98 protein-coding genes and 1 pseudogene (2 of these 99 cut by a window edge) are annotated in these 115,343 nt (G+C 64.2%); 52 read left to right on the top strand and 47 right to left on the bottom strand.

The genetic code is table 11. The features are described from left to right. A protein-coding gene (locus EDE08_RS31655; protein WP_131873062.1) for an FAD-binding and (Fe-S)-binding domain-containing protein crosses the window boundary here: on the bottom strand, window positions 1–448 show its start. Its footprint begins 2,561 nt before the window's first position; 448 of the gene's 3,009 nt are visible here — the first part of the coding sequence; the start codon lies at window positions 446–448; the stop codon falls past the left edge of the window. 205 nt (window positions 449–653) lie between these two features. On the opposite strand from EDE08_RS31655, the gene EDE08_RS31650 reads away from it, so the two are divergent. The 5 genes from EDE08_RS31650 to EDE08_RS31630 all read left to right on the top strand — a co-directional run bounded on the left by EDE08_RS31650 (window position 654) and on the right by EDE08_RS31630 (window position 6,055). Then, window positions 654–1,853, top strand: a complete 1,200-nt coding sequence (locus EDE08_RS31650; RefSeq protein WP_131873060.1) for a pyridoxal-phosphate-dependent aminotransferase family protein — start codon at window positions 654–656, stop codon at window positions 1,851–1,853. 28 nt (window positions 1,854–1,881) lie between these two features. Beyond that, window positions 1,882–2,679, top strand: coding sequence for an enoyl-CoA hydratase/isomerase family protein (locus tag EDE08_RS31645; protein WP_131873058.1), 798 nt, complete (start codon window positions 1,882–1,884; stop codon window positions 2,677–2,679). A 144-nt stretch (window positions 2,680–2,823) separates the two neighbouring features. Next, the gene (locus tag EDE08_RS31640) at window positions 2,824–3,810 is read left to right on the top strand and encodes a tripartite tricarboxylate transporter substrate binding protein (protein ID WP_131873056.1); all 987 of its coding nucleotides are present in this window, start codon (window positions 2,824–2,826) and stop codon (window positions 3,808–3,810) included. Window positions 3,811–3,984: 174 nt separating this feature from the next. Further along, complete coding sequence (locus tag EDE08_RS31635) at window positions 3,985–4,527, top strand: tripartite tricarboxylate transporter TctB family protein (protein WP_131873054.1); 543 nt, start codon at window positions 3,985–3,987, stop codon at window positions 4,525–4,527. Between the two features lie 13 nt (window positions 4,528–4,540). Continuing rightward, window positions 4,541–6,055 (top strand): tripartite tricarboxylate transporter permease, encoded by a 1,515-nt coding sequence (locus EDE08_RS31630; RefSeq protein ID WP_131873052.1) that lies wholly within the window; start codon window positions 4,541–4,543, stop codon window positions 6,053–6,055. Between the two features lie 303 nt (window positions 6,056–6,358). On the opposite strand, the gene EDE08_RS31625 is transcribed toward EDE08_RS31630, so the two are convergent. Next, complete coding sequence (locus EDE08_RS31625; RefSeq protein ID WP_131873050.1) at window positions 6,359–7,552, bottom strand: CaiB/BaiF CoA transferase family protein; 1,194 nt, start codon at window positions 7,550–7,552, stop codon at window positions 6,359–6,361. Between the two features lie 96 nt (window positions 7,553–7,648). Here EDE08_RS31625 and EDE08_RS39540 point away from each other — a divergent pair, with 96 nt between their 5' ends. Then, window positions 7,649–7,981, top strand: coding sequence for a hypothetical protein (locus EDE08_RS39540; protein ID WP_165936292.1), 333 nt, complete (start codon window positions 7,649–7,651; stop codon window positions 7,979–7,981). Window positions 7,982–8,197: 216 nt separating this feature from the next. Further along, on the top strand, window positions 8,198–11,146 hold the full coding sequence (locus EDE08_RS31615) for a M10 family metallopeptidase C-terminal domain-containing protein (RefSeq protein ID WP_131873046.1): 2,949 nt from the start codon (window positions 8,198–8,200) through the stop codon (window positions 11,144–11,146). 8 nt (window positions 11,147–11,154) lie between these two features. Here the strand turns inward: EDE08_RS31615 and EDE08_RS31610 are convergent, their stop codons facing one another. The 9 genes from EDE08_RS31610 to EDE08_RS31570 all read right to left on the bottom strand — a co-directional run bounded on the left by EDE08_RS31610 (window position 11,155) and on the right by EDE08_RS31570 (window position 20,904). After that, window positions 11,155–12,117, bottom strand: coding sequence for a UDP-glucuronic acid decarboxylase family protein (locus EDE08_RS31610; protein WP_131873044.1), 963 nt, complete (start codon window positions 12,115–12,117; stop codon window positions 11,155–11,157). A 145-nt stretch (window positions 12,118–12,262) separates the two neighbouring features. Then, complete coding sequence (locus tag EDE08_RS31605) at window positions 12,263–13,012, bottom strand: glycosyltransferase family 2 protein (RefSeq protein ID WP_131873042.1); 750 nt, start codon at window positions 13,010–13,012, stop codon at window positions 12,263–12,265. An 11-nt stretch (window positions 13,013–13,023) separates the two neighbouring features. Beyond that, the gene (locus EDE08_RS31600) at window positions 13,024–14,430 is read right to left on the bottom strand and encodes a capsular polysaccharide export protein, LipB/KpsS family (protein WP_131873040.1); all 1,407 of its coding nucleotides are present in this window, start codon (window positions 14,428–14,430) and stop codon (window positions 13,024–13,026) included. 4 nt (window positions 14,431–14,434) lie between these two features. Beyond that, the gene (locus tag EDE08_RS31595) at window positions 14,435–15,823 is read right to left on the bottom strand and encodes a surface carbohydrate biosynthesis protein (RefSeq protein ID WP_165936291.1); all 1,389 of its coding nucleotides are present in this window, start codon (window positions 15,821–15,823) and stop codon (window positions 14,435–14,437) included. 68 nt (window positions 15,824–15,891) lie between these two features. Further along, the gene (locus EDE08_RS31590; RefSeq protein ID WP_245524936.1) at window positions 15,892–17,346 is read right to left on the bottom strand and encodes an MATE family efflux transporter; all 1,455 of its coding nucleotides are present in this window, start codon (window positions 17,344–17,346) and stop codon (window positions 15,892–15,894) included. Between the two features lie 70 nt (window positions 17,347–17,416). Continuing rightward, window positions 17,417–18,238 (bottom strand): SDR family oxidoreductase, encoded by an 822-nt coding sequence (locus EDE08_RS31585; RefSeq protein WP_131873036.1) that lies wholly within the window; start codon window positions 18,236–18,238, stop codon window positions 17,417–17,419. Window positions 18,239–18,251: 13 nt separating this feature from the next. Then, a complete protein-coding gene (locus EDE08_RS31580) occupies window positions 18,252–18,953 on the bottom strand; it encodes an acylneuraminate cytidylyltransferase family protein (RefSeq protein ID WP_131873034.1) in 702 nt (233 codons plus the stop codon). Next, complete coding sequence (locus tag EDE08_RS31575) at window positions 18,950–19,858, bottom strand: Gfo/Idh/MocA family protein (protein WP_131873032.1); 909 nt, start codon at window positions 19,856–19,858, stop codon at window positions 18,950–18,952. The genes EDE08_RS31580 and EDE08_RS31575 overlap by 4 nt, the downstream gene beginning before the upstream one ends. Continuing rightward, window positions 19,855–20,904 (bottom strand): nucleotidyltransferase family protein, encoded by a 1,050-nt coding sequence (locus EDE08_RS31570; protein ID WP_165936290.1) that lies wholly within the window; start codon window positions 20,902–20,904, stop codon window positions 19,855–19,857. Before EDE08_RS31570 ends, EDE08_RS31575 begins: the two co-directional genes overlap by 4 nt. Window positions 20,905–21,102: 198 nt before the next feature. On the opposite strand from EDE08_RS31570, the gene EDE08_RS31565 reads away from it, so the two are divergent. Next, complete coding sequence (locus EDE08_RS31565) at window positions 21,103–21,714, top strand: acetyltransferase (RefSeq protein WP_131873028.1); 612 nt, start codon at window positions 21,103–21,105, stop codon at window positions 21,712–21,714. Here the strand turns inward: EDE08_RS31565 and neuB are convergent. From neuB to EDE08_RS31540, 5 genes are all read right to left on the bottom strand, one after another. Beyond that, window positions 21,711–22,781 (bottom strand): N-acetylneuraminate synthase, encoded by a 1,071-nt coding sequence (neuB, locus tag EDE08_RS31560; RefSeq protein ID WP_131873026.1) that lies wholly within the window; start codon window positions 22,779–22,781, stop codon window positions 21,711–21,713. The two genes, EDE08_RS31565 and neuB, sit on opposite strands and share 4 nt — an antisense overlap. Beyond that, a complete protein-coding gene (neuC, locus tag EDE08_RS31555; RefSeq protein ID WP_131873024.1) occupies window positions 22,778–23,956 on the bottom strand; it encodes a UDP-N-acetylglucosamine 2-epimerase in 1,179 nt (392 codons plus the stop codon). Before neuC ends, neuB begins: the two co-directional genes overlap by 4 nt. Beyond that, on the bottom strand, window positions 23,949–25,160 hold the full coding sequence (locus EDE08_RS31550) for a LegC family aminotransferase (protein ID WP_131873022.1): 1,212 nt from the start codon (window positions 25,158–25,160) through the stop codon (window positions 23,949–23,951). Before EDE08_RS31550 ends, neuC begins: the two co-directional genes overlap by 8 nt. Further along, on the bottom strand, window positions 25,153–26,172 hold the full coding sequence (locus tag EDE08_RS31545; RefSeq protein ID WP_131873020.1) for an NAD-dependent 4,6-dehydratase LegB: 1,020 nt from the start codon (window positions 26,170–26,172) through the stop codon (window positions 25,153–25,155). Before EDE08_RS31545 ends, EDE08_RS31550 begins: the two co-directional genes overlap by 8 nt. Before the next feature lie 140 nt (window positions 26,173–26,312). After that, window positions 26,313–27,509 carry an HAD-IIIA family hydrolase gene (locus EDE08_RS31540; RefSeq protein ID WP_165936289.1) on the bottom strand — a complete coding sequence of 399 codons (1,197 nt, stop codon included), beginning with the start codon at window positions 27,507–27,509 and terminating at the stop codon, window positions 26,313–26,315. A gap of 537 nt (window positions 27,510–28,046) precedes the next feature. On the opposite strand from EDE08_RS31540, the gene EDE08_RS31535 reads away from it, so the two are divergent. After that, window positions 28,047–28,811: a hypothetical protein gene (locus EDE08_RS31535; protein ID WP_132042681.1), complete on the top strand. Its 765-nt coding sequence runs from the start codon at window positions 28,047–28,049 to the stop codon at window positions 28,809–28,811. A gap of 10 nt (window positions 28,812–28,821) precedes the next feature. Next, window positions 28,822–30,231, top strand: a complete 1,410-nt coding sequence (locus EDE08_RS31530) for a DUF6418 domain-containing protein (protein WP_131873014.1) — start codon at window positions 28,822–28,824, stop codon at window positions 30,229–30,231. Window positions 30,232–30,273: 42 nt separating this feature from the next. Here the strand turns inward: EDE08_RS31530 and EDE08_RS31525 are convergent, their stop codons facing one another. Further along, window positions 30,274–31,125 (bottom strand): class I SAM-dependent methyltransferase, encoded by an 852-nt coding sequence (locus EDE08_RS31525; protein ID WP_165936288.1) that lies wholly within the window; start codon window positions 31,123–31,125, stop codon window positions 30,274–30,276. A 544-nt stretch (window positions 31,126–31,669) separates the two neighbouring features. Here EDE08_RS31525 and EDE08_RS31520 point away from each other — a divergent pair. After that, window positions 31,670–32,356 carry a hypothetical protein gene (locus EDE08_RS31520; protein ID WP_245524935.1) on the top strand — a complete coding sequence of 229 codons (687 nt, stop codon included), beginning with the start codon at window positions 31,670–31,672 and terminating at the stop codon, window positions 32,354–32,356. Between the two features lie 10 nt (window positions 32,357–32,366). Further along, the gene (locus EDE08_RS31515) at window positions 32,367–33,290 is read left to right on the top strand and encodes a hypothetical protein (RefSeq protein WP_131873008.1); all 924 of its coding nucleotides are present in this window, start codon (window positions 32,367–32,369) and stop codon (window positions 33,288–33,290) included. Window positions 33,291–33,355: 65 nt separating this feature from the next. On the opposite strand, the gene EDE08_RS31510 is transcribed toward EDE08_RS31515, so the two are convergent. The 8 genes from EDE08_RS31510 to EDE08_RS31475 all read right to left on the bottom strand — a co-directional run bounded on the left by EDE08_RS31510 (window position 33,356) and on the right by EDE08_RS31475 (window position 42,123). Next, on the bottom strand, window positions 33,356–34,195 hold the full coding sequence (locus tag EDE08_RS31510) for an SDR family oxidoreductase (RefSeq protein WP_131873006.1): 840 nt from the start codon (window positions 34,193–34,195) through the stop codon (window positions 33,356–33,358). Window positions 34,196–34,208: 13 nt separating this feature from the next. After that, complete coding sequence (locus EDE08_RS31505; protein WP_131873004.1) at window positions 34,209–34,970, bottom strand: SDR family NAD(P)-dependent oxidoreductase; 762 nt, start codon at window positions 34,968–34,970, stop codon at window positions 34,209–34,211. Next, window positions 34,967–35,815 (bottom strand): sugar phosphate isomerase/epimerase family protein, encoded by an 849-nt coding sequence (locus EDE08_RS31500; RefSeq protein WP_131873002.1) that lies wholly within the window; start codon window positions 35,813–35,815, stop codon window positions 34,967–34,969. The genes EDE08_RS31505 and EDE08_RS31500 overlap by 4 nt, the downstream gene beginning before the upstream one ends. Next, entirely contained in the window at window positions 35,812–36,576 is a 765-nt protein-coding gene (locus EDE08_RS31495; protein WP_131873000.1) for an SDR family oxidoreductase, read from the bottom strand. The genes EDE08_RS31500 and EDE08_RS31495 overlap by 4 nt, the downstream gene beginning before the upstream one ends. Continuing rightward, complete coding sequence (locus EDE08_RS31490; RefSeq protein WP_131872998.1) at window positions 36,569–37,258, bottom strand: acylneuraminate cytidylyltransferase family protein; 690 nt, start codon at window positions 37,256–37,258, stop codon at window positions 36,569–36,571. Before EDE08_RS31490 ends, EDE08_RS31495 begins: the two co-directional genes overlap by 8 nt. Further along, a complete protein-coding gene (locus tag EDE08_RS31485) occupies window positions 37,258–39,177 on the bottom strand; it encodes an N-acetylneuraminate synthase family protein (protein WP_245524934.1) in 1,920 nt (639 codons plus the stop codon). The genes EDE08_RS31490 and EDE08_RS31485 overlap by 1 nt, the downstream gene beginning before the upstream one ends. A 21-nt stretch (window positions 39,178–39,198) precedes the next feature. Next, window positions 39,199–40,575 carry a GHMP family kinase ATP-binding protein gene (locus tag EDE08_RS31480; RefSeq protein ID WP_131872994.1) on the bottom strand — a complete coding sequence of 459 codons (1,377 nt, stop codon included), beginning with the start codon at window positions 40,573–40,575 and terminating at the stop codon, window positions 39,199–39,201. Between the two features lie 324 nt (window positions 40,576–40,899). Further along, window positions 40,900–42,123, bottom strand: coding sequence for a phenylacetate--CoA ligase family protein (locus EDE08_RS31475; RefSeq protein ID WP_131872992.1), 1,224 nt, complete (start codon window positions 42,121–42,123; stop codon window positions 40,900–40,902). A gap of 86 nt (window positions 42,124–42,209) precedes the next feature. Between EDE08_RS31475 and EDE08_RS31470 the strand changes: the two genes are divergently transcribed. Then, window positions 42,210–43,364, top strand: coding sequence for an AGE family epimerase/isomerase (locus EDE08_RS31470; RefSeq protein WP_165936287.1), 1,155 nt, complete (start codon window positions 42,210–42,212; stop codon window positions 43,362–43,364). A gap of 60 nt (window positions 43,365–43,424) precedes the next feature. Here EDE08_RS31470 and EDE08_RS31465 read toward each other — a convergent pair whose 3' ends face one another. The 6 genes from EDE08_RS31465 to EDE08_RS31440 all read right to left on the bottom strand — a co-directional run bounded on the left by EDE08_RS31465 (window position 43,425) and on the right by EDE08_RS31440 (window position 50,662). Then, window positions 43,425–44,264 carry an ABC transporter ATP-binding protein gene (locus EDE08_RS31465; RefSeq protein WP_131872988.1) on the bottom strand — a complete coding sequence of 280 codons (840 nt, stop codon included), beginning with the start codon at window positions 44,262–44,264 and terminating at the stop codon, window positions 43,425–43,427. Window positions 44,265–44,393: 129 nt separating this feature from the next. Then, the gene (locus EDE08_RS31460; RefSeq protein WP_131872986.1) at window positions 44,394–45,677 is read right to left on the bottom strand and encodes an ABC transporter substrate-binding protein; all 1,284 of its coding nucleotides are present in this window, start codon (window positions 45,675–45,677) and stop codon (window positions 44,394–44,396) included. Between the two features lie 44 nt (window positions 45,678–45,721). Continuing rightward, on the bottom strand, window positions 45,722–46,795 hold the full coding sequence (locus tag EDE08_RS31455) for a branched-chain amino acid ABC transporter permease (protein ID WP_131872984.1): 1,074 nt from the start codon (window positions 46,793–46,795) through the stop codon (window positions 45,722–45,724). A 3-nt stretch (window positions 46,796–46,798) separates the two neighbouring features. Next, window positions 46,799–47,692, bottom strand: a complete 894-nt coding sequence (locus EDE08_RS31450; protein ID WP_028181436.1) for a branched-chain amino acid ABC transporter permease — start codon at window positions 47,690–47,692, stop codon at window positions 46,799–46,801. Window positions 47,693–47,912: 220 nt separating this feature from the next. After that, a complete protein-coding gene (locus EDE08_RS31445) occupies window positions 47,913–49,844 on the bottom strand; it encodes a long-chain fatty acid--CoA ligase (RefSeq protein WP_131872982.1) in 1,932 nt (643 codons plus the stop codon). Continuing rightward, window positions 49,841–50,662 (bottom strand): ABC transporter ATP-binding protein, encoded by an 822-nt coding sequence (locus EDE08_RS31440; RefSeq protein WP_035674435.1) that lies wholly within the window; start codon window positions 50,660–50,662, stop codon window positions 49,841–49,843. Before EDE08_RS31440 ends, EDE08_RS31445 begins: the two co-directional genes overlap by 4 nt. Window positions 50,663–50,997: 335 nt before the next feature. On the opposite strand from EDE08_RS31440, the gene EDE08_RS31435 reads away from it, so the two are divergent. The 3 genes from EDE08_RS31435 to EDE08_RS31425 all read left to right on the top strand — a co-directional run bounded on the left by EDE08_RS31435 (window position 50,998) and on the right by EDE08_RS31425 (window position 56,152). Continuing rightward, a complete protein-coding gene (locus EDE08_RS31435) occupies window positions 50,998–51,672 on the top strand; it encodes a Crp/Fnr family transcriptional regulator (RefSeq protein ID WP_028181433.1) in 675 nt (224 codons plus the stop codon). Window positions 51,673–51,802: 130 nt separating this feature from the next. Next, the gene (locus EDE08_RS31430; protein ID WP_165936286.1) at window positions 51,803–55,153 is read left to right on the top strand and encodes an NERD domain-containing protein; all 3,351 of its coding nucleotides are present in this window, start codon (window positions 51,803–51,805) and stop codon (window positions 55,151–55,153) included. 135 nt (window positions 55,154–55,288) lie between these two features. After that, a complete protein-coding gene (locus EDE08_RS31425; RefSeq protein ID WP_131872978.1) occupies window positions 55,289–56,152 on the top strand; it encodes a hypothetical protein in 864 nt (287 codons plus the stop codon). Window positions 56,153–56,325: 173 nt separating this feature from the next. Here EDE08_RS31425 and EDE08_RS31420 read toward each other — a convergent pair whose 3' ends face one another. Beyond that, complete coding sequence (locus tag EDE08_RS31420; protein WP_131872976.1) at window positions 56,326–57,588, bottom strand: MFS transporter; 1,263 nt, start codon at window positions 57,586–57,588, stop codon at window positions 56,326–56,328. 124 nt (window positions 57,589–57,712) lie between these two features. Beyond that, a complete protein-coding gene (locus EDE08_RS31415; protein ID WP_131872974.1) occupies window positions 57,713–58,555 on the bottom strand; it encodes a uroporphyrinogen-III synthase in 843 nt (280 codons plus the stop codon). Between the two features lie 171 nt (window positions 58,556–58,726). Between EDE08_RS31415 and purU the strand changes: the two genes are divergently transcribed. After that, entirely contained in the window at window positions 58,727–59,590 is an 864-nt protein-coding gene (purU, locus tag EDE08_RS31410; RefSeq protein WP_131872972.1) for a formyltetrahydrofolate deformylase, read from the top strand. A gap of 76 nt (window positions 59,591–59,666) precedes the next feature. On the opposite strand, the gene EDE08_RS31405 is transcribed toward purU, so the two are convergent. Continuing rightward, window positions 59,667–59,951, bottom strand: a complete 285-nt coding sequence (locus tag EDE08_RS31405; RefSeq protein WP_131872971.1) for a hypothetical protein — start codon at window positions 59,949–59,951, stop codon at window positions 59,667–59,669. A 498-nt stretch (window positions 59,952–60,449) separates the two neighbouring features. On the opposite strand from EDE08_RS31405, the gene EDE08_RS31400 reads away from it, so the two are divergent. From EDE08_RS31400 to EDE08_RS31375, 6 genes are all read left to right on the top strand, one after another. After that, a complete protein-coding gene (locus EDE08_RS31400; RefSeq protein ID WP_131872969.1) occupies window positions 60,450–61,640 on the top strand; it encodes an ABC transporter substrate-binding protein in 1,191 nt (396 codons plus the stop codon). A 201-nt stretch (window positions 61,641–61,841) separates the two neighbouring features. Continuing rightward, complete coding sequence (locus EDE08_RS31395) at window positions 61,842–62,711, top strand: branched-chain amino acid ABC transporter permease (protein ID WP_131872968.1); 870 nt, start codon at window positions 61,842–61,844, stop codon at window positions 62,709–62,711. A gap of 8 nt (window positions 62,712–62,719) precedes the next feature. Next, complete coding sequence (locus EDE08_RS31390; RefSeq protein ID WP_131872966.1) at window positions 62,720–63,748, top strand: branched-chain amino acid ABC transporter permease; 1,029 nt, start codon at window positions 62,720–62,722, stop codon at window positions 63,746–63,748. Then, window positions 63,745–64,500: an ABC transporter ATP-binding protein gene (locus EDE08_RS31385; RefSeq protein ID WP_131872964.1), complete on the top strand. Its 756-nt coding sequence runs from the start codon at window positions 63,745–63,747 to the stop codon at window positions 64,498–64,500. Before EDE08_RS31390 ends, EDE08_RS31385 begins: the two co-directional genes overlap by 4 nt. Further along, window positions 64,493–65,209, top strand: a complete 717-nt coding sequence (locus EDE08_RS31380; protein ID WP_131872962.1) for an ABC transporter ATP-binding protein — start codon at window positions 64,493–64,495, stop codon at window positions 65,207–65,209. Before EDE08_RS31385 ends, EDE08_RS31380 begins: the two co-directional genes overlap by 8 nt. 74 nt (window positions 65,210–65,283) lie before the next feature. Continuing rightward, the gene (locus EDE08_RS31375) at window positions 65,284–66,402 is read left to right on the top strand and encodes a cobalamin-independent methionine synthase II family protein (RefSeq protein WP_131872960.1); all 1,119 of its coding nucleotides are present in this window, start codon (window positions 65,284–65,286) and stop codon (window positions 66,400–66,402) included. Between the two features lie 168 nt (window positions 66,403–66,570). Here the strand turns inward: EDE08_RS31375 and EDE08_RS39220 are convergent. After that, window positions 66,571–66,785 (bottom strand): annotated as a pseudogene (locus tag EDE08_RS39220) (caspase family protein); the annotation flags it as partial. A gap of 117 nt (window positions 66,786–66,902) precedes the next feature. On the opposite strand from EDE08_RS39220, the gene EDE08_RS31370 reads away from it, so the two are divergent. From EDE08_RS31370 to EDE08_RS31355, 4 genes are all read left to right on the top strand, one after another. Next, complete coding sequence (locus tag EDE08_RS31370) at window positions 66,903–68,258, top strand: hypothetical protein (RefSeq protein ID WP_061878907.1); 1,356 nt, start codon at window positions 66,903–66,905, stop codon at window positions 68,256–68,258. A 60-nt stretch (window positions 68,259–68,318) separates the two neighbouring features. Then, window positions 68,319–69,515, top strand: coding sequence for a methionine adenosyltransferase (metK, locus tag EDE08_RS31365; RefSeq protein ID WP_061878852.1), 1,197 nt, complete (start codon window positions 68,319–68,321; stop codon window positions 69,513–69,515). 79 nt (window positions 69,516–69,594) lie between these two features. Further along, window positions 69,595–71,016 carry an adenosylhomocysteinase gene (gene ahcY / locus EDE08_RS31360; RefSeq protein WP_126255762.1) on the top strand — a complete coding sequence of 474 codons (1,422 nt, stop codon included), beginning with the start codon at window positions 69,595–69,597 and terminating at the stop codon, window positions 71,014–71,016. Window positions 71,017–71,176: 160 nt separating this feature from the next. Beyond that, the gene (locus tag EDE08_RS31355; protein WP_131872958.1) at window positions 71,177–72,637 is read left to right on the top strand and encodes a flavin-containing monooxygenase; all 1,461 of its coding nucleotides are present in this window, start codon (window positions 71,177–71,179) and stop codon (window positions 72,635–72,637) included. A gap of 18 nt (window positions 72,638–72,655) precedes the next feature. Here the strand turns inward: EDE08_RS31355 and EDE08_RS31350 are convergent, their stop codons facing one another. The 3 genes from EDE08_RS31350 to EDE08_RS31340 are packed head-to-tail and all read right to left on the bottom strand — an operon-like array spanning window position 72,656 to window position 74,877. Then, window positions 72,656–73,885, bottom strand: coding sequence for a YbfB/YjiJ family MFS transporter (locus EDE08_RS31350; protein WP_131872956.1), 1,230 nt, complete (start codon window positions 73,883–73,885; stop codon window positions 72,656–72,658). A 28-nt stretch (window positions 73,886–73,913) separates the two neighbouring features. Continuing rightward, window positions 73,914–74,150, bottom strand: coding sequence for a tautomerase family protein (locus EDE08_RS31345; RefSeq protein ID WP_165936285.1), 237 nt, complete (start codon window positions 74,148–74,150; stop codon window positions 73,914–73,916). A 16-nt stretch (window positions 74,151–74,166) separates the two neighbouring features. After that, window positions 74,167–74,877: an SDR family NAD(P)-dependent oxidoreductase gene (locus EDE08_RS31340; protein WP_131872952.1), complete on the bottom strand. Its 711-nt coding sequence runs from the start codon at window positions 74,875–74,877 to the stop codon at window positions 74,167–74,169. A 213-nt stretch (window positions 74,878–75,090) separates the two neighbouring features. Here EDE08_RS31340 and EDE08_RS31335 point away from each other — a divergent pair, with 213 nt between their 5' ends. The 3 genes from EDE08_RS31335 to EDE08_RS31330 all read left to right on the top strand — a co-directional run bounded on the left by EDE08_RS31335 (window position 75,091) and on the right by EDE08_RS31330 (window position 77,392). Then, window positions 75,091–76,014 carry a LysR family transcriptional regulator gene (locus EDE08_RS31335; protein ID WP_131872950.1) on the top strand — a complete coding sequence of 308 codons (924 nt, stop codon included), beginning with the start codon at window positions 75,091–75,093 and terminating at the stop codon, window positions 76,012–76,014. 146 nt (window positions 76,015–76,160) lie between these two features. After that, window positions 76,161–76,316, top strand: a complete 156-nt coding sequence (locus EDE08_RS38670) for a hypothetical protein (RefSeq protein WP_162832013.1) — start codon at window positions 76,161–76,163, stop codon at window positions 76,314–76,316. 146 nt (window positions 76,317–76,462) lie between these two features. Further along, window positions 76,463–77,392, top strand: coding sequence for an aspartyl/asparaginyl beta-hydroxylase domain-containing protein (locus tag EDE08_RS31330; RefSeq protein ID WP_131872948.1), 930 nt, complete (start codon window positions 76,463–76,465; stop codon window positions 77,390–77,392). A gap of 79 nt (window positions 77,393–77,471) precedes the next feature. Here EDE08_RS31330 and EDE08_RS31325 read toward each other — a convergent pair whose 3' ends face one another. From EDE08_RS31325 to galE, 3 genes are all read right to left on the bottom strand, one after another. Then, window positions 77,472–78,173 carry a fumarylacetoacetate hydrolase family protein gene (locus tag EDE08_RS31325; RefSeq protein ID WP_061878860.1) on the bottom strand — a complete coding sequence of 234 codons (702 nt, stop codon included), beginning with the start codon at window positions 78,171–78,173 and terminating at the stop codon, window positions 77,472–77,474. Between the two features lie 34 nt (window positions 78,174–78,207). After that, entirely contained in the window at window positions 78,208–80,016 is a 1,809-nt protein-coding gene (locus tag EDE08_RS31320) for an ABC transporter ATP-binding protein (protein ID WP_131872946.1), read from the bottom strand. 118 nt (window positions 80,017–80,134) lie between these two features. After that, complete coding sequence (gene galE / locus EDE08_RS31315; protein ID WP_131872944.1) at window positions 80,135–81,148, bottom strand: UDP-glucose 4-epimerase GalE; 1,014 nt, start codon at window positions 81,146–81,148, stop codon at window positions 80,135–80,137. Between the two features lie 125 nt (window positions 81,149–81,273). On the opposite strand from galE, the gene EDE08_RS31310 reads away from it, so the two are divergent. Both EDE08_RS31310 and EDE08_RS31305 read left to right on the top strand, forming a co-directional pair. Continuing rightward, entirely contained in the window at window positions 81,274–82,311 is a 1,038-nt protein-coding gene (locus tag EDE08_RS31310; RefSeq protein ID WP_131872942.1) for a glycosyltransferase family 4 protein, read from the top strand. 469 nt (window positions 82,312–82,780) lie between these two features. Beyond that, window positions 82,781–84,331 carry a hypothetical protein gene (locus EDE08_RS31305; RefSeq protein ID WP_131872940.1) on the top strand — a complete coding sequence of 517 codons (1,551 nt, stop codon included), beginning with the start codon at window positions 82,781–82,783 and terminating at the stop codon, window positions 84,329–84,331. A gap of 75 nt (window positions 84,332–84,406) precedes the next feature. Here the strand turns inward: EDE08_RS31305 and waaF are convergent, their stop codons facing one another. Next, complete coding sequence (waaF, locus tag EDE08_RS31300) at window positions 84,407–85,498, bottom strand: lipopolysaccharide heptosyltransferase II (RefSeq protein ID WP_131872938.1); 1,092 nt, start codon at window positions 85,496–85,498, stop codon at window positions 84,407–84,409. A gap of 162 nt (window positions 85,499–85,660) precedes the next feature. On the opposite strand from waaF, the gene rfaD reads away from it, so the two are divergent. The 5 genes from rfaD to EDE08_RS31275 all read left to right on the top strand — a co-directional run bounded on the left by rfaD (window position 85,661) and on the right by EDE08_RS31275 (window position 92,448). Beyond that, window positions 85,661–86,641, top strand: coding sequence for an ADP-glyceromanno-heptose 6-epimerase (gene rfaD, locus EDE08_RS31295; protein WP_131872936.1), 981 nt, complete (start codon window positions 85,661–85,663; stop codon window positions 86,639–86,641). Window positions 86,642–86,652: 11 nt separating this feature from the next. After that, window positions 86,653–88,137: a D-glycero-beta-D-manno-heptose-7-phosphate kinase gene (rfaE1, locus tag EDE08_RS31290; RefSeq protein WP_131872934.1), complete on the top strand. Its 1,485-nt coding sequence runs from the start codon at window positions 86,653–86,655 to the stop codon at window positions 88,135–88,137. Next, entirely contained in the window at window positions 88,134–89,420 is a 1,287-nt protein-coding gene (locus tag EDE08_RS31285; protein ID WP_131872932.1) for an O-antigen ligase family protein, read from the top strand. Before rfaE1 ends, EDE08_RS31285 begins: the two co-directional genes overlap by 4 nt. Window positions 89,421–89,504: 84 nt before the next feature. Then, complete coding sequence (locus tag EDE08_RS31280; protein WP_165936284.1) at window positions 89,505–91,418, top strand: nucleoside-diphosphate sugar epimerase/dehydratase; 1,914 nt, start codon at window positions 89,505–89,507, stop codon at window positions 91,416–91,418. 82 nt (window positions 91,419–91,500) lie between these two features. Continuing rightward, window positions 91,501–92,448 (top strand): NAD-dependent epimerase/dehydratase family protein, encoded by a 948-nt coding sequence (locus EDE08_RS31275; RefSeq protein ID WP_131872928.1) that lies wholly within the window; start codon window positions 91,501–91,503, stop codon window positions 92,446–92,448. Here the strand turns inward: EDE08_RS31275 and EDE08_RS31270 are convergent. Both EDE08_RS31270 and EDE08_RS31265 read right to left on the bottom strand, forming a co-directional pair. Further along, entirely contained in the window at window positions 92,436–93,455 is a 1,020-nt protein-coding gene (locus EDE08_RS31270; protein WP_131872926.1) for an MraY family glycosyltransferase, read from the bottom strand. The genes EDE08_RS31275 and EDE08_RS31270 overlap by 13 nt on opposite strands. Continuing rightward, window positions 93,452–94,411: a lysylphosphatidylglycerol synthase transmembrane domain-containing protein gene (locus EDE08_RS31265; RefSeq protein ID WP_131872924.1), complete on the bottom strand. Its 960-nt coding sequence runs from the start codon at window positions 94,409–94,411 to the stop codon at window positions 93,452–93,454. Before EDE08_RS31265 ends, EDE08_RS31270 begins: the two co-directional genes overlap by 4 nt. Window positions 94,412–94,609: 198 nt before the next feature. Here EDE08_RS31265 and EDE08_RS31260 point away from each other — a divergent pair, with 198 nt between their 5' ends. From EDE08_RS31260 to EDE08_RS31220, 9 genes are all read left to right on the top strand, one after another. Then, entirely contained in the window at window positions 94,610–95,599 is a 990-nt protein-coding gene (locus EDE08_RS31260) for an SDR family NAD(P)-dependent oxidoreductase (RefSeq protein WP_131872922.1), read from the top strand. 7 nt (window positions 95,600–95,606) lie between these two features. Beyond that, complete coding sequence (locus tag EDE08_RS31255) at window positions 95,607–97,019, top strand: mannose-1-phosphate guanylyltransferase/mannose-6-phosphate isomerase (protein WP_165936283.1); 1,413 nt, start codon at window positions 95,607–95,609, stop codon at window positions 97,017–97,019. A 184-nt stretch (window positions 97,020–97,203) separates the two neighbouring features. After that, window positions 97,204–98,208: a Gfo/Idh/MocA family protein gene (locus tag EDE08_RS31250; RefSeq protein WP_131872920.1), complete on the top strand. Its 1,005-nt coding sequence runs from the start codon at window positions 97,204–97,206 to the stop codon at window positions 98,206–98,208. A gap of 51 nt (window positions 98,209–98,259) precedes the next feature. Next, entirely contained in the window at window positions 98,260–99,411 is a 1,152-nt protein-coding gene (locus EDE08_RS31245; protein WP_131873104.1) for a DegT/DnrJ/EryC1/StrS family aminotransferase, read from the top strand. A gap of 222 nt (window positions 99,412–99,633) precedes the next feature. Then, window positions 99,634–101,160 carry a murein biosynthesis integral membrane protein MurJ gene (gene murJ, locus EDE08_RS31240; protein ID WP_131872918.1) on the top strand — a complete coding sequence of 509 codons (1,527 nt, stop codon included), beginning with the start codon at window positions 99,634–99,636 and terminating at the stop codon, window positions 101,158–101,160. A 781-nt stretch (window positions 101,161–101,941) separates the two neighbouring features. Then, window positions 101,942–102,217, top strand: coding sequence for a YjiS-like domain-containing protein (locus EDE08_RS31235; protein WP_131872916.1), 276 nt, complete (start codon window positions 101,942–101,944; stop codon window positions 102,215–102,217). Between the two features lie 211 nt (window positions 102,218–102,428). Beyond that, window positions 102,429–104,738, top strand: coding sequence for a xanthine dehydrogenase family protein molybdopterin-binding subunit (locus tag EDE08_RS31230; protein WP_131872914.1), 2,310 nt, complete (start codon window positions 102,429–102,431; stop codon window positions 104,736–104,738). 128 nt (window positions 104,739–104,866) lie between these two features. Continuing rightward, window positions 104,867–105,316 carry a cytochrome c gene (locus tag EDE08_RS31225; RefSeq protein ID WP_131872912.1) on the top strand — a complete coding sequence of 150 codons (450 nt, stop codon included), beginning with the start codon at window positions 104,867–104,869 and terminating at the stop codon, window positions 105,314–105,316. 278 nt (window positions 105,317–105,594) lie between these two features. Further along, window positions 105,595–106,878 carry a cystathionine gamma-synthase family protein gene (locus tag EDE08_RS31220; RefSeq protein WP_131872910.1) on the top strand — a complete coding sequence of 428 codons (1,284 nt, stop codon included), beginning with the start codon at window positions 105,595–105,597 and terminating at the stop codon, window positions 106,876–106,878. A 72-nt stretch (window positions 106,879–106,950) separates the two neighbouring features. Here the strand turns inward: EDE08_RS31220 and EDE08_RS31215 are convergent, their stop codons facing one another. Next, window positions 106,951–107,367, bottom strand: coding sequence for a CHRD domain-containing protein (locus EDE08_RS31215; RefSeq protein WP_028182282.1), 417 nt, complete (start codon window positions 107,365–107,367; stop codon window positions 106,951–106,953). A gap of 155 nt (window positions 107,368–107,522) precedes the next feature. On the opposite strand from EDE08_RS31215, the gene EDE08_RS31210 reads away from it, so the two are divergent. Continuing rightward, window positions 107,523–108,449: a c-type cytochrome gene (locus tag EDE08_RS31210; RefSeq protein ID WP_131872908.1), complete on the top strand. Its 927-nt coding sequence runs from the start codon at window positions 107,523–107,525 to the stop codon at window positions 108,447–108,449. A gap of 6 nt (window positions 108,450–108,455) precedes the next feature. Here EDE08_RS31210 and EDE08_RS31205 read toward each other — a convergent pair whose 3' ends face one another. Then, window positions 108,456–108,701: an Lrp/AsnC ligand binding domain-containing protein gene (locus EDE08_RS31205; protein ID WP_061878884.1), complete on the bottom strand. Its 246-nt coding sequence runs from the start codon at window positions 108,699–108,701 to the stop codon at window positions 108,456–108,458. Window positions 108,702–108,829: 128 nt separating this feature from the next. Here EDE08_RS31205 and thiD point away from each other — a divergent pair, with 128 nt between their 5' ends. The 4 genes from thiD (at window position 108,830) to EDE08_RS31185 (ending at window position 112,864) form a co-directional block, all read left to right on the top strand. After that, window positions 108,830–109,630: a bifunctional hydroxymethylpyrimidine kinase/phosphomethylpyrimidine kinase gene (gene thiD / locus EDE08_RS31200; protein ID WP_131872906.1), complete on the top strand. Its 801-nt coding sequence runs from the start codon at window positions 108,830–108,832 to the stop codon at window positions 109,628–109,630. Between the two features lie 293 nt (window positions 109,631–109,923). Beyond that, window positions 109,924–110,736 (top strand): UDP-2,3-diacylglucosamine diphosphatase, encoded by an 813-nt coding sequence (locus EDE08_RS31195; RefSeq protein ID WP_028182133.1) that lies wholly within the window; start codon window positions 109,924–109,926, stop codon window positions 110,734–110,736. 13 nt (window positions 110,737–110,749) lie between these two features. Beyond that, a complete protein-coding gene (locus EDE08_RS31190) occupies window positions 110,750–111,793 on the top strand; it encodes a glycosyltransferase family 4 protein (protein ID WP_131872904.1) in 1,044 nt (347 codons plus the stop codon). A gap of 87 nt (window positions 111,794–111,880) precedes the next feature. Further along, entirely contained in the window at window positions 111,881–112,864 is a 984-nt protein-coding gene (locus EDE08_RS31185; protein ID WP_131872902.1) for a threonine/serine dehydratase family protein, read from the top strand. 203 nt (window positions 112,865–113,067) lie between these two features. On the opposite strand, the gene EDE08_RS31180 is transcribed toward EDE08_RS31185, so the two are convergent. Further along, window positions 113,068–114,804, bottom strand: coding sequence for a caspase family protein (locus tag EDE08_RS31180; protein WP_165936282.1), 1,737 nt, complete (start codon window positions 114,802–114,804; stop codon window positions 113,068–113,070). Window positions 114,805–114,969: 165 nt separating this feature from the next. Between EDE08_RS31180 and EDE08_RS31175 the strand changes: the two genes are divergently transcribed. Next, window positions 114,970–115,343 carry the 5' portion of an RbsD/FucU family protein gene (locus EDE08_RS31175; protein WP_131872898.1) on the top strand. Its footprint extends 70 nt past the window's final position, so only the first 374 of its 444 coding nucleotides appear in the window; the start codon lies at window positions 114,970–114,972; its stop codon lies beyond the right edge, outside the window.

Here is a 115,343-nt window from a genome sequence, read left to right as displayed (position 1 = left end):
TGGTGGCGCGCGAGGCGGTGGAGACGTCGACCGGAAACCACAGGCCGTGTTTTTTGAGCTGGCGGTTGAGGTCGTCGAGCACGATGCCGGGCTCGACCACGCAGGTGCGGGCTTCGACGTCGAGCGACAGGACCCGGTTCAGATGCTTGGAGAGATCGACCACCAGGCCGTCGTTGACGGTCTGGCCGCATTGCGAGGTGCCGCCGCCGCGGGGAGTGACCTTCAGCCCCTCGTCGCGGGCGATCGCCAATGCCCGCAGCGCCTCGTCCATGCTGCGCGGCACCACCACGCCGGCCGGCATGATCTGGTAGAACGAGGCGTCGGTGGCGTAGCGGCCGCGGCTGAAGGGGTCGAACAGGACGTCGCCAGTGATTTCCCGGGCCAGACGTGCCGCCAGACCGTCTTTTCCGACCGATTTCGGTGATTTTCCAGCCACTTCCGTCGCCATGGTCCGCTCTTGCCCGTTCGCCTGCACCGTCTTTGCCTCCCGTCACGGCCCTTGGCAAGCGAGCCCTGCTTCTTGTGCATTGACGGACTCCGCCGGGCGAGGGACAAGCCCGGCGAATAGTGATATGCGAGCGGCTCGCCGGAGCCTCAATGCGGGCTGACGGACGCCAGAGCCAAGACAGCCTCAACGACCGGGAAGGACGCCGATGACCGTGCATAGTGGAAGGCATTTCCTACAGATTCCAGGACCGACCAACGTGCCCGACCGGGTGCTGCGGGCGATGGACATGCCGACGCTGGACCATCGCGGTCCGGAGTTCGCCGAGCTCGGTTTCGCGGTTCTCGCTGCGATGCAGCGCGTGTTCCGCACCAAACAGCCCGTGATCATCTTCCCCTCATCCGGCACCGGCGCCTGGGAAGCGGCGATGGTCAATGTGTTCGCGCCCGGCGACAAGGTCCTGATGTGCGAGACCGGCCAGTTCGCCGTGCTGTGGCGCGGCATCGCCGACAAGTTCAAGCTCGACGTCGACTTCATCCCGGGCGACTGGCGCCATGGCGCCGATCTCGCCGAGATCGAGAAGCGCCTCGCCGCCGACAAGCAGCACAAGATCAAGGCGGTCTGCGTCGTCCACAACGAGACCTCGACCGGCTGCGTGACGCCGCCTGCGGACGTGCGCAAGCTGCTCGACCGCGTCAAACATCCGGCGCTGCTGATGGTCGACACCATCTCCGGCCTCGGCTCGATGGAATATGAGCACGATGCTTGGGGCATCGACGTTTCGGTCGCCGGCTCGCAGAAGGGCCTGATGCTGCCGCCCGGCCTCGGCTTCAACGCCGTCTCGGAGAAGGCGCTCGCGGTGGCGAAAGCCAATCCCGGCATGCGCTCCTATTGGGACTGGCAGGAGGTGATCAACTTCAACAAGCTCGGCACCTTCCCGTACACCCCAGCCACCAACCTGCTCTACGGCCTGCGCGAAGCCGTGAAGATGCTGGAAGAGGAGGGGCTGGAGAACGTCTGGTCCCGCCACAAGCGCCACAGCGCCGCGACGCGTGCCGCGGCCAAGGTCTGGGGCCTGGAGACGCAATGCGCCGATCCCGCCGCGCATTCGCCGGCGCTGACCGGCGTGCGCGTGCCCGAAGGACACGACGCCGACGCCTTCCGCAAGGTCGTGCTGGAGAACTTCGACATGTCGCTCGGCACCGGCTTGAACAAGGTCAAGGGCAAGGTGTTCCGCATCGGCCATATCGGCCATTTCAACGATCTGATGCTGATGGGCACGCTCGCCGGCGTCGAGATGGGCCTGGATCTTGCAAAGATCCCGCACCGGAGCGGCGGCGTGCTCGCGGCCATGGACGTCCTGAAGGGACGCGACGTGTTGCCGATGGCCAAGGCCCAGGTGGCTTGATCCATTTAACTTGAAGAAAGAGAGCGCGATGAACGCACCGACGACGACCAACGAAGACCTGCTCTACTCCATCACGGACGGCATCGCGCGGATCACCTTCAACCGCCCGCAGGCGCGCAACGCCATGACCTTCGCTATGTATGACCGCATGGCGGAGATCTGCCAGGAGATCAACGCCGATCGCTCGATCAAGGCGCTGATCCTGACCGGCGCTGGCGACAAGGCGTTCGCCTCCGGCACCGACATCTCGCAATTCCGCGCCTTCAAGACCGCGCAGGATGCGCTCGACTATGAGGCGCGGATCGATCGCGTGCTCGGCACGCTTGAGCAGTGCCGCGTGCCGGTGATCGCAGCCATCGCCGGGGCATGCACCGGCGGCGGTGCCGGCATCGCGGCCTGCTGCGATCTTCGCATCGGCACCGAGACGACGCGGATGGGTTTTCCGATCGCGCGCACGCTCGGCAATTGCCTGTCGATGTCGAACATCAGCCGCGTCGTCGCCTTGATCGGACCTGCCCGCACCAAGGATATGATCTTCAATGCGCGTCTGGTCGAGGCTCAGGAGGCGCTGGCGCTCGGCCTGCTCAACGAAATCGTGCCCGATGTCGAGACGCTGCAGCGCCGTGCCGATGAAACCGCAAGGCTCGTCGCCAGCCACGCGCCGCTGACGTTGGAAGCGACCAAGGAAGCGGTGCGCCGCATCCGCCGCACGCTCTCGCGTGAGGAAGGCGAGGATCTGATCCTGAAAGCCTATATGAGCGAAGATTTCCGCGAGGGCATGGACGCCTTCCTCAACAAGCGCGTGCCCGTCTGGAAGGGCAAGTAAACACATGCGGTGTCGGCGTCGTCCGTCGAAAGTCATAGGCGCCGAATTGCCGGGCTGCTTGCACTCGTCAGCTTTAGTCCGCACTATGCAGGGATAGAATTCTTCCGCATTACAACTCAAAAAAGACATCAGGGGACGAAACTCGTGCGAATTCCAGTCAAAGCCGTCGGCGCTGCGGCGGCGCTGTTGTTGACCACGCCGGCCCTCGCCGGCTGGGAGCCCACCAAGCCCGTCGAGATCGTGGTGGCCGCGGGCGCGGGCGGCGCCTCCGATCAGATGGCGCGGATGATGCAGGCCGCGATCCAGAAGAACAATCTGATGAAGCAGCCGATGGTCGTCTCGCTCAAGGGCGGCGCCTCGGGCGCGGAAGCGCTGATGTACATGAAATCCAGTGAGGGCGACCCGAACAAGGTGCTGATCGCCTATTCGCTGATCTACATGCTGCCGCTGTCGGCCAAGATCCCGTTCAACTGGCGTGAGCTGACCCCGGTCTCCGTGGTCGCACTCGATCAGTTCGTTCTTTGGGACAACAGCGCGGGTCCCAAGACGTTGAAGGAGTTCGTGGCCGCGGCGAAGGCAGCAAGCTCGCCGTTCAAGATGGGCGGCACAGGCTCCAAGCGTGAGGATCACGTGCTGACCGTGTTCCTCGAGCAGAAGACCGGCGCGAAATTCTCATATCTGCCCTACAAGTCCGGCGGCGAGGCCGCGACCCAGCTGGTCGGCAACCACACCGAGGCCAACGTCAACAACCCCTCGGAAAATCTGGAAGTCTGGCGCGCGGGCCAGGTGCGTCCGCTCTGCGTGTTCGACAAGGAACGCATCTCCTACACGACGAAGGTGACGGAGACGCAGTCCTGGGCCGACATCCCGACCTGCAAGGAGGAGGGCGTCGACGTGCAGTATCTGATGCTGCGCGCGATGTTCCTGCCCGGCAAGGTGACGCCGGAACAGCAGGCGTTCTATGTCGATCTGTTCCACAAGGTGACGCAGACCACGGAATACAAGGAGTACATGGAGAAGCAGGCGCTGAAGCCGATCTTCCTCACCGGCAAGGACATGGTGCAGTTCCTCGAGGAGGACGATGCGCTGAACAAGTCGCTGATGTCGGAAGCCGGCTTCGTCGCGAAGTAGCTGTTTCACCTCGCCCCGCTTGCGGGGAGAGGTCGGATTGTATCGAAGTGCAATCCGGGTGAGGGGGACTCTCCGCGAGTCCAACTCTCGCCGTCTCCGTGGAGACTCCCCCTCACCCTGACCCTCTCCCCGCAAGCGGGGAGAGGGGATTGGCCACAGCATTTGTTGCTCACCATGTCCCAAACCGAACTTGAAATCGTCGTCGACGATCCAACCGCGCCTGAAGACGACTCCCCCTCCGTCGTCTCTTCCGGCACGATCGAGATCGTCGTCTGTCTCCTGCTGCTCGCGCTCGCCGCCACGCTCGGCTACGACAATTGGCGTACCGGCGCGTCCTGGGATGCGACCGGGCCGGAGCCGGGCTATTTCCCGTTCTACCTCGCCATTATCCTCGGCGGCGGCAGCCTCTACGGCCTGATCGCGGCGCTCCTCGCGCGGTGCGCGGCGCGTGAGACCTTCGTCACACGGGCGCAGGCCCGCCGCGTGATGGCAGTGTTCGTGCCGACACTGCTGTTCTGCGCGGCGACACAGTTCCTCGGCCTTTATGTCGCGAGCTTCCTCCTGATCGCGGGCTTCATGCGCCTCGTCGGCAAGATCACGCTGTGGAAGTCGCTGCTCACCGCCTTCGTGTTCACGGCGATCATGTTCGTCACCTTCGACGTCGCCTTCGACGTCATCATGCCGAAAGGGCCGCTCGAAGCGGCCCTCGGCCGCTAGGCGGGCCCGCGCGATGGAAGCGTTCGGGCTCCTGCTCCACGGTTTTGCCGTCCTGCTGACGTGGAAGACGCTGGTGCTGATGATGGTGGGGCTGGTGCTCGGCATCTTCGTCGGCGTGCTGCCAGGGCTCGGCGGCCCCAATGGCGTCGCGATCCTGTTGCCGCTCACCTTCACGATGGACCCGACCTCGGCGATCGTGATGCTGTCCTGCATCTATTGGGGCGCGCTGTTCGGTGGTGCCATCACCTCGATCCTGTTCAACATCCCGGGCGAAGCCTGGTCGGTCGCGACCACTTTCGACGGCTATCCGATGGCGCAGCAGGGTCGGGCGGCGGAGGCGCTGACCGCGGCATTCACCTCCTCGTTCATCGGCTCGCTGGTCGCCGTGCTGCTGATCACTTTCCTCGCGCCGATGATCTCGTCCTTCGCGCTGAAGTTCGGCCCGCCCGAGTTCTTCGCGGTCTATCTCCTGACCTTCTGCTCCTTCGTCGGTCTTGGCCGCGAGGCCAAGCACAAGACGGTCATCTCGATGTCCCTGGGGCTGCTGCTTGCCGGCATCGGCATGGATACCGTGTCCGGCAATCTCCGCATGACCTTCGGCTCGCCGGAATTGCTCCGCGGCATCAATTTCCTGGTCGCCGTCATCGGCCTGTTCGGCATCAGCGAGATCCTGCTGACGATGGAGGAGCGCCTTGCGCTGCGCGGACATGCGGCCGGCATCTCGCTGCGCGTCGTGCTCGGCGTCTGGAAGGACCTGCCGAAATACTGGGTGACGCTGCTGCGCTCGTCCTTCATCGGCTGCTGGCTCGGCATCACCCCCGGCGGTGCGATCGCGGCCTCCTTCATGGGCTACAACCTCGCCAAGCGCTTCGCCAAGGACCCTGGCAGTTTCGGCAAGGGCCGGATCGAGGGCGTGTTCGCGCCGGAGACGGCGGCGCATGCCTCCGGCACCTCGGCGCTGCTGCCGATGCTGGCGCTCGGCATTCCCGGCTCGGGCACTGCGGCGATCCTGCTCGGCGGCCTGATGGTGTGGGGGCTCAATCCGGGGCCGCTGCTATTCGTCGAGCACAAGGACTTCGTTTGGGGCCTGATCGCCTCGATGTATCTCGGCAACGTCGTCGGCCTCGTGCTGGTGCTGACGACAGTGCCGATCTTCGCCTCGATTCTGCGCGTGCCCTTTGCCGCGGTGGCGCCGATGATCGTGGTGTCCTGCGCGATCGGCGCCTATGCGATCCAGAACGCGATGTTCGACATCTGGCTGATGCTCGGCTTCGGCGTAGTCGGCTACGTCTTCAAGAAGATCGGTATTCCGCTGGCGCCGTTCACCCTCGCGCTCGTGCTCGGCAACCGCGCCGAGGATGCCTTCCGCCTGTCGATGATCGGCTCCGGCGGGACCTTGAAGGTGTTCTGGTCGAACGGTCTGGTCGGTTCGATCACGACCCTGGCGATTGTGCTGCTGTTCTGGCCGGTCATCGACGGCCTGCTTGGCCGCGCCGGATGGACGCAGCGGGCCAGGGCGACGTCGTAATGAGCCGGACTGCCTTAGGTTGAATCGATTGCGGCGGGTCGTTCACCTCTCCCGCAAGCTTGCGGGAGAGGTCGGCGCGTTCCGGGCGATGCGAAGCATCGTCCCACGCGCCGGGTGAGGGCTTTCCCCTCTTGGGGATGGTCCCATTGCGGAAGCACCCTCTCCCTAGCCCTCTCCCGCAAGCAAGCGGGAGAGGGAGCGCACCGTCGTCGTTGCAGCCATCAAGCCTCGTTTCGTTCCGCCTTTCAGCGAGGCTTCGTGCTTCAACGGCCGAAGGGCTGATGGTGCCAAGGTCAGCGATACTCACACCACCTTGACGTCCCGCAGCCTCGCAATCTCGTCGGCGCCGAAACCGAACTCCTTCAGCAACTCGTCGGTCTGCTCGCCGAATTCCGGCGGCCGCGCCACCATCCTGCTCGGCGTGCGCGACAGCGTCACGGGCTGGCCGACCAGGCGGATATGGCGGCCATCGTCGTTCGGCACGTCCTGCGCAATGCCGAGATGCTTCACCTGCGCGTCCTCGAACATCTGGTCGATGGCATAGATGGGACCGCAGGGCACGCCGGCCTCGTTGAGCTCGCGGACCCAGGTCTCGGTCGACTTCGTCACGGTGCGCTTCTCGATCTCGGCGTTGAGCGCATCACGGTTTTTGGAGCGGGCAGGTGCCGTCGCATAGTCGGGATGGCTAAAGAGCTCCGGCGCGCCGATCGCCTGCGCACAGCGCTCCCAGATCCGGCCGCCGGTCGTAGCGATATTGATGTAGCCGTCGGAGGTCTTGAACACGCCGGTCGGAATGCTGGTCGGGTGGTTGTTGCCGGCCTGCCTGGCGACCTCCTTCTCCATCAGCCAGCGCGCCGCCTGGAAGTCGAGCATGAAGATCTGGGCCTGGAGCAGCGAGGTCTGCACCCACTGGCCCTTGCCGGAGACCTCGCGTTCGAGCAGTGCGGTGAGGATACCCATGGCGCAGAACAGGCCGGCGGTGAGGTCGGCGACGGGAATGCCGACTCGCATCGGGCCTCCGTCCGGCGCGCCGGTGATCGACATCAGCCCGCCCATGCCTTGCGCGATTTGATCGAAACCGGGCCGCTTGTGGTAGGGGCCGTCCTGACCGAAGCCGGAGATGCTGCCATAGACGATGCGCGGGTTGATTGCGGCGAGGCTGTCATAGTCGATGCCGAGCTTCTTCTTCACGTCGGGCCGGAAATTCTCGACCACGACGTCGGCTTTGGCGGCCAGGCGCTTGAAGACGGCGAGCCCGCGCTCATCCTTCAGGTTCAGCGTCATCGCCCGCTTGTTGCGGTGCAAATTCTGAAAGTCGGAACCCTGCCGGGGGCCGCCCGGCTGCTCGCCGCCGGCGTCCTCGGTCAGCGCGTCGATCTTGACGACGTTGGCGCCCCAGTCCGCGAGTTGCCGCACGCAGGTCGGCCCGGAGCGCACGCGGGTCAGGTCGAGCACGGTGAAGCGCGACAGGGCTTCCGAGGCATGCGGAAAAGACATCTTGAGAGGCTCCGGGACGGATTGCGGGGCCTACCATAGTGCCGAAAGACCTTGCGGCAACCCTCGTCCGATGCGCATGCCGCCTGCCGAAATGCCATGCCTGACACGGCTTTGCTGCGGTGCGTAGAAGGTTCAGCGCGACAGGCGCTTCAATTCTGCGCGCGCCTGCTCGGCCAAGGGATCATCTCCGTGGCGCGCAATGAAGAGCTCGAACGCTTCCCGCGTTCCCTTCCGGCGGGCGGCTTCGTATTCCTCTGCCACCGCGACGGCAGGATCGCGGGCGATTGGCATGGAGGGCGCGCGGCCTGCCTTGCCGCTCTCCTTCCTGCCGTCGTCCGCTTTGGCTCTCCCGACCATGGCAGGCTGTTCTCCGTTGGACAGATGATCCGATCCCGCGAACGTCGCGAGGACGCCGATCAGACCGGCTGACAATGCGCCTCGTTTCATAATATCGTCTCTGGGACATGACAGGGGACCGGAAGCCGTATCCCATCGGTGTCCGTATGACTACGGGATTTGACGCCTAACAAGGTCTTACGGACGGGAGCGGACGCCGCGGCCCAAATTAAACCAAACGTTCAACTCTCACGCTAGAATCATGCGCCTCCGCCGCTAATCTGGCGAGGCGGTGCTCTGGAGAGTCAATTGGCTACCGCTGTGAATGTCAGTGCCACCAACAACGCCGAGATCGACGGCCTGCTGTCGGGCGCCAAATGGTCAGGCACCATCACCTACAGTTTTCCCGACGCGCCGAGCGACTACGCCAATCCCTATAGCGGCGGCAGCGGCGAGCCGACCACGTCGGGCTTCGCGTCGGCGCCCATCCAGATCCAGGCGGCGATCAATTACGCGATCGGGCTGATCCTCAGCTACACCAACGCCGACATCCAGTACGCAGGCACGAACGGCGCCGACATCATGATCGCGCAGTCGCCGGCGGCCAATCCGACCGCCTACGCCTATTATCCCGGCAATTATGCGTCCGGCGGCGACATCTGGTTCGGCACCCAATACAATTTCTCGCTGGCCAAGCTCGGCAATTACTACTTCACCACCGCGCTGCACGAGCTCGGCCATGCCCTGGGCCTCAAGCACAGCCAGGAGGCCGGCGGGCCCGGCAACGTCGCGGTGCCGAGCGCGCATGACAGTAGCGAATACACCGTCATGAGCTATCGCAGCTATGTCGGCGCGTCGACCACGGGCGGCTACACCAACGAAGCCTATGGATATTCGCAGACCTACATGGCGAACGATATCCTCGCGCTCCAGACGATGTACGGCGCGGACTACACGACGCAGAGCAGCAACACCGTCTACACCTGGAATCCGACCACGGGGCAGCAGTTCATCGATGGTGCCGGTCAACTCGCGCCGGGAGGCGGCGTCGGCGGTTCGGCAAATCGCATCTACGAGACCGTCTGGGATGGCGGCGGCGTCGATACTTACGATCTGTCGAACTACACGACCAACCTGAGCATCAACCTCAATCCCGGCGCTTCCTCGGTGTTCTCCGCCGTGCAGTTGGCCTATCTCGGCAACGGCCATTATGCATCGGGCAACGTCTACAACGCCTATCTCTACAATGGCGACGCGCGCTCCTACATCGACAACGCCATCGGCGGCTCCGGTAATGACACGATCCTCGGCAACGCCATCGCCAACACGCTGAACGGCGGAGGCGGCAACGACACCATCACGGGCGGTGCGGGCAACGACGGCATAAATGGCGGCACCGGCACGGACACCGCGGTGTATTCGGGCAGCCGGGCCAACTATCTGATTTCGTACGACGTGGCGACGCAGATATTCACGATCGTCGATCAACGCTCCGGCATGCCCGACGGCACGGACACTGCCGTGGGTGTAGAGTATCTCCAATTCGCCGATGGTACCTTCGCAAGCTCCAGCTTGGTGACAACCACGATCGAGTCGCTCGGATCGACGCGTCTGGTTTTATCAGGCGGCAACTACCATCTCGAGAGCATCGCCACCGGGACCGGGCCCACCTTGAAATATGCGGGCTCTGCGGTGATCGCAGTGAACTGGGGCACCTGGTCGGTGATTGGCGCCGAGCAGGTATCGGGCGGCGGCTATGACGTGGTCTGGAAGGAAGGGGCCAGCGGGCAATATTCCGTGTGGAGCACGGACAGCAACGGCAACTTCCTGACCACGCTGGGTTCGGCCCCGCAAATGCTGGGAACCGATCCATCCCTGAAGACGCTGGAGCCGACGCTGCAGCAGGATCTGAACGGTGACGGTATGATCGGCTTCCCAGTTGCCGTCACGATCGAGGCGCTTGGATCGACGCGCGTCGTTTCATCCGGCGGCAACTACCATATCGAGAGCATCGCCGCCGGTACCGGGCCGACCTTGAAATATGCAGGCTCTGCGGTGATCACAGCGAACTGGGGCACCTGGTCGGTGATCGGCGCCGAGCAGGTGTCGGGCGGCGGCTATGACGTGGTCTGGAAGAACTCGGCGAATGCCCATTATTCCGTCTGGAGCACGGACGCGAACGGCAATTTCCTGACGACCCTTGCCGCGGCCCCGGAAGTGCTCGGGTCCGATCCATCTCTGAAAGCGCTGGAGCCGACGCTGCAGCAAGATCTGAACGGTGACGGCATGATCGGCGTCGCTGCTGCCGTCACCACCACGATTGAGGCGCTTGGATCGACACGTCTGGTTTTATCCGGCGGCAACTACCATCTCGAGAGCATCGCGTCGGGTACCGGGCCGAACTTGAAATACGCGGGCTCTGCGGTGATCGCAGCGAACTGGGGCGCCTGGTCGGTGATTGGTGCCGAGCAGGTGTCGGGCGGCGGCTACGACGTGGTCTGGAAGGATTCGGCAGGCGGGCAATACTCCGTGTGGAGCACGGACAGCAACGGCAACTTCCTGACCACGCTGGGTTCGGCTCCCCAAATGCTGGGAACCGATCCATCCCTGATGACGCTGGAGCCGACGCTGCAGCAAGATCTGAACGGTGACGGGACGATCGGCGTCGCTGCTGCCGCCAGCACCACGATCGAGGCGGTTGGATCGACGCGAGTCGTTTTATCGAGCGGCAACTACCATCTCGAGAGCATCGCGACGGGTACCGGGCCGACGTTGAAGTATGCAGGCTCTGCCGTGATCACGGCGAACTGGGGCACCTGGTCGGTGATCGGCGCCGAGAAAGTGTCCAGCGGTGGCTACGACGTGGTCTGGAAGAACTCGGCGAACGCCCATTATTCGGTCTGGAGCACGGATGCGAACGGCAACTTCCTGGCGACCCTTGCCGCGGCCCCGGAAGTGCTCGGGTCCGATCCGTCCCTGAAAGCGCTGGAGCCGATCCTGCAGCAGGATCTCAACGGCGACGGCACCGTGGGCGCTGCGCCGCTTGCGACGACATCCGGCGACGGCTTCGCCTTCGATTTCACCCAGAGCGGATCGCTGACTGCGCCGTCCGAGCTACCCGACTTTATTCCTGCACCAGCCGATCCGTGGACCGCGTTGGAGGAGACTCGGCTAGCGGACAGTCACGACACGGCTGCGATCGACATTCTGACCGACTTTCTCCAGACCGGTCACAATTTCAATGTCCTTCTGACCTGAAGGCGTGGTCAGGCGATTTCGAGCGAGTGCTTGAAGTAGGCGATCGTCTCCTTCAGCCCGTCCTCAAGCGCCACCTTTGGTTCCCAGTTCAACACCGCCTTCGCCTTGGTGAGGTCGGGCTGGCGCTGGCGCGGATCGTCCTGCGGCAGCGGCTTGAACTCCAGCTTGGAGCGCGAGCCGGTGAGCTTGATGACCTTCTCGGCGAGCTCGCGGATGGTGAACTCGGAATTGTTGCCGAGATTGATCGGTCCCGTGACGTCTTCCGCACTTACCATCAACCGCGTGATGGCCTCGACGAGGTCGTCGACATAGCAGAACGAGCGGGTCTGGCCGCCGTCGCCGAACACGGTGATCGGCTCGCCCTTGAGCGCCTGGACGATGAAGGACGACACCACGCGACCGTCATTTGGCTGCATGCGCGGGCCGTAAGTGTTGAAGATGCGCGCGACCTTGATCGGCAGGCCGTGCTGGCGCCAATAGTCGAAGAACAGCGTCTCGGCGCAGCGCTTGCCCTCGTCGTAGCAGGAGCGGATGCCGATCGGGTTGACGTTGCCCCAGTAATCCTCGGTCTGCGGATGGATCAGCGGATCGCCATAGACCTCGCTGGTGGAGGCCTGGAAGATGCGCGCCTTGAGCCGCTTGGCGAGCCCAAGCATATTGATGGCGCCGTGCACCGAGGTCTTGGTGGTCTGTACCGGATCGCGCTGGTAGTGGATCGGCGAGGCCGGGCAGGCCAGGTTGAAGATCGCGTCGACCTCGATGTAGAGCGGGAAGGTGACGTCGTGCCTGACCGCCTCGAACAGCGGATTTGCGATCAGATGGGCAATGTTGCGCCGGCTGCCGGTGAAATAGTTGTCCGCGGACACCACCTCGGCCCCGGTCTCGAGCAGTCGTTCGCAGAGGTGCGATCCGATGAACCCGGCTCCCCCGGTCACGAGGATGCGGCTGTTCCTGTAGTTTTCAAACGGCATGATCGGTTCCAGATGTTCGCAAAGGGAGCGGCTGAGTGGTATCGGCAACGGCCGGACTCGCCAATAGCCAAATGCCTTGGATTGAGGTATCTAAACACCCCTACTGTGCATGGGGTTGTTTTCGCGCTTTTTAGGCTGGGCCTAGCTAGAACTCCCGCCGCTTCAACCAGGCCCGCGCCCCCCAATGGCCGAAGCACCAGGCCGATCGGACCAGGGAGAGGTGCTCGACATTGCGGTAGATCTGCCAGACCCATTTGGCCGAGCGCACCGGGCGGCTGGAGACCGAGGAGCCCCTGACGCGGTAGCGCGCCAGATCCTCGTTGAGGCCGTAGGCGGTATGGCCGCGCTTGAGGATCGAGAGCCACAGGCAGAAATCGTCATAACCCTCGTTCTTCATCGCGATGGGGCCGGCGATCTCGCGGTCGACCATCGCGGTCAGCGTGGCGATCGCGGTGTTCTTCAGGAGCTGCCCATAGCTGAGCGAGGCCGGCACCTCGATCAGCCGTCCGGTAACCGTGTTGGTCTCGTTGATGCGGCGGAAGGCGGTGTAGCTCAGCGCGGCCTGCTTCGCCTTCGCGAAGGCGAGCTGCCGCTCCAGTTTCCCGGGCAGCCACAGATCGTCGCTGTCGAGGAAGGCGAGATAGCGGCCCTGCGCCCGGTCGATCGCGGCCTGGCGGGCCAGCGCCGGCCCGCCGTTCTTCGCCTGCCGGATCAGCTTGACGCGAGGATCGCGCTCGCCGATGTCCGCGATGATCTGCGGTGTCCTGTCGGTCGAGCAGTCGTCGGCGATCAGCAACTCCCAATCGGAGAAGCTCTGGCTCTGCACCGAGCGGATGGTCTCCTCGATCAGGCCTTCGACGTTCCAGGATGGGGTGATGATCGAGACGAGCGGCATGACGGGTCCGTTCAATTCGCGCGGGCAGCGGGCTCAGTGATCGCGGCGCATAACGAGGCCGCAAACGTGTCGAGCAGTTTGGGATCGCTGATATAGAGTTCGCCCGGATAAGACCTGCGCCAGGCCGATTCGAAATAAGGCGCGCCCTTGGCTGGATCGAATGGCCCGGTGGAGAGCGCCTCGCGCAGCCGAGCGGGCACGTCCGCCAGCCGGTCGACCGCGTAGACCAGCGGGCAGGAACGGTAGAACGCATCGCCCATCACCACGACCGGCTTGCCGAGCAGCAAGGCCTCGGCGCCCGACTTGCTGTTGACGGAGATGACCGCATCGGCGCGGTTGAGCACAGTGTAATTGTTGGTTTGCGGCGGCAGCAGCACGAAATTGTCGAAGCGGCGCGCCAGCTCGAACAGGCGATCGGCCGAGATCGCGCCGATCTGGGCGGGGTGTTCCTTCACCACCAGCACGTGCGAGTCCGGGATCGTCCGCAGCAGGAAGTCGACCGTTGCGACCTGGTCGAGGTAGTCGGGCGAGCGCAGCGTCAGCGCCATGTCGGCGGGAACGTGGAATGGATAATAGACGAAGGGCGCCCCGGGGATCGGCTTGTAGAGCTTGCGCAGCCGCGTCGCATTGAGCGCCATCGCCGCGTGCACGCGGGCGTGACGCAGATTGTGTCCGAACTCCTGATGCTTTCCGAGCGCGAACTGGTCCCACAGCTTTTCGGTGAGGCGGCGGGCGTTGCGCAGGTTCACGACCTTCTTGAAAGCCGCCGAATAATGATGCTGGTCCTTTTTGGGGATGACGATCGCCCGCTGCTTCAGCGTGTCGTCGAGATAGGCGCGTACCTCTGCCGACACCGTATCCGCTGGTGTCGGCATCACGTCGGGCGCGGCGAGACTGTCGGGCGTGAAATACATCCGGCCACGGAAGAACGAGGGCTCGATGAACCAGTTGCGGATGTTGCGACGCCTGGCGGCGTAGAAGCTCGCGATGACGGAGAGGAAGCCGCCGAGCTCCTGAACCAGCTCGACGCGTTTGCCCTCAGCCCCCAGACGGTCGAGCAACGCCTCCATCGCGTTGGCATAGATCATGAACCGCCGGCGCAGCGCCGCGGTGTCGCGGATGCCGAACGTGAACCGCTCATGGCTGAACAGGAAATTGGTCCCGTCGAGCCCGTAGGCGGCGATGCGGGCGTCGAACGCGCCGCGGTCGTCGGGGGAGGGACCGGTCCTGAGGCCGTCGCGGTACATGTTGGTAACCGGCACGCCTTCGGCCGCCGACATTTCGGCGCTGCGATCGTCGAAGGCGAGCAGCTCGACATCGTTGCCTGCCGCACGCAGCCGCTGCGCGACCGGAATCCAGAACCGGGTCTGGTATTCGGCAAGCGTGGTGATGAGAATGGTCTTTGAGGGTGTGGCCATGAGTCTATCGGGTGGGGTCGATGGCAATGCTCGCGAGCGGCAAGCCTGTCGTCGCGCAGTGTGCGCGTCTTGTGGCGAATTGCGCCGGGCTCGCGCGGTCATGAGCTGCGATACGCTGCAGCAGGGTCCTGACGACGACCGGCTCGATGCGCTTGTCGCGCCGGGCCGGATTGAACCGGCTGCGCAGCCGTTCCGTCACGGCCGATCCGAGCGCGGCGCTGGCAGCGCCCTTGACGATCTGGCCGACACTCGGCTTGTCGCGCGTGCCCTTCACGGTCGCCAGCAACGACACGTAAGGCCGGCGCGCACCCGTAGCGCGTGTCAGGACATCAGCGACCCGTTCTGCGGCTTGCCCGTCGTTGAGATGGAAGAAGGCCTCGATGTCGGCGGCATGAACGCGGGCGAAATCGAAGCTCTCGGTCTCGCGCTCGATCTGGTCGATCGCGCCAAGCAGCTCTTCGAACGAGGCGACCGGCCGGCTCACGCGCGCGGGCAGCGCGGCGTGGCCGGCGGTAGTCGGTGTGTTCAGATATTCGAGCTGGAGCGGAAGCTTTCCGAGCAGGACCGATTCGACGGCCGTGCCGCAGTTGAGATGAACGACCGCGGCGGCATTGCGGATGCGGTCGAGTACGCTGCCGGTGCCGTCGATCAGGACGTTGGCGTGGCGCGCCAGCGCGTTGCGATAGATCTCCTCGCTCTCGAAGGGATGCGGACGCACCAGAATGGTGCGGTCGGGCCGCGCTGCGGCAAGTCGGTCGATCTCGGCGAGGTAGTTGGCGAAGACCTGCTTCAGGTCCGCGATGAAGCGATCGACATAGCCGCCATCCCAACCGGCCCGCACCATCGCTTCGCGCTCGCCGCCCGGTTTGCCGGTGAAGCGTGAATTGACCAGCGGGAAGTTGGCGTTGACGAGCAGGTAGTCGCGCGGTTCGCCATCGAGCAGCGCGCGCCAGCGCGGCGCAGCAAAGTCGAAGCGCGGGCATCCGGTGAGGTGAAGCTGCTCCGGCTTCATGGTTCCGGCCGCGAGGAAGGCCTCGTGCAGCCGACTGCCCCAGAAGAAATAACCCGCCAGGATGTCGGCGTAGCCGCTGCCCTTGACGTGCGCGGCCATTGCCGGCGGCGAGTTGCCGCCCTTCTCGGCGAGCACGCCGCCTTCGGTGTCGAGGACGTAGAGCGCGAGCCCGTCCCTCGCAAAGCTCCGCATGAGATCGAGGTTGACGGGACGCGCGTAGTTGACGACCAGCGCGTCGAGCCCGAGCCGAGGAACGTCGACGGCCTGCTCGTACATCGGCACCAGCACGACGGAGACGCCGCGCCGCGCAAGCTGATAACCGAGCATGACCGCGCCTGGCAGGTCACGCTTGGGGTGATCGACAACCAGGCCTATACGCACCGTTCACGTCTCCTCGTATCGGCCAAGGCGCTCATCGATCTCCCGAACATACTCGTGCAAATAGCAGGCTAGGTCGACGCCCAGCCGAGGCGCTGGCCGAGTTCCGCAAAGATTGCCCGCTGGCGGTCTTCCAGAACCAGAAAAAATTGTGCGGTCCAGCTCACTACGCAGAACGAGGCGATCGCAAGCCCAAGCCCCCAGAAGCCGTCGATTGCAAGGTACTCTGCAAGCTTGAGGAGCAGCAGGCCCAAGACCACGAGAATGGCGGCCTGCACGAGAAGTGCTCTAAGGAGGCGGTGGGAGTCAAGCTGCAACGCGCGGCTCACGGTGCCGACCTGCAACGGTAGAATTACGGCGTTGGCAACCACTTGGCCAAGAATCAGCGCTCGCTCGTCGAACAGGTGCAATGTCGCAACCGCCACCGCGGCCCACACTGCCAATTGATAGATCATGAGCCGGTTCAGGCGCGACTGCACGTCTGTGCGGGTCAGGAACATGACGTTGCCGAAGGCGAGGTATTGAGCGCAGATCGGCACCACGAAGCCGAGGCCCATCCAGAAAGCGTAGGGGGCCATCTGTGGTCCGATCCATAACTGCATGATCTCGCGCGACAGCACGGCGGCCGCCATCAGCGGCGGTACCGTGAACATCGGCAGGATGATCAGGCCGAATTCGCCAAGGCGCTGGAACGTGGCAGCGTTGCCGCGTTCGTCGAGGCGGCTTGCCACCGGCAGCAGGGCCGACGTCAGGAGGCCAACGACGACCTTGGACACACGAGGCAGCCTGACCAGGGTGTCGTATATCCCCACGCCCTTGGGCCCGAACAAGAGGCCGACCAGGAAGGGTTGAATCGGGAGTGCCAAGCCGCCCGTCAGCTTTCCCTGCGCGAACAGCGCGCAGCGGTAGAACAGCTCGCGCCGGATCGGCGCGTCCCACATGGCGAGTTTGACCTTGCGCACGACGGCGACGAAGGCTGCGGCGAACGCCAAGCATGCACGCATCAAAGTGCTGGCGAGATAGATGTAGGCCACCACCTCGAAAGAGGCCGCGGTGTTGGCGGCCCAGATCGTGCAAGCCACATAGGCGATCGTGGAGCTCACCTCCGCCAGCCGCAGGACATTGTAGCGTTCAAAGCCTTTGACGATGCCTTCCCAGACCAGTGCCGGGATCAGCACCACGTTGGCAAGCGCAGTGTAGCGCAAAATTTGCGCAAACCTGTCGGCGTGAGCGGCATCGACGCGGAGTGCGATGGTCAGGTAAGGCGCGCTGATCCAGATCGTGACCGCGAGCAGTCCTGCAAGGCCCAGGGCCATCACAGTAAGAAGTGCGAGCTGCTGGCCCGCGATGCGCCAATTGCGATGCTCCCGCGCCCGCGCGACCGCTTGCGTTGTAACCTCGGAGAGGCCGAGATCGAGCAGTCCCATCATCCCGCTTGGCAGCAGGATGCGGGCCAGCACGATGAGGCCGAACTCGGTCACGCCCCAGGTGCGGATGATGACGGGTATAACGACGAGCCCGAGCACAGCCGCAATTCCGAAGGCCGCACTGGATATCAGCGTGTTGCGGATCAGCTGTTTGAGCATGCTCCGCCGCTCACCACGCGCTCAGGCCGCCATCGACCGCGATGTTCTGGCCGGTGACGTAGGATGCCGCGTCCGACACCAGGAACAGCATCGTTCCCACCATTTCGTCCGCGCGAGCCATGCGGCCCAGTGGGATACGGGCACCATAGCGCGCCTTGAAGGTCTCGTTTTGCCCGCTCTCCACCCCGCCGGGGGTGAGGGTATTGACGCGAACGCCCCTGCTCGCCCAGTAGGTCGCCAGGTGCTTCGTGAGGCCGATGACACCGGCCTTCGAGGCGGTGTAGACCGCCGGCGTGTTGATAGCGCGGCCGAGATATTCGGAGCCTTCGTAGATGCGCTGATCGGGGGCCATCAGTCCGTAGATCGAGGCGGTCTGCACGATGGCGCCGTAGCCGCGTTCGGCCATCCGGCCGCCGAACACCTGCGCGACGTTGAACATGCCGTCGAGATTGACAGCCATGATCTCGCGCCAGGTCTCCTGCGAGAATTTCTCGACGGGCGCGAAGAAGGCGTCGACGTCGCGGGTCTTGCTGGCCGCGTTGTTGAGCAGGATCGAGACCGGTCCGAGGTCGGCCTCGATCGCGTCGGCTGTGTTGCGCACCGCTTCAGGGCTGGTGATGTCGCAGCCGTAGCCTCTGGCGCGGACGGCATGGCGGGAGGCGATTTCGGCCGCCGCGGCATCGGTTGCGGCCTGATCCAGATCGACGATCGCGACGTTGGCGCCGAACTCGGCAAGGCCCTCGGCAAAGCGACGACCGAGAATGCCGCACCCGCCGGTAACGACGGCAGTGCGGCCGGTCAGATCGAACAGAGCCTTGAAGCTCGTGGTCATCGCTTGCGCCTCCTCAGGCCGCCAGTCGTTGGCGGAGCAACAGTTCCACCAACGCAAAATCGAGATCGGAATCGATGTCGATCGAACGCTCTTCCGGCATTTCGAGCAGATGCGTGTCCGGGTAGAATACCGCAGGCCGCTCCAGGAATGGCGCGACGCGCCAGACATAGATCGACGCGTTCATGTCGAAGCAGCGCGGAGCATCCTGCCGGCGCGTGATCGGAGGATCGGCAGATTTGGACAGGCCGACGCTGCCATCGGCGCGCTGCTCGACAAGGTTGAAATAGGGCGACCGTCGCGCCGGCGCCCCGGTAATGACATTGCGCGCGCCGCTCTCGCGCAGCAGTGCCACCGCACCGGTGATGTCGGAGGCAAGCCTGAGCGGGGAGGTGACGTCGAGATCGACGAAGATCTCGGGCGTAGTGCCTATTTGCGCGATGGCCTGCTCGAGACAATGGCGGATCGCCGGCAGTTTTGGCGCGGTATCGGTCGCCATCTCGTCGGGGCGTCTGACCGCGATGTCGGCGCCGGCCTTCAGCGCGGCCTCGAGCAGGGCGTCCGAGTCGCTGCTGAAGGCGATCGCATCGAACAGGCCGGTCTCTCGCGCCTGCGCGATGCTCCACGCGAGCATCGGCCTGCCCAGGAGATCGCGCGCGTTCTTGCCGACCACCCCTTTCGAGCCGCCTCGCGCGCAGATGGTGCAGACGAGACTCATGGCGATATCCAGCTCTTGGTGCGCAGCGCGCGCTCGCTGGCGTCGATCAGATGCACGACGCCGAGGGCCTCGGGCAACGAGCAGACCGGGCTCGCACCGCGCATCGCCGCGACATGCATGTCGCGATAGCTCTGGTCGCGCTCGCTGGGAATCTGCCTTGCCTTGCCGTTGACCGTGAGACGGCTGCCGACGAGATCGGCCTCGATGGTATCGTCGTCGACATTGACGCGAATGCGGCGGATGCCCTGGCGATCGAGATAGTCCATGTGGACGTGCACCGATGGCGCCAGCTGCATATCGAGCAGCAGGTCGAGATGGTCGTCGACGTCGATGTCGCGTGCGCCGGAGGAGCCGCCGAGCGCTGCGACGCGATGCCATGGCCCGAACAGCCACAGAAGATAGTCCAGTTCGTGGCTGAGATCCCGCAGCACGCCGCCTCCGGCATCGGCCGTGGCGGATGCAGTTGCACGGTGATCGCGGCCCGGCCGCCAGTCCCTGATGTCCTGGCCGACATAGGCGTCGACCGTGATCACGTCGTGCCCGCTCAGTCTTTCCGCCAGCGCCGTCATCACGGGGTGAAAGCGCAGATTGTATCCGACGCTGACACGGGCGAAGGGATATTTCGGGGCCGGGGCCGGTGTTGCGAATAGTGGCTTTTCGACGAGGACTCTGCCATGGAACCCGGTCTGCGCGAGCTCTTGCAGATTGTCCGCATGACGCGCAGTCTCGGTCGCGATCACCACGTAGTCCGGATGCGCCGCCGCGACGGCCTGCGCGATCGACCCGTAGTCGCCGCCTTCGCGCCGGCTGACAGTCGTGACCCGAAGTCCGAGCTCGCGCAGGACCCGCGCATGCCTTGCGCCAATCGAGCCAAGACCAACCACGACGGCGGTTGTTGAGGTCACGGGAAGACCTCGTGAAACTCTGCATGCGCCTGCTCGAAATCCTCCAGGCGGCCGATGTCGAGCCAGTATTCACGAATGGGATAGACGGCGACGCGTCCCTTATCGGCGATCACCCGCTCCAGCACGGTCGGCATATCGATGCTGACGCCGGGGGCGACATGGCGGAAGACCGAGCTTCCAATCACGTAAATGCCGGCACTGACGAACCAGCTCTCGGTCGGCTTCTCGCGAATGGTCTGGAGAAAGCCCTCCGACGTGGAAACCACGCCATAGGGGACGTGCACCTTGTGCTCGCGAACGGCCATCGTCGCTTCCGCCGGCGTCCCGTTGTGGAAGTCGAGAAGCGCTCCATAGTTGATCGTGGTGAGGATGTCGCCGTTGGTGACGATCATCGGCAGATCCGGCGGGGTCGAAAAGAGCCCGAGAGCGCCGGCGGTGCCCAGGCGTTCGGTCTCGTGCACGTACTGGATGTTGGCACCGAAGGCCGCGCCATCGGCAAAGTAGTCTTTGATCGTCTGGGCCTTGTAGTTGACCGAAATGAAGATGTTGCCAAACCCCTGCTGCACCACGTTGCGGACGATCGTCTCCAGCAGTGGTCGGCCGCCGACATTGAGCATCGGCTTCGGCACGTCGCGCGTCAGCGCACCCAGGCGCTCGCCGAGGCCGCCGGCCATGATCAGCACAGGATTAGGATAGTGACGAGGTTCGAGCAGCTCATCGAGCGTCTCGACCACGACCAGATGGCCGCCCTCGTCCACAAGCGGGAGCTGCTTGATCGACCTCTGTCGCATCAGCTGCAGGCGATCCTCGCGCGGCAAGGTCGCAGGGGCAGACACCGGCGTCCGGTTCATGATGTCGGTCGCAAGTCCGGTGAGAGGGATGCCGCGCAGCAGCCCGCGCCTCACATCGCCGTCGGTGACCACGCCCAGCAGGCGATTGTGGTCGTCGAGCACCAGAGCAACCTGGATGCTTCCGCTCTCGATCGCGGCGATGGCCTCGCCCACGGTCGCCTGGGTACCGACGACGGCTTTGCGCCAGGATTTCATGGCAATTTGCCTCGTATACGCCAGATATTGGGGGCGGACCACGGCTGAGCCTGCTATATCGCGGCTGCGAGAGGCGGCGTCAACCCCGCCAGGGGCCCGGGCGTTGACCTTGTTAATACCCGTGTTTTCCGGCCGGGCCCCGTCGGTTTGAAGTACCGCAGCCCCGTCGCTAAGATTGGTCTGTGCAGGGGAAACGCGATGGACGATCTCATCATCATCGGTGGCGGCGAGCATGCCTTCATGGTCTATGAGGCCGCTCTCCTGTCGGGCCAGTTCAACGTCGTCGGTTTCCTCGATCGCCAGCCGGGTACCCTGGGCAATGCGCGCTACCTCGGAACCGATGACGTTGCGCCCAACTATCCGGATGCCGCCTTCGTGGTCGGGATCGGAACGATGCAGGCGGGGCCCGCGCGCCGGCAATTGATCGGCCGGCTGCAGCTCAAGCGCTGGGCGACGGTGATCCATCCGCGCGCGTTCGTCTCGCCTTCGGCAACGATCGGCGCGGGCAGCGTCATCATGCCGGGTGCGATCGTCAATGCACGCAGCATGATCGGCCATCACTGCATCATCAATTCCGGCGCGGTCGTCGAGCACGATGTGCGAGTGGGGCACTGCACGCATCTGTCCCCCGGAACCGTGGTTGGCGGCGGTGCAGAGATCGGCGACAACTCCTTTGTGGGGCTCGGCAGCCGGGTCCGCGATCACATTTCCATTGGCAATGATGCGCTGGTGGCGATGGGTTCCGTCGTTACGGCTTCATGGCCGCCCGGGTCCGTGCTGCGCGGGGTTCCTGCCAAGCCTCGTCGTTAAACCGGGTCGTCCGGGTCAAGCGCCTGCGGCGCCGCCGTTCCGATCAAGGACCAATAATCGATCGGCGGCCGCCCGGTGCCAGGCCGCTTGGCCGTGATGTCGGCCGGTCCGATGATCTCGCCGGCCCTCAGCGCGCGCGCCGCCACGATGCTTTTGCGCGCCACCGGGACGTTCCTGATTTCGGATTCCTTCGGCGTCTTCACGCCGTCGCCGAGCGCGGTCTCGACATTGCGAATGGCGCCGACCATGCGCTTGAAATCGTCCGGCTCGAGTGAAGCTGCGTGGTCGGGGCCGAGCGCATTGCGATCCAGCGTCAGGTGCTTTTCGACGATGCTCGCGCCGAGCGCGACCGCGGCGACCGAAATCTCGAACCCATCGGTGTGATCGGAATAACCGACCGGAAGCTGGAATGCAGATCGCATCGTCGCCATCGCGGCGAGGTTCACATCGGCGATGGGGCAGGGATATTCGGTCGTGCAGTGAAGCAGGCTGACGTGCCGCGCCACCGCGGCGCGTGCCGCCGGATCGCGCCATGCTGCGCGGAACGAGGCGACGCCTGCGGGATCGTTGCGTTGCGCATAGCCATGGGCCAATACACCCAGCGCTTCCTCAACCTCGCCGAGTGTTGCCATGCCGGTCGATAGGATCAGCATGGCGCCGCCTCTCGCCGCTGCATGGAGCAGCGGCGCATTGGTGAGGTCGCCCGAACCAATCTTGAGGCGCGACAATCTCAGAGACAAAAGGAAGTCGAGCGAAGCATTATCGAACGGCGTCGACAGAAACTCGATGCCGCGCTCCTTGGCGCGCGCGATCAGCGTCTCATGCGCAGCCTGCGGCAGTTCGAGACGTTCCAGCATGGCCAGCTGGCTCTCGCCGGCATCGGTGGTGCGCTGCTGATAGTCGGCCTTCTTCGCCGCGCCGCCCGCCAATGCCTTTGCATTGAAGGTCTGGAACTTGACGATGTCGGCTCCGGCATCGGCTGCCGCATCGACCAAAGCCAGCGCCTTTTCCAGGCTGCCGTCGTGATTGACCCCGGCTTCCGCGATGATCAGCGTGTGCGTCGTCATGGCCGCGCTCCGCTTGCGGGAAGTTCGTAAAAGCCCTTGGCCAGAAGCCGCCTGAAATCGGGGATGGCGGCGATAATGTCGGCAAATCGCCGGCTGGATTCGCCGTCGCCGTAGGGGTTGACGGTGGCTTCGCGGCCACGCTGGAGTCCTGCCGAGATCGCGGCGGCAATTGCGCCACGTTCGGGCGCTGCATGAAACACCGAGGCCGCGCGCTCACGCCCCTTCTGACGGTCGCCGATATCCACCGTGGGAACGCCGAAGGAGGGTGCTTCGAGCACACCGCTCGAGGAGTTGCCGATCACCAGGTCTACTTGGCTCATCAGGCTGAGGTAACGGAGCTGCCCGAGCGAGGCGACCGCGATCGTGTTTGGCCGGCGCGCCGCGAAGGCCTTGGTCCGATCGTTCAGCGCGCGCCCTTCGGCATCGGCATTGGCGAGCGTGAAGACAAGACGGAAGGCGGGATCGAGTGTCGACAGGGCTGCAAACAACTCATCCAACTCGGCCACCGACCGCCCGGCTTCGACCGTGACGGGGTGAAACGTGATGAGTGCATTGCGTTCGCCGAGCGGCATCCCGATCGCGTCGCCTATGTCGTCGCGGTTCATCAGACCGAGATGCTTGATGGCGTCGATGCCGACCGAGCCGATGGTATGGATGCGGGACGGGTGCTCGCCAAGCTGCATCAATCGCCGCGTCGAGCCTTGATTGCTGGTGAAATGCAGATGCGCCATCTTGCTGATCGCGTGGCGCGTGGATTCGTCGACAGCGCCTTCGGTGACGTCTCCGCCGAACAGATGCGCCATCGGCAGTCGCATGAACATCGCGGCCTGCGCGGCCGCGAACATCTCAAAGCGGTCGCCGAGCACGACCACGAGATCCGGCTGTAACCGCGTGAAGGCGTCGGCAAAACCGATCACGCCGAGTCCGACCGATTTGGCGACTCCGGCGCCGGTATCGCTGCTCAGCAGCGTCTCGATGCGCTCGTCAACCTCGAAACCTTCCTCGCGGATGGAGTTGAAGGTGTAGCCGAACTCTGGCGCGAGATGCATGCCGGTGGCGATGAGCTGAAACGTCAGGCCTGGCGTCTGACGGATTGCGCGCATCGGCCAGACCAGCAGGCCGAAATCGGCCCGGCTGCCGGTGACGAAGCAGATTTTTCGTGCGCGACTAGTCATCGCGGGGCCTGATGCTGGCGCTGCTGGGCAGGTTGATCAGCCGGCGTTCTATGGATTCCGCGGTGGAAAGATCGCCGCGCGGGCCTTGCGCGAACATCGGCAGCCTGTGCATCAACGTCCAGGCCGGGCGCGCGCCGAAGCCGGCCTCGTTCAGTGCCGTGAGCACGTCGTCGCGCCGCTCGGCATGCGCTTCGTCGAGCAGGACCGCGTTCAGCCAGTAGTTGCTCGTAGTGTCCTTCGGCTCCCGCGAGAAGCGTACCCCCGGGACATGCGCGAACGCACGTTCATAGGTGGCCGCCAGCCGGCGCTTGCTCGCCAGGAAGCCGTCGAGCTGCTCGAGCTGGGCGCAACCGAGCGCGGCGTTCAGGTTGGGCAGGCGGTAGTTGAAGCCGATCTCGTCGTGCACGAAGGCCCATTTGTGCGGCAGCTTCGCGGTCGTGGTGAGATGCTTGGCGCGGCGCCCCAGCTCCTCGTCATTGGTGAGGATGGCGCCGCCGCCGCCGGTGGTGACGATCTTGTTGCCGTTGAAGCTCAGCGCCGCGAGCCGCGCCTGCGATCCGACGGCGTGACCCTTGTAGGTCGAGCCGAGCGATTCCGCGGCATCCTCCACCAGCGCGATGCCCCAGTCGTGTGCGATCGCTGCGATCTCGTCGAGTGCGACGGGATGCCCGAACGTGTGCATCGGCGAGATCGCCGCGATGCGGCGTCCGGTCTCGCGATTGATCGTGCCTCTTGCGGTCCGCTCCGCAACCGCCCCGAGGCGCACCGCGAGTGCGCCGGGATCCATGCCGAGCGTGGCAAGCGAGCTGTCGACGAAATGCGGCGTTGCTCCGCAATAGGCGATCGCGTTCGTCGTCGCGATGAAGGTCAGCGCTGGGGAGATGACCTCGTCGCCGGGCTCGACGCCGGCGAGCCTGAAGCAGGCATGCAACGCGGCCGTACCATTGACGACGGCGACCGCGCGTTTGGCGCCGGTGACCTCCTCCAGCATGCGCTCGAACCGATCGACAAAGGGACCGACCGAGGAAACGAAGGTGCTCTTGATGCACTCTTCGAGGTAGGCGATCTCGTTTCCGGCGAACACCGGTTCGTGCAGGCCGAGCACGCCGTTCGGCGTTCCCACCGCGTGCCGCACGGCGTCGACGATCGTCTCCGGCTTGAAGTCTGAGCCGGTCACGACATTGCCTACCATCACCTCAGACATTGTAGACGTCAGCCTTGTAGCGGTTGAGGTTTGCGGGATTGGTGAACCAGTTGACGGTCTTGACCATGCCGCGACGCATGCCCTCGACACCGCCGAATTCAGGGCTCCAACCGAGCTGCTGGCGTGCCTTGGAATTGTCGGCCCAGAGCCGCTCGACCTCGCTGTTGGCGGGACGGAGGCGCGCCTCGTCGGTCTCGATTTCGATCGTGGTCCCCATGACATCGGCGATCATCTCGACGGTCGCGCCGACCGAGATCTCGAAGCCGCTGCCGAGATTGATGGTCTGGCCGACGCATTGCTCGGCCGGCGCGGTAAGTCCCGCGATGAGGCCGCGCGCGGTATCGGTGACGAAGGAGAAGTCCCGCGTCGGACTGACGGCGCCGAGACGGATCTTGCGCTTGCCGGTCGCGATCTGGCTGATGATGGTCGGAATCACCGCGCGCGCCGACTGCCGGGGGCCGAAGGTGTTGAACGGGCGGATCACGACGACCGGCATGTCGAACGAGGCGTGGAACGACAGCGCCATCTGGTCGGATGCGATCTTCGAGGCCGAGTAGGGTGACTGGCCAACCAGCGGATGGTTCTCCTTGATCGGGACGATCTGCGCCGTGCCGTAGACCTCGCTGGTCGAGGTCTGCACGAATCGCCGCACGCCCGCCATGCGCGCCGCCTGGAGCACGTTCACTGTGCCCTTCACATTGGTGTCGACATAGGAGTCGGGCGCGACGTAGGAGAAGGGAATCGCGATCAGTGCAGCCAGGTGCAGCACGTCGGTGCAGCCACTGGCGGTTGCGATCATGAAGTGCGGATCGCGGATGTCGCCGGCGACCACCTCCACGGACTTCATGATGTCGGCGGGAACCGTGTCCAACCAGCCCCAGGAATTGAAGGAGTTGTAGTAGACGATCGCCTTGACGCGTGCCCCGGCCTTCACCAGCTCCTCGACGACATGCGAACCGATGAAGCCGTCGCTGCCGGTAACGAGGACGCGGGCGTCCCTTAGATCTGCCATGCCGGACCCCAGAAGGCGATTAAGCCTGTGTTCGCAACAAGATGGCGCTATAGCACACTGGCGGTTGCGCGCAACAGAGCAGCGCCAGAAAGCTGCCAAATGCCCGGGGATGCAGCAGTTTTCGTGACGCGCGCCTAGGCCTAGCCGGCCGGGATGAGGCGCTGTCTCACGAAGGTCTCCAGGTTGCCGCCCTCGAACAAGTGGCCCGCGAGGCCGGCCGCACGAGCGGCTTCGATGTCGCTCTGCTTGTCGCCGATCACCATGCTGCGCGTCATGTCGACCGGAAAGCGCTGTGCGAGATCGGTGATCATGCCCGGCGCCGGCTTGCGCCGGTCGCTCGTGCGGCAATAGCGCGCGACGGTTCCTTCGGGGTGATCGGGGCAATATTCGAATGCATCGACATGCGCACCGATCAGCGCCATCTGGTCCGCCATCCAGCGGTGCAGCGCGACCACGTGATGCTCCTCGTAATAGCCGCGTGCGACCCCGGACTGATTGGTGATGACGAAGGCAAAATAGCCGGCGTCGTTGACGGCCTTCACGGCCTCGCGTGCGCCCTCGATCCATTCGAGCCTGTGCGTCTCGAAAGTGTATCCCGAATCATGGTTGAGCACGCCGTCGCGATCGAAAAACACGGCCGGCCGTCGCAGCTTGTCCCGCAATTCGCGGTCGGCGCGCGCAAAGTCGTCGGGAATGCCGATGTCGATGAAGTAACCGCGATAGGCCGTGCCGCGCAGCGCGCCGGACTTGGTCAGGCCAGGAAAAACGTCCTGCTCGAGCGAGGCGGGAAGCGTTGTGATGTCGGCAAGAACGGACTTGTCGATGACGTAGATGCCGGCATTGACCGGTCCGGTGGCACCCACACCCGGGGCGATGAAGTCACGCACCACGTCACCGTCGAGGACGACGCGTCCATAGCGGTCCCCGACGACGGCGTCGCGCAGTGCCATGTGAACGCGTCCCCCTTGGGCGCGCATGATCAGGTCGAGCAGGTTGAAATCGAACAGGGAGTCGCCGTTGAGCAACAGGAACCGGTCATGCAGAAGGTCGCGCGCATGCACGAGCGCACCGCCGGTGCCGAGCGGCTCGGGCTCGCGCGACACGATGATTCGCGTCGATCCCCTGGCGGCCGCGGCGTAGTGCGTCTCGACGATCTCCGCCTTGTGGCCCGCAAGCAGAAGAATTTCATCGAACACGCCGTAACGTACCAGTTCGTCGAGCAGCGTGTCGAGAAACGGCCTGCCGCCAACATCGAGCATCGGCTTCGGCACGGTTTTGGTGCGTTCGCCGAGGCGGGTGCCGAGTCCCCCGACGAGGACGACAGCCTGTCTCAGCACGTCGGCTCTCCCAATCGGCACCTCAGTCGAAGGTGAGCAGCAAATGTCTGTCTCAAGGTTCTTGCTCTCGTTGGATCGAGCCGTAGTGGCCGGATCGTCTCCCAACGTCGGTCGATCCTCGACAAACGCTTGGCGAACGCGACACTGAGTGAAAAGCCCCCGCACCAACGCCCGTCAATGGCAAGCTGCCCGCTGCGACAGGAACTGTTGCGGGCTCTGTTTACGCTTAGCGGCGCCCGGAGGCAACGAGCAAGGGAGGAGTCGTGGATTCTCTTGTCGAACGAACCGGTCGGGGCGGAGGCGGGCGATCATACGAGGGTCGCTCATCGAGATCCCTTGGCCATGGGCCGATTGATCAACCAGAGATAGCTCAGTATGATAATGACCGGGTTCCCCTTCCGTGTTGTGGGGGTTGCCGGGGACAAGAGTCACATGCCGATGGCCGAGCGTACGCCGCGAGCTCCAGCGTTTCTGCAGCTCGCGAGATGGTTCCATGTTGCTGTCCGAGCAGCGCGGAAACATTGGGTCCTTTCGCTCATGATCGGGGCGATCCTGTTGGCTGCTCTTGGCTCCCTTGCCGTCGGCCGGAAGGTGGAATCCTGGACCGCGACCTCGACGATCGCGATTGGTACAATGCCCACCCTTCAAAGTATTCTCGGGCTCGCTGGGGCAGGAGTTGAACCCGTGGAGAGTGCCCGTGATCTGGTGACGCGAATCGGAGCGGTCCAATTTCAGAGCACTGTTCTGGCCGATGCTCGCAAGGCGCTTCCCGACTCGCGTGGGGCATTCGGCGGAGCCTCATTGCGCGGGATCGTTGTTGGCGATTCGTCGATCCGCCTGGAGGCGAGCGCCGCCTCGAAGGAGGAGGCGGCGACCCTGCTTCAACAGGCTGTTCTCGCGATCCAGGCCGCACACCAGAGAATATTCGAGCCGAGGATGGAGTTGTTGCATTCGGTGCGCGCGCGCCTGCAAGATGCGAGAGTGCTGCTCAACGATGCATTGAGAAAGAGCAGTATGGACTTGGCGCCGGCTCGGCCGGACGGGGGTTCCATCGGGGCTGCTTTCGTGGAGAGTCCAGGGGCTTCGGTCGACAGGATGCTCAATGTTGATACGCGCATTGCTCTGCTAGCTTATATCGAACGCACCGTGAAGATGACGGGGCCGCAAGATGGCTTGTCTCCCGCGACGGAAGGGCCGAGGGAAGTCAATCTCGTGCAAAGAGCCATCCTGGCGGGCTTGGGTATTCTGCTTTTCATCGGTCTTTTGACCTTCTTTCTGAGGCGGCCGGCGCGTCTGGGTTAGGACTTCGGCAATGACCATTCTGGCTGGAGCCTCCATACTCCTCTTCGTCGTCTGGCTGGGGCTGTTCAGGTCGGCGATCCTCGTTTGTCTTGCCTTCCTTTTGTTTACCTTCGCATGGCGGACGATCTCGTCGCTCTATATCGATCTCATGGGGCCCGTGTTCTCGTCCCAGCTTCAGATGTTCATTGGACCCGGCGTCATGACGGTGTTCCAGTCGATTGCGTATTTTCTGACGCTTCTTCCCTTCCTCTGGGTCTTCAATTCGAGGGCGCTCGATGAATGGGCGCGGGCGGCTCCAACTCCCGGGCTGCCTGCGTCCCAATCTCAACTGACCCTTTCGGACGTCACGTTCTACGCGTCCGTCCTCTTCTTGATCCTGCTTTTCGGTGCCCTGATTCAGGGAGGTGTCATTCCGTTGTTTGCCAAGATCGAGCGTTGGACCTTCAACGAGCAGGCCAGCTTCCTCCATCGCTTGGTGGTCGAGCGAGGGGACATGCTCTGCTTCTGGTGGGGGACCATGTTTGTGGCCGAGCGATTGCGACGCCAGCGATACGATTATCGCTTCGTGGGTTTGCTGGCCGTCCTCACCTTCTACATGTTTCTCGCAGGCGGCCGCTTCTCGCCGTTCTACCGATATTGTGCGTTCTTTGTCATACCGTTTTCCGCGGTGCTGATCGTTCAGGCGCGAGATCTCGGGAGCGCAAGTTTGTTCAGCTTGCTGCCCCGGATTAGCGACCGCCGTATCGTGCTGGCCGGCACCGGCGTCATTGTGCTGACGGCCATGATGATTGCATTCGCACTCTATTGGAATCTGACCAGAGTCCGAGGGTTCGAAGGTCAGGCGGCGCTGGATGCTTTTGTCGAGCGTGTTCTGGTGCAGCCCTCGGAGATAGGATGGGCGTCCTATCAACGCGTTCTGGTCAACGGAGATTGGGACGCGCGCCACGTCTTCGATTTCCTGTTCGACCGCCCCATCGTTGCGGGACGGAACACGACCCCGCAGCTTCTGATGTCCGAAACCATTGGTGAGCCGCGGACGACGGAACACATCACAGGCGGTTTTCAGTTCGCGGGCGGGTTTCCCGAAATTTTCTTCGAACTGCTTGGTCCTTATTTCGGCTGGATCTTCCTGCTGGGGGCCGGTTGGCTCACTGCGCTCCTCTCAGCTGTCATGATCCGGTCAATCATCGTCGAACGATATCTGACGGCGGCTCTATCTTTTTACGTGCTGTACGGCATCTACGTGATGTACATCGGCGGCATGCTGAACTTTGTCGCGACGCCGACATATTGGGTGAAGATTGCTGCGCTGTTTGCGGCAATCATTATCGAGGAGCGGGCGCCCATTCTTCCGTGGGTGCTGGGCGACAGGACTCGATTGTTTCGCCGCTTTGTGGTGCGACGTCCGCAATTGCCCTGACACAGCCCTCAATTCCACCAAGCAATGAGCAAACGGCGATCTTCAGTTTCTGTTCGATGGATCGTCCGGACGGCCGACGATCAGGGCGCCAAGCGTGAACAGATCCTCTTCGGAGAAGCCTCTGAAGCATGGTGCCAATCGTTCCAGAACATGCCGCTCCGGCGGCCGACGATCGGGCTGATCGCTGAGTAGCTCGAACCCGGCCTCTCTAAATAGTTTCAGATACTCGCTGTGGCGCAAACGATTGACGTACTGGAAGCGCGACTGGAAGGGCGCCCAATCCTCCTCGGAATAGGTCAGAAAGTTGAACGAGCTGATGGACGGATCGAAGCCTTTGAAGTGGTCGCCATAGTCGATCTGCATGAGGGCCAGTCCGTCAGGACGCATGATGCGTCGCAGCTCCTTCAAGATCGCGGCGATGTCATCCTTGGGAATGTGTTCGAGCGTTTCGACGGAGACCGCGCAGTCGATCGAACCGGCCGGCAGGCCTGTCGTCCGGGCATCGGCTGGCGCACGATAGTCGATCCTCCAGGAACGTTCGAGGTCGTCAAGGGAATTGATATCGGGGTGGCTGTTGCCGCTGAGTCTGGAAATGATGGCGGCATTGGAGCGGATCAGCTCCAGCTTGGCCAAGCGCGCGATGTCGACCGTGATGAAGCGCTGCACTCCATGCGCGCTGAAGGCGAGCGGAATGATCAGATCGCGCCCGGTGCCGAACTCGAAGCAGGTCGAATCCCGTAGCGGTCGCAGACTGTACGCTTGGTGAACGCCCAGCAGCCGCTGCGCGAGCGTGTAGACGGATTTGACCTGCTTTTCGGGCCGCGGCAGCCGTCGTGTGACGTAGCGCTGCAGCGCGTAGTGGATGTCTTCGCCAAAGGGGATGTTCGACAGCACCGAGAACGCTCGCGCCTTTGTCTGCCAGCGCACGTCAGTGATTCCTCGATTGAATGGACGTCGTGGTTGGCATGGTGCTGACGAACGGTCGTCGAAGCATGGTGGATGTCCAGGATGGGCCCTGATCCGGCTGTTCAGGCGGGTACCAAATCGCATAGCCAGCTTTGATCATATAAGAGCCGCAAGCGCAACGCAAGGTTGTGGAGCAGGCTCAGGAGCAAGTCCGACCGAGGTCGAAGTGCCTCCTCCGGCTACGTCGCGGCCGCAGGTTGCCCTCCAAGCTGCTGACGTGCTCGTGGCGAGCCGTGTCTTCGGAACAGCTCGGCGTGGCGCCATTCCCGGTTGATTCCACGGTCGGCTGAGCGTAAACAGACGCTCAAATTACGTCGACGTTTCAGCATGCGGGCCGGAAAATCGCGTATGGTTTGTCGAAAGCTGCCGGTCGATTTGGTCTGTGCCGGTCCATTGCTCTCCCGCCGAGTCTTGTCGAATGTCCGGTGAACTGCAGATCGGAGAGGCCGTCGCGAGAGGTTATCCGCCCGCGGTGCTCTACCTGCGCAACGACGAGACCGTCACGACGCAAGTCTGCGCATTCAACTACTTCTCGGTCTTTATGAATGATCATCCGGAAGTGGACGCGCATGTCTGGCTCTTCGACGGAGCGGGCACGCAGGCCGGGTATTTCCACAGGGAGCTCGGCGTCAACGGACAGCTGCAGTTGCAGACTTCGGAGCTGTGTCCGCAGGTTTCGGGAACGGTGGCGATGGCGCTGGTCCCGAAACACGAGACCAAGCTTCGTCCCGGCCGGAAGGTGACCACCGGCTATTATGCACAATATTTCTCGCAGCACGGTGCGGTGACATTGTCACACGAGCGCGAACCCGTGGCGGCCGCGCCGTTCCCGACCTCAGCCTGGATGCAATCCTATCTTACGCGATTCCTGAAGGAGTCCGGCGTGGTGCTCGTGAACTCCTGCATGGCGCCCGAGGGCGTCTCGGTTGGGACCGCCCGGCTCATGGCCCTTGATGGCACCGCATTGGGCCAGCGCGCGCTGCCGGAGATCGCGCCGATGGGAGCCGTCCGCATCAGCACGCTCGATCTTTTCCCCGAGGCTGAAAGGTTGATCGGCGCGGCCGAAGGTTTCGCTCTGGAGTTCAAGGGCACCAACATCGCCAGCCCGTTCAGCTATTATGAGTTTGCCAACGGCAAATTCAGCTTGCATCATTTTTAGGGGCGCGTCCGTGACACGTTTCTCGTCCAGTCCCTGGAAGCCCTACGAGCCCAGATTCATGTTCCCGACCTTTGCGGGTGTCGAGTCGCGCATGGGTTTCTCGATCCCTGCTTGGTATCGCCCCGTCGACATCAGGTATCTCCGCAGCCTCGTCGCCGGCAGTCTGCGCAAGAATTTCCGCGAAACAGTCAAGGATCTCGTTCCCGAACTCGCCAGCCTGGTCGCCTCGGGCTTCAGCAAGAAGCTCAGGTTCAAGCTGCACATCCTGTCCCGCGACGGCGAGTACCGGGCAACCTACGAGTTTCCGGACAATTATGCGCCGGGTTCCTCCGTCGAGATCGAGCTGTCGCGTCTTTTCGCCTCGCTCAAGCTGCCACAGGAGGATTATCTGGTCATCGCCGTGATGTCGCGCGGGCGTATGGACGGCTTCCGATCCTCGCCTGCCAGCTATTCGATGACCTATGTCGATCAGGACAACGTCGCGATCTATCGCACCGGAGCCTTTGCCCGGCCCTTGAACGAAGGCAGACTCAAGGCGCATGTCGGGTTCACCGGGATCAATCCGAAGATCATTGCGACCAGCGACATCGTCAGCAGTCTGATGCTGATCAATCACTCCTCCGATCCCGAATATGCTCATGCGGCGCGGCCGACATCGAAGCTGATCCGCGAGGATGGCGAGCAGATCGAGGCCGATTTCGGCGAGATTCCGCCGCTCGGGGCGCGCGAGATGTCGGTCGTCGACATGTTCGGCAGTCGGGTGTTCGACTTCCTAAAGCCGTTCGGCGGCCGCGGGTCCACCGTCACGACCTGCGTAGGCGTCACGCTCGCGAGTCTGCATCTACAGCGCACGAACGACAACCGGAGAACACTGCTGGGTATCGAGCATTCGCGGCCAGCGCATATGAACCTCGCTGGTATTTTGCAGCATTAGGGAAATCGATCATCGGAGCGCAGCGCAGTGTTGTCTCGCCTCCGTTACGAGAGATAGTGCCGCCGCTACCACACGCTTCTCCCGCCGTCGATCACCAGGTTCTGCCCGGTCATGTAGCTCGAGGCGTCGGAGCAGAGGAACTGCACCGCAGCGCGGTATTCGTCGGCATCGGCCATGCGAGCCATGGGAATCAGGCGCGTCAGTCGCTCGACGAACGCGGGATCCTGGTTGTTGAAGACGCCGCCGGGCGAGATCGCGTTGACGCGGACGCCGTGGTCGGCCCAATAGGTCGCCAGATATTTCGTCAACCCGATCAGGCCGTGCTTGATCACCGAGTAAGTCACGGGTTTCACCGGCTGCTCCTCCTCGTGTGTCACCTGTGGCTGGCGGTAGATTCGCTGGTCCGGCGCGATCACGCCGAGATCGGAGGCGATGTTGAGGATCACGCCGCGACCGCGTTTGGCCATCGCGCCGCCGAACACCTGCGCGCATAGCATCGCGCCGGTCAGGCCCACGGCGATCTCGGTCTGCCATTGTGGCACCGGAAACGCCTCGAAGCGGGAAGAATGCATCACGCCGGGTGCGGAGGTCACCTTGGGGTCGATCGCCGCGTTGTTGACGAGGATGTCGATGGAGACGCCGCGGCCGGAAAGTTGCTCGTTTGCGGCCCGCACCGAGTCAAGTGTGGTGACGTCGATCGCAAGCGCGATCAGGTCGGCGGACGGCGCGTTCTGCTTGAGCGCGGCAACGGCTGCTTCGGCCTGCGCAAGCCCGACATCGGTGACGACGACGCGCGCGCCCGCTTCCGAAAGCGCGGCGACATGCTGCCGCCCGAGCAGGCCGCCTGCGCCGGTCACGAGAGCGGTGCGGCCGGTCAGGTCATAGCGTGAGGACGGGCTTGCCATCGGAGGCTCCTGTTCAGCTACGCAACTGGCCGCCGTCGGCGACCATCACGCTGCCGGTGATGAATGAAGCGCGGGGCGAGACGAGAAAGGCGACGAGATCGGCGACCTCCTCCGGCTTGCCCAGCCGGCGCAGCGCCACGTCGCGGATGAGCATCTCCTCGACCGCAGCGCTGTCCTCGGTGAGCTTGCGCGCCCAGGTGCCGTCTGCGGCCAGGATGTTGCCGGGTGCCACCGCATTGATGCGGATGCCTTCGAGCGCCAGCGGCCGGGCCAGGCCGCGCACGGTCGCATTCAGCGCGGCTTTTGCGGCGTAGTAGGTGACGGGCGCGCCAAGCGCCGCCATGCCTGCGATCGAAGAGATGCAGACGATGGCCCGGTCGCCGCTGCCGCGCGCCATCAACGGCCGGGCGGCCTCGATCATGTTGGTCGTGGCGAAGAGATTGAGATCCATCACCCGCGCCCACTCCGCCGCAGTTTCCTTCCCGGGCGGCACGGAAGCGCCGCTGCCGACGTTACAGACGAGGATGTCGAGGCGCCCCCACCGCCGTTCGACCTCCTGCATCAGCGTCGCCGCGGCAGCCGGATCGGTGACATCGGCCACGTGTACCGATGTGCTGCCGCCGACCGCGGCTCGTGCGGCATCCAGCGCATCTGTGCCGCGCGCGGCGAGCGCGACCTTGGCACCTTCCGCTGCGAGGGTCGTTGCGATCGCAAGCCCGATCCCACGGCTGGCGCCGGTGACGAGGGCGACGCGATCGTTCAGCTCGAGCTTCATCGCGCTGCGTCCTCGATCCAGCGAACCGTCATGTCGCGATATTTCGCCAGCGCACCTGCGTGATCGCCGTCGCTGGCTCGCGCGGTCTGCAGAATGTACTGTCCCTTGTAGCCGGAGCGCTCGATCAGACGGATCGTCTTCGCCAGGTCGGCATTGCCGGTGCCGAGCGGCACGGTGGTGCCGCCCCTGACACGATCCTTCACATGCACGTTGAGAATGCGCGGTGCGTAGGCATCGATCTCCTCGGCGCTGTCGTAGCCGAGCGAAGCGCTGTTGCCGCTGTCGTAGTTGATGCCGAAGACCTCCGCCGGAAACGCCTCCATGAACCGGGCGAGCTCGCGCGGGGGCAGATCGGACTCGAAGACGATCCTGACATTGCGCCTTGCAAGTGTCTCCGAACGCGCGAGCAGCACGCGCTTCAACGTATCGCTCTCGCTCTGTCGCTCGATCTTGCCGTTGTCGACCAGCGGGATCACGACGAATTCGATGCCGATCCGGCTGCAGGCGGCGATCAGGAGGTCGAGGTCGGCGACGAGTGCGTCGCGTACCACGGCATCGACCTTCCAGAACGGTGCCTGCATGAAACAATCGCCGGTCAAGCTCGGGATGCGCACACCGTTCTCCCGCGACAGTGTCAGAATCTCCTGTTGTCCCGGCTCGGTCGTGAGCGGGTTCTCCCGCAGCCGCTCCTGATCGATGGTCCATTCCATCCGCGTCAGGCCGAGCGCCTTGGCGCGGGGAAATTCCTCGCGCCATTCATTCCACGGGAACGCCTGGATCTTGCCGTCGACCAGTGCCGACAGGCGTCCCTGCATGAAGCCGATGCGTTGCAATGTTGCGGTCACGATGTGCTATCCGAGCTGATGGCGAGACCCTTGGTGGTCCAGCCCCCATCGACGAAGATTTCCTGGCCGGTCACGTAGGCGGAGGCGTCCGACGCCAGGAAGATGGCGGCGCCGATCATGTCGGCGGGCTGCCCCCAGCGGCCGAGCATGGTGTGGCGGCGCCTGTCTTCGTGCATGACCGGATCGGCAAAGCTCTTCGCGGTCATCTCTGTTGCGACATATCCCGGTGCAAGCGCGTTGACGCGGATGCCGTCGGGTGCGTAGTCGGCGGCGAGTGCCCGCGTCAGCCCGGCAAGGCCCGCCTTCGCCGCCACGTAGCCGGGATTGCCGGGAAAGCCTCGGATCGAGTTGATGCTGGTGACGTTGACGATTGCGGCCGAGCCGGCGTTCTTCAGGAGCGGATAGGCGGCGAGGATGGTGGTGTAGACGCCGGTAAGATCGGTTGCGATCGTGGCGCGGAAGCGCGCGAGCTCGCTTTCGGTGCTCTGGGCCGGAAGACTGATGCCGGCGGCATTCACGAGCGCGTCGATGCGTCCGGCTGTTGCCGCAATGGCGCGGAACGCGTTGTCGATCGCTTCGTCGTCGCAGAGATCGCAGGCAATGGCGATGACGCCCTGCGGCGCGGTCCCGGACCGGCTGAGGCCGAACACCTTGGCACCCGCACCCTGCAGGCCGCTGGCAATCGCCGCGCCAATACCTCGCGAGGCGCCGGTGACCACCGCGATCTTGCCTGCGAGAGAGAAGGCGCTGAGCTCAGGCATAGCCGTAACTGCGCATGATGGCGGCGCAAAGCTTGACGTCCTCGGGACGATCGATCTGGAACATCTTGTGACGCTCCATCACGTGGAAGCCGATCTTGCCGCCGAGACGATTGTTCTGCTCGCGCAGGAGGGATGGGATAAGGACGTAGAACGAGCCGTTCTCGAGGTAGCGCTTCTCGATCTGCTGCCGCATGCGGCGGTTGCGATAATCGTAGTTGATCGGCTCCGGGCCGTTCGCGCCGATCCGCCAGTTGAAGTAATCCTCGACCTCGCAGACCGAAAGCAGGCTGTCGAGATGATCGCGATCGAAGGTCGCTAGCGCGTTCTCGATGTCGCCGGGCTCGCGGATCGGCGATGTGGCTTGAAGTGCGACGATGCGCTCGAACCGGCCCATGCTCGCCTCGGTCGCATCGAGGGCATGCAGCCAGGCGGATTCGGAGGAGGCGAGGTCACCCGAAATGTCGTCCGGACGCCGCACGCCGACGGCGCCGGCGGCCTCGGCGGCGGCCAGGATATTGTCACTGTCCGACGAGACCGCCACCACGTCGACGCCACGTGCGGCGCGCGCCTGTTCGACCGTCCAGGCGATCAGCGGCTTGCCGCAGAGATCGAGCAGGTTCTTGTGCGGGATGCCCTTGGAGCCGCCGCGCGCGGCAATCACGGCCAGCGTCTTGCGCGCCATCAGATGTGTCCCTCGAGACGCTCGAGCGCGGTCCAGAAGCCTTCGCCCATGTTCTTGTGACCCTGCCATATCTCGGGAATGAATGACGCCGTCGGCGCATGCTTGCGCAGCACCTGTCCGATTTCGTCGAAATCGATCTCGCCCTCGCCGATCTGGAGTCCTTCGCCGTCGAGCCCCTTGGCGTCGCCGAAATGCAGATGTGCAGTGTGCGGCCCGAGCTGGGCGATGCCTTGTGCAAAGTCGAAGCCGAAATGATTGGCGGCGAGCTTGGTGTGGGAGATGTCGACGCACATGCGCAGATCATGCTTGGCGCAGAATGCGGCCGACTCCTCCGGGAAGATGAAGATGTTCTGATGACGCTGGCCGCCGAAATGCCAGGGGAACGGGGCCATGGTCTGCGGCGTCAGCTCGACGCCGTCCATGTCGAGCTCGGTCAAGCTCTGCGCAAAGATGCGGTAGCGCTCGGCCTTCTCCTCCGGCGGCAGCGGCTCGTCCATAGTGAAGCCGCCGATATTGGCGACGATGGGCGGGCGCTTGGTCTTGGGAAAGAACTTCTTGAGGCTGCGGGTGATGTCGATCACCGCTTGGGTCTGCTCCAGCGAGTAGCGCCGCAGCGCCTCGTCGGGCGTTGCGAGGTCCATCAGCTTGGAGCCTGCAAACAGCTCCGGCGCATGCACGACGAAGCCGAGATCATAGGTGCCGGAGAGATAGGCCGCCGGATCGCGCTCCATGTCGCTGTAGCTGAGATGGAATTCGATGATGTCGGGCTCGCAGATCTCCAGGAAGCGCTCGGTATCGTGATAGCGCACCGGCACGCCCCAGGGGCGGTCGAACCGGTAGCGTCGAGCCTTCGCGGCGCCTTCATTGAGGTCGCTCTGGAAGAAATAGTCGTCCGCCGCCATCGTCCGCGTCAGCTTGCGGCCGAGCAGCGCCGGCATCTTCAGCGGCGACAGGCCCTGTCCCGGGCTCTTCACGGCGATGTCGCTCTCGGAGATCATCGTACCGGCCGGAAGGTCGCGCGCGGCCACCAGGCTCTTGGCGAGGTTTTCGCGGTTGATCAACTCGCCCTGGCTCAGCGCGCGCTCGGCGAGCTTCTCGCCGCGCGCCGCCTCGACTTCGCGAATGCCGGAGACGAGCGCCTTGAACTCCTCCGGCTCGAGACTTGCGGCATGGTCCGGACCTTCCATCTCGCGATCGAGCGTGATGTGGCGTTCGATGACGACGGCGCCAAGCGCGACGGCGGCCGTCGAAACGGCAATGCCGCGCTCGTGGCCGGAATAGCCGACGACTGGATGGATCTCGTGCAGCGTTTCCATGAAACGCAAATGGATGTTGTGGAGCGCGGCCGGATAGGTGCTCTGGCAATGCAGCAGTACGTAGCTGGCATTGCGGTCGTCGAGGAACTTCGCCGCTGCCTTGATCTCGTCCGTCGTGCTCATGCCGGTCGAGACGATCAGCGTCTTGCCGGTGGCCGCGAGGCGGGCGAGCAGCGGCAGGTTGGTGAGGTCGGCCGAGGCGATCTTGTAGGCGTGCACACCGAAGCCTTCGAGCACGGCGACGCTCTTCGCGTCCCAGGGCGTGCAGAGGTACTCGATCCCCTTGGCTGCGCAGTACTCGGCGATCTTCTTTTGCTGCGCGGTCGGCAGCTCGAAGCGCCGAAGGAGATCGAGCGTATATTCGACGGCGAGGTCGTCGTCCTTCCCAGACAGGCTCGAGGCGCGATAGACTTCGTCCAGCTTGCGCATCTGGAATTTGGCGCAATCTGCCCCGGCCGCGACCGCGGCATCGACCAGCGCAATGGCGCGGTCGAAGTCGCCATTGTGGTTGTTGCCGATTTCGGCGATGACGTAGCAGGGTTCGCCTTCGCCCAGAAGACGGTTGCCAATGCGGACCGGAGCAGACTGTTTGGGCGATGTCATCAACATTCTCGTCTCTATGCGTCAGGCGAGCCGCGCGGGAACGCGCGACTTCCACGTCCGCAGCCCGTTCTCTTCGAACATGATGCGCGAACAGCGATGCCCCTGCTGTTCCAGCGCCGCGATGAGCTGGTAGCGCTCGAAAGGGCGTACGAAGAACAGGAAATAACCGCCGCCGCCGGCGCCCAGCAGCTTGCCGCCGACTGCGCCGTGCTGCTTGGCGAAATCATAGATCGCGTCGATTGCCTCCGACGAGATCTTCGAGCTCAGCTTCCGTTTGGCGTGCCAGGCCTCGTCGATCAGCCGGCCGCATTCCAGGAGCTGGCCGCGCAAGAGGTGCCGCCTTATGTCGCGCGTCACCTCCTTCTGCTTGGCTGCCGCGGCGACGGCGTCGCTGGTCTCGTGCTGGGCCTTCTGGTCGCGGTGAATGGCGCCGGAATCGCGGCCGGAGCCGGCGTAGCAGAGCACCAAGCTCTCCTCGAGCTCGGCGATGATGTTGGGATCGAGACGAAGCGGCACGATCGTATTCTGGTCGGAGAAGAACTCCATGTGATTGAAGCCGCCGAACACGGTGGCGTACTGATCCTGCCAGCCGCCGGGAATGTTGAGCATCAGTCGCTCGGCCTGGAAAGCCATTTCCGCGATCTCGTGGCGGTCCCACTGATCCCCACGGAATTCGTTGAAGCAACCGATGATCGCGGACGAGACCACAGCGGAGCCGCCGAGGCCGGAACCGACCGGGAAATCGGCGGATACCTCGAGCTCGAATCCATAAGTCGGCTTGATCAAGCGCACGACTGACTTGATCAGCGCGAGATCTCCGCCCGTTCCGAGTTCTGCGAGATTGTCGGCCTCGACCGTGCAACGGAAATCGTGCGAGTAGATCCGGATGCTGGGATCGTTCCGGCGCCGCAGCGTCGCGTGAGCGTACATCTTGATCGTGGCGCTGATGACCGCGCCGCCGTCATTCGCCACGAAGTAATGCGTCAGGTCGGTGCCGCCGCCGGAGAAGCTGATCCGCACCGGCGAGCGGGCACGCGCGAACACCTCGCTCTCTTCCGAGAGGTTGAACAGCTCGCGGCTGAATACGTCGACCAGCCGTCCCTCGCCATCGAGGATCGGCACCACGTGCACGCGCTGGTCGAGCAGCTTCAGGATCTGCTCGCGCGGGCCGCCGATCGGCGCCCAGACGAAGTTGCGATTGATGCAGGACGCGACCCGGTCCTGGATCGTGATGCCGGTCAGCATGCGCCTGCGGATGTCACCGTCCGTCACGGCGCCGACGATTCGTCCGCTCGCGTCCTGCGCGAACAGGATGCCGAGCATATTCGCATTCAGGCGCCGGAAGGCTTCCTCAATGGTCTCGGTCTCGGCGATGGTGACGAGGGTTCGTTCAAGCACGCTTTGGGGTCCAGAAAGGGCCGATTCCGGCCATATCGTAGCAAGGTTGGTAATACGGGAGCGGCAGCGACGATGCAAGGTTTCTAGGCCACGCCGGACTCGCGCCAGAATGGCGGGTGCAAGCACTTTGGCCGGGCCGTAGCCGATTTACATCGGCCGGGGCCCTTGGAGAAGGCTTCCGTAACGGAGCCGAACGAGATGGTCGCGACTGGAGGCAACTCGGGGATCAAGTACGGGCATCACGCATTGCTTCTGCGCGACGGCGAGTGGATCTCGGCTGCAAGGGATGCGCTTCACGCATCCGGGACTCGACGTCACTTGAGGTCAGCGTTCGTCCGCGATCACCTTGCCGTCATTCGGCAGTGCGCCGAGGCTGACTAGTTCGACGGCGCCACCGAGCTTGGTCACGGCGCGCAGAGTTCCGGCGATCTCTTCGCGTAGCGCCTCGCTCGCGGTCGCCGTTTCCGCTCTCAATGTCATCGCGTCGCTCTCGCCCTGCCGTGTGACCACGAGGCGTAGTCTTCCAAGCGAGGTATGGCGCTTGCCGATCTCGGCGATCTGCTCGGGCCGGACGAACATGCCCTTGATCTTGGTAGTCTGGTCGGCGCGGCCCATCCAGCCCTTGATGAGCATGTTTGTGCGCCCGCATGGGCTTGAGCCGGGTAGGGCCGCGGTGAGGTCGCCGAGGGCGAGCCGGATCCAGGGATGGTGCGGATCGAGCGAGGTCACGACGATCTCTCCGACGTCGCCAGGCGCAACCGGATCTCCGGTGCCGGGCTTGACGATCTCCAGGATCAGGTCCTCGTTCACGACCATGCCCTCGCGCGCCTCGGTCTCGAACGCGATGAGGCCGAGATCGGCGGTGCCGAAGGCCTGGTAGGCGTCGATGCCGCGCGCCTTGATCTCGGCCTGGAGCGAGGGCGGGAACGCGGCGCCCGAGACCAGCGCGCGCTTGATCGAGGAGATGTCGCGCCCGGAGCTTGCTGCGGCGTCGAGCAGGATCTTCAGGAAATCCGGCGTGCCGCTGTAGCCAACTGGCCGGTAGGCCTCGATCAGCTCGAATTGCTGTTCCGTATTGCCGGGGCCGGCCGGGATGACCGCGCAGCCGAGCGCGCGTGCGGAGGCGTCGAAGATGAAGCCGCCGGGGGTGAGATGGTAGCTGAAGGTGTTGAGGACGATATCGTCAGGACGGAACCCCGCCGCGAACAGCGCCCTTGCGCCGCGCCAGGGATCTCCTTGCCGTCCCTCCGGCTCGAAGATCGGGCCGGGAGAGGTGAAGAGGCGGGCGAACGAGCCGGGAGGCCCTGCTACGAGGCCCCCGAAAGGCGCAGAGGCCTTATGCAGGGCGGGCAGCTCCGATTTGCGCAACACCGGCAGGCCCGCCAGGGCCGCCCTGGAGGTCACGGCGGCGGGATCGCAGCCTTTGAGCCGCTCGGCATAGGCCGGGGCGGCCATCGCGGCTCGCAGCACCCCTGGCAGGCGAGAGAACAGGTCGGCCTCGCGCGCTGCTTGTTCACGGGTCTCGCGGGCGTCGTAATGGGCGGTCATGGCTGTTCTTTCCGTGTTGGCATCCGTTGCGCGCCGCCACCAGCATGGGTATCAGACCGCCATTGGTGAGGCCTAGAGAGGACCCGATGGCGGACGAAGGAATCATTGCGGCGGACGAGGCGTCGAACGTCGTCGCGCGCCTGAAGCGCCGCATGATCGACGAGGCGCTGCCGCTGTGGTCGACGGTCGGCTGGGATCAGGCTGCGGGTGGTTTCATCGACCGGCTGCACCGCGACGGCGCGGCGGATGCGGCTGCGCCCCGGCGCGTATTCGTGCAGGCGCGCCAGATCTGGTGCTACGCCAAGGCGGCGCAGATGGGATGGTATCCTGAGGGGCGTGGCATCGCGCTGAAAGGGCTGGAGCATCTGCTGTCCAGAGCGAAGGCGCCCGATGGCCGGCCCGGCTACGTGCACCGGCTGACGCCCGAAGGAGCGGTGCTGGATGCCCGGCGCGATGCCTATGACCACGCCTTCGTCCTCTTTGCGCTCGCGGCCGTCTACGCCCTCGACCAGGATGCGCAGGTCCGTGCCGAGATCGATGCGCTGCTCGCCTTCCTCGACGGCCATCTGCGCTCGCCGCATGGCGGCGTTCACGAAGGCCTTCCGGTCTCGCTGCCGCGCCGGCAGAACCCGCACATGCATCTGTTCGAGGCGATGATCGCGTGCTTCGAGGCGACCCACGATCTGTCGTTCCAGAACCGTGCCGGGGAATTCTTCGCACTGTTCCTGGCCAATCTCTACGACAAGCAGAAGCGCATCCTGACTGAGTACTTCGAGGAAGACTGGTCGAAGATCGAGCCCGTCAGCGTCGAGCCCGGTCACCAGGCGGAATGGGTCTGGCTGCTGAAGGGCTTCGAGCGCATCACGGGGTGCCCGACCGCGCCGCGGCGTGCCGAACTGCTGTCGACCGCGCTGCGCTTTCGCGACGAGGCCACCGGCTGCCTGATCGACGAGGGGGACGACGTCGGCAACGTCCGCCGCAGCACGCGCCGGCTGTGGCCGCAGACCGAGATTGCGAAGGCGTGGATCGCGCAAGCCGAGTCCGGCGAGGTGGGGGCGGCGGACGAGGCGCGCGCGGCGCTGGTGCGGCTCGAACGGCATTATCTCAGCCATCCCGTGAAGGGCGGCTGGTACGACCAGTTCGATCGCGACGGCAAATCGCTGATCGACATCATTCCTGCGTCGTCGTTCTATCATGTTCTCTGCGCAGTCACGGAAGCGGAACAGGTGCTTGAGAGTTGAAGCTCTTTTGTATCGACGCGCTTTCTTCACGCGAACCGGTTCCCGCTTCGCCTGAGAACGCTACAGCCAGCGCTTGCGCCGCTTGAAGCTCTTGAGGTTCTTGAAGCTCTTGCGCTGGTCGCCGGCGCCGCCGAGATAGAACTCCTTGACGTCCTCGTTGTCGCGCAAGTCGTCCGCGCTGCCGTCGAGCACGACCTTGCCCTGTTCCATGATGTAGCCGTGACTTGCCACCGAGAGCGCAGCGCGCGCGTTCTGCTCGACCAGCAGGATGGTGACGCCGAGGTCGCGGTTGATCTTCTGGATGATCGAGAACACCTCTTTCACCAGCAGCGGCGACAAGCCCATCGAAGGCTCATCCATCAAGATCATCTTCGGGCGCGCCATCAGCGCGCGGCCGATCGCGAGCATCTGCTGCTCTCCGCCGGAGAGATAACCGGCAAGGCCGGTGCGCTCTTTCAAGCGCGGAAAATAGCTGAAGACCATGTCGAGGTCGGCGTCGACCTCGCGGTCCCGGCGGGTGAAGGCGCCGAGCTTGAGGTTCTCCAGGGAGGTCATGTCGGCGACGATGCGCCGGCCCTCCATCACCTGGAAGATGCCGCGGCGCACGATCTTGTCGGGATCGATGCCGTTGATCCGCTCGCACTCGAACAGGATCTCGCCGCGCGTGACCTCGCCGTCCTCGGTCTTGAGCAACCCGGAGATCGCCTTCAGCGTCGTCGACTTGCCGGCGCCGTTGGCGCCCAGGAGCGCCACGATCGCGCCTTTCGGCACGTCGAGGCTGAGACCGCGCAGCACCAGGATGACGTCGTCATAGACGACCTCGATGTTGCGCACGGCGAGGAGGGGAGCGGACGCCACGGCGGTTGGCTTGGCGCGGGATGCTTCGAGGGTGTCGGTCATGCTTCAAAACTCCGCTGTCGTCGCAGCTTCATCCGTCATTCCGGGGCGGTCCGGAGGACCGAACCCGGAATCTCGAGGTTCCGGGTTCGCCTCTTCGAGGCGCCCCGGAACGACGAAGGGACTAGGCGCTCACCACCCCAGCAGTTCCGGCTTGCGCGGCAGCTCGACGGTCTTGACCTTCTCGAGCTTGATCGTGCCCTTGGCCATGACGTCGTTGAGGTCGCCGTCGGTCGCGCCTGAGACCTTGGTACGATAGAGGTCGACCTTGAGCGTGCCGCGATGGTCCTTCTCGGTCCAGGTCGAGGGATTGCAGACGCCTTCCATCCCGGCCGGCACCCAGTCTTTCTTCTGGTGGAAGCCCTTGGCGACGTTCTCGCCGGTGGCGCCGCCGTTCTTGGCGGCCCAGTCGATCGCCTCCTTCATGTACATCGCTGAGCAGACAGCCGCGACGTAATGCACGGGGCGATAGACCTTGCCGGTGGGATCGGATATCTTCGAGATCTCCATCACCGTCTTCATGCCGGGCGCATCGCCGCCCCAGCTCACCGCGGTGCGCAGCGGGAAGATCACGCCGTTGGCGGCATCGCCCGCGGTCTTGGCGGCGTTCTCGTCCATGCCCCAGACATTGCCGAGGAACTGGATATCGACGCCGGCGGTCTTGCAGGCCTTCATCACCGAGATGTTGGAGGCGGCGGTGTTGCCGAGATAGGCATAGTTGGCGCCCGAGGATTTCAGGCTCAGGCACTGTGCGCTGTAGTCACCCGGCGTGAGGGCGAACACCAGCGGCGGCAGCACCTCGAAGCCGAGCTCCTGCGCCATGGCTTCACCGGCGGCCTTCGGCGCGTTCGGATACGGGTGGTTGGCGCCCATGTGCACGAATTTGGGTTTGCCGGACTTGCCCTTGGCCTTCCAGTCCTCGGCCGCCCACATCAGCATCGCGCGCAGCGCGTCCGAATAGCTCGGGCCATAGAAGAAATTATAAGGCGCAGGCTTGGCCTTGCCGCTGACCCCTCCGGGATCGGTGAGGGCGGCGGCATAGGAGCCGGACATGTCGGGGATCTTGTCCTGGGCAAGGAAACCGGTCAGCGCCTCGGTGTCCGCCGTGCCCCAGCCCATGATTGCGGCGACCTTGGAGTCGGGCGCCGACCACTTCTTGTAGAGCGCAATCGCGCGCGGCACCTGATAGCCATAATCGTTGGTGTCGAGATTGACCTGCTTGCCGCCGATGCCGCCGTTCTTGTTGACCCAGGCGAAGGTGTCGGCGACGGCCTGCCCGAAGGGCGTGCCGACGTCCGAGGTGCCGCCGGAATAGTCCGCGAGATGTCCGATCGCGATTTGCGCCTGCGCGCCGGCCGAGAATGCGGCGATCGCAATCGCGAGCGATGCGGTGCTCAAAAGGGACTTCATCGTCATGGGTCGGTTCCTCCTGTTTATTGTTTAAGTGAAGTTGCCCGCGCTCAATGCGAGAACGGGTAGAGTTTCCAGTACGCCTTGATCTGCCGCCAGCGATGCGCGAGCCCGTCAGGCTCGAACATCAGGAATGCGATGATGATCACCCCGATCGCGATCTCGCGCAGGAAAGTGATGTTGGTGTTGAGCGAGAGCGCCTGATCGATCGCTCCGCCTTTCAGATGATGGCTCAGCCACTCCATCGATTCCGGCAGCAGCACCACGAAGGCGGTACCCATCAGCGTGCCCATGATCGAGCCGGTGCCACCGATGATGATCATGGCGAGGAACAGGATCGAACGCTCGATGCCGAAGCCCTCCTGCGACACCACGAGCTGGTAGTGCGCATAGAGCGCGCCGGCGACGCCGGCGAAGAAGGCGGCGAGCCCGAACGACAGCGTCCGGTATTTGGTGAGGTTGATACCCATGATCTCGGCGGAGAGATAATGGTCGCGGATCGCCACCAGCGCGCGGCCGTCACGGGTGCGCATCAGATTGGTGACGAGGACGTAGCTCACGAGCACATAGGCCAGCACGACGTAGAAGTACTGTCGGTCGCCGCGCAGCGTATAGCCGAAGATCGAGAAAGGCGCGGCGCTCGCCGGCACCGAGCCGCCGGAAAACCATTCGGCGCGCGAGAAGAAGTCGAGCAGGATGTACTGCGCAGCCAGCGTCGCAATGACGAGGTAAAGACCTTTCAGCCGCGCCGCCGGAATGCCGAAGATCAGCCCGACCAGCGCAGTGACGATGCCGGCGAGCGGGATTGCGAAGAACACCGGGATCGGCGCGTTGTTGGAAATGTAGGCGGAAGTAAATGCGCCGAGCAGGAAGAAGGCGGCATGGCCGATCGAGATCTGGCCGGTGAAGCCGACCAGGATATTGAGCCCGAGCGCCGCGATCGAGAAGATGCCGATCTGGATCAGGATGCTGAGCCAATACCCGCTGAAGAATTGCGGCGCCAGACACAGCAGCAGCACGCCTGCGATGGCGAAGTTGCGGCTCGTCGCTGTCGGGAAGATCGTGGTGTCGGCCGCGTAGGAGGTGCGGAAATCACCAGCAGGAATGAGGGCAGGGCCGGCCATGGGTCAGATCCGCTCGATGTCGTGGGTGCCGAACAGCCCGTAGGGCTTGATCATCAGCACGATGATGAGGACGTAGAACGGCGCGATCTCGTAGAGATTGCCCCAGTGCAGATATTCGCTGTCGACATATTGCGCGACGTTCTCGAGCAGTCCGATGATGATGCCGCCAAGCACGGCGCCGCCGACGGAATCGAGCCCGCCGAGGATCGCCGCCGGGAACACCTTGATGCCGTAGGCGGCAAGGCCCGAGGACACGCCGTTCACGACCGCGACGACGACGCCGGCAACCGCCGAGACCGTCGCCGAGATCGCCCAGGCCATCGCGAACACGCTCTTCACGGAAATGCCGAGCGACTGCGCGACCTGCTGGTTGAACGCGGTGGCGCGCATGGCGAGGCCGTATTTGGAGGCGCGGAAGAACCAGGCCATGCCGATCATCATAGCGACCGAGACGACGAGACTCATGACATAGACAGTCTGGATCTGGAGCCCGAACAGGCTGACGGATTGACTCTCGAATACGCGCGGGAACGGCTGCGGGTTGACACCGAACATCCACTTCAGCGTCGCCTGCAGCACCGTCGATAGGCCGATCGTCACCATGATCACCGAGATGATGGGCTCGCCGATCATCGGACGCAGGATGAGTACCTGGATCGCGATGCCGAACACGAACATGAACACCAGCGTGATCGGCATGCCGATCCAGAAGGGCACCTGATATTTCGCCAGCAGCGCCCAGCACACCCAGGCGCCGACCAGCAGCAATTCCCCTTGCGCGAAATTGACGACCTGCGTCGCCTTGTAGATCAGCACGAACGACATCGCGACTACGCCGTAGAGCGTGCCGACGACGAGGCCGTTGACCAGGAGCTGGATGAGGAAGGCGGTGTTCATGCAGTGGTGCTCGCTGACAAATCCGGCGCGCTCTCACCCTCTCCCCTTGTGGGAGAGGGTGGCTTCGCGAAGCGAAGCCGGGTGAGGGGTTGTCTCGGCAGTGGCGGTGTGGAGAGAGAACCCCTCACCCCGGCGAGGGTGTGGTTGATAGCGGCGATGGCCTCTCCCACAAGGGGAGAGGGCACAGCAACGCGCGTCGCGCTCGTGGCGGACAGGACGCTCACTCCGCCGCCTCCGCCATGTGGCCGTGGCCGCCGAGATCCACCACCCGCAACGTGGTGCGTACCCGCTGCGTGGTGCCGTCCTGGAAGCGGATCACGGTGTCGACGGGAATGTCCGCGACGCCGCGGTAAATGGCGTCGATGATGCCTTCGTATTTCTCGTTGATGACGCTGCGGCGGACCTTTCTGGTCCGGGTGAGCTCGCCATCGTCGGCATCGAGCTCCTTGTAGAGCAGCAGGAAGCGCGAGATGCGCTGGGCCGGCGGCAGCGTGGCATTGACGGTCTCGACCTCCTTCTGCAGCAGCGCGTAAACCTCGGGCCGCGAGGCGAGGTCGCTGTAGGTCGTGAACGAGAGCCGGTTCTTTTCCGCCCATTTCGAGATAATGGAATAGCGGATGCAGATCATTGCCGCGAGCGCGTCGCGGCCGGCGCCCAGCACCACGGCCTCCGCGATATAGGGCGAGAACTTCAGCTTGTTCTCGATGAATTGCGGCGAGAAGCGCTCGCCGCGCGAGGTCTCCGCGAGATCCTTGATGCGGTCGATGACGACGAGCTGCTGATCGGCATTGAAATAGCCGGCATCGCCGGAGCACATCCAGCCGTCCTTGATGTCGGCAACGCTCGCCTCGGGATTCTTGTAATAGCCGAGGAACATGTTGGGATGCCGCACCACGATCTCACCGACGCCGTGGACGTCGGCATTGTCGATGCGGATCTCGATGCTGTCGGCCATCGGCACGCCGGTCGTATCAGGGTCGACCTTGCCTTGGGGATGCAGTGTATAGGCCCCCAGCAGCTCGGTCTGGCCGTACAGCGTGCGCAGGGGCACGCCCATGGCCTGGAAGAACTTGAAGGTTTCCGGTCCGAGCGCTGCGCCGCCGGTGGCGGCCGACCGCAGGCGGGTGAAGCCGAGGCGGTCGCGCAGCGCGCGGAACAGGATCGCGTCGGCAAAGCCGGAGCGCTTGCCCTGTTCGAGTGCGGCGAGGCCGCTCTTCATGCCGATGTCGAACAGGCGCTGCTTGAAGGGCGTCGCATCCATCACCTTGGCGCGGACGTCGGCCGCGATCGATTCCCAGACCCGTGGGGCAAAGAGTACGAAGGTCGGCGCGATCTCGCGCAGATCGTTCATCATGGTGTCTGGCTCTTCGACGAAGTTGATCTTCATCCGGCACAAGAGGCCTTTGCCGAGCACGTAGACCTGCTCCATGATCCAGGGAAGCGGCAGCACCGAGACGTATTCGTCATCGGGTCCCTTCGGATCGAAGGCGAGATAGGTCGCGCAATGGCCGAGCACGCGCCCGGCCGCGAGCATCGCGAGTTTCGGATGCGAGGTGGTGCCTGACGTCGTGCAGAGGATCGCGACGTCCTCGCCCTTGGTGGCATCGACCAGCCTGTCGTAGAGCTCCGGCTCCCGCGCAGCACGCGCCCGGCCGAGCTCGGCAAACTTCTCCGCCGACATCAGCCTCGGGTCGTCATATTTCCGCATCCCGCGCGGATCGGAATAGATGATGTGCTTCAGCTTGGGAGCGCGCTCGGCAAGGGTGAGAAGCTTGTCGACCTGCTCCTCGTCCTCGGCGAAGACGAGTTGCGCCTCGCCATAGTTGAGGAGATAAGAGGCCTCCTCGTCCAGCACGTCGCGATAGAGCCCGAGGCTCAGTCCACCGATCGCGTGGGTCGCGACTTCCGCCGCGACCCAGTCGGGCCGATTGTCGCCGATGATGCCGACGACGTCACCGCGAGCAAGGCCGAGCTCGACCAGGCCAAGCGCGAAATCGCGCACCCTTGTCTGGTAGTCGTTCCAGGTGAAGATGCGCCAGAGCCCGAGATCCTTCTCGCGCAATGCGATCTCGTTGCCGTGCTCCCTGGCATTGAGCCGTAGCATCTTCGGATAAGTGTCGGCCTGCGCGACGCGGCCTGCATAATCCATCATGCCGCGCTCTCCTGCGCCGGCGGCGCGTCGTCGGGATCGACCAGCACCTCGTCCTCCTCGCCGAGATAGGCGCGCTTGACGTGGGGATCGGCGAGCACGGTGGCCGGATCGCCCTCGGCGATCTTCTTGCCGAAATCCAGCACCATGACGCGATGGGAGATGTCCATCACCACGCCCATGTCGTGCTCGATCATCACCACCGTCATCCCGAACTCCTCGTTGAGATCGACGATGTAGCGGGCCATGTCCTCCTTCTCCTCGAAGTTCATGCCGGCCATGGGTTCGTCGAGGAGAATGAGACGCGGCTCCAGCGCCATGGCGCGCGCGAGCTCGACACGCTTGCGCAGGCCGTAGGAGAGCGTGCCTGCGGTCGCCTTGCGCACCGACTGCAGGTCGAGGAAGTCGATGATCTCCTCGACCTTGCGGCGGTGCTCGAGCTCTTCCTTACGCGCGCCGGTGAGCCAATACAGCGAGCCCGTGAGGAAGTTGTTCTTCAGGAGGTGATGGCGGCCGACCATGATGTTGTCGAGCACGCTCATATGGTGGAACAGCGCCAGGTTCTGGAAGGTGCGGCCGATGCCGAGCGAGGCGCGGGCATTCGGCGTCAAACCGGTGATGTCGCGGCCTTGGTAGAAGAGCTGGCCTTCGGTCGGCTTGTAGCGGCCGGAAATACAGTTCACGATCGAGGTCTTGCCGGCGCCGTTGGGGCCGATGATCGAGAACAGCTCGCCCTCCCGAATGGCGAAGCCGACGTCGGTCAGCGCTCGAACGCCGCCGAATCGCAAGGACACGCCGCGCACTTCAAGACTGGTAGCCACCAAACGAATCCCTCCCGGTCATGGCGCATTTCAGCGGCGCTCTTCGTCCGTTCTGTCGAGCGATCCTAGTACGGCGGTGACGGTGAGGCCATGCATCAGATGGTCTCGACCGGAGCCGCGCACTCTCGTTCCCGTTTGGGATCGAAAGCCGTATCGCCCGAGGTGGTCCTCAATAGGGGAAAGCGCTATTTTGAAATGTCTCCCGGCTGACAATTCTGCGACAAAGTTTGCGGGCCGGCAGCGGCGTTCATCTTTGGTCGAATGGCGGTCGATACCATCATGTTGCAATGCAGCAGAAAGCGGAGTGACGAAATCGTGCGGCTGGCCGCCAGATCATGATTTCAGAAGATCATCTGAAGCGCGTCGCCGCCTGGTCGCGCGAGCTCACGCAAGCGGAGATCGAGGTCGCGCGTGCCGGGATCACGGAGCGGTCCTACGGCACCGGCGAGACCGTGTTCATGCGCGGTGACATTTTTGCCTATTGGGCCGGCATGGTGAGCGGCCTGGCCCGCATGGGCGGGGTCTCGCGGGACGGCAAGGAGACCAGCCTTGCCGGGCTGACGGCAGGGGCCTGGTTCGGCGAGGGCAGCGTGCTCAAGAACGAGCCGCGCCGCTATGACGTGGTCGCGCTGCGCGACAGCCGCGTCGCACTGATGGAGCGCAGTGCGTTCATGTGGCTGTTCGAGAACAGCGTCGGCTTCAACCGCTTCCTGGTGCGCCAGCTCAACGAGCGGCTCGGCCAGTTCATCGGCATGCTCGAGGTCAACCGCACCCTGGATGCCACCGCGCGCCTTGCCCGCAGCATCGCTTCGCTGTTCAACCCGATCCTCTATCCCGAATCGACCACGCATCTGGAGATCACGCAGGAGGAGATCGGGGCGCTTTCCGGCATGTCCAGGCAGAACGCCAACCGCGCGCTGAACCGGCTGGAGAAAGAGGGGCTGCTGCGGCTGGAATATGGCGGCGTCACCATCCTCGATATCGAGCGGCTGCGCGGGTACGGGGATTAGGGCAAGAGGGCAAGCAATAACAAGGAGCTGTCCGCCCCGGTCAGCCTTAAATCTTTGATGGGCACCGCTCAAGTCTATGGTCCATAATCGCGGTACTTGCCCTGTCTCCCCCGCATTGTGGAGCCCGCCATTGGCGTCTGTCGAGATATTCATTGGTGCGTCAATCGAGTACGCTTCAGAGCGGGCTACCTTGCAGCGCGCACATGAGTTTCTGTCGGCCCATTGCATTCCGGCTGTCATCCTTGCGAATCTGAATCTAGGTGATCGCCAAGTCGATCTCGTTATCGCGATCGACCGGGCCGCGCTCGTCACCGAGTCAAAGGGATTTACTTCAGCCGTTCGCGGTGGACACAACGGCGATTGGGAAGCGCGCCTCGCCTCGGGTGAATGGAAAAAGTTCGGAAACCCCTATCTCCAGGCTATGGGTCAGAAGCTGGCGTTGCGCGATGCGATGCGAAGCTTTGCCGGGACCGACGTTCCGTACCCGGATGCTGCACTGATCTTCGTTCCCGCCATCCCGGCCGGCTCGACGGTTCCACCGGGGGATTTCAAGGTTTCGATTGGCGGCCTCGACAACCTTCCGGGGCTTATCGGATCGATGAAGCGCGATGGGTGGTCGCTGGATCAGTGGCGTGCCTTCGCAGCCCATCATAGGCTGGTCGCGGCACCGTCGGTCGACGCGGCCTCGAGCCCGGAACTGCTCGATGCGGGGAAATTACTGAAAGCCTATGGTGGAGCCCTAACCCGAACCTACGGCGGACCTGCATCTGACATGGTTTGCATGTCCTGCGTCCACGAAAACGAGGCGCTTTCGTCGGACGACGTTCTGAAGCGGTCTGCGCAGGACGACAACATGTTGCTGATGGGTCCTTCGGGGTGTGGCAAGAGCCTCCTCGGCTACCATATCGCCCTTGCAGCCTTGGCGCGCGGAGACGTGCCGATCATCGTCCCGGCAAAGGATTTCGAGGGAAGTCTGCGTGATGTGGTGAACCGCGAGGCGGCTCTGCTCGGCGCAAGATCAGCAACCGCAGTGATTTCCGCCACGCGGCGGCTGAACCGCCGTATTCTGCTCGTCGTGGACGGTTACAACGAATGCACGCCTGCCGAACGGCAACGCCTGACACGAAGTATCGCTGCGGCTGTAAAGCGGTATGACGCGCGAGCTGTCATATCAAGCCGCGTTTCGCTTGAGCGGGGTGACCTCCTGCCAGTGCGCGGTTATGCCGTGCAGATCCCGGACGACAAAATCAAGCTGGCCATCGCGCGAAAGGCTGCTGCCGGTGAGGTTTCTGTCCAAACCTTTGCAGAATTGATCGGCACCGTTGGAAGCGGTCTCGAAGCGAAGATGGTCGGGCAGCTAGGCCAACAGCTCTCCCCCGATACGAGCAAGTATGGCCTGTTCGATGCCTATGTGCGCGAACGTCTGGGCTCCTTGGCTTCCGACGGCATTCGCGCCCTGTCCCGCATCGCAGGGATGATGATGCAGCGCATCAGCTTCGGTCTTTCCGTTCGGGAACTCGATCGCTTGTCGGACCGCGAGGATGTCTCCGGTGCTTTGTTGCAGGCGCTGCAGGAAGCCAACATTCTGGACAAGCGCGGCGACCGGGTGAGTTTCAGCCACGAAATGTTCCTCAACGTTTTCGCGGCAGAATCGATCGTGCGTCGGGCGGGTGATGATCCCGAAGCGGTCGTGGCGGCGTTGCGATTGCCGCAACATTTGGAGATGACGCCCTTCGTGCTGGGAGCCATCGACGACGACAGTTTCCGGCGTCAGGTGCTACCCCATGTATCCGACGCGCGGGTCATTCGAGCGTGCCTTGCGGGACAATGCGGGCCGGACGCGCAGCGTTGGGCAGACGAGCGGTGTGACGAGGTGCTTGCGCGTGTCCGCGAGGAAGTTGAAAGCGTGCGGTTTGAAGTTTCGGACGAGTTCATGTGGCACGTGCGACCGAAACCAGAAACGGTTCAGGTGTGGTCTCCGCAGGATCGTGCGATTCTTGCAGCCATTCCCCAAGAGCTGGTCGCAGGCCGCCGTCTCGACGAACTGCTCGATCTGGTCGGAAAAATGGATGCGCGAATAGCCGAAGAACATCTCCGATTGCTTGATCAGGCCAGGGAAAAGAAACTCCACCTGCGAACGGGCCTCTATGCGGTATGCTATGCGGGCGTCGGAATGCGTGAAACGGGGCTGTCGCGCATTTGCGGTCCTATCTCAAGTGGCGGCCTTTACGACGGACCGAAGGTCACGGCCAGCGCCAACATCCACGGACGGTTGAAGTCCAACACGATATCGCCGGGACAAGTTGGCCTGCTGATTGAACTCGATAAGTATTCCAATCGGGACGCTCCCGCCGTTGGAACCATATTGCCTGAGCTCATCACGCGCTGGTGGCCGAGAGCCGCCCATCATCTGCGGCTCGGGCTCATGCACGCGGCGATGATGAGTGCCCCCGCGCTAAATGATGAAGAGCGTCGAGCATTGATTGCCGTCATCGAGGCAACCTGTTTGACCAACGGCGGCTTCGATGCCTGGGGAATCATCGATGCGCTCAAATCCCTCGGCGCGCTGGATGATGATCAGGAGAACTATGTTGCGACCGCCAAGGCCGAAATCCAAACGGTGCTGGCGGACCGAGAGAACCCCCTGATGTGGCAAGCTGCCAACGGGGCGTGGAACGCGCAGTTCGACCACCCCTATGACGCGGCATATTGGGAAGCATGGAACGACTTGCCGGAGGAAGAGCGCAAAGCACTCCTTTTCATGGCCGCGCAAGGCGCGGAAGGCCATTCCATGTTTACGCCGTCCTTGATCGCCGAAATGGCATCGTTTGGCGACCCGGCCGCGGCCCCCATTCTCGCGCAATGGACGACTCTGCCTCCGAAAAAGGAAGTGATGACGCAGGATGCCATTCGGACTTTTGAAATGGCCCATGCGGCGCTCGCCCGTCTGCGTTGCCCGTTGCCTGACCGTTCGGCGGAAGCCGTATCCGAAGCCGACCATGCGCTACTGGCTTGCGGGCAGATTCTTTATTGGCTCAATCGCGATGATCTCCCGGTGTCGACGCGTAAGTCGAATTGCGCAGCCTCGCTCGCTGTACTGTCGCGCCATGATGCGGGCGTCGCCGCTGCCGTCGCGGGAGAATTCTTCCGGTCGGACCACATGTTCGCGGAAAGCGCGCGCCGGCTCCCAGGTTCGAAGCCGGCGGTAACCTCTTTTGGGCAGTTTTTTCCTGATGAGATCGCCGCGATCTACCGGGCCGCGCTCGAAAAGCCGACCATTCAATCCGGATATTTTGAATTCTTCCGCGTCGATGAGATGATCGAAAAGGCGCTGGCTAACTTGGGACGGTACGGCAGGGCGCGTGATATCCCGCTGCTTCGTGCTTGGACCGTCCATCCTGATCTGGGGCGCTTTGCGATACAGGCCATCAAGGAGATTGAAGAAGCACCCACCCAGATGAAACAGCCGGTCAAGGGGTAGACCGATCACCGCCTAGGCGCACTTGACGCGGCCTCATCGTGGGTATGGCGTTCTCTAAGCGTCGGTGACGCGGCCTATGCCTTGGCCCATCGCTAGTGAACTGACCTTTCATCACCTCAGGCTATAATCAATCCCATGATCGATGAAGACCTACGCCTGCGCGCCAAGCGGCTTCTCGGTGGGCAATACCGGGTAGACGATCTCGACCGCTTTTATCTCGACCTTCGGGAGCGAACGCACGGTCGTGCGAGCTTCCGCGAGATCGGCGATTTTGTTGCGCATCGCGGAGAGCGCAACAGAGGGCCAGTCACGCAGGTCGCCCGTGACGTCTTAACGAGCGTGACCGTCTGGAGCTTGCAGTTCCGGGGCAAGAAACCGACCTATCCCGAGCTTGCGCAGGCTGCGCGGGCCAATTTCCGGCTCGCTTCCGATGAGCAGATCAAGAACGGATGTGGCCTTGAACGGTCGGCCGTGAAGAGGATTCTCGACCGGGTGTTGCCGGGCTTCGAAAGCGGCAAACCTACTAGCAATCTCAGTGATGAAGAATTGCGGGTACTCCAATACATTGCCAACCGCTTTATCTGGAAGCCGACGTTCACTGACGATGAGGTCGTTCAGGACTTTTGCGATGTCTTGGTGCTCAATAACATTGTCTTGGAGGACGATCGGCCGTCTCTTTTGGCGGAGCGAGAATTCATTTCTCTCTATGCTTTGATCCGCATGCACGGTACGACCATAGTGCTCAAGGACGGCACAACCGCGCAATTGCTTGCCGGATACGCAAACAAGCACGACGTTCTGGAAGTGAAGGTGCAGATCGAGTTCAACGATGGGCCAAAGCCGATCTCGGCGCCGGTTTGCATGTATGCAACCACACTCAAACCGGAAGACCACTGTGACGTGTCGCTTCTCGCGCTACCCGATGACTACCTAGCTCGGGTTTGGCGGATGCCACTCGAAATCGGGGACAACGGCAAACTGCGTCGCGTAGCGAGCTAGCGCGGCGTGCGATCACGTTCGGCCCGATTATGCCATTATGACGGTGTTTTGCCCGACGTGTCAAATTCGCGTCCTGAAAAAGCATTACGCCAGCAGTGATTGGCTACTGTGCATGGGGTTGTTTTCGCTGTTTTGGTCGAGCGCTCCAAAATGGTGGCAAGTCGGGACGGATCTCACCGCGCATTGGCGGGGGCGTGGACCGGCCAGAGGTCGGCGCGCCAACGCACCGCGATCGCCAGCATCGCGAAGAAGCCCGCGGCGGCATAGAGAGAGCCCGTCGCGGAATAGCCGATGACGTCGATCAGGCTGCCGGCTGCGAGCAGTCCGATCGGCAAGCCATAGATGACCATCATGCGCACGCCCATGACGCGGCCTCGCAGATGTGCGCTCGCGGTGCGCATCAGAATGACGGCGGCCGAGATCATCGACATGCTCTGGGCGATGCCGGCGAGAACGAGGCAGGCCATCGCCACCGGCATGGTCCTGACCTCGACGAAGACCAGCAGCATGGCGTACCAGGCCAGCGTCGCGCCGATCAGAAGCCGGGCAATGCGCACGCCACTGATTAGGCTGAGCGTGATGGAGCCGATCAGCGAGCCGACGGCGAAGCTCGCCGAGAGATAACCGAGGCCGGTCTGGTCGGTGTGAAAGATCTCCCGCGCGATGTAGGGCAACAATCCGCCCGTGAAGGGAAATGCGGTGAGATTGGCCAGGAAGGCGACGCACAGCGCCGCGCGCATTCCCGGGCCATTCCAGGCATAGACGATGCCTTCCTTCAGGTCGTCCAGCAACCTCGAAACCGCGTGGCCGTTCGCCGGGAGATTGCCCGTGGTGACTGACCTTTCCGGCCGTGTCAGGCAGAGCATCAGAAGCGCAGCCACGAGGTAGAGCCCGGCAACCGCCAGATACACGAGCCCAATGCCAAGGACGGCGAACAGCCCGGCGCCCGTCAATGCTCCCGCGATGCGCGCACTGTCCTGGGTCGTGCGCGCAACGCTGATGGCGCCGACCAATTGCTCGGCCGGCATGATCTCGGCAAGCAGTGCGCCCCGGACGCCGAGATCCGAAGGGCGGATCAGCCCCATGATCGCGACGATGATCATGACGCTCAGCGGCGACAGGTGACCGGTCAGCGCCAGGACCATGATGGTCGACGACAGCGCCGTATAGGCAAGACGCATCACGACCAGGAGATCGCGATGACCCATGCGGTCGCCGATCATGCCGAACACGGGCGCAACCAGGGTTCCGACGAACTGGAGTGAAGCGAGCACGGTGAGCAGCAACACCGAGCCGGTTTCGACAATGATGTACCAGCCGAGCACCAGCGTCTCGACCTCGAAGGCCCAGGAGGTGAGCAGGTCGGACGGCCACTGGAAACGATAGTTGCGGATGCGGAATGGCGCGAGCGCCGAAGGTCGTGCGGTGGCGCTCACGACGCGATGACGCGTATCACGGCGATTCCCTTGCCCCTGTTGTTTCTTCTTGCGGGCGCGCAAGCTAGCGCTGGCGATGCTCGTGTCAATCGCAGTCGCCGCAGGCCGCCCCCGCGTTCGGCTCCTAGCTCGCCGCGGCTCTCGGCTTCCGCTCCGCCAGCGCCGCGGCCATCGCCGAGATCAGCGGACGCATGAAATAGGCTTCATCCGCCGGCGAGACGTCCGTGCGCAGACCGTGCGCGGCGAGTTCACCGGAGACCGCCGGCCCCACCGAGGCGATCAACGTCCGTTCGAGGCCCGTGCGCAGTTTCGCTTCGGCGCCATGCGCTTTCGCGGCCTCGATCAGGCGGCGGACCTGGCCGAGATTGGTCAGCGCGATGGAATCGATCCGCCCCTCGGACATGTCGTCGATGGCGGCGACGATGTTCGAATCCGCCGCCTTGGAATCGTAGACATAGGGCAGCACGGTATCGACGGCGGCGCCTTGCGCGGCCAGCGCGCCGGTCAGCGCGCTGTGATCCTTGTCGGGATAGAGCTGGAGACCGAGGCGCCGCCCCTTCAGATCGAGCCTGGCCAGCATCTCGATCACGCCCTCGGTGGTCGGCTTCTCCGTGGTCTGCTGTGCCTCGAGACCGATCTCGCGCAGCGCCTTGCCGGGTTTCGGGCCCCGGGTGAATTTTCGCGCTTTGGCGAGTGCCGCGACAAGCGACGTGTCGAGCCCGCGGGCGCCGGCAAGCTTCATGATCCGACGCAGGCCTTCGCCCGTCATCAGCACGAGATCGTCGAAGGGCTGGTCGATGGCACGGCGGATCCAGGCCTCCACCGGAGCCGGGTCCGGCGCATCACGGATGGTGAACATCGGGCACTGCACGACCTCGGCGCCTTGCTCGGCCAGAAGCTTCGAAAACTGCGCCTCCTCCCGCGTTTCCAGAATTAAGATGCGGTAGCCGTTCAAGCGGTCGGCCATGGGTGTGCTCCGATCATGGATTGCAATCGTCCGCTCATCCTGACTCTGCGCTTTATGTTGAAGCAAGTCTTGGGATTGGCGCAAGGGCGAGGTCGGTGCTAGAGCAGGGCGCAGATCGCTGGATCGTTCCGCTGCACAAACCCTCATCAAGAACCAAGCCCGTTCATCAACATGCCCGACCATCAATATGTCCTGACCCTGTCCTGTCCGGATCGCCCCGGCATCGTCTCGGCGGTGTCGACGTTCCTTGCCCACAACGGACAGAACATCCTCGACGCCCAGCAGTTCGACGACGTCGAGACCGAGAAGTTCTTTATGCGGGTGGTGTTCACCGCGGCCGATCTTGCCGTGGAACTGTCGGCGCTGCAGACCGGCTTTGCCGCGATCGCCGAGCGTTTCGGCATGGAGTGGCAGATGCGCGACCGCGCCGCGCATCGCAAGGTGATGCTGCTGGTGTCGAAATCCGACCACTGCCTGGTCGACATCCTCTATCGCTGGCGCACCGGCGAATTGCCGATGATTCCGACCGCGATCGTCTCCAACCATCCGCGCGAAGTCTATGCCGGGCTCGATTTCGGCGGCATCCCGTTCCACCATCTGCCTGTGACCAAGGAGACCAAGCGCGAGCAGGAAGCGCAGGTCATGGACCTCGTCGGCAAGACGAAGACCGATCTGGTGGTGCTCGCCCGCTACATGCAGATTCTGTCGGACGATCTGTCGGCAAAGCTGTCGGGTCGCTGCATCAACATCCACCACTCGTTCCTGCCGGGCTTCAAGGGCGCCAAGCCCTATCACCAGGCCCATGAGCGCGGCGTCAAGCTGATCGGCGCCACCGCGCATTACGTCACGCGCGACCTCGACGAGGGCCCGATCATCGATCAGGACGTCGAGCGCATCAGCCATCGCGATACGCCGGAAGATCTGGTTCGCAAAGGCCGTGATATCGAGCGCCGCGTGCTGGCACGGGCCATCCGCTACCATCTCGACGATCGTGTCATCCTCAACGGTCGCAAGACGGTGGTGTTCGTGGATTAGCGAATAGGGAGTGGCGAATAGCGAGTGGAAGCGGGAGGGCGCCCTATTCGCTACTCCCTATTCGCCATTCGCTCTCCTACCGCCCCGCGCCAGCCGACGCCGTCCCCGTTGTGCCCTTCTGGGCCTGCTCTTCCTTCTCGCGATCCGCGGCCGGCAGCAGGCGCTTGCGTTCGCGTTCCTTCATGTATGCGTCGTATTGCGGCGTGCCCGGTCGTGGCGGAGCATCAGCGGGCAGGCCGCCGGCCCATTGCGGGACGTAGTCGCCCACGCCGGCGGAGAGTTTTTCGTTAACCGTCCCGCAGCCGGACAACCCCGCGGCGAGCGCAACGAGGACGAGGGCGGAACGAAGAGTCTTGGGCATGGTGTACGCGTTCGGTGATTAGACGCCAGTTCGGCAGGAAGAAGCGTAGCCTTCAACAAGGTAAAATAGACTTATTCGAGGTAGGTAATTTGTTACCGAGTTGCGCCCGAGTGAGGGGCGTGAATGTACAGATTCTGCAAAAGAAAGGCGAAATCCTCCATGCGCGCGATCCTTCGCATTTCTGGACTTGGTGCGAGGCTCGCGACAACATGGCTTGGTCCGCGGGCAGGGGTTTTCGTTGACAAGTCCATTTTGTTTGTACATTCGTACAAATGAAGGCGGTGCTCGAGCTACTCCGATGCGGTGGCACCGTGTCCAGTCGATCGGTCTTCTGGACACTCGGGCTGTGCCGAAGGGCCGCCGAACGTCCGATTGACAAGCAGGGCGCGAAAGACGCCCATGTGGCGCCGCCGAGCACTTGCGGCAGCTAAGGTGAAGGCAAGGGCCGGGCACTCGGTCCAGGGCACAAGAGTCAGGAATGAAGGGGAGGGACATCTGATGTTCGAACGCAAACAACTGTCGCATAAGGCGACTTGGGCCGCCGCGGTTGCGGCCATTGCAGGCCTTGCCGGCCTCGCGCCTGCGAAGGCCCAGGACAGCGTCAAGATCGGTCTGATCCTGCCGATGACCGGCGGCCAGGCTTCGACCGGCAAGCAGATCGAGAACGCGATCAAGCTCTACATGCAGCAGAAGGGCGACACCGTCGCCGGCAAGAAGATCGAGATCATCGTCAAGGACGATGCTGCGATCCCGGACAAGACCAAGACCGCCGCGCAGGAGCTGATCGTTAACGACAAGGTCAACTTTATCGCCGGCTTCGGCGTGACTCCGGCCGCGCTCGCTGCCGCGCCGCTCGCCACGCAGGCCAAGATTCCGGAGGTCGTGATGGCAGCCGGCACTTCCATCATCACCGAGCGCTCGCCCTATATCGTGCGCACCAGCTTCACGCTGGCGCAGTCATCGACCATCATCGGCGACTGGGCGGTGAAGAACGGCATCAAGAAGGTCGCGACCCTGACTTCGGACTACGCGCCGGGCAATGACGCGCTCAACTTCTTCAAGCAGCATTTCACCGCCGGCGGTGGCGAGGTGGTCGAAGAGGTCAAGGTGCCCTTGCAAAATCCTGACTTCGCGCCGTTCCTGCAGCGCATGAAGGACGCCAAGCCCGACGCGATCTTCGTATTCGTGCCGGCGGGCCAGGGCGGCAACTTCATGAAACAGTATGCCGAGCGCGGCCTCGACAAGGCCGGCATCAAGGTGATCGGGCCCGGCGACGTCACCGACGACGACCTTCTCAACAACATGGGCGATGCCGTGCTCGGCACCGTCACCGCGCACCTCTATTCTGCCGCGCATCCCTCGCAGATGAACAAGGATTTCGTCGCAGCCTACAAGAAGGCCTTCGGCAACCGTCCGGGCTTCATGGCCGTGGGCGGTTATGACGGCATCCATCTGATCTACGAGGCGCTGAAGAAGACCGGCGGCGACACGGACGGCACCAAGCTTGTCGAGGCCATGAAGGGGATGAAGTGGGAAAGCCCGCGCGGCCCGATCTCGATCGATCCCGAGACCCGTGACATCGTGCAGAACATCTACATCCGCAAGGTCGAGAAGGTCGACGGCGAGCTCTACAACGTCGAGTTCGCGACCTTCGAAGCCGTCAAGGACCTCGGCAAGACCAAGAAGTGACGCGCGAAAGCGCGTCATCCCGGGGGCGCGCCTCTTACCTCTCCCGCTTGCGGGAGAGGTCGGCGCAAAGTGCCGGGTGAGGGTTGTCTTCTCTGGGGGAGTCTTCGTCGTTGAAGCACCCTCTCCCCAACCCTCCCCCGCAAGCGGGGGAGGGAGCGCAGTAAGGCACTTGGCTAAACCTGAAATAATTCCCGGCCCCCGATGACCGCAATCCTCACCAACCTGTTCGACGGCGTTGCCTACGGCATGCTGCTGTTCGTGCTCGCCTGCGGGCTCGCGGTCACGCTCGGCCTGATGAACTTCGTCAATCTCGCCCACGGCGCCTTCGCCATGGCCGGCGGCTATGTCTGCATGGTGCTGGTCAACCGGATGGGCTGGCCGTTCTTCGCCGCCCTGCCGCTCGCTTTCGTTTCTTCGGCTGCAATCGGTATTGTGCTCGAACGCACGCTGTACCGCCACCTCTATGCGCGCAGCCATCTCGACCAGGTTCTGTTCACGATCGGCCTGACCTTCATGTCGGTGGCGGCCGTGGACTACATCCAGGGCTCCTCGCGCGTCTTCATCAATTTGCCGGCCGCGCTCCAGGGCCAGTTCGACCTGTTCGGCGTCGGCATCGGCCGCTACCGGCTGATGATCATCGTGATCTGCGGCCTGCTCACCATCGCGCTTCAGATAGTGCTGGCCAAGACGCGCTTCGGCAGCCGCCTGCGCGCCGCGGTCGATGACCCGCGCGCCGCCAGCGGCCTCGGCATCAACGTGCCGCAGGTGTTCGCCTTCACGTTCGCATTCGGATGCGGGCTCGCCGGCCTCGGCGGCGCACTCAGCGCCGAGATCCTCGGCCTCGACCCGTATTTTCCGCTGAAGTTCATGATCTACTTCCTGATCGTGGTCACCGTGGGCGGCTCCTCTTCGATCACCGGCCCGTTCCTGGCCTCGCTCCTGCTCGGCATCGGCGACGTCGCCGGCAAATATTACGTGCCGAAGATGGGGCCGTTCGTGATCTACACCATGATGATCGTGATCCTGATCTGGCGTCCGAACGGCCTGTTCGGCCGCACGGCCGCGCGTTGAGTTCGCCCATGAGCGCTGCTTCCGACGTCGGTTATCACGCCCAGCGCCAAGCGCGCTGGCACTATGGCGAAATCGCCTTCTGGCTGATCGTGCTGGCCTGCGGCTTCGCCTTTCCCTCGCGCTACCTGATCATGACCGACATCCTGCGGCTGGCGCTGTTCACGATGTCGCTCGATCTCATCCTCGGCTACGCCGGCATCGTCTCGCTCGGCCACGCCGCGTTCTTCGGCGTTGGCGCCTATGCCGCGGGACTTCTTGCGCTCCAGGGCATCGTCAACGAGCCCGTGCTGGCGCTGATCGTCGCCGGCCTGGCCGCGATGGTGCTCGGCTTTGCCACCAGCTTCCTGGTGATCCGTGGCGTCGACCTGACCCGGCTGATGGTCACGCTCGGCATCGCGTTGCTGCTTGAGGCGCTCGCCGAGCGCTTCTCCAACATCACCGGCGGCACCGACGGCCTGCAGGGCATCGAGATGCAGCCGATCTTCGGCGTGATCCCCTTCGACATGTTCGGCAAGGCCGGCTTCTTCTATTCGCTGGCTGTCCTGTTCCTGCTGTTCCTGTTCGCCCGCCGTGTCGTGCATTCGCCGTTCGGCCTGTCGCTGCGCGCGATCAAGAACAATCCGCTCCGGGCCGCCGCCATCGGCATTCCGGTCAACCGCCGCCTGATCGCGATCTACACGCTGGCTGCGTTCTATGCCGGCATCGCGGGCGCGCTGTTCACCCAGACCACTGCGATCGCCTCGCTCGATGTGTTCGCTTTCGAGCGATCCGCCGACTTGATGCTGGTGCTCGTGATCGGTGGCACCGGCTATCTCTATGGCGGGCTGATCGGCGCGGTGGTGTTCCGCATGCTCCAGGAATTGTTCTCGACCATCACGCCGCAATACTGGCAGTTCTGGATCGGGCTCGTGCTGGTCGTGATCGTTCTGGTCGGCCGCCAGCGGCTGCATCGCTGGGTACTGTATGTGCCGAATCTGGTGATCAAGCAGCTCTCCGGGCGCAAGGCCGTCGTTGCCGTGCCGGAGAGCGACGCATGACCATCGCGCTCGAAACGAAGAATCTCGAAAAGCAGTTCGGCGGCCTGCGCGTCACCCGCGATTTGTCCTTGAGGATCGAGCAGGGCGCCCGCCACGCGCTGATCGGCCCGAACGGCGCGGGCAAGACCACGGTGATCAACCAGCTCACCGGGGTGCTCAAGCCGAACTCGGGCCGCATCCTGCTCGAAGGCCAGGACATCACCGATCTGCCGGTGCACAGGCGCGTGCTGCGCGGCCTGTCGCGCACCTTCCAGATCAACCAGCTCTATCCCGACCTGACCCCGCTCGAGACCATCGGCCTTGCCGTTTCCGAGCGTCTCGGCCATGGCGGCGACTGGTGGCGACGGATGGGCACGCGCAATGACGTCAATGACGAGATTGCCGAACTGCTGGCGCGCTTCCACCTGCTCGACGTCATGAACGAACAGACGGTGACGCTGCCCTACGGCAAGCAGCGCCTGCTCGAGATTGCGGTCGCCATCGCCGCCAAGCCGCGCGTGCTGCTGCTCGACGAGCCCGCCGCCGGCGTGCCCGAGAGCGAGCGCCATGACATTCTCGCCGTCGTAGGCAGCCTGCCGCGCGACGTTACCGTGCTCCTGATCGAACACGACATGGATCTCGTGTTCTCCTTCGCCGACCGCATCTCGGTGCTGGTCTCGGGCGCGCTGCTCACCGAGGGGCCGCCCGAACAGGTCGCGCGCGATCCGCAGGTGAAGGCTGTCTATCTCGGCGAGGAGGCGGTCAATGTCTGACCTGCTCGCGATCGATTCCTTGCGCGCCGGCTATGGCGAGGCGGTGGTCCTGCCCAACATGTCCCTGCGCCTCGCCGAGGGCCAGGTGCTGGCGCTGCTCGGCCGCAACGGCACTGGCAAGACCACGCTGATCAACTCCATCGTCGGCGTCACCCGCCGCTTCTCCGGCTCGATCGCGCTCGCCGGCGCCGACGTCACGACGCTGCGTCCCGACCAGCGGGCCCGTGCCGGCATCGGCTGGGTGCCGCAGGAGCGCAACATCTTCCGCTCGCTGACGGTGGAAGAGAACATGACGGCGGTGGCGCAGCCCGGCCCCTGGACCGTCGAGAAGGTCTACGAGATGTTCCCGCGGCTGAAGGAACGGCGCAGCAACTTTGGCAACCAGCTCTCCGGCGGCGAGCAGCAGATGCTGGCGATCGGCCGCGCGCTGACCCTCAATCCGAAGGTCCTGCTGCTGGACGAGCCGACCGAGGGCCTCGCCCCCATCATCGTCGAGGAGCTGCTCAAGGCGATCGGGACCATCACCCGGGCGGGCGGCATCTGCTCGATCATCGTCGAGCAGAATGCCCAAAAGATTCTGGGGCTCGCCGACCGCGTTGTGATATTGGAGCGCGGAACGATCGTCCACGACGCCCCGAGTGACGCGCTGAAGGCCGATCCCTCGGTCCTGGAACGCCACCTCGGCGTCGCAGGGGCAGCGGTCCACTGATTTCTTCGCCTCTCCCCGCTTGCGAGGAGAAGGAGTACAACGAGCGCCGACTGAAATTTCGGGAGAAACAGAAAATGCAGCGAACCAGAGCCCCCTTCCGCGCCGACGAGGTCGGCAGTCTCCTGCGTCCGGCCAAGATCAAGGAGGCGCGCGCCAGGCTCGAGAAGGGCGAGATCTCGGCCGACGATCTGCGCAAGATCGAGGATTTGGAGATCGAGAAGGTCGTGCACAAGCAGGCCTCGATTGGCCTGAAGCTCGCGACCGACGGTGAATTCCGCCGCTCCTGGTGGCATTTCGACTTCCTGGCCAAGCTCACCGGCTGCGAGCTGTTCCACCCCGACACCGGCATCCAGTTCGCGGGCGTGCAGACCCGCCACGATGCGGTCCGCGTCATCGGCAAGCTCGACTTCCCCGACAACCACCCGATGCTGGACCACTTCCGCTTCCTGAAGAAATACGCCGACCAGGCCCACGTCACGGCCAAGATGACGATCCCGTCGCCGGCGGTGCTCCACTTCCGCGGCGGCCGCAAGTCGATCTCCAAGGACGTCTATCCCGATCTCGATGCGTTCTACGAGGATCTCGGCAAGACCTATCGCAAGGCGGTGAAGGCCTTCTATGACGCCGGCTGCCGCTATCTCCAGTTCGACGATACCGTCTGGGCCTATCTCTGCTCGCAGGACGAATTGCAGAAGGCGCGTGAGCGCGGCGACGATCCCGAAGGTCTCCAGCAGATCTATGCGCGCATCATCAACTACGCGCTGGCCGAGAAGCCAGCCGACATGGTGGTGACGACGCATGTCTGCCGCGGTAATTTCCGCTCCACCTGGATCTCCTCGGGCGGCTACGAGCCGGTGGCCGAGACCATGCTCGCCGGCACCAATTACGACGGTTACTTCCTCGAATACGACAGCGACCGCGCCGGCGGCTTCGAGCCGCTGCGCTTCCTGCCCAAGGGCAACAAGGTCGTCGTGGTCGGCGTCATCACCTCGAAGTTCGGTGAGCTCGAGAAGAAGGACGACATCAAGCGCCGCCTGGAAGAGGCCGCCAAGTTCGCCCCGCTGGAGCAACTCGCACTCTCGCCGCAATGCGGCTTTGCCTCGACGGAAGAGGGCAACGTCCTCTCCGAGGAGGAGCAATGGGCCAAGCTCAGCCTTGCCGTCGAGATCGCGAAGGAAGTGTGGGGCCAGTAAGTCTCCGCAGCTAAGGCTCACTCGTGTCCCGGACGCGCTGCAACGCTCTTGCGTTGCTGCGCAGAGCCGGGATCCATGCTGCTCGACTTGCTCTTCGGAGATATGGGCCCCGGCTCTGCAGCGCACCGCTGAAGAGGCGCTGCGCTGCGTCCGGGGCACGAGAGCATCTCACCGCTCCGCCCGATCGACCTCCCCCAGCAGCGGCGAGTTCGACCACGGCACCTGATTGTTCTTCGTGGCCGACACCAACCTCAGCCTGCACCCGCCTCAACATCTTCTGCGCCTCCACGCCCGGCGTGCCGAGTTGGCGCGAGAGCGGCGGAGCACCGCGAGCTCGCGCCTTCGCCGTCGGGTGGAACCTCTCCTGGCGCGGTCGCGTAGCCCATCAGCGGCGGCTCGCCGCGGACGGAACGGGGCGCCGGACGTATACGCTATTCCCTGAGTGGGCAGAATTTGCTAGGACATGGAGCCCAATCTTTCTGCCCACTGTGTCCCACCCGATGAAGAACGACGAAATCCTGAGCCAGATCACGGAGTTCTGCCGCAAGGCGGACATGGCGGAATCGACGTTCGGCCGGCGCGCGGTGAATGATGGGAAGCTGGTGCATCGCCTGCGCGAGGGGAAACGCATCACCATCGACACCCTGGAGCGGATCCAGGCCTATATGGCCGCATCGATCGCCGGCGGCATGCCGCCGCCGCGGGGACTTCAGGTCCCGCCCGAAAAGCGCGATCCACGCGGCAATTTCCGGTTCTTCGAGAACCGCCAGAAATACCTGCTGTTCGTCCACACCTGCAGCGAAAAGCGAGTGATCGCAGACAGGGTCGCGCTGGAACTGGCCTCCATCCATCCGCGCCCGCCGGCCTTGCGCCTGTTCGATGCCGGCGTCGGCGACGGCACGGTGCTGGCGCGGGTGCTGCGCGCAACGCATCAGCGCTTTCCGCACATGCCGTTCTATGTCGCCGGCAAGGAGCTCAGTCTGGAGGACCTGCGCCTGACCCTGGAAAAGGTGCCGGATCGCATTTTCGAGCATCCGGCATCGGTATTCGTCTTCACCAACATGTTTTACGCGGAGGCGCCCTGGCTCACGCCGGCATCGCCGGCTGCGGCGGCCGCTACCGTCTGGCACGAGGTGCCGCTCCGCGGCGCTTCGTCGGGCGAGTTCGAGCAGCAGATCGCGGAGCTGAGGCCATTCCTGGAGCAGAACTGGCGCGCCGCGATCAGCCCCCGCACCGCCATGCCGCTCTACGAGCGGCCCGTCGTCCTCGTGCTCTATCGCGAGGACCACAGGTTTCTTCTGGATGCGACCATTCCGCGGCCGGGCCAGGCCGAGGCCAATTTCGACCTCGTCATCGCTTCCCAGCCCTACCGGGCCCTGTCCTCGGTCAATTTCCGGGCCAAGCGCATCATTGCCCCCCTGGCGCGGGCGCTTCGACCGGGGGGGCGGCTGATCGGAATCCACTCCCACGGCCAGGATCCGGGCATGGAAATGATCCAGGCGATCTGGCCGGGAGAAAACCCTTTCTCAGTGAGCCGTCATGAGCTATTGCGCGCAGTTAAGTATGAACTTGGATCGGTGGGCCGCGACTTAAATTTTAATGCCTACGCGGACAACCGTTCGATCTTCAGGTATGATATGGAAGCTCTGCCCAACGAGGTCACGGGCACTATCGGAACCTCGACGGCCTTTGCAGCGTGGAATGCGGCAGTGTATGTCGCTCAGATTGAGGACGACCGGTTGACGGAAATGACTCAAAACAGCCGCACCCTGGACGCCGCCAGGGACGTGCTGCGAAAGTACAATGGGCTCTGGTTTCTCGACGAATCCTACGTCATCTCGCGCCGGCGTGATTGACATCATTAAAGGTAAACATCGCAAACGCCCGCCGGCTAGCGGCGGAACAAGGGGTTACTGATGCGCGCGTCCTATCTCTTCACCAGCGAGTCCGTGTCCGAGGGCCATCCGGACAAGGTCTGTGACCGGATCTCCGACGAGATCGTCGACCTGTTCTATCGCGAAGGGCCGAAGGCGGGCATCGATCCGTGGGCCATCCGCGCCGCCTGCGAGACGCTCGCAACCACCAACAAGGTGGTGATCGCCGGCGAGACTCGCGGTCCGGAGTCGGTGACCAACGAGCAGATCGAGAGCGTCGTCCGGGGCGCGATCAAGGACATCGGCTACGAGCAGGAGGGCTTCCACTGGAAGACCTGCGACATCGAGATCCTCCTGCATCCGCAGTCGGCCGACATCGCCCAGGGCGTCGATGCGCTTCAGCCGGGCGAGGTCAAGGAAGAAGGCGCGGGCGACCAGGGCATCATGTTCGGTTACGCCACCAACGAGACGCCCGACCTGATGCCGGCGCCGATCTTCTACGCCCACAAGATCCTGCGCCTGATCTCCGAAGCCCGTCACTCCGGCAAGGAGAAGGTGCTGGGCCCGGATTCCAAGAGCCAGGTCACCGTGCAGTACGAGAACGGCAAGCCGGTCGCCGTGCGCGAGATCGTGGTCTCGCACCAGCATCTGGTCGAGGACCTCACCTCCAAGCAAATCCGCGACATCGTCGAGCCCTATGTGCGTGAGGCGCTGCCGAGGGACTGGATCACGCCGAAGACGATCTGGCACATCAATCCGACCGGCAAGTTCTTCATCGGCGGTCCCGACGGCGACACCGGCCTGACCGGCCGCAAGATCATCGTCGACACCTATGGCGGCGCGGCCCCGCACGGCGGCGGCGCGTTCTCCGGCAAGGATCCGACCAAGGTCGACCGCTCGGCGGCCTACGCTGCGCGCTACGTCGCCAAGAACATCGTCGCGGCCGGTCTTGCCGACCGCTGCACGCTCCAGCTCGCCTACGCCATTGGTGTCGCGCGTCCGCTGTCGATCTACATCGACACCCACGGCACCGGCAAGGTGTCGGAGGATCAGCTCGAGAAGGCGGCGGCGCAGGCGATGGATCTGACGCCGCGCGGCATCCGCAGCCATCTCGACCTCAACCGCCCGATCTACGCGCGGACGTCTGCCTACGGCCATTTCGGCCGGACGCCCGACAACGAGGGCGGCTTCTCCTGGGAGAAGACCGATCTCGTCGAGCCGCTCAAGCGCGCACTCTAGTTCTAGTTCTCTTGCGTCATCCGGGTTCGCTCGTTTCACGAGCGTCCCGGAATGACCAGCCAACAAACAGGAACCCCCTATGAACGCGAAGCCCGGCTTCACCGATTACATCGTCAAGGACATTTCGCTCGCCGATTTCGGCCGCAAGGAGCTCTCGCTGGCCGAGACCGAGATGCCCGGCCTGATGGCCACCCGCGAGGAGTACGGCCCGAAGCAGCCGCTGAAGGGCGCGCGGATCGCCGGCTCGCTGCACATGACGATCCAGACCGGCGTGCTGATCGAGACGTTGGCCGCGCTCGGCGCCGACATCCGCTGGGTCTCCTGCAACATCTATTCGACGCAGGATCACGCTGCCGCCGCGATCGCGGCCGCCGGCATTCCCGTCTTTGCCGTCAAGGGCGAGACGCTGACCGAGTACTGGGACTATACCGCGAAGCTGTTCGACTGGCACGGCGGCGGTCACCCGAACATGATCCTCGACGACGGCGGTGACGCCACCATGTACGTCCATCTCGGTCTGCGCGCCGAGAACGGCGACGCCGCCTTCCTCGACAAGCCCGGCTCCGAGGAAGAGGAAGTCTTCTTCGCGCTTTTGAAGAAGCAGCTCAAGGAGAAGCCGAAGGGTTACTTCGCCGCCATCGCCAAGAGCATCAAGGGCGTGTCCGAGGAGACCACCACGGGCGTGCATCGTCTCTATGACATGCAGAAGGCGGGCACGCTGCTGTGGCCGGCCATCAACGTCAACGACAGCGTCACCAAGTCGAAGTTCGACAACCTCTATGGCTGCCGGGAATCGCTGGTCGACGGCATCCGCCGCGGCACCGATGTGATGTTGTCGGGCAAGGTGGCGATGGTCGCCGGCTTCGGCGACGTCGGCAAGGGCTCGGCCGCCTCGCTGCGCCAGGCCGGCTGCCGCGTCATGGTGTCGGAAGTCGATCCGATCTGCGCCCTGCAGGCCGCGATGGAGGGCTACGAGGTCGTGACCATGGAAGACGCCGCGCCCCGCGCCGACATCTTCGTCACCGCCACCGGCAACAAGGACATCATCACCATCGAGCACATGCGCGCGATGAAGGATCGCGCCATCGTCTGCAACATCGGTCACTTCGACAACGAGATCCAGATCGCGGCGCTCCGCAATCTGAAGTGGACCAACATCAAGCCGCAGGTCGACGAGATCGAATTCCCCGACAAGCATCGCATCATCATGCTGTCGGAAGGCCGCCTCGTGAACCTCGGCAACGCCATGGGCCATCCGTCCTTCGTGATGTCGGCATCCTTCACCAACCAGACGCTGGCGCAGATCGAGCTGTTCGCCAACAACAAGGACGGCAAGTACGAGAAGAAGGTCTACGTGCTGCCGAAGACGCTCGACGAGAAGGTCGCCCGTCTGCACCTCGCCAAGATCGGCGTGAAGCTCACCGAGCTGCGCAAGGACCAGGCCGACTATATCGGCGTGAAGCAGGAAGGTCCGTACAAGTCGGATCACTACCGGTACTGATCTGCTGGTTCGATCGATCTCGACGCGAAGCCCCGGAGCGGTCCGGGGCTTCGTTGTTTTCGGCGCATGGAATTCGGCTCGCCTTTTAGTTGCTGCACGGCTGATTGCCAATTGACGGCCAGCAGCGGCGGGCAGACACTCGCCGGCGGCGGAGGAAACCATGCAACCAGAACATGTCGACGTCCTCATCGTCGGTGCCGGCCTGTCCGGCATCGGCGCGGGATATCATTTGCAGACCAGGTGTCCGACCAAGAGCTACGTCATCCTCGAGGGGCGCGACTGCATCGGCGGCACCTGGGACCTGTTCCGCTATCCCGGCATCCGCTCCGACAGCGACATGTTCACGCTCGGATACTCGTTCAAGCCGTGGACGGATCCGAAGGCGATCGCCGACGGGCCGCAGATCCTGAACTATGTGCGCGAGACCGCGGCCGAGAACGGCATCGACAGGCACATCCGCTATCATCATCGCGTCAAGCGCGCGTCGTGGTCGACGCCTGATGCACGCTGGACCGTCGAGGCCGAGCGCATCTCGGGCGAGGGCGCGACCGAGCTCGTGCGGTTCACCTGCAATTTCTTATTTCTGTGCTCGGGCTATTACAAATACGAAGCGGGCTACACGCCGGAGTTCAAGGGCACGGCGGATTTCGCCGGCCGCATCGTGCATCCGCAGAAGTGGACCGAGGACATCGACTACGCGGGCAAGCGTGTCGTCGTGATCGGCTCGGGCGCCACAGCGGTGACCCTCGTGCCGGAACTCGCCAAGAAAGCGGCGCAGGTCACCATGCTTCAGCGTTCGCCGACCTATGTGGTGTCGCGCCCTGCTCAGGATCCCCTCGCCAACAAATTGCGCCGCAATCTGCCGGCGCAGCTCGCCTATCATCTGATCCGCTGGCGCAACGTGATGTGGGGGATGTTCTTCTTCCAGCTCAGCCGGCGCCGGCCCGCGAAGGTGAAGGACCTCATCCTCAAAGGCGTGCAGATGGCGCTTGGCCCCGGCTATGACGTCGCCACACATTTCACGCCCCGCTACAATCCCTGGGACCAGCGGCTATGCCTTGTTCCCGACGGCGATCTGTTCAAGGCGATCCGCGAGCAGCGCGCCTCCGTCGTCACCAGCGAGATCGACACGTTTACCCGCGACGGCATCCGTCTGAAGGACGGAAGCGAGCTTGCGGCCGACATCATCGTGACGGCGACCGGGCTGGTGCTCCAGGTCGTCGGCGGTCTCGATGTCAGTGTCGACGGCCGCACCGTCGATTTCGCCAATACGCTGACCTACAAGGGCATGATGTATGCCGACGTGCCCAACATGGCTTCGGCGTTCGGCTACACCAATGCATCCTGGACGCTGAAATGCGATCTCACCTGCGAATATGTCTGCCGGCTCATCAACTACATGGACCGGTATAATTTCCGCCAGTGCATGCCGCACAATGACGACCCCGAGATCACCGCGCAGCCCTCGCTCGATTTCACCTCGGGCTACGTGCAGCGCTCGGTGGCAAAACTGCCGAAGCAGGGTTCCAAGCGGCCGTGGCGGCTGCACCAGAACTACGCGCTCGACATCGTCTCCCTGCGCTTCGGCCGGATCGACGACGGTGTGATGCAATATTCCTGATCGCGCCGCCGATCGCCTCTATGCCTTGCGTGTCGTGAGCGCGAACCCAAGATCGATCGCGAGCGCCAGCACCGCTGCGCCGCCGCCGAGGCCGAACAGCAACAGGTAGTCGCCGCCCGTCTGGGCGTAGATCCAGGAGAAGCCGTAAGCGGCGGTCGCCTGGAACAGCGCAAAGCTGGTGGTGGCATGGCTCCATATCGCGCGTTGCTGTAGGCTGGAGTGAGGCACGAGCTCATGGATGCGACCCAGCACCAGCGGTACGATGCCTGGCGTGAAGCCGCCGACCACGACGCTCGACACGATCAATGAAACCGGCGCGGTGCTGACGGTTGGCAGCAGCACGGCTGCCGCCTCGATCAGGAAGGCCGCGCGCAGGGCCGGGCCGAAACCCGAGCGGTCACCGACATGACCAGTGATCAACGGGCCGACGATCGCGGCGAGACCGTACAGCACCCAATAGCGCGATCCCGCGGCAATGCCCTGGCCAAGGCCGCGCGCCACGAAGTCGACGATAAAGACCATGTGCGGCACCAGCGCCACGGCGTTGAGGCCGTACTGAACCAGCAGCGCGCGGGCGGCCGGCGAGACGCGATGAGGTTTGGCTGGATGCGAAGGCGCAGCATCGGCCTTGATCTCAGCAGGCCAGTTCCACCAACTTGCGAGCGTGAGCAGGGCGGACAGCATGCCGAGGCCATACCAGCTCTGCTGTAAACCCTGTTGCAGCAACAATGGCACCAGCGTGCCCGATGCCGCGACGCCGAGGCCGACGCCTGCGAAGATCACACCGCCGACGATGCCGCGCCGTGCGGCCGATGTATGTGGCAGAATGACGGACGCCGCCAGCACCATGATGATGCCGCCGGTGAGGCCGGCGAGGAAGCGCCACGCGAAAAACCAGCTGAACGACAGCGGGGCCGAACTGGCGAGGAAGGAGAGGGTGGCGAGCAGCATCATCGCCCGTAACGCGCGGACCGCGCCGATGCGGGTGGCAAGCGCTCGTGCTGCGAGCGCGCCGGCGAGATAGCCGGCGAGGTTCGCAGCGCCGAGATAGACGACGTCGGATGCGCTGAACCATTTTGCGGCGATCAAAGCCGGGATCAGCGGCGTGTAGGAGAAGCGGGCGAGGCCAAGCCCGACCAGCGATGCGGACAAACCCGCCACGGCATACCGCCAGGTTGTTCGTGAGGCCGAGTCCGGCCGCGGTTGCGGGTGGGTCTCGAGGTGTCGCTTCGTGTCTGCGTTGGTCATGTCATCCTCCTGCGCGAGGGGGCGCGGATCATCCTGTCCGGGCGGCGCGGCTGCGCCTGAATTCCCGCACCGGCAGGCCGCCCCAGCCCCAATTGTCGGTGTCCACTTCCTCGATCACCACAAAGGTGGAATCGAACGGCTTGCCGAGCACGTCGAGCAGGAGCTGGCTCGAGCCCTTGATCAGCGCGGCCTTCTCCTCCGCAGTGAGCGACGCCGCTTCCGGCGTCGTTCCCTCGCGGGTGACTTGAATGGTGACGATGGGCATCGTGCTTCTCCTCGTCTCAATGGCCGGCGCTCTGGCCGCCGTCGACATGCAGGATTTCGCCGGTGACGAAGGAGGCCCCCTCGAGATAGAGCACCGCATCGACGATGTCGGACATCTCGCCCATGTGGCCGACCGGGTGCAGCGCACCGAGCTGCGCATGCGTCGCGACCGGATGCATCGGCGACTTGATGATGCCGGGTGAGACCGCGTTCACGCGGATGCCGCGCTTGGCGTACTCGATCGCGAGCGATCTGGTCGCAGCGTTCAGCCCGCCCTTGCTCAGCGAGGCCAGCACGGATGGCACGTTGGAATTGGCTTGATCCGCCAGCGTGGTCGTGATCTGCACCACGTGGCCGGATCCCTGCTTCTCCATCTCGGCGATGGCGAGCTGCGTGATGTTGAAGAAGCCCGCGACGTTCGTTCCCATCACCGCCGCATAGTCCTCGGCCGTGTATTGCGTGAACGGCTTTGCGACGAAGATGCCGGCGTTGTTGACCAGCGTGTCGACCCGGCCGAAGCGGGCGATCGCCTGCGAGACGACGCGCTCGGCAGTGGAGCGGTCGGCGATGTCGCCGGGAACGGCGAGGACATCATCGTCACCAGACGGCTTGATGGAGCGCGCCGTGGCGACGATGCGGTAGTTGCGATCGCGAAAACCCTGGACCAGGGCGGCGCCGATACCCTGCGATGCACCGGTGACGATGGCGACCTTCTGCTCGATACCCATGATGGGCTCCTGTTGTTGGCTTTGAGATCTGCGCCAGCGGCGGCTGGCTTGCGTGCTGAGGTACGCCGCGGCGGCCCGGTCGCGAATAGCCGCTGTCCGGCACACAGTCTTTCGCCGCGCGAACGAATGCGGGGCCGGCGCCCGGCGGTAGTTGTCGAGGTTGCGGCGAACGCCTAGCCTGCGAGCGGAAGCTCAGAGCAAGACGGGAAGGGAATGGATCGTCTGGATGCGATGAATGTGTTCGTCCTGGCCGTGGACGAAGGCAGCTTGGCCGCCGCAGGACGCAAACTCGGCCGCTCGCCGGCCGCGGTGAGCCGGGCCATCGCCTTTCTGGAAGAACGCGTGGGCGCCGAATTGCTGCACCGGACCACGCGCTCGATCAAGCTGAGCGAGGAGGGGGAGCGCTATGCCGCGATCTGCCGCCGTGTGCTCGCCGAGCTGGAGGAAGCCGACGACATCGCGGCCGGACCGCGTACGGCGCCGCGCGGCCTGCTCACGATCACGGCTCCCGTGGTCTCGGGGGAGATGGTCTTGCGGCCGATTCTGGATGCGTTTCTCGATGCCTATCCCACCGTGTCGGCAAAGCTCCTGCTGTTCGATCGCGCGGTCAATCTGATCGAGGAGGGGATCGACGTCGCGCTTCGCATCGGTCCCTTGGCGGATTCGGCGATGATTGGCATGCGGGTCGGAGAGATCAGCCGCGTCGTGGTGGCAGCGCCACGCTATCTGAAGCAGCATCCGCGCATCGCCGAGCCCGGCGATCTCGCCAAGCACCAGATCGTCGCCATGGCGCATCTGCCCAATTCCTGGACCTTCGCGCCACAGGCGGCTTCATCGGTGCCGCGCTCGGTGCAGTTCACCCCGCGGCTCGTCGTCAACAGCACCTATGCGGCAGTGGCCTCCGCCGTCGCCGGGCGGGGCGTGGCGCGGATGTATTCGTACCAGGTCGCCGAACAGGTCGCGCGCGGCGAGCTCGAGATCGTCCTGGCCGGCGACGAGGACCCGGAGATGCCCGCGCATTTGATCTGCCCGAAGGGCCGGCTCTCGGTGCCGAAGGTGCGGGCCTTCACCGACTTCGCGGTGCCCCGGCTGAAGAAGCAGTTTGCGCTCCTGAAGAAGAGCATCAAGGCGCGCTGAGCCGCTTCGCGCCCCCGCAATGCGTTGTTTTGCGTATACGGCGGCCCGGCTGAATCGGCGAGGGTTCCAAAACGGTTAACGCCGATTTAACGGATGAGTCCTAGCCTGTCTCGGCCGGGGTTACTCGCAAAGCCGAGGTGAGCCCAATGGAAGCCCAGAAGATCGCGGTCGACGCCGTCGTCGCGCTGACCGATTGCGACCGCGAGGCCGTCATCGCCTTCATCCGCCGCCTCTACCTGGCCGGCGTCACCGATCCCAAGCGCCTGACCTTCAAGGGGCTGCAGGCGCTGTCGCGGGCTTGATTCGGACGGTTCCGGCCCTTTCAACCCCGAGTTCCCGGCCGAACGCTCTCCCCAGCGTGATTGCAACCCTCCGGTGAATATCTTGTCGCTCGGGCCCGGCCGGAGTAGATGACGTCCCCGGCTGGGTTCACTTGGGAACTGGGGAAATGCTGAAACAGCTTTTTGCGCCGCAACTTGTCATTCTTTATGTGCTGGCGGCCTCGACGATTTACGTTCACTACCGCGGCAAGCAGCGGCTGCGCTTCGCGCGCCAACTCGGCGATCACTCGACCTATCTCGCGCCCTACAACGTGCTGATGTACGCCGGCTCGGCCGTGCCGAACAAGCCGGTGATCCCGGTCGAGCAGTTTCCGGAGCTGAAGCCCCTCAGCGAGAATTGGGAGACCATCCGAGACGAGGCGGTGCGCCTGTTCGACGAAGGCTTCATTCGCGCCGCGGCGAGGAACAACGATTGGGGCTTCTACTCGTTCTTCAAGAGCGGTTGGAAGCGGTTTTACCTGAAATGGTACGACGACTTCCTGCCCTCGGCACGCACGCTGTGCCCGAAGACGGTGGAGCTCCTGAACGCGATCCCGAGCGTGCACGGCGCGATGTTCGCGATGCTGCCCCCGGGCGGCAAGCTCGGTGCCCACCGCGATCCCTTCGCGGGCTCGCTGCGCTATCATCTTGGCCTCGTCACCCCGAACTCGAACAAGTGCCGGATTCTCGTCGACGGCGTCGAATGCGTCTGGCGCGACGGTGAGGCCTTCATGTTCGACGAGACCTTCATCCACAGCGCCGAGAATGCGACCGACGTCAACCGCATCATCCTGTTCTGCGATGTCGAGCGTCCGATGAAGTACGGCTTCATGACCGCGATCAACCGCTGGGTCAGCCATCACATCGTCAAGGCGTCGGCGACTCAGAACGTCGATGGCGAGAATGTCGGCGTGCTCAACAAGATGTTCGGCAAGCTCTACGAGATCCATCTCGCCAGCCGCAAGGTCAAGGAGTGGAACCGCAACGTCTACTACACGCTGAAATACTCGCTGACGGCGCTGATCCTCGGCCTCATCGTGTGGTCCGCGCTGCGTTGATCGGGCGGCGATGCGCCTTCGCGAAATGGAAAGCCCCGGAGCGTGCTCCGGGGCTTTTGCTTTGGGATGTTCGCCGCTGCTACTCCGGCTGGCCGATGCTCACCTTCAGCGTGCCGACGCCGTCGACGCCGCATTCAAGCTTGTCGCCGGGTTGGAGCTGCGACACGCCGGCGGGCGTGCCGGTCATGATGATGTCGCCGGCGGCGAGCTTCACCTGCTGCGAGAGTTGCCAGATGATTTCGGGCACGTTCCAGATCAGCTCGGTGAGGTCGCCCTTCTGCGCTTCCTTGCCGTTGACCGTCAGCCAGATCTTGCCCTTGGAAGGATGGCCGATTTTCGAGGCCGGCTGAATCGCGGAGCAGGGCGCCGAATAGTCGAACGACTTGCCGATCTCCCAGGGACGCTCCTTCTTGCGCGAGGCGATCTGGAGGTCGCGGCGGGTGAGATCGATGCCGACGGCGTAGCCGTAGACGTGGTCCAGCGCCTTGTCGGCGGGGATGTTGAGGCCGCCGCTCTTCATCGCGACGATCAGTTCGACCTCGTGATGCAGGTCCTTGGTCAGCGGCGGATAGGGAATAGTGGCGCCATCGGGCACCAGCATGTCGGCGTGCTTGGCGAAGAAGAACGGCGGGGCGCGCTCGTCATTGCCCATCTCGCGGATGTGCTCGAGATAATTGCGGCCGACGCACCAGATGCGGCGCACCGGATAACGGCCGCTCTCGCCGACGACGGGAAGCGAAGCCTGGGGCGGAAGCGGGATGACGTAGGAGGCGGCGTTCATGTAAGGTCTCGCGGCTCTTGAGGTGAAGAGAATTCTAGGCGGTTGCGCTGATCGGCGCCAGCTCCAAGGGGCTGCTGTCCCGATGCTGCAACCGGAAGAACGAGGCATAGCGCCCGCCGCGCCGGAGCAGCTCGTCATGCCGGCCCTGCTCGACGATCTCGCCGCCCTCGACCACCAGGATGGCGTCGGCGTGCATGATGGTGTGCAGGCGGTGTGCGATCACGATGGTGGTGCGGTTCCGGCAGAGATGCTCGATCGCCTCCTGCACCTGCCGCTCGGATTCGGAATCGAGCGCGGCGGTGGCTTCGTCCAACAGGATGATCGGCGCGTTCTTGATCAGCGCGCGGGCCACCGCGATGCGCTGGCGCTGGCCGCCGGAGAGCTGCGTGCCGTGCTCGCCGACCGGCGTGTCGTAGCCGAGCGGGAAGCCCATGATGAAGTCATGCGCGCAGGCGGCCTTCGCGGCGTCGACGATCTCGTCCTCGCTCGCGCCCGGCCGGCCGAAGGCGATGTTGCTGCGGATGGTGTCGCGGAACAGATAGACGTCCTGGCCGACATAGGCGGTCTGTGCCCGCAGCGATTTGCGCGAGACCGCGCCGATCGACTGGCCGTCGATCACGATGTCGCCTTGCGTCACCTCGTAGAAGCGCAAGAGCAGCGCCAGCACGGTCGACTTGCCGCCGCCGGAGGGACCGACCAGCGCGGTGACCTTGCCGGGCTCGGCCGTGAAGCTCATGCGGTTGAGCACGGTCTCGCCGTCGCGATAGGAGAAGCTGACGTCACGCAGCTCGATGCGGGCATCCGAGAGCTTCAGCGACGGCTTGTCGTCGTCGGACTGCTCACTCGCCGGGCTGTCGACGACTTCGAGCAGCATGCGCGCGCCGACCAGCTGGCTGTTGAGGTCGATGTTGAGCCGCGCCAGCCGCTTGGCCGGCTCGGTCGCCATCAGGAACGCGGTCATGAAGGAGAAGAACGCGCCGGGCGTGGCGTTGAGCGCGACCACGGCATAGCCGCCGTACATCAGGCAGCCGGCGACCGCGAAGCCGCCGAGCATTTCCATCAGCGGGTTGGAGCGGTTGGCGACGCGGGCCATCTTGTTGGCGTTGCGCTCGACGACCGCGATGTTCTCGTCGATGCGCTTCTGCATGGTCTCTTCGAGCGTGAACGCCTTGACGGTGCGGATGCCCTGCAGCGATTCCTGCATCGTCTCCATGATGTCGGCGGTGCCGGTGAACTGGTTGAAGGCGAGGCCCTTGATGCGCTTGACCAGCTTGCGCAGCACCAGCATTGCCGGCGGCACGGCGACGAGGCCGATGAACGACATCAGCGGATCCTGCCATACCATCACGCCGATCATGGCGAGCAGCATCAGGAGGTCGCGCCCGATGGCGTTGACCAGCATGTTGAGCACGTCGGTGATGGATTTGGCGCCCGCCGTCAGCCGGGCCAGGAACTCGGACGAATGCCGCTCGGAGAAGAAGCCGACGGCCTCGCGCATCAGCTTGGCGAACAGCTGGCGCTGGTTGGCGGCAAGAATCGCGTTGCTGATCTTGGTCAGGATCACCATGTGGCCGTAGGTCGCCACGCCCTTGATGAAGAGCAAAGCGACCGTCAGCCCTGAGAACATCGCGATGCCCGGGATGTTCTTGTCGACATAGGCCTGGTTGATGACCTGGCCGAGCACATAGGTCGCGGCTGCGGTCGCGCCGGCGGCGAGCGCCATCAGCGCGAAGGCGACGAGGTAGCGCCGCCAGTAGACGATGCCCTGTTCCGTGACCAGGCGGCGAATCAGGACCGCTGCCGCGTAGGGATCGTCGGTGATTTTCTTTGGAAACTGGGCCATCCGGTGTCCATTGACGGCGCGGGACAAAACCTGCCTGCGCGTCAGGGATCGATGGGCCTCTGTGCCCGCTCAGCTGCGGTTTTTCAAGCCCAATTAAGGGCTTGCGCTTGGGATGATTCTAGGCCGAGACGGCGTGGCGGAGTTCGCCATGGCGTTCGCGGAACAGCCTGTCCTCCCAGGCCAGGGCGTGCGCCGCAATAGTCTCGAGGTCGTCATATTGCGGCCGCCAGTCGAGCAGGCTGCGGATGCGGCTGGTGTCTGCGACCATGGTCATGATGTCGCCGGGCCGGCGCGGGGCGTACTGCACGGCGAAGCTGCGGCCCGAAACCCGCCGCACGGCGTCGATGGTCTCCAGCACCGAATAGCCGCGGCCGTAGCCGCAATTCAGCGTCGTCGAGGCGCCGCCGCTGCGCAGGTAGGTGAGCGCCGACCGGTGGGCCTGCGAGAGGTCCGTGACGTGGATGAAGTCGCGGATGCAGCTGCCGTCCGGGGTCGGATAGTCGGTGCCGAAGACGTCGATCTTGGCGCGCTGGCCGGTGGCGGCTTCCACCGCGATCTTGAGCAGGTGCGTGGCGCCGACGGTGGCGAGCCCGATGCGCGCCTGCGGGTCGGCGCCGGCGACGTTGAAGTAACGCAACGTCACGTATTGCATGCCGTAGGCGGCGGCGACGTCGTGCAGCATGATCTCGGTCATCAGCTTCGACGAGCCGTAGGGCGACAGCGGCCGCGTCGGCGCGTGCTCGGGCACCGGCACCTGGTCCGGATTGCCGTAGACGGCGGCGGTCGAGGAGAAGATGAAGCGACCGATGCCGCGCTTGACCGCGACGTTGAGCAGGTTGCGCGCAGTCGTGAAATTGTTGCGGTAGTAGCCGAGCGGATCGCGCATCGAATCCGGCACGACGACCGAGCCTGCGAAATGGATGATGCTCTCGACGTCGTGCTGGGCGATCACGCCTTCGAGCAGGTTTTCATCGCCGGCATCGCCGATGAACAGCGGCACGCCTTCGGGCAGGTAAGCGGAGAAACCGGTGGAGAGATCGTCGATCACGACGACGTCCTCGCCGGCTTCCGCCAGCGCCAGGACTGTGTGACTTCCGATGTAGCCGGCGCCGCCGGTGACTAGCACAGTCATGATCTCACCCGTCTTCGATCAACGCACAAACTAGCGCTCGCGTGGTGAAGAGGGGGTATCGGCGCGGCTGAACTGGTCACTATGCTTAATGTTGCGTATAGGGACTTTGCGAAATGGAGTGTGACGTGGCGAGTTTCCCCGGCGATCTCGAATTGATCGTGCCAAATCTGCACAGGCGCTATTCCGGGGTCACCGCGACCAACCGGATGGTGGCGCCGCGGCTGGCGAAACTGTATCGCGCGGCCTGGTTCGGATCGGACGCGCCGGAGGGGATCGCGCGGCTGAGCGTTGCCGATTTTCTGAAACTGTGGCGCCGCAAGCGGCCCGTGATCTGGCATGCGCGCCGCAACAACGAGATGATCGCAGGCCTCGCGTTGCGCGCGCTCGGCTGGCCGCTGAAACTCGTGTTCACCTCGGCGGCGCAGCGGCATCACAGCTGGATCACGCGCTGGCTGATCCGGCGCATGGACGCGATCATCGCAACGAGCGACATCTCGGCCTCGTTCCTGAAGGTGAAGGCGACGGTGATTCCGCACGGCGTCGACACCGACGTCTATGCGCCGCCGACCGATCGCGCTGCGGCGTTCGCGGAAGCCGCGCTGCCGGGCCGCTACGCCATCGGCTGCTTCGGCCGTGTGCGCGCGCAGAAGGGCACCGACCTGTTCGTCGATGCGATGTGCCGCCTGTTGCCGCGCTATCCCGATTTCACCGCCGTCATCGTCGGCCAGGTCACGGCGGAGCAGACGCCCTTTGCCAACGACCTGAAGAAGCGCATCGAAGCAGCTAACCTGCAATCGCGCATCGTCATCACCGGCGAGTTGCCGATCGAGGCGGTGCAGCGCTGGTATCAGCGGCTGACGATCTACGCCTTCACCTCGCGCAACGAAGGCTTTGGGCTGACGCTGATCGAGGCGATGGCGGCGGGCAGCGCGCTCGTCGCGTCACGCGCCGGCGCGGCCGAGCTCGTGGTGGAGGATGGCGTCACCGGCGTGCTGGTCCCGCCGGGTGATGCCGACGCGCTCGCTGCGGCGCTGGAGCCGCTGATGCGCGATGTGGCCGCTGCGGCAGCGATGGGCGAGCGGGGACGCCGGCGCGTGCTCGAGAAGTTCAGCCTCGATGCCGAAGCGGCGCGGATCGGCGAGGTCTATCGGCCGCTGCTCTGACGCGGTTTCGCCGGTCGCAAACAAAAACTGCGAAAACAACCCCATGCACAGTAGCCGGGGTTAGGAGAATCAATGGCTTGGCGGTCGGTGCGGTCTCTTGCGGATTTTGCGAAGTCGATTTGACCCGTCGGGCAAAACAGTGCTAGACAGGTATCGTCCCAGAATGCCCGATTACCCGTAGCTGCGGACCGGCAGTCCGCGCGCCGTGGCGAATGGACCATTCACCATCTGATCGAATCGGCGTCTCGCCGCGCTGTTTCTTTTTGGCGTTCTGACGCAGGAACGTGACTTCGAGCTCGTCGCCGTTGACGCGGTCAACGTTAGAGTTCAGCTACGCGCATGCGAGCAAATTGTACGGTTTCACGCAAAATTGGGCATCGGGCGCATTAGAGGTTGACGGCATCTGCGGATGCTACCTAATTGCGCGCCGCGACCGCGAAGATGGATGCCGTTGCGCGAGCGAAGCCAAATGCCAGACCGCATGTCTCCTTCCGATCGCTTCAATGCGCTGTCCTTGGTGCCACCCTTCGTTGGCATTTCCTTCCTTGCCCTGATTGGACTGACATTGATCGCGCTCATCCCAGGGATGATCACGCTCGGCCTGTTGCTGTTCATCCTCCCGGGGCAGATACTGATCGCAGCTCCCACGTTGCTTTATTACTCTCTCGCTGCACTCCCCGGATATCTGCTGGCGCGATTCCTTGGAAGCAACCTGCTTGGCGCCACGGTTGTGGCGGCGGTGCTCGCCGCGGCTGCGTTGCTGCCTCATTACCGCAGCCAAAGCCAGCTCGAGAAACTGCTCGCGACAGATATCACGGGTCCGGTGCCATCGTCGTTCCAGCCGCGCGCCTTTGATCTTCCGTATCCCGAGCAGGACAATTACTGGACGAATTGGCGGCACCCCGAAAGCCACGATCCGACCCCTCCGCCGCCCTGCGCGGATCTTTGCCAGCAGTTGCTGTTCAAGGGGCATATCGACCACGTCATTATCCGGGACCATAACGCGCGTGGCGCCCGGATGATCAGCACCGAGACGCAAAAGAGAGGGCCTGACGGCTCGATGCAGCGAATGGTCGAAGTCACATGGCTGCCGCGTTGGAGGAGATTTCACCTCGAACATCGCGAGAGCTGTCCCGAGACGCTGAGCCTCATCTCGGCTGAATTCGTTCATGAGGTCGTCGGCGGCCGATGCTTGATCGAAGACACCGTCGATCAGCGCGAAGCCGATGTCCTCGTGTCATTGTCCAAACCTCTCGATGTACAGGGCGCCGATGGCCAGTTTCGTCCCGATCTGAATATCGCGTTCGCCAACATTGAATCCGCCCCGATCACCATCACGATTGCCGAGCAGCATGACGGCAACCTGGTCCCGGCCGAGATCAGGACGGCGCTGCACGCGAGCAATGCGCGCGTTCCGTTCTATTTCACGACGAGACGATGTGGCGGAGGTGAAATTCCCAATCTGTGCCTCGCCGCGGCGACCGAACCTTTTGCAAACAGCCGCGCGGATCCGTTCGAGATGATTAATCGCCGTTATGGCTTCCCGGTGGTGCCGGGATCCAAGCCGGCCCGTCTGTCTTCCGCGCCCACGTCGGAGAATGACCGGGCCACAGTGAATGCCATCCTGAGACAGGACTACGGAGCTGGATTGATTCCAACGACTCAGTCGAAACTCGTCGCAAGTTTCCTCAGTGCAAGGCTCAAGAACGGACAACTCAATCAGGACGATATCGAGCTGATCCGGTTGGCGCTGAAGCAGCACGCCTTTGCCGCATCGATAGAGACCGACAAGCTGCCCTCAGACACCTATCAGGCCCTGAAGCCGCTGCTGCCCGACATGTTCAAGCGGATCGCCCATAGCGCCAAAGGGCAGCAGGAAATGGTGCAGTCGCTGAACGTGATGCTCGGGCACTATCCAGCCGAGGATACGAACCCGTACTCGTCCGCACTCTGCCAGGATTCCAAAAACGCCCGTTTGCGTGTCTGCTATCAGCGGGAATTTCGTACGCGCACGAAGTGATGCCTGCGGCTCTGCCGCCATGGTTTCGCAAGGTTGTGTCAACGTCACAAGCAAGCAAGCGGCGGATTTAAGGGGTTAACTTTGGCGCTTGTGCGCCCCGGCCTCACCCAGCACCCTCTCCGCAATTCCCACCACTTCTGATGCCGCGAGATCCCGCATGCAGCGGTGGTCGTTCATCTTGCAGATCGTGCTCTGGCAGGGCTGGCAGGGCAGCATTTCCTTGTCCTGCACCACCGTTGCCGCAAGGCTGTTGAGGGGGGCCCAGAGGTAGGGGCTGGTGGGGCCGAAGATGCCCATGGTGGGCGTGTCCAGGGCGGCGGCGATGTGCATCAGGCCGGAATCGTTGGAGATGGCGACGCCGGCCGCGGCCATGGCGAGGACGCCGTTGCGCAGATCGGTGCCGGTGAGGTCCCGGACCCCGGGGCCGCCAGCGGTCCCCTTGCCGCCCGCGGCGACGATCTCCTGGGCCAAGCCCTTTTCGGCGGGGCCGCCGACCACCCAGACCTCCAGGCCACGCTCGACCAGGAGGCGGGCAGCCTCGGGATAGTAGGTCCAGCGTTTTGAGACCCCGACCGAGCCCGGGGCGAGCGCCACGGCGGCTCCGGCGCCGAGGCGATTGGCCTCCCGCCAGCGGACGATCTCCTCGGCTGGGACCCGCAGTTGCGGCACCGGCCATTCCGGAGGCAGGGGTGCGCCGTCGGGCTGGGCCAGGGCGGCGTTCTTGTCGATGAAGCGGGGCAGTCTCTTCTCGCCCCAGCGCCAGCGGTTGATCAGGCCGAACCGAAACTCGCCGACGAAGCCGACCCGTTCGGGGATACCAGCCAGCGCCGGCGCGATCGCCGCCTTCCAGGTCCGGGGCAGCACCAGGGCGGTACCGTAATTCCGTTTCCGAAGGAGCTCTGCCAGGCCGAACTGGCGGCCAATTGCGAGCTGGCTGCGCGGCAGGTCCCAGACGATGCCGGCGCGCACGCCGGGCATGTAATCGATCAGCGGGGCGCACAGCGACGTGGTCAGGAGATCGACCGGCCGGTTCGGCCAGCGCTCCTTCAGGACCCGCACGACGGTATGATTCCGCACGAAATCGCCGATCCACATGTAGGGAATGATCAGGATCGGGCGGGTGTCGCTCCGGTCTGCATCTCCAACAAATTGCGAATCAATATTCATTCGTTAATTAGGACCGACGACGTGCTGATGTTGGCGGTTCGGTAGCCGCTCCCGGCCGGCAGGTAAAGCCGGCAGAAGCGGCGATCCCAAAACCGCTTACACTTTGGCGGATCATGCGCTACGGCAGGGCCGGGCACCAAGAAAAGCGGGCAGGTAGTTGGAATGTTGCTGGTGACCGGCGGGGCCGGTTTTATCGGATCGAATGTCGTGGCCGCGCTGAACCAGGCCGGCCGCAGCGACGTCGTGGTCTGCGACCTGCTCGGCACCGAGGGCAAGTGGCGCAACCTCGCCAAGCGGCAGCTTGTGGATATCGTTCCCCCGGCCGAACTGCCCGACTGGCTTAAGGGCCGCAAGTTGGAGGCCATGATCCATCTCGGGGCGATCTCCGCGACCACCGCGACCGACGGCGACCTCGTGTTCGAGACCAATTTCCGCCTGTCGATGCGCCTGCTGGACTGGTGCACGATGAACGCGGTGCCGTTCATCTATGCATCCTCGGCGGCGACCTATGGCGACGGCGAGGCCGGCTTCGGCGATGACGCGTCGCTACCGGCACTGAAAAAATTGCGGCCGATGAATCTCTACGGCTGGAGCAAGCACATGTTCGATCTCGCGGTCGCCGCGCGCGTGGCGAACGGCGATCCGCTGCCGCCGCAATGGGCCGGGCTGAAATTCTTCAACGTGTTCGGCCCCAACGAATACCACAAGGGCTCGATGATGAGCGTGCTGGCGCGGCGCTTCGACGACGTCAAGGCGGGCCGCGTCGTGCAGCTGTTCAAGTCGCATCGCGAGGGCATCGAAGACGGCGACCAGCGCCGCGACTTCATCTATGTCGACGACGTCGTGCGCGTGGTCATGTGGCTGCTGGCGACGCCGTCGGTGTCCGGCCTGTTCAACGTCGGCACCGGCAAGGCGCGGAGCTTCAGGGATCTGATGCTGGCTGCCTACGCTGCGCTCGGCACCAGGCCCAACATCGAATACATCGACATGCCCGAGAGCATCCGCAACAGCTATCAGTACTTCACCCAGAGCGAGGTCGATCGCCTCTGCCGCGCCGGCTATAACGGCGGATTCACGACGCTCGAGGACGCGGTCAAGGCCTATGTCGGGGACTATCTCGACCGGCCCGACCGCTTCCGCTGAGGCCTTTGATCATGGCGACCCCCATTCTCGATTTCGACGCCCTCGCGCAAACGATCTCAGGCCGCACGGTGCTTTGCATCGGCGACATCATGCTGGACGAGTTCGTCTATGGCGAGGTGTCGCGGATCTCGCCGGAAGCGCCGACGCCTGTCATCACCGCCCAGCGCAGCGAGATTCACATCGGCGGCGCCGGCAACGTCGCGCGCAATGTCGCGTCGCTCGGCGCACGCTGCATCTTCGTCGGCCTCGTCGGCGAGGACGATGCGGGCAGGCGGCTGGCATCGGCGCTGGGTGAGCAAGCCGGTATCGAGAGCGTGCTGGTGTGCGATCCCTCGCGGCCGACCACGCGAAAAGCCCGCTTCGTCTCCGAGCATTTTTCCACGCACATGCTGCGCGCGGATTGGGAGCAGGCGGCGCCTGCTTCCGATGACATCGAAACCAAACTGATCGACGCGATCCTGCCGCAGATCGCGCGCGCCGACATCGTGCTGCTGTCCGACTACGCCAAGGGCGTGCTGACCGCGCGCGTGATCCGCCACACCATCGACGCTGCGCGAAAGCTCGGCAAGCCCGTGGTGGTCGATCCCAAGAGCCTGAACTGGGCGATCTATCGCGGTGCCACGCTGCTCACGCCCAATCGCAGGGAATTCTCGGAGGCGACCCGCAGCCGTGCCGAGACGGTGCAGAGCATCGTCGAGGCCAGCGAGGACGTGATGCGGCTCGCCGATTGCGAGGCGATCCTGGTCACGCAGGGCGAGCACGGCATGACGCTGGTGCCGCGCAACGGCGCGGCCGTGCACGTTCCGGCCTTCCCGGTGAAGGTGCGCGACGTCTCCGGCGCCGGTGACACCGTCGCCGCCGCGCTCGCGGTATCGCTTGCGGCCGGCGCGGACTGGGATACGGCGCTGCGCGTGGCCAATGCCGCCGCCGCCGTCGCCGTCGGCAAGCAGGGCACCGCCAGCGTGAGCGCGGCCGAGCTGCGCCGAAAGATCCTGCCGCATGCCACCCTCGCGGCCGAGGAGAAGATCGTGCTCGATCCGGCTGCGCTCGATGCCCAGCTCGCCGAATGGAAGAGGCAGGGCCAGCGCGTCGGCTTCACCAATGGCTGTTTCGACATCCTCCATCCCGGTCACGTCAAGGTGCTGACCGCGGCGCGCGCCGCCTGTGACCGCCTGATCGTGGGGCTCAACAGCGACGCCTCGGTGCGGCGGCTGAAGGGCGCCGATCGTCCGGTGCAGGACGAGCGCGCGCGTGCCGAGGTGCTCGCCGCGCTGGAGGCCGTCGATCTCGTCGTCATCTTCGCGGAGGACACGCCGATCGACCTGATCACCAGGATCAAGCCCGGCGTGCTGGTGAAGGGCGGCGACTACACCCGCGAGCAGGTCGTCGGCCATGAGGTGGTCGAGGCCGCGGGCGGAACGGTCGTGCTGGTCGACATCCTCCAGGGCTTCAGCACGACGGCGCTGGTTCATCGCGCCCGGGGAGGCGGCAATTGACGGCGCTTGCAGGGGAGACTCCCGGCCAGATGTTGCGGCGGCGCCTGCGCAGTCCGGCGGCCTGGCGCGAGACAGTCGACCTGTTCGCGATCCTGACCGCGGCGTCGCTGCCCTGGTCGACGTCGCTCGCGGGGATCTTCAACGCGCTGATGCTGCTCTGCATGGTGCCGTTCCTCGACGTCCGCGCCTTCCTGCAATCGCTCAAGCGTCCGATCTGTGTGGCGCCGATCGCGCTGGTGCTGCTCGCGCTGGTGGGGACGCTGTGGTCGGATGCGGCCTGGGGCGCGCGCTTCTATGCAGTCAATCCGACCGTCAAGCTGCTCGTGCTGCCGGTCCTGCTCTATCATTTCGAGCGCTCGCCGCGCGGCCGGTGGGTCTTCGTCGCCTTCCTGGTATCCTGCGCCCTGTTGTCGGTGATGTCTTGGCTGGTCGCATTCTATCCCGATCTTGCGCTCAAGACCGATCCGCCCGAGCGCGGCATCTTCGTCAAGAACTACATCGACCAGAGCCAGGAATTCACGCTCTGCGCGGTCGCGCTCGCCTATCCGATCGTGATGCTGCTGCGGGAGAAGCGCTATTGGTTCGCCGCCCTGCTCACGGCGCTTGCGCTCAGCTTCTTCGTCAACATGGCCTTCGTGGTGGTGTCGCGCACCGCGCTCGTCACCATTCCGATCATGTTCGGCGTGTTCGCGTTGCTTCACCTCAGGTGGCGCAGCATTGCGATCGTCGCCGCCGCGCTGATCGCCGGCGCCATTCTCGCCTGGCAGGTCTCGCCGCATTTGCGCCATACTGCCGAGAGGTTTACGGACGAATACACGCGCTATATGGAGAGGGGCGAGGCGACCTCGCTGGGCCTGCGGCTCGAATTCTGGCGAAAGTCGCTCGGTTTCTTCGCGGAGGCGCCGATCCTGGGGCACGGCACCGGTTCGACCCGCGGGTTGTTCGAGCGCGTCGCGACGCCCGCCGGTCAGCACAAGGCGTCAGCCGAAGTGATCGGCAACCCCCACAATCAGACGTTGAATGTTGCCGTGCAATGGGGTCTGATCGGCGTCGCCGTTCTCTACACGATCTGGATCCTGCATCTGCTGTTGTTTCGCGGCGACGGGCTTGCCAATTGGATCGGGTTCCTGGTCGTGGTGCAGAACGTCTTCACCTCGCTGTTCAACTCGCATCTGTTCGACTTCCACGAGGGTTGGATGTACGTCATCGGCGTCGGCGTTGCCGGCGGCATGGTGATCCGGGCACAACAGGCCGAGGCGAAGATGAGGGAAGCCGGTTCCTGAGCGGTCGCGCGGCTGGCAAGTCTTGTCCAGATGGGTTATCAGCGCGGTCAGGTTGCATCTAACTGGGTTTTTATCGGTCGGCGGATGACGCGTCTTTCGCATCTTACCTCGCGCAATTTCCTGATCGCGCTCCACGACCTGCTGGCGACCACTGCCGCGCTTTTTGCCGCCTTCTATCTGCGATTCGAGGGTGGCGAAGACTTCTTCGAGCGCCTGCCGCTGCTGTTCCAGATCCTGCCCTATTTTCTTGCCTTCAGCGTGGTCGTGTTCTTCGTCTTGAACCTGACCACGACGAAGTGGCGCTTCATCTCGCTGCCGGATGCGCTGAACATCATCCGCGCGGCGACCGTGCTCACCGTCGCCCTGCTCGTGCTCGACTACATCTTCGTCGCTCCCAACGTCCGCGGCGCCTTTTTCCTCGGCAAGGTGACGATCGTTCTCTACTGGTTCCTGGAGATCGCGTTCCTCAGCGCGCTGCGCATGGCCTATCGCTACTTCCGCTATACGCGGGTGCGGCGTCACGCGAAGGGCAACGATGCCGCCCCGACGCTGCTGATCGGCCGAGCCGCGGATGCGGAGGTGCTGCTGCGCGGCATCGAGAGCGGGGCCATCAAGCACATCTGGCCCGTCGGCGTATTGTCGCCCTCGATGGCGGATCGCGGCCAGTTCATCCGTAACCTGCCGGTGCTGGGCGGCATCGACGACGTCGAGGACGTCATCGCGGACTTCGCCAAGCGCAACAAGGCGATCGCGCGCCTCATCATGACACCGTCGGCATTCGAGCCGGAAGCACACCCGGAATCGATCCTGATGCGGGCGCGCAAGCTGGGAGTGATCGTCAACCGCATGCCCTCGCTGGAGAGCGGCGACACGCCGCGGCTCACCGCGGTCGCAGTCGAGGACCTCCTGCTGCGGCCGAGCGAGACGATCGACTATGGGCGCCTGGAAGCGCTGATCAGGGGCAAGGCCGTCATCGTCACCGGCGGCGGCGGCTCGATCGGTGCAGAAATCTGCGAGCGCGTCGTCGCCTTCGGCGCCGCGCGGCTCCTGATCGTGGAAAACTCCGAGCCGGCGCTCTATGCGATCACGGAAGCGCTCGCCGCGCGGGGGGCGGCAGCCGAGATCGAAGGGCGGATCGCCGACATTCGCGACCGCGAGCGCATCATGCGGCTGATGGCGGCGTTCAGGCCGGACATCGTGTTCCATGCCGCTGCGCTCAAGCACGTTCCGATCCTCGAACGCGACTGGAGCGAAGGCGTCAAGACCAACATCTTCGGCTCGATCAATGTTGCCGATGCCGCCGTGGCGGCCGGCGCCGGGGCGATGGTGATGATCTCGACCGACAAGGCGATCGAGCCGGTGTCGATGCTCGGCCTGACCAAGCGCTTTGCGGAGATGTACTGCCAAGCGCTCGATCACGAGCTCGCCGCAGGCAGCGGCGGCGCCAAGCCGCCGATGCGGCTGATCTCGGTCCGGTTCGGCAACGTGCTGGCCTCGAACGGCTCGGTGGTGCCGAAGTTCAAGGCGCAGATCGAGGCCGGCGGCCCGGTGACGGTGACGCATCCCGACATGGTCCGCTACTTCATGACCATCCGCGAGGCCTGCGATCTCGTCATCACCGCGGCCACGCATGCGCTCGGGACGCAGCGCCCTGACGTCTCGGTCTACGTGCTCAACATGGGCCAGCCGGTAAAGATCGTCGATCTCGCCGAGCGCATGATCCGTCTTTCCGGACTGCAGCCGGGCTACGACATCGATATCGTGTTCACCGGCATGCGGCCGGGCGAGCGGCTGCACGAGATCCTGTTCGCCTCCGAGGAGCCGACCCGCGAGATCGGTGTTCCCGGCATCATGGCCGCGCAGCCGAACGAGCCGCCGATGCAGACGCTGCGCAAATGGATTGCTGCGCTGGAGCAGGCGATCGCCCGCGACGATCGCGCCACCATCAGGACCATCCTGAAGGATGCGGTGCCCGAATTCGGGTCGACGGCGGCCTGACCATGCAGCGTCGAGGCAGGATCGTCGCCTGTGCCGCTCCGGCCTGCGGATTGTCGCGCAACGCGGTTCTGGTGGAGCAACGATGAGCGAGACCAAGCCGCTCGCGCTGGTGACGGGGGCGAGCGGCTTCCTCGGCCGCCATATCGTGCCTGCGCTGACGCGGGCGGGGTGGTCGGTCCGCCGCGCGGTGCGCCGCGCGGATGGGGCCGACGGCGAGGTTCTGATCGGATCGATCGGCCCCGAAACCGACTGGCAGGCCGCGCTTGAAGGCGTCGATGCCGTCGTCCATCTCGCCGCGCGCGTGCACTACAAGAACGATGAACACGCGGTCCAGCTCTACCGCGACGTCAATGTCGACGGCACACTGCATCTGGCGCGCTCCGCGGCGACGGCCGGCGTGCGCCAGTTCATCTTCATCAGCACCGTCCTCGTTCACGGCCGGACCAATGAAGGCCGTGCACCGTTCCGCGAGAGCGACGTTCCGACGCCGCGTGGCCTCTATGGCACGTCCAAGGCGGAGGCCGAGGCGGGCTTGAGCGCGCTGGCGCGCGACAGCGGAATGAAGATCTCGGTGATCAGGCCGCCGCTCATCTATGGCGCGGGCGCCAAGGGCAATTTCCCGCTGCTGGCACGGGCGGTGAGGCTGGGACTGCCGTTGCCGTTCGCGGCAATCCGCAATCGCCGCAACTTTCTCTCCGTGCAGAACCTGTCGTCGTTCATCCTGTACCGGCTCGGCCATCCCGACCCGGGGAGCAATTTCGAGATCTTCCTGTTGGCCGACCGGGAGCGGGTCTCGACGCCTGAGTTCATCGCATGTCTGGCGCGAGCCTCCGGCAAGAGCAGCCGGCTGTTCCGCATGCCGCCAGAGCTGCTCGGTGCGGTCCTCCGCATGATGGGCCGGCAGGATATGCATGACGGCCTGATCGGCTCGCTCGAGCTCGACATTTCGAAGGCGATCGCAACCGGTTGGCAGCCGCAGGTCACCCTCGAGGAGGGCTTGCGCCTGGCGGTCTCGGATCAGGAGCCCTGAGGCCGGGAGAAACGGCGCAGCACGACTCCGACCGCGGCCGCGCCCGCGAACAGGCAGACGATCGTGATCGTCGTCGAACCGGCGCGAACGGTGGCGATGGCGAGCAATGCCAGCACGAGATTGAGCGCGAATGCTTCGCCGACCACCCGCTTCACCGTGAACCCGTTGTCGGTTGCACGCTGATAAAAGTGCGTGCGGTGTGCCGACCAGAACGGTTCGCGCCTGATGACGCGCCGGAACAGCGTGATGGTGGAATCCGCAAGATAGTAGGCGGGCAACAGCAGCGCTGCGGCCGTCTGCCCCCGGAAGGCGAGCTCCAGCAGGCACCAGCCGAGCAAGAGGCCGATCGGCAGGCTGCCGACATCGCCCAGGAAGACCCTTGCGACCGGGCGGTTGAACGGCGCAAAGCCGAGCATGGCGCCGCACAGCGCGGCGGCGATCGGCACGGCCGGCCATGAGAGATCCCCGAGCATTCCCAGCAGCAGCAGCGCCGCGGTGACCGGCACGACTTCCGCCACCGTCATCAGGTCGAGCCCGTCCATGAAGTTGACGAGGTTCACGAACCAGACGCCGGCAAGGACGATGAGGCCGCGCTCGAGCGCAAGCGGCAGCGCCGGCACGATGCGCGCGGTCTCCGGCGCGGTGAACACCACTGCGCCGACGCAGGCCGCCTGCAGCACCAGCCGCACGAGCACGGGCAGCGACTTTATGTCGTCGGCAAACCCGACCAGCGCGATCAGCACCGTCGCGCCGATCAGCACCGGCGGGATAGCGACGTTCGCCCAGACGGCCCAGAGCGAGGCGACGATCAGGGTCGCGGCGATCACCGCGATACCCGCGCCCTGCGGGGTCGGGATGCGATGTGAGGACCGCGCGTTCGGTCGCGCCAGTGCGTAGCGCTGGAGCAGGGGACGGCTGGTCCAGGTGACGAGCGCCGAGATCAGCGCGGCGATCGCAACGGCAAGCAGCACGGGCGCGCCGGCGAGCGCTTCGGTGGTCGAGCTCACTCCGGCACTCCGATCGGGGCCGAGCCTTGCGCGGCCTTCTCCGCGCTGAGGATCCAGACCAGGCCGCCGACCGCGCCGACGATGAAGTACACGGCGCCGAACAGCAGCGAGACGTTGACGCCCTCGTTGGCGGCAAGTCCCGCGAAGCCGAATGCAAGGCTCATCGTGGCTTCACGCACGCCCCAGCCGGCGATCGAGATCGGCATCATCGTGATCAGCATCACCGGCGGCACCAGCAGAAAGACGTCGCTGAAGCGAACCGGGGCCGCAATCGACCGCACGACGCACCAGGCGATGACGACGGCCAGCACGTGAACGAGGACCGACAGGATTGCGACGATCGGCCCGCAGGTACGGCTGAAGATCACGCGATTGGCGATCACCGCGCAGGCGTGAATGTGATGCGTGCCCCACCAGGTCTTCAGCCAGGGCCACTTCAGGGCGCCGAAAATCAGGAAGCCGAGGCCGCCGGCGAGCGCCACAAGGTCGATGAGCAGCAGCGCCGAGCGCCCGTGCGGATCGGTGATGAGGGTGTAGCTCCAGGGCAGGCTGGCGACGATGAGAACCGCGAGCGCGATCAGGCCGATCGCGCGGTCGACGAAGATCGAGTAGGTCGCCGCACGCCAGCCGGCGCCGGCGCGCGCGACCAGCCACAGCCGGACCGCATCGCCGCCGATCGCCGACGGCAGGGTCTGGTTGAAGAACGAGCCGATCACGTTGTAGCGCATGGCGCGGCTGAGCTCGAGCGGTGCGCCGCAGACGGCGCTGATCTGGCGCCAGCGCAGCACGCCGACGAAGATCTGCAGGAACGCAACCGCGATCGCGACGCCGATCCAGAACAGGCTGGTGACGGTGAAGCGCGACAACAATTCGGACAGGTCCACCTTGCGCAGCGCCAGATAGAGCAGCGCCGCGGAAATCATGATCTTGGCCGTCGACAACAGGATTCGGCGCATCTCGCCCGCATGGACAGGGTTTGCGAAGATTTGAGGCAACCCGACGCGAGGCGCCGAATTCGGCCGCTTTGGTATGGTCTTGGCGCCGATCTTGCAATAGCCGTCGTTGGGGTGTTGTGAGGGCAGCGGCGAGCCCTATTGCGACCCGATCGAGCTGGCGGCTAAACAGGACCGGGCGAGGGATCCCCAGGGAACAGGATGACGGATCAGGCGATTTTGGTCACGGGTGCCGCCGGATTCATCGGCTTTCACGTCGCCCGGCAGCTCCTGGGCGAAGGCCGTCCCGTCGTCGGGCTCGACAATCTCAACAGCTATTACGATCCGGCGCTGAAGAAAGCGCGCCTGGCGCTGCTCGGGGACGATTCCCGCTTCTCCTTCGTCGAGGCCGACCTCGCCGACCGCGAGGCGATGGCGGCGTTGTTTGCGCAACATCGTTTTGCCAAAGTCGTGCATATGGCGGCGCAGGCCGGCGTGCGCTACTCGATCGAGCAGCCGCACGCCTATGCCGATTCCAATCTCCTGGGCTTTCTCAACGTGCTTGAGGGCTGCCGCAACAACGGCTGTCGTCATCTCGTCTACGCCTCGTCATCCTCCGTTTACGGCGCCAACACAAAACTGCCATTTGCGGTTGCAGACCGCACCGATCATCCCGTCAGCTTCTATGCCGCGACCAAGAAGGCGAACGAGGTGATGGCGCAGTCCTACAGCCATCTCTACCGCCTGCCGGTCACGGGGCTGCGCTTCTTTACCATTTACGGCCCGTGGGGCCGGCCCGACATGGCCGTATTTCTGTTCGCGAACGCCATCATGGCGGGCAAGCCGATCCGGCTCTTTAACCATGGCGAGATGCGGCGCGACTTCACCTATATTGATGATGTGACCCGCGTCGTATCGAAGCTGATCGATCTTGTGCCCGCGGACGATCCGGCTGCCGCAAATGCGCCGTTTAAGCTCTACAATGTCGGCAACCACCATCCGGAGGAGCTGATGCACGTCGTCGGTCTTCTGGAGCGGGAGCTGGGCCGGACGGCGATCAAAGAATTGCTGCCGATGCAGCCGGGAGATGTGCGGGAAACGTTCGCGGATGTCGAGGATCTGATGCGCGACACCGGCTTTGCACCGTCAACGCCGATCGAGCATGGGGTCCATAATTTCGTCACCTGGTATCGCGACTACTTCAAGGTTTGAGATCACGATGGACAAACGCATAATCCCCCTGATCATGTGCGGCGGTGCCGGCACGCGGCTGTGGCCCGCTTCGCGCGAGGTTCGCCCCAAGCAGTTCCTGCCGCTGTTCGGCACGCGCTCGACCTTCCAGGACACGCTGCTGCGCGTGTCCGATCCCTCGCTGTTCGACCGGCCGATCGTCATCACCAATGCGGCCTATCGCTTCATGGTGCTGGAGCAGCTCGCCGAGATCGGCATCGAGGCCGACGTGATCCTCGAGCCGATGCGACGCGATTCCGGCCCTGCGATCGCGGCGGGCGCGGTGTTCGCGCAGAACCGCGACAGCGAAGCGATCGTGCTCGCGCTCGCCGCCGACCACGTGGTGCAGGACAATGCCGCCTTCGTTGCCGCCTGCCGCGAGGGCCTCACCGCCGCGCGCGCCGGGCGCATCGTCACCTTCGGCGTCAAGCCGGAGCGGCCGGCGACCGAATACGGCTACATCAATCCGGGCGAGGTGATTTCCGGCGAAGTGCATGCGGTTGCGCGCTTCGTCGAGAAGCCGGATGCGGTGAAGGCGTCCGACTACGTCAATTCGGGATATCTCTGGAACAGCGGCAACTTCATGTTCCCGGCCGCCGTACTGCTCGACGAATATCGCAAGGTCGATGCGGGAAGCGTCGAGGCCGTCACCAGCGCCGTCAACAATGCCGGCCGCGATCTCGGCTTCGTCACGCTGGAGCCCGAGGCGTTCGGCGCGGCGAAGGCGATCTCGATCGACTATGCGGTGATGGAGAAGACCGCGCGCGCGGCCGTGGTGCCGGTGTCGTGCGGCTGGTCCGACGTCGGCTCCTGGCTCGCGGTGTGGGAGCTGTCGGAGAAGGACGCGCAGGGCAATGCGGCGCATGGCACCGCCGTGTTCGAGGACTCCCGCAACTGCAACGTCACCACCGATTCCGCGCTGGTCGCGCTCGAAGGCGTCGACGATCTCGTCGTGGTCGCCACCGCGGACGCGATCCTGGTCTCGCGCCAGAAGGATGCCAACGGCCTGAAGCGCCTGGTGACCAAGCTGAAGGCGGTCGCGCCGAAGGTCACCGAGGAGCATCTCAAGGTGCACCGGCCCTGGGGCAGCTATCAGTCCGTCGACAATGGCGAGCGTCACCAGGTCAAGCGCATCGTGGTGAAGCCGGGCGGGCGCCTCTCGCTGCAGAAGCACCATCATCGCGCCGAGCACTGGATCGTGGTGCGGGGCACGGCCCAGGTCACCGTCAACGAGACCGTGAAGACGGTGCATGAGAACGAGTCGATCTACATCCCGATGGGCGCCGTGCACCGGATGGAGAACCCCGGCAAGATCCAGCTGGAGCTGATCGAGGTCCAGACCGGCTCTTATCTGGGGGAAGACGACATCATCCGGATTGAAGACGACTATCAAAGGTCGTAACCAGCAAACTCCGAATCATGTGACCCGGGCCGGGAAGACGGTATGTTTTGCGGCTTAAGGCCCGGGGAACGTGTAACTTTTTGAATCAAATCGTGTCCGGGCTCCCAGCTCCGCATTCGCCACAAATGTGGCGGTCGTGCTAGGAGAGGCGCCGGGGATTTGGGTTGAATCGGGGTTTGCTCAGATGAGTTCCAAAGGATCGGCACCGGCGAAGGCCGGCTTGCGCGTCGGCGTGATTGGTGCCGGCGTGATGGGCAGCAACCACGCGCGCGTGCTTGCGGGTCTACCCGGCGTCAGCCTCGTCGGCGTTGTCGATCCCTCGGCGGCACATCGTGAGCGGGCAACGGAGCTCGCCGGTTGCGAAAGCTTCGAGACGCTCGACCAGCTCTTCGCCGAAGGCGTCGACGCCGTGACCATCGCCGCGCCCACCCATCTGCATCACGAGGTCGCGCTCGCCTGCATCGCCAAGAACATCCACGTGCTGGTCGAGAAGCCGATCGCCTCCACCGTGGAAGAGGGCCGCGAGATCGTCGCCGCGGCGCAGAAGGCCGGCGTGACGCTGATGGTCGGCCATGTCGAGCGCTTCAATCCGGCGGTCGCCGCGGTCAAGCAGGCCATCGCGGGCGAGGACATTCTCTCCATCGCCATCACGCGCGTCGGCCCGTTTCCGCCGCGCATGTCCAATGTCGGCGTCGTCATCGACCTTGCCGTGCACGACATCGATCTGATCCGCTGGTTCACCGAATCCGACATCGTCGAGGTGCAACCGCAATTGTCGAGCGCGGTCGCCGAGCGCGAGGACATCGCGCTCCTGCAGTTCCGCACCGCCAACGGCGTGCTCGCCCACATCAACACCAACTGGCTGACGCCGTTCAAGGCGCGCAGCGTCACGGTCGCCACGCGCGGCAAATACGTGATGGGCGATCTGCTCACGCGCCAGGTCACCGAGTGCTTCGGCTTCAAGCCCGACGGCAGCTACTCGATGCGGCATCTGCCGGTCGGCCACGATGAGCCGCTGCGCGCCGAGCTGATCGCATTCCTCAAGGCGGTGCGCCACGGCGATACGCCGGCGGTAACGGGCGATGAAGGCGTCGCCAGCCTCGAGATCGCCACGCAATGTCTCGAAACGCCGTCGCGGCCTGCGGCGACGGCGCCCGTCCGCAAGGCTCCGCGCCGCGTCGCCGGCTGATCCTTTTCCATGTCGACCGCTCAAACGTCACAAGGCGCCAAGAACCAGACTATGAACCAGCATCTGCGTTCCGATCCCATTCCCTTCATCGACGTCGGCGCGCAGCGGCGCCGGCTCGGGGCCTCGCTCGATGCCGCCGTCAAGCGCGTGCTCGACCATTGCCAGTTCGTGAACGGACCCGAGGTCTTCGAGCTCGAGAAGCAGCTCGCGGCCTATACCGGCGCCAAGCACGTGATCGGCTGCGCCAGCGGCACCGACGCGATCCTGATGGTGATGATGGCGAAGAATGTCGGGCCCGGCGATGCCGTGCTGTGTCCATCCTTCACCTTCATCGCGACCGCCTCGCCGGTGGCGCGGACCGGCGCGACGCCTGTCTATGTCGACGTGGACGAGGCGACCTTCAACATGAGCCCGGAATCGCTGAAGCGCGGCATCGCGACCGCTCGCAAGGCCGGCCTCAAGCCCGTCGCGGTGATTCCGGTCGACCTGTTCGGCCAGCCGGCCGATCACGACTCCATCGCCGAGATCGCCAAGGCCGAGGGCCTGTTCGTGCTCGACGACGCCGCGCAAGCGTTTGGCGCGAGCTACAAGGGCCGCAAGCTCGGCACGCTCGCGCATGCCACGGCGACCAGCTTCTTCCCGGCAAAACCGCTCGGCTGCTTCGGCGACGGCGGCGCGATCTTCACCGATGACGACGAACTCGCGGCCACGCTGCGCAGCATCCGCGTGCACGGGCAGGGCGTGGACAAATACGACAATGTCCGTCTCGGCCTGACCGGCCGGATCGACACCATGCAGGCCGCGGTCCTGATCGAGAAACTGAAGATCTTCGACGACGAGATCGCCGCCCGCAACAAGATCGCGGAGCGCTATGAGCGCGGTCTGTCCAATGTGGTCACCGTGCCGCGCCTCAGCCCCGGCAATACCTCGGTCTGGGCGCAGTACACCATCCGTCTGCCCGAGGGGACCGACCGCGACGGCTTTGCCGCTGCGCTGAAGGCCCAGGGCGTACCGACCGCGATCTACTACGGCAAGTCGATGCATCAGCAGACCGCCTACAAGCAATATCCGGTCGCGGAAGGCGGGCTGCCGGGTTGCGAGAGCCTGTCGCGGGACGTGATCAGCCTGCCGATGCATGCCTATGTGACCGAAGCCGACCAGGAGCGGGTGATCGCTGCCGTCCGCGGCGCGCTCGCGGGCTGATTTGCCTCTCACCTCTCCCGAAGGGAGAGGTCGGATCGCATCGAAGATGCGATCCGGGTGAGGGGCTACAAACTCACTGAATGCTGCGGCCCCTCACCCGGATTGCTGCGCAATCCGACCTCTCCCCGTCGGGGAGAGGTGGACACCGAGCAAGCCGCTTTTTTGATCTCATGGTCTTTCAAAGCCTTATCGGCGGCCCGATAAGCCTCTAGAAGAGTCCGCATGCTCGGACGCATCTTCACGGTTGGTGGATATACGCTGCTCTCGCGAGTGACGGGATTTGCCCGCGACATCATGCTCGCGGCGATCCTCGGCGCCGGCCCCGTCGCCGACGCCTTTTTCGTGGCGCTGCGGCTGCCCAACCATTTCCGCGCGATCTTCGCCGAGGGCGCTTTCAACGCGGCCTGGGTGCCCGCCTATGCCCACGTCCATGGAGAGAAGGGCGAGGCGGCGGCCCACCTGTTCGCGGACCGCATCTTCACGTTGCTGCTGGCCTCGCAGGTGGTGCTGCTGGTCGCCGCCTGGCTGTTCATGCCGCAGGCCATGAGCATCCTCGCACCGGGCTTCAGTGAGGATGCCGAGCAGCGCAAGCTCGCGATCGAGCTGACCCGGATCACCTTCCCCTACCTGCTGCTGATCACGCTGGTGACGCTCTATGGCGGCATGCTCAACGTGATGCAGCGCTTTGCCAGCGCCGCGGCGGCGTCGATCTTCCTCAACGTCGCGATGATGATGACGCTGGCGCTTGCCGCCTGGTTTCCGACCGCAGGCCACGCCGCGGCCTGGGGCGTGCTCATCTCGGGCTTCCTGCAATATTTCCTGCTGGCGGGCGATCTGGCCCGTCATGGCGGCCTGCCGCGCTTTGCACCGCTCAAGCTCGACGAAGACGTCCGCGGCTTCTTCAAGGCGCTCGGACCTGCAACGTTGGGCTCGATGGGTACGCAGGTGGCGCTGTTCGCCGACACCATCATCGCGACCTTCCTGCCCGCAGGCGCGCTGTCGGCGCTCTATTATGCCGACCGTCTCAACCAGCTGCCGATCGGGGTCATCGGCATTGCTATCGGCACGGTGCTGTTGCCGGAGATGTCGAGGCGGATCACGGCCAACGACCCGGACGGCGCCCTGAAGGCGCAGCGCCGTGCCTTCGACTTCACGCTGCTGTTCTCGATACCGTTCGTGGCGGCCTTCCTCACTGTGCCCGACGAGATCATGCGTGCGCTGTTCGCCCGCGGCGCCTTCTCGAAGGCCGATGCGGTTGCCGCAGGCGGCACGCTCGCGGCCTACGCCATCGGCCTGATCCCCTTCGTGCTGATCCGCAGTGCGGTCGCGACCTTCTATGCGCGCAAGGATACGGCGACGCCGGTTCGGGCGTCGCTGACCGGCATCGCCGTCAACGTCGCACTGAAGGTCGCCCTGATGGGATCGCTGGCCCAGATCGGCCTCGCGCTCGCAACCGCCGTCGGCGTCTGGACCAACCTTCTGCTCGTGCTGTTCTTCGCCGTGCGGCGAGGCTTCCTCGTGCTGGACCGCGCCTGGCTGATGTCGCTCGCCAAATTCCTCGTCACCGGACTGATCCTCGCCGCCACGTTCTGGCTGATCGCGCGGTTTAGCGCTCCACTCCTCGCCTCGATGCACTTCCGCGATGAGTTGACCCTGGTCCTGCTGGCTGCCGGCGGCACCATCGTCTATGCGCTCGCGATTCTCATCCTGTTCGGCCGCAGTTGGCTGGTCTCCCTAGTGCGCGGTTAGGCGCGCATCAATAGGATTGTATATCCGCTGTGCCTGCGAAGGCGAGCCTACGGTAAAGGAGCGCGCGCTTGGCTAACGGCCAATTTGTGGAACTTGCAGCCAGCGGCGGCGTAGGCAATATTTCCAGCAAGTCCTTTGCACACTCTTAGAGTTCGATGACAAACTTCATGGGCATAGTGCTTGCGTGTCTTCGAGACGCCGGTTACGAGCCGATTGTCATCAACGAGTTGAACGACGCACTTCAAGGAGTCGCAAGGGAGCGCCCCGATCTCGTCGCACGCTATAGCAAAGCACTCGCATCGCGCAGGGCCGGAGAAATCGAACGTCTCTGGTCAGAGTGCGTGCTCAGTTTGAACGCTTGGCACAACATTCGAATCAATGGGGTCACGGGCCGACTTCACATTGGACATGGCAGCCGATCATATCCGTTGTTTCCGCGTGTTCTCCAAATTTGGCCGCCTCAGGGTCTGAGATGAACTAAAAGGACGCTGAAGGCACGGCCCCGCCAACTGTTCCTATGCGCCAAAGTGGTGCTCGCCTTCAGGCTGCAACCAGAATTCGTACATCTCTTGATTTTGCGCGATTCCCGTGCTATCCGTCGCCTATGATCAAATCGTCGCGCAAACTCAACCGCAATCACATCACCCGCTTCGGCTGGGCGGTGGGAGGAGTCGCGCGCTAAGAATTCGACGACGACATCTTTTCCATCAGGCCCCGCCGGCATCGGACGGGGCCTTTTCATTGGCCACGCTCCCTGCCGGCACAACAGCAGGAGCATCCGATGCCACCACAACAGACGGACATCACACCCGAAATTGGGGTCGACGCCGCAAGGCGCGGCCTCGACCTCACCATCGTCTTGAGCCTGCTCAAGCGATACTGGCTTGCATTTCAGGCGCGGCGGTCCCGCGTACGGGTCACCTTGCATGACCTCAGCGACAGGGAGCTGATGGACATCGGCCTGACGCGCGGCGAGCTCGACTGCATCGCACCTGAGAGTGCCATCGATAGGGTGAGAGACCATGCCAGGACTCTGTGGGGCCGTGGTGGGATGTGACGCGTCTCCTTCGAGACGACCGCTGAGCCTGTCATCGGACCGCGCTCAGCGGCGGCGTCTCGACGGAAAGCCCTAGGAAGGTTGTTTCCATATGCGACTGCCTGCCAGGCACCGGGTGGGTCCCCGCGGGGCACTCGCCATTCCCGTTTGCCTTGCCAGTTTTTCCACGGCAATATGCCCGGCAAAACAACCATGAGAACGGGAAAAGACAATGGCGGCTCCCATCAAGTTCGGCGTTGGCCAAAGCGTGCTGCGCAAGGAGGATGACGCGCTCATCCGCGGCAAGGGCCGCTATACCGACGATTACGCGCCGCAGGCTGCGCTTCGCTGCCTGATGCTGCGCTCGCCGCATGCGCACGCCAAATACACCATCGATGCGAGCCGGGCCCGCGGGCTGCCCGGCGTCGCGCTGATCCTGACCGCCGACGACGTTGCGGATCTCGGCAATCTGCCCTGCCTGTTCAATCTCGAGACCGATCCCTTCACGGGCCCGCCTTACCCGATCTTGGCCAAGGACGAGGTCCGTCATGTCGGCGATGCCGTCGCCTTCGTGGTCGCTGAAACCATCGATCAGGCCCGGGATGCGATCGAGGCGATCGACGTCAAATGGTCGCCGCTGCCTGCCGTGACCGGCGTCGTCAACGCCGTGAAGAAGGGCGCAGCCCAGGTCTGGCCGGACAAGCCCGGCAATTTGCTGTTCGATGTCTCGATCGGCGACAAGGCTGCGACGGAAGCCGCCTTCGCCAAGGCGCATGCGGTGGCCGAAATCTCGATCGTCAATCCGCGCGTGGTCGCGAGCTTCATGGAGACGCGCGCGGCCGTCTGCGAATATGACGCCAAGCGCGACCATCTGACGCTCACCATCGGCAGCCAGGGGAGCCACCGGCTGCGCGACATCCTGTGTCAGAACGTGCTCAACATTCCCACCGACAAGATGCGGGTGATCTGTCCCGATGTCGGCGGCGGCTTCGGCACGAAGCTGTTCCCGTACCGCGAATACGCCCTGATGGCGGTCGCGGCCAAGAAACTGAAGAAGACGGTGAAATGGGCGGCCGACCGCACCGAGCATTTCATGGGCGACGCGCAGGGCCGCGACAACGTCACCACCGCGAAGATGGCGCTGGCCGAGGACGGCAAGTTCCTGGCGATGGATTGCGACCTGATGGGAGACATGGGCGCGTATCTGTCCACTTTCGGCCCCTACATCCCGCATGGCGGCGCCGGCATGCTGCCGGGCCTCTATGATATCCAGGCCTTCCACTGCCGGGTGCGCACCATCTTCACCAACAGCGTGCCGGTCGATGCCTATCGCGGCGCGGGACGGCCCGAGGCGGCCTATGTCATCGAGCGTCTGGTCGATGCCTGCGCGCGAAAGCTCGACATGACGCCGGACGCGGTCCGTCGCAAGAATTTCATCCCGCCGAAGGCGCTGCCCTACAAGACCGCCACCGGCAAGGTCTACGATTCCGGCGACTTCGCCGCGCATCTGAAGCGTGCGATGGAGATCGCCGAGTGGAAGGAGTTTCCCAAGCGCGCGAAGCTCGCCAAGAAGCATGGCCTGATCCGCGGCATCGGCCTTGCGAGCTATGTCGAGGTGTGCGGCACCATGGGCGAGGAGACCGCCAATGTGCGGCTCGATCCTAATGGCGACGTCACCGTCCTGATCGGAACGCAATCGAGCGGGCAGGGACACCAGACCGCCTATGCGCAGATCGTCGCCGAGCAGTTCGGCGTCGCGCCCGAGCGCGTCCACATCCACCAGGGCGATACCGACGAGATCGCGACCGGCCTCGGCACCGGCGGCTCGGCCTCGATCCCCTCGGGCGGCGTCAGCGTCGAGCGCGCCACGCGCGAGCTCGGCTCAAAGCTGAAGGAGATCGCGGCGCAGGCGCTGGAAGCCAGCGCGGGCGACCTCGAGATCTTCGAGGGCGTGGTGCGCATCGCCGGCACCGACCGCTCGATCTCGTTCGCCGATCTCGCCAAGCGGCCCGGCGTCGATCCATCGAAGCTGAACGGCAGCGCGACCTTTGCCAGCGCCGACGGCACCTATCCGAACGGCACCCATGTCGCGGAGGTCGAGATCGATCCGGCCACCGGCATCATCAAGATCGTCAACTACGTGATCGTCGATGATTTCGGCAAGACGCTCAATCCGCTGCTGCTGGCGGGACAGGTGCATGGCGGCGCGATGCAGGGCATCGGCCAGGCGCTGATGGAACAGGTGGTGTATGGCGCCACCGATGGCCAGCTCATCACCGCGACCTTCATGGACTACGCGCTGCCGCGTGCGGCGGACGGGCCGGCCTTCGTGTTCGAGACCAACAATATCCCCTGCAAGACCAATCCGATGGGGGTGAAAGGGGCGGGCGAGGCCGGCGCGATCGGCTCCTGCCCGGCGATCGTCAACGCCATCGTCGACGCGCTCTGGCGCGAATACAAGATCGACCACATCGACATGCCGGCAACGCCGGAGCGGGTGTGGATCGCAATCAACGAGTACCATCGCCGCCACAGCCTGTGAGCCCGATCTCCGCGCGCGCACGGGAATAAACGCGTCGCGCGGGGTTCTACACCTGATGGGCTCCGGCTTCACGCGAAGCCGGCGAAGCCTCATTCCCTGAACGTCTCGAGAGCCGGAGAAACGGACCAATGAAACGGACGATGATTGTCGCGGGCGCCCTCGTATTGGGCGCGGGCGCCGTCATGGCGCAACAGGAGATTGCCGTCCAGCAGGACAATCTTATGAAATCGATCGCCAAGAACCAGTACGGCGTCCTGCAGAAGATGAGCAAGGGAGATATCCCCTTCGACAAGAGAGCTGCCGATCAGGCCATCGCCAGCATCGAGGCCGATGTTGCCAAGATCGCCAAGACCTTCGAAGTCAATCCCAAGCAGGACGTGGTGAACGCGACGTACGGCAGCTCGCAAAAGATCTGGCAGAACAAGGCCGATTTCGACTCCAAGATTCCACCAGTGCAGAAGGCGATCGCCGATTTCAAAGGCAAGATCACCGACGTTGCAAGCTTGAAGACGGCCTATAATACGATCAACGATCGCTGCAACGAATGCCACGAGACCTATCGGGTGAAGTTGAAATAGCTGGGCATAGAGCCAGTCCCGATCGCGCTTCGCTGCATCTGGCTACAGGACCAAAAGAGGGCGGTCGCGAAAGCACTCGCCCTCTTTTGCATTGCCGTTCAGCAACAGGAATTCTATTCGCAAGGCCTGACGGATCGCCGCGAGAGCGGTTATCTTCAGCACCAGCCGCCGCAGCATCGATGTGAGCTGTTGGAGCCGGCGCCTCTCGCGCCTGACTGCCTCATGACATCATGAGTTCCAACGCCCGGCGCGGAATTGTATCAACAGCGAGACAGGCCATGGCAAAACCGTTTCCGTCCAAGACCCATATCGGCAACCATATGCTGCATCCGGAAACCTTGATGCTGACCTATGGCTATGATCCGCAACTGTCCGAAGGCGCCATCAAGCCGCCGGTGTTTCTGACCTCCACCTTCGTGTTCAAGACGGCCGAGGACGGGCAGGACTTCTTCGACTACGTCGCCGGCCGGCGCGAGCCGCCGGAAGGCATGGGCGCGGGCCTCGTCTATTCGCGCTTCAATCATCCCAACAGCGAAATCGTCGAGGACAGGCTCGCGATCTACGAGCGCACGGAGAGTTGTGCGCTGTTCTCATCCGGCATGGCGGCCATCTCAACCACGATCCTGGCCTTCGTTCGCCCCGGCGACGTCATCCTGCACTCGCAGCCGCTCTATGGCGGGACGGAAACCCTGCTGACGAACACGCTTGCGCGCCTGTCGATCGGAGCCGTCGGCTTTGCCGACGGCATCGACGAGACGGCGGTCAAGCAGGCTGCGGAGGAGGCCATGGGCAAGGGGCGGGTCTCGATGATCCTGATCGAGACGCCGGCCAATCCGACCAACGGCCTGGTCGACATCGCAATGATCCGCCGTGTTGCCGACGCGATCGGAAAGGCACAGGGCCACACACCGGTCATCGCCTGCGACAATACGCTGCTCGGACCGGTGTTTCAGCGGCCAATCGAGCATGGTGCGGACCTCTCGCTGTATTCGCTGACCAAATATGTCGGCGGTCATTCCGACCTGATCGCGGGCGCCGCGCTCGGATCGAAGGCGATCATGAAGGGCATCAAGGCCTTGCGCGGCGCCATCGGGACCCAGCTCGATCCGCATTCCTGCTGGATGATCAATCGCTCGCTGGAGACGCTCAGCTTGCGGATGGAGAAGGCCAACGACAATGCGCGCCTCGTGGCGGACTTCCTGCGCGATCATCCGAAGGTCGCCAAGGTCCATTACCTCGGTCATCACGAGGCGGACTCGCCGGCCGGGCGCGCGTTCGCGAGGCAGTGTCTCGGCGCCGGATCCACCTTCTCCTTCGATATCGAAGGCGGCAAGGAGGCGGCGGTCAAGTTCCTCAACGCGCTGCAGATCCTCAAGCTGGCGGTGAGCCTTGGCGGAACGGAATCGCTTGCGAGCCTGCCCGCAACCATGACCCATTCCGGCGTCCCCGCCGACATCCGCCGCAAGATCGGCGTCCTCGATTCCACGATCCGGCTGTCGATCGGCATCGAGAACCCGTCGGACCTGATCGCCGATCTCGCGCAGGCGCTGAACGCGGCTTGACGCCCCCAGGAATCGAAAAGGCCGGACGCCCCCTCCAGCGCCCGGCCTTCGCCGATGAAGCAGCCTCGAGGCTTACTTCGTCACCTGTCCCCGGATCTCGCCGCCCGGGTTCGCCGCGGTGTGGATGTTGATGTAGTACTTGCCGCCGAGCAGATCGGCGGCCTGCGCGTCGGTCAGGGTCGCTTCGCCCTTGACCGGGCTCGAGGCCGCGTTCGGGATCGGGACAGCAACGCCTGCGTTCTTGCCGGCCTCGGCAGGCCCGTGGAAGTGCGCCGCAGTGGCGGGCCCGGAGAGGCCGGAATAGGTGACGGTCCAGGACAGTTTCTTGCTGGCGGCATCATAGTTCAGATCGGCCGTTCCGGTGGCGCTGCTGGTCGTTGCGGGCACCTCGGCCTTGCCGTCGAGCGTTGCTTTCAGCTTTTCGGCGTTCGCGGACCCTGCAAAGGCGACGGCACCGAGCGCGAACACGGCAATGACGGACTTGTTCATGAGATTCTCCCTGTTGAACCCGAAGGGGCTGCCAAACTTCCAACAGCCGGCATTTCAGTTTATTCCGGCCTCCGGCTAGGGCGGGCTAAATTCTTCGTGGCTGGAGCCGCGACGACATCGGTCGTAAGTTCGCCGCAACGAGTGAATAGGTGCGCATGTTGCAACGAACAATTCTGGTGGCGCTGCTCGTCGCGGTCGCCGCGGCCGGCCTTTATTGGTGGCTCAGTGCGCCGGTGGTGGCGGCTGCGAGCGCCATCCCGGCCCGCGCGCCCGATCTCGCCAATGGCGAGGTGATGTTCAACGCCGGCGGCTGCGCGTCCTGCCATGCCGTTCCCAATCAGCCCGATCGCCTCAGGCTTGGTGGCGGCGTCGCGATCAAGTCGCCGTTCGGAACGTTCTACGCACCGAACATCTCACCCGATCCGAACGACGGCATCGGCAAATGGACGGACGCCGATTTCGTCAACGCGGTGATGCACGGGGTCTCGCCATCGGGCCAGCACTATTTTCCGGCCTTTCCCTACACCTCCTACCAGCACGCGAGGCGGGAGGACGCGCTCGATCTCTTTGCCTATTTGAAAACGCTGCCGCCGGTTGCAGGCAAGGTGCGTGATCACGAGGTGAGCTTTCCCTTCGACATCCGGCGCAACATCGGGATCTGGAAGTTCCTGTTCATGGACGGCAAGCCCTTCGTCGCCGACGCCAGCAAGTCGCCGCAGTGGAATCGCGGCGCCTACCTCGTCAACAGCTTCGGCCATTGCGCCGAGTGCCACAGCCCGCGCAACGCGCTCGGCGGCATCATTGCTGGCCAGCGCTTTGCCGGCGGTCCGAATCCGGAAGGCGAGGGATGGGTGCCCAACATCACGCAGAAGCGCCTTGGCGAGTGGAGCACGAAGGATCTCGCCTATTTCCTCAAGACCGGTGAATTGCCGGATGGCGACAGCGCCGGCGGCGCGATGACGCGCGTGATCAAGAACGTCTCGCAATTGCCGGACGCGGATCTCGCCGCGATGGCGGAGTACCTCAAATCGCTGCCGCCGGTGGACGGGCCGACGCCGCCGAAACGCAAGCTGGACAGCTAGCTCGAGCTAGCCGGTGCCGAACGCCTTGAAGGTAATGATGGTGAGGGTGTCCTGGATGCCCGGCAGCACCTGCACCTTCTCGTTCACGAAATGGCCGATGTCGGTGTCCTTGTCGACGTAGAACTTCACCAGCAGGTCGTATTGGCCGGCCGTGGAGTAGATCTCGGAGGCGATCTCGGCTTCGGCGAGCGCGTTGGCGACCACATAGGACTGGCCGAGCTTGCATTTGATCTGGACGAAAAAGGGAACCATCGCAGGCACTCCGAGAGCGTATTCTTCCGGCTAATAGGCCAAAACCGGCCGGATTTAGCAAGCGAACTTGCTGGGTTCGGCGCGAGCTTGCTAAGACGGCACATGGCTCGAAAACGCGGAAAATCGTCATGACGACCCCGGTCGCACTCACCATCGCCGGCTCCGATTCGAGCGGCGGCGCCGGCATCCAGGCGGACCTGAAGACCTTTGCCGCGCTCGGCGTTTACGGCGCCTCCGTGATCACGGCGCTGACGGCGCAGAACACGCGTGGCGTCACGGGCATCCACGCGGTGCCGGCCGCGTTCGTCACCGGACAGATCGACGCGGTGTTCTCCGATCTCGAAATCGGCGCGGTGAAGATCGGCATGGTGGCCCAGGTCGCCAGCATCGATGCCATCGCCGCCGCGCTGTCGCGCTGGGCGCCGCGGCACGTCGTGCTCGATCCCGTCATGGTCGCGACCTCCGGCGACCGCCTGCTGGCTGCGGAAGCCGTCGACGCCCTGCGCACCAGGCTGATACCGCTCGCCGCCGTGATCACGCCCAACCTGCCGGAGGCCGCGGCTCTGCTCGACGAGCCGGTCGCGGCAAGCGAGGCCGAGATCGAAAGCCAGGGGCGCCGCCTGCTGGCGCTCGGCTGCCGCGCAGTCCTGGTCAAGGGCGGGCATGGTGAGGGCGCGGAGAGCATCGACTATCTGGTCGGTGCGGACAGCACGATCGCGCTCGCCGCGCCGCGCATCGCCACCCGCAACACCCATGGCACCGGCTGCTCGCTGTCCTCCGCGATCGCGGCGGGGCTGGCCAGGGGCGAGAACCTGGAAAACGCCGTGCGCAATGCCAAGGCCTGGATCAGCGCCGCGATCGCCACCGCCGACCGCTTCAGCGTCGGCCACGGCCATGGGCCGATCCATCATTTCCACAGGTTCTACTGACGCGGGCCGCCCGCGGCAGCGCCGCCGCGGTGCACTTTGGGGGCACGCTAGCCCCCACATCGTCATGGCCGGGCCTGTCCCGGCCATCCACGCCTTGCCACGCAAGCACGAAGAACGTGGATGCCCGGGACAAGCCCGGGCATGACGATCACCTTCTGTGGCGCCGTGTCGCCTGATTGTCGCATGCGACTGATATTCGCGGGGAGGGCGAGGCGAAGTTTGATTCGTAGCTGAGGTGCCTCAAGGTTCAATCGGTCATCCCCCTGTCACGGGACATTGTTACAGGCTGGCGCATGGGAAGTTACGCTGTGAGTGACGAGAGCCCGGAGCGGCGCTTTCGCACCTTGTTCATCTCCGACGTCCATCTCGGAGCCCGCGGTTCTCAAGCCGATCTCCTGCTCGACTTCCTGCGCTACCACGATGCCGACACGATCTATCTCGTCGGCGACATCGTCGACGGCTGGGCGCTGAAATCGAGCTGGCACTGGCCGCAATCGCACAACGACCTCGTCCAGAAGCTGTTGCGCAAGGCGCGCAAGGGCGCCAAGATCATCTACATCCCCGGCAATCACGACGAGTTCCTGCGCAACTATTACGGCACGCATTTCGGCGGCATCGACGTCGTCGAGAACACGGTTCACGCCGGCGCCGACGGCAAGCGCTATCTCGTCATCCACGGCGACATCTTCGATCTTGTGGTGCAGAACGCGCGCTGGCTCGCCCATCTCGGCGACAAGGCCTACGATTTCGCGATCCAGATGAATCGCCTCGTCAACTTCTTCCGCCGCCTGTTCGGCGTGCCCTATTGGTCGCTGTCGCAATGGGCCAAGCAGAAGGTCAAGAACGCCGTCAACTATATCGGCGCGTTCGAGCAGGCGCTCGCCGCCGAGGCGCGGCGCCACGAAGCGGACGGCGTGATCTGCGGCCACATCCACTACGCCGTGATCCGCGACGAGGCCGGCATCCGCTACATGAATTGCGGCGACTGGGTCGAGAGCTGCACCGCCCTGGTCGAGCACGACGACGGCCATTTCGAGATCATCACCTGGGCGGATCATCTGCAAAAGCCGGCGGCGGTCCCGCAGGTCGCGGCAAGAGCTGCATGACAAGGGCCGCCTGATGCGCATCCTGGTCGCGACCGACGCCTGGCACCCGCAAGTCAACGGTGTGGTTCGGACGCTGACCAAGCTTGCCGACGCGGCCAGGGATCTCGACGTCGAATTCGCGTTCCTGACGCCGCAATCGTTCCGCACCTTCGCGATGCCGAGCTATCGCGACGTGCGGCTGGCCATGCCGCGTCCGGCCCGGATCGCGAGGCTGATCCAGGAAGCGCGTCCGGACAGCATCCACATCGCGACGGAAGGGCCGATCGGACTGATGGTCCGCCGCTATTGCCGCCAGCGCAAGCTGCCGTTCACGACCAGCTTCCACACCCGCTTCCCCGAATATGTCCGCGCCCGCGTGCCGGTGCCGGGTTCGCTGATCTGGCACGCGCTGCGCCGTTTCCATGCGCCCAGCCGCGCCGTGATGGCGGCAACCCCGGCGCTGGCCAGCGAGCTGACCGACCGCGGCTTCGACAATGTCGTGCTGTGGCCGCGCGGGGTCGATACCGCCCTGTTCCATCCCCGTGCCATCGATCTCTGCCTGCCGGCACCGGTGTTCCTTTCGGTGGGCCGGGTCGCGGTGGAGAAGAATCTCGAGGCCTTCCTCGACCTCGATCTGCCCGGCACCAAGGTCATCGTCGGCGACGGCCCGGCGCGGGCCTCGCTGGAGGAGGCCTATCCCGATGCGATCTTCCTCGGCGAGAAGCAGGGCGAGGCGCTGGCAGACATCTACGCGGCTGCCGACGTATTCGTGTTCCCCAGCAAGACCGACACGTTCGGCCTAGTCCTGCTGGAAGCGCTCGCCAGCGGGCTGCCGGTGGCGGCCTTTCCGGTGAAAGGCCCCCGCGACGTGATCGGCGATGCGCCGGTGGGCGCGCTCGATCACGACCTGGGCAGTGCCTGCTTCGCCGCGCTGGACGTCTGTCGGCAGGACTGCGTCGCATTCGCCGCCAACTACACCTGGGAAGCCTCGGCGCGGGTCTTCATCGACAGCATTAGGGCGGTTGGCGCGGTGCTGCCCGGCGGGAACGGGACGGAACAGCCGCGCTTCGTCGCCTAGAGCCACCTCGATCGCTCGAGAACGTTTTGGGAATCCTCGCGCGGAGGTGTCTTGCCGGGGCCTCGTCGGCCGCGATACCATTCCGCCATGACCGAACAGCTCCTCCCGGTCGGCCCTGCCGACATCGATGCCGCAGCGCGCGTGATCGCGCCTTACGCCATCCGCACCCCGCTGTTGTCCTTCCCTGTGCTCAACGAGCGCGTCGGCGCGAAAGTGTTCTTGAAGCCGGAGATGCTCCAGCGCACCGGCTCGTTCAAGTTCCGCGGCGCCTTCAACAAGGTGTTCTCGATCCCGCAGGACAAGCGCGCCGGCGGCGTGGTTGCGTTCTCCTCGGGCAACCATGCCCAGGGCGTGGCAGCCGCGGCAAAGATCCTCGACATGCAAGCCACCATCGTGATGCCGGCGGATGCGCCGCTGTCGAAGCGCGAGCGCACCAGATCCTACGGCGCCGAGGTCGTGCTATACGATCGCGACAAGGACGATCGCGAGGCGATCTCGCGCGGCATCGCCGAGAAGCGCGGTGCGACGCTGGTGAAGCCCTATGACGATCCCTTCGTGATCGCAGGGCAGGGCACCGCGGGTCGCGAGATCGCCGAGGACATGGCGAGCCTCGGTCTCGCCCCTGACATCGTGGTGGCGCCGGCCTCAGGCGGCGGCCTGATCGCGGGCGTCGCGACGGCGGTGAAGGCGCGCTATCCGCTGGCCGAGATCGTGGTGGCCGAGCCGGAGGCATTCGACGATCACGGTATTTCGCTGACCGCCGGCCACCGCGAGCCGCATCCACCGGCGGGCCGCACCATTTGCGATGCGCTGATGGCCTTGATGCCCGGCGAGATGACCTTTGCGATCAACAGCAAGCTGCTCGCGCGCGGCGTCACGGCATCGGACAAGGAAGTCGGCGCGGCCGTCGCGTTTGCCTATCGCGAACTCAAGCTCGTGGTGGAGCCCGGCGGCGCGGTGGGTCTTGCCGCGCTGCTCGCGGGACGCCTCGATGTCGCCGGGAAGAACGTCGTCATCGTGCTCTCCGGCGGGAACGTCGACGCCGATCTGTTCGCCGAGCTGGTGGCCTAGCCGTCATTCCGGGGCACGCGAAGCGAGAGCTACGATGCGCAATTGCGCATCTGAGAATCTATTTCTCCGCCGACTCTGCCGCCCGATGGATTCCGGGCCTGCGCCTTGCGGCGCATCCCGGAATGACGATGCTCAAGAGCTGACATGAAGAAGGGGCAGAGCATTGCGGCTCTGCCCCTTTGTCGCGTCTGCCTTCCGTGCGATCAGCGCATGAAGCCGCCGCGACGGTTGCCGCCGCCGTTCATGTTCGGCGCCTGGTTCATCGATTGCCGGAAGTTGTCGTTGCTGTTGACCATGCGGTTCGGCATCGCATTGAACTGCGGACGATTGTTCAGCACCTGCACCTTGTTCACCGGGCTGCCGTTGGGCTTCACGATACCGGTGTTGCCGTTGGTGTTGCGGATCGGACGGTTCTTCGTCTGAACATTGATCGGCTTCGCGTCGATCTTCGATCCGGCCTTGCCGACATTCACCGGCATGCTCACGATCTTGCCGGGGATGCGGTTGCCGGCGTCCGGCTTGGTATTGGTCGCGGGCAGCGTCACGATCTTGCCGATGCCGCCATTGCTCTTGCTCGTGTTGCTCGGCGCAGGCAGGGTGACGATCTTGCCGCCATTGCCGAGCTTGCCGAGGACATTGCCGTTGCCGTCAACCGGCTTCTGCGCGACCGGCAGATTGCCGCCCATCTGCGACGCACCATGACCCTGCTGCATCAGCGGCATATATTTTGGCTGGCCGAGATTGCCGATCTTGATCGTCGGCGCAATGTTCTGCGGCACCAGGAACTTGGTCGCCTGCATCAGGGGGATCTGCTTCGGCTGCGCCTGCAGCTTCAGCGCGATCTGCGCATAGGGGCTGTTGCCGTAGCTGTCGTAGAAGCTCTTGTAGGCGAGCGGCGAGTTCGCGAGCACAGCCTTGTGCCAGGCCTGCGAGATCAGGAGGTTCTTGAGCAGCCAGCGGACGTGGTCGCACAGCGGATCGTGCGGGTACGTCCGGATGAACTCCTGATAGTATTCCGGACGGCCCTCGGACACGACGTAGTCATAGGCCTGGCGTGTCGAACGGCTCGGCAGGCTGGAGGCCATCTGCACGACAGGGGCCTTCACCGGCGCGCGGTTGGCGGCAACCGCGGTGTCGCCGAAGAAGGTGAAGTCACTCGTCAGCGAGGAGCTCTCCCACGGGATCTGCGCGCCGCTCGTGGTCTGGTTGACCTGCAGGCGCACGCGCTTGAACAGCTGCTCGATCGGCACGTTGGGCTCGCGCGCGACGTTCAGGAACGCCTGCGTATAGGGGCTGTGACCGCCCGTCCCGTCGAGCGCCTCGGCACCCGGCGCCGTCGAGTAGCCGACGATCGATCCATTCGGCGCATCGACGATGGCAAGGCCGCGGCCGGCATCGTTGACCTCGGGGAACGGGTTGTTGCGGCAGGCATCGAGAATGACGATGCGCATGCGGCTCGGGATCGTCTCCAGCGTCGACATCACGTCGACGAGGCGCACCGAATTGTTGACGAGCTCGGTCGGGCTGGAGACCTTGGCGTCGACGGGAACGAGATAGTTCTCGCCGGCGAGCTGCACGCCGTGACCGGCGTAATAGACCATCGCCACGGTGTTGGGACCGCGCGAGGCGACCTTGGCGGAAAAGTCCTGGACGACGCGGAGCATGTCGTTCTGGGTCAAGTCGGTCGCGGCCACCACTTCGAATCCGGCGGAGTTCAGGAACTGCGCCATCGATTGCGCGTCATCGTCGGGGTTCGCAAGTTGCGGCGCGTTCTGGTAGTTCGCATTGCCGATCACCAGCGCCACCCGCTGCTCGGGGCCTTGCAGGGCGGTGGGGGCGGGTGCAACCGGTGCGACCTGCGCGGAAACGGGCCCGCAGGCGAAGCCGAACAAGCTTCCCAGCAGGCTGGCCGTCATCAGGAAAGGCTTTAAGCGGAACATGGCGTGCTCCTTTGGCACTCATCTCGATGTGAGATTGGTTGCGTGCAAGCTTGGCCGAGTTCGAGCCTGCGGTCCGTGATTCCTATCATCAGGGCCGCGTACGTGATCTGAATCACGCTTGGAACCTGCTATGGTTAGCGATCGATTGGGAGGATAGTCCGCCACATGCTGAAATCGATCGATCCGATCCTGACGCCCGACCTTCTCTGGCTGCTCGCCTCCATGGGCCATGGCGACGACCTCGTATTCGTCGATGCCAATCACCCCGCCGCCCGCATTGCGCAGAGCACCTCGTCACAGCGCCTGATCCACCTGCCGGGCATGAGCATGGAGGTCGCCATCCGCGCCATCATGTCGGTCTATCCGCTCGACGATTTCGATCCCGATCCGGTCCGCGTGATGATGCCGGTAGACGACCCCGATAGGGTGCCCGAGGTGCAGCGCGCGGTGGTCGCGGAGATCGCACGTGCCGCCGGTCGGCCGGTCACGCCCGGCAAGCTGTCGCGTCCGGATTTCTATCGCGCGGCAGCGGCGGGCTT

The sequence above is a fragment of the Bradyrhizobium sp. R2.2-H genome (assembly GCF_004346455.1).
Classification (GTDB): domain Bacteria; phylum Pseudomonadota; class Alphaproteobacteria; order Rhizobiales; family Xanthobacteraceae; genus Bradyrhizobium; species Bradyrhizobium diversitatis.
The sequence above is the reverse complement of the archived record's forward strand: the minus strand, read 5'-3'. Positions and strand labels throughout refer to the sequence as shown.

Bases quoted from the DNA above. Each gene is read 5' to 3' on its own strand.
- EDE08_RS31650 (WP_131873060.1), top strand. From the start codon at position 654: ATGACCGTGCATAGTGGAAGGCATTTCCTACAGATTCCAGGACCGACC.
- EDE08_RS31625 (WP_131873050.1), bottom strand. From the start codon at position 7,552: ATGTCTTTTCCGCATGCCTCGGAAGCCCTGTCGCGCTTCACCGTGCTC.
- thiD (WP_131872906.1), top strand. From the start codon at position 108,830: ATGACGACCCCGGTCGCACTCACCATCGCCGGCTCCGATTCGAGCGGC.
- EDE08_RS31530 (WP_131873014.1), top strand. From the start codon at position 28,822: ATGACCATTCTGGCTGGAGCCTCCATACTCCTCTTCGTCGTCTGGCTG.
- EDE08_RS31210 (WP_131872908.1), top strand. From the start codon at position 107,523: ATGTTGCAACGAACAATTCTGGTGGCGCTGCTCGTCGCGGTCGCCGCG.
- neuB (WP_131873026.1), bottom strand. From the start codon at position 22,781: ATGACGACGCACACGCTGATCATCGCGGAAGCCGGGGTCAATCACGAC.
- metK (WP_061878852.1), top strand. From the start codon at position 68,319: ATGCGCGCGTCCTATCTCTTCACCAGCGAGTCCGTGTCCGAGGGCCAT.
- EDE08_RS31340 (WP_131872952.1), bottom strand. From the start codon at position 74,877: ATGGGTATCGAGCAGAAGGTCGCCATCGTCACCGGTGCATCGCAGGGT.
- EDE08_RS31450 (WP_028181436.1), bottom strand. From the start codon at position 47,692: ATGAACACCGCCTTCCTCATCCAGCTCCTGGTCAACGGCCTCGTCGTC.
- EDE08_RS31535 (WP_132042681.1), top strand. From the start codon at position 28,047: ATGATCGGGGCGATCCTGTTGGCTGCTCTTGGCTCCCTTGCCGTCGGC.
- EDE08_RS31600 (WP_131873040.1), bottom strand. From the start codon at position 14,430: ATGGCCACACCCTCAAAGACCATTCTCATCACCACGCTTGCCGAATAC.
- EDE08_RS31545 (WP_131873020.1), bottom strand. From the start codon at position 26,172: ATGGCAGATCTAAGGGACGCCCGCGTCCTCGTTACCGGCAGCGACGGC.
- purU (WP_131872972.1), top strand. From the start codon at position 58,727: ATGCCCGACCATCAATATGTCCTGACCCTGTCCTGTCCGGATCGCCCC.
- EDE08_RS31235 (WP_131872916.1), top strand. From the start codon at position 101,942: ATGCCACCACAACAGACGGACATCACACCCGAAATTGGGGTCGACGCC.
- EDE08_RS31280 (WP_165936284.1), top strand. From the start codon at position 89,505: ATGACGCGTCTTTCGCATCTTACCTCGCGCAATTTCCTGATCGCGCTC.
- neuC (WP_131873024.1), bottom strand. From the start codon at position 23,956: ATGACTAGTCGCGCACGAAAAATCTGCTTCGTCACCGGCAGCCGGGCC.
- EDE08_RS31505 (WP_131873004.1), bottom strand. From the start codon at position 34,970: ATGAAGCTCGAGCTGAACGATCGCGTCGCCCTCGTCACCGGCGCCAGC.
- EDE08_RS31250 (WP_131872920.1), top strand. From the start codon at position 97,204: ATGAGTTCCAAAGGATCGGCACCGGCGAAGGCCGGCTTGCGCGTCGGC.
- EDE08_RS31195 (WP_028182133.1), top strand. From the start codon at position 109,924: ATGGGAAGTTACGCTGTGAGTGACGAGAGCCCGGAGCGGCGCTTTCGC.
- EDE08_RS31400 (WP_131872969.1), top strand. From the start codon at position 60,450: ATGTTCGAACGCAAACAACTGTCGCATAAGGCGACTTGGGCCGCCGCG.
- EDE08_RS31425 (WP_131872978.1), top strand. From the start codon at position 55,289: ATGATCGATGAAGACCTACGCCTGCGCGCCAAGCGGCTTCTCGGTGGG.
- EDE08_RS31570 (WP_165936290.1), bottom strand. From the start codon at position 20,904: ATGAAATCCTGGCGCAAAGCCGTCGTCGGTACCCAGGCGACCGTGGGC.
- EDE08_RS31605 (WP_131873042.1), bottom strand. From the start codon at position 13,012: ATGCCGCTCGTCTCGATCATCACCCCATCCTGGAACGTCGAAGGCCTG.
- EDE08_RS31380 (WP_131872962.1), top strand. From the start codon at position 64,493: ATGTCTGACCTGCTCGCGATCGATTCCTTGCGCGCCGGCTATGGCGAG.
- EDE08_RS31585 (WP_131873036.1), bottom strand. From the start codon at position 18,238: ATGACCACGAGCTTCAAGGCTCTGTTCGATCTGACCGGCCGCACTGCC.
- waaF (WP_131872938.1), bottom strand. From the start codon at position 85,498: ATGAATATTGATTCGCAATTTGTTGGAGATGCAGACCGGAGCGACACC.
- EDE08_RS31470 (WP_165936287.1), top strand. From the start codon at position 42,210: ATGGCGGACGAAGGAATCATTGCGGCGGACGAGGCGTCGAACGTCGTC.
- EDE08_RS31550 (WP_131873022.1), bottom strand. From the start codon at position 25,160: ATGTCTGAGGTGATGGTAGGCAATGTCGTGACCGGCTCAGACTTCAAG.
- EDE08_RS31405 (WP_131872971.1), bottom strand. From the start codon at position 59,951: ATGCCCAAGACTCTTCGTTCCGCCCTCGTCCTCGTTGCGCTCGCCGCG.
- EDE08_RS31455 (WP_131872984.1), bottom strand. From the start codon at position 46,795: ATGGCCGGCCCTGCCCTCATTCCTGCTGGTGATTTCCGCACCTCCTAC.
- EDE08_RS31580 (WP_131873034.1), bottom strand. From the start codon at position 18,953: ATGAGTCTCGTCTGCACCATCTGCGCGCGAGGCGGCTCGAAAGGGGTG.
- EDE08_RS31350 (WP_131872956.1), bottom strand. From the start codon at position 73,885: ATGACCAACGCAGACACGAAGCGACACCTCGAGACCCACCCGCAACCG.
- galE (WP_131872944.1), bottom strand. From the start codon at position 81,148: ATGACTGTGCTAGTCACCGGCGGCGCCGGCTACATCGGAAGTCACACA.
- EDE08_RS31445 (WP_131872982.1), bottom strand. From the start codon at position 49,844: ATGATGGATTATGCAGGCCGCGTCGCGCAGGCCGACACTTATCCGAAG.
- EDE08_RS31255 (WP_165936283.1), top strand. From the start codon at position 95,607: ATGGACAAACGCATAATCCCCCTGATCATGTGCGGCGGTGCCGGCACG.
- EDE08_RS31375 (WP_131872960.1), top strand. From the start codon at position 65,284: ATGCAGCGAACCAGAGCCCCCTTCCGCGCCGACGAGGTCGGCAGTCTC.
- EDE08_RS31370 (WP_061878907.1), top strand. From the start codon at position 66,903: ATGAAGAACGACGAAATCCTGAGCCAGATCACGGAGTTCTGCCGCAAG.
- EDE08_RS31610 (WP_131873044.1), bottom strand. From the start codon at position 12,117: ATGCCGTTTGAAAACTACAGGAACAGCCGCATCCTCGTGACCGGGGGA.
- rfaD (WP_131872936.1), top strand. From the start codon at position 85,661: ATGTTGCTGGTGACCGGCGGGGCCGGTTTTATCGGATCGAATGTCGTG.
- murJ (WP_131872918.1), top strand. From the start codon at position 99,634: ATGCTCGGACGCATCTTCACGGTTGGTGGATATACGCTGCTCTCGCGA.
- EDE08_RS31645 (WP_131873058.1), top strand. From the start codon at position 1,882: ATGAACGCACCGACGACGACCAACGAAGACCTGCTCTACTCCATCACG.
- EDE08_RS31635 (WP_131873054.1), top strand. From the start codon at position 3,985: ATGTCCCAAACCGAACTTGAAATCGTCGTCGACGATCCAACCGCGCCT.
- EDE08_RS31180 (WP_165936282.1), bottom strand. From the start codon at position 114,804: ATGTTCCGCTTAAAGCCTTTCCTGATGACGGCCAGCCTGCTGGGAAGC.
- EDE08_RS31490 (WP_131872998.1), bottom strand. From the start codon at position 37,258: ATGGCGCGCAAGACGCTGGCCGTGATTGCCGCGCGCGGCGGCTCCAAG.
- EDE08_RS31330 (WP_131872948.1), top strand. From the start codon at position 76,463: ATGCTGAAACAGCTTTTTGCGCCGCAACTTGTCATTCTTTATGTGCTG.
- EDE08_RS31395 (WP_131872968.1), top strand. From the start codon at position 61,842: ATGACCGCAATCCTCACCAACCTGTTCGACGGCGTTGCCTACGGCATG.
- EDE08_RS31390 (WP_131872966.1), top strand. From the start codon at position 62,720: ATGAGCGCTGCTTCCGACGTCGGTTATCACGCCCAGCGCCAAGCGCGC.
- EDE08_RS31510 (WP_131873006.1), bottom strand. From the start codon at position 34,195: ATGGCAAGCCCGTCCTCACGCTATGACCTGACCGGCCGCACCGCTCTC.
- EDE08_RS31485 (WP_245524934.1), bottom strand. From the start codon at position 39,177: ATGACATCGCCCAAACAGTCTGCTCCGGTCCGCATTGGCAACCGTCTT.
- ahcY (WP_126255762.1), top strand. From the start codon at position 69,595: ATGAACGCGAAGCCCGGCTTCACCGATTACATCGTCAAGGACATTTCG.
- EDE08_RS31630 (WP_131873052.1), top strand. From the start codon at position 4,541: ATGGAAGCGTTCGGGCTCCTGCTCCACGGTTTTGCCGTCCTGCTGACG.
- EDE08_RS31345 (WP_165936285.1), bottom strand. From the start codon at position 74,150: ATGCCCATCGTCACCATTCAAGTCACCCGCGAGGGAACGACGCCGGAA.
- EDE08_RS31385 (WP_131872964.1), top strand. From the start codon at position 63,745: ATGACCATCGCGCTCGAAACGAAGAATCTCGAAAAGCAGTTCGGCGGC.
- rfaE1 (WP_131872934.1), top strand. From the start codon at position 86,653: ATGGCGACCCCCATTCTCGATTTCGACGCCCTCGCGCAAACGATCTCA.
- EDE08_RS31475 (WP_131872992.1), bottom strand. From the start codon at position 42,123: ATGACCGCCCATTACGACGCCCGCGAGACCCGTGAACAAGCAGCGCGC.
- EDE08_RS39540 (WP_165936292.1), top strand. From the start codon at position 7,649: ATGCCTGACACGGCTTTGCTGCGGTGCGTAGAAGGTTCAGCGCGACAG.
- EDE08_RS31320 (WP_131872946.1), bottom strand. From the start codon at position 80,016: ATGGCCCAGTTTCCAAAGAAAATCACCGACGATCCCTACGCGGCAGCG.
- EDE08_RS31225 (WP_131872912.1), top strand. From the start codon at position 104,867: ATGAAACGGACGATGATTGTCGCGGGCGCCCTCGTATTGGGCGCGGGC.
- EDE08_RS31355 (WP_131872958.1), top strand. From the start codon at position 71,177: ATGCAACCAGAACATGTCGACGTCCTCATCGTCGGTGCCGGCCTGTCC.
- EDE08_RS31465 (WP_131872988.1), bottom strand. From the start codon at position 44,264: ATGACCGACACCCTCGAAGCATCCCGCGCCAAGCCAACCGCCGTGGCG.
- EDE08_RS31415 (WP_131872974.1), bottom strand. From the start codon at position 58,555: ATGGCCGACCGCTTGAACGGCTACCGCATCTTAATTCTGGAAACGCGG.
- EDE08_RS31335 (WP_131872950.1), top strand. From the start codon at position 75,091: ATGGATCGTCTGGATGCGATGAATGTGTTCGTCCTGGCCGTGGACGAA.
- EDE08_RS31305 (WP_131872940.1), top strand. From the start codon at position 82,781: ATGCCAGACCGCATGTCTCCTTCCGATCGCTTCAATGCGCTGTCCTTG.
- EDE08_RS31185 (WP_131872902.1), top strand. From the start codon at position 111,881: ATGACCGAACAGCTCCTCCCGGTCGGCCCTGCCGACATCGATGCCGCA.
- EDE08_RS31265 (WP_131872924.1), bottom strand. From the start codon at position 94,411: ATGCGCCGAATCCTGTTGTCGACGGCCAAGATCATGATTTCCGCGGCG.
- EDE08_RS31205 (WP_061878884.1), bottom strand. From the start codon at position 108,701: ATGGTTCCCTTTTTCGTCCAGATCAAATGCAAGCTCGGCCAGTCCTAT.
- EDE08_RS31260 (WP_131872922.1), top strand. From the start codon at position 94,610: ATGACGGATCAGGCGATTTTGGTCACGGGTGCCGCCGGATTCATCGGC.
- EDE08_RS31460 (WP_131872986.1), bottom strand. From the start codon at position 45,677: ATGACGATGAAGTCCCTTTTGAGCACCGCATCGCTCGCGATTGCGATC.
- EDE08_RS31275 (WP_131872928.1), top strand. From the start codon at position 91,501: ATGAGCGAGACCAAGCCGCTCGCGCTGGTGACGGGGGCGAGCGGCTTC.
- EDE08_RS31215 (WP_028182282.1), bottom strand. From the start codon at position 107,367: ATGAACAAGTCCGTCATTGCCGTGTTCGCGCTCGGTGCCGTCGCCTTT.
- EDE08_RS31220 (WP_131872910.1), top strand. From the start codon at position 105,595: ATGGCAAAACCGTTTCCGTCCAAGACCCATATCGGCAACCATATGCTG.
- EDE08_RS38670 (WP_162832013.1), top strand. From the start codon at position 76,161: ATGGAAGCCCAGAAGATCGCGGTCGACGCCGTCGTCGCGCTGACCGAT.
- EDE08_RS31495 (WP_131873000.1), bottom strand. From the start codon at position 36,576: ATGCCTGAGCTCAGCGCCTTCTCTCTCGCAGGCAAGATCGCGGTGGTC.
- EDE08_RS31565 (WP_131873028.1), top strand. From the start codon at position 21,103: ATGGACGATCTCATCATCATCGGTGGCGGCGAGCATGCCTTCATGGTC.
- EDE08_RS31245 (WP_131873104.1), top strand. From the start codon at position 98,260: ATGAACCAGCATCTGCGTTCCGATCCCATTCCCTTCATCGACGTCGGC.
- EDE08_RS31190 (WP_131872904.1), top strand. From the start codon at position 110,750: ATGCGCATCCTGGTCGCGACCGACGCCTGGCACCCGCAAGTCAACGGT.
- EDE08_RS31230 (WP_131872914.1), top strand. From the start codon at position 102,429: ATGGCGGCTCCCATCAAGTTCGGCGTTGGCCAAAGCGTGCTGCGCAAG.
- EDE08_RS31325 (WP_061878860.1), bottom strand. From the start codon at position 78,173: ATGAACGCCGCCTCCTACGTCATCCCGCTTCCGCCCCAGGCTTCGCTT.
- EDE08_RS31435 (WP_028181433.1), top strand. From the start codon at position 50,998: ATGATTTCAGAAGATCATCTGAAGCGCGTCGCCGCCTGGTCGCGCGAG.